This window comes from Paenibacillus sp. 2TAF8 (assembly GCF_052114825.1).
In the GTDB taxonomy this organism is placed as follows: domain Bacteria; phylum Bacillota; class Bacilli; order Paenibacillales; family Paenibacillaceae; genus Paenibacillus.
Map to the genome: position 1 here is coordinate 1 of NZ_JBFRFN010000004.1, position 115343 is coordinate 115343.

At 47.4% G+C, this 115343-nt stretch carries 95 protein-coding genes and 1 pseudogene (1 of these 96 running past the window's edge); 18 read left to right on the plus strand and 78 right to left on the minus strand.

The window, feature by feature from the left end; all coding sequences use genetic code 11:
* The 5 genes from AB4Z30_RS07320 to AB4Z30_RS07340 form a co-directional block, all read right to left on the minus strand.
* Positions 1–1581, minus strand: a 1581-nt coding sequence (locus tag AB4Z30_RS07320; protein ID WP_441924803.1) for a glycosyltransferase, incomplete at its 3' end; no start/stop codon positions are given.
* Between the two features lie 190 nt (positions 1582–1771).
* Positions 1772–3832, minus strand: coding sequence for a tetratricopeptide repeat-containing glycosyltransferase family 2 protein (locus tag AB4Z30_RS07325; protein WP_441924805.1), 2061 nt, complete (start codon positions 3830–3832; stop codon positions 1772–1774).
* A complete protein-coding gene (locus AB4Z30_RS07330; RefSeq protein ID WP_441924807.1) occupies positions 3759–6215 on the minus strand; it encodes a glycosyltransferase in 2457 nt (818 codons plus the stop codon). The genes AB4Z30_RS07325 and AB4Z30_RS07330 overlap by 74 nt, the downstream gene beginning before the upstream one ends.
* A 78-nt stretch (positions 6216–6293) precedes the next feature.
* Complete coding sequence (locus tag AB4Z30_RS07335) at positions 6294–7637, minus strand: DUF6385 domain-containing protein (protein ID WP_441924809.1); 1344 nt, start codon at positions 7635–7637, stop codon at positions 6294–6296.
* A gap of 39 nt (positions 7638–7676) precedes the next feature.
* A complete protein-coding gene (locus AB4Z30_RS07340) occupies positions 7677–8204 on the minus strand; it encodes a DUF6385 domain-containing protein (RefSeq protein ID WP_441924811.1) in 528 nt (175 codons plus the stop codon).
* 209 nt (positions 8205–8413) lie between these two features.
* On the opposite strand from AB4Z30_RS07340, the gene AB4Z30_RS07345 reads away from it, so the two are divergent.
* Together AB4Z30_RS07345 and AB4Z30_RS07350 are read left to right on the plus strand one after the other, a co-directional pair.
* Entirely contained in the window at positions 8414–8947 is a 534-nt protein-coding gene (locus AB4Z30_RS07345) for a hypothetical protein (protein WP_441924813.1), read from the plus strand.
* A gap of 30 nt (positions 8948–8977) precedes the next feature.
* The gene (locus tag AB4Z30_RS07350) at positions 8978–9559 is read left to right on the plus strand and encodes a hypothetical protein (protein ID WP_441924815.1); all 582 of its coding nucleotides are present in this window, start codon (positions 8978–8980) and stop codon (positions 9557–9559) included.
* 179 nt (positions 9560–9738) lie between these two features.
* Here AB4Z30_RS07350 and AB4Z30_RS07355 read toward each other — a convergent pair whose 3' ends face one another.
* The 11 genes from AB4Z30_RS07355 to AB4Z30_RS07405 form a co-directional block, all read right to left on the minus strand.
* Positions 9739–11100: an MFS transporter gene (locus AB4Z30_RS07355; RefSeq protein ID WP_441924817.1), complete on the minus strand. Its 1362-nt coding sequence runs from the start codon at positions 11098–11100 to the stop codon at positions 9739–9741.
* A gap of 69 nt (positions 11101–11169) precedes the next feature.
* Entirely contained in the window at positions 11170–12348 is a 1179-nt protein-coding gene (locus AB4Z30_RS07360; protein WP_441924819.1) for a winged helix-turn-helix domain-containing protein, read from the minus strand.
* A gap of 259 nt (positions 12349–12607) precedes the next feature.
* A complete protein-coding gene (locus AB4Z30_RS07365; RefSeq protein ID WP_441924821.1) occupies positions 12608–13402 on the minus strand; it encodes an ABC transporter ATP-binding protein in 795 nt (264 codons plus the stop codon).
* 1 nt (position 13403) lies between these two features.
* Positions 13404–14264, minus strand: coding sequence for an ABC transporter permease (locus tag AB4Z30_RS07370; protein WP_441925341.1), 861 nt, complete (start codon positions 14262–14264; stop codon positions 13404–13406).
* A 194-nt stretch (positions 14265–14458) separates the two neighbouring features.
* Positions 14459–15508 carry an ABC transporter substrate-binding protein gene (locus tag AB4Z30_RS07375; protein WP_441924823.1) on the minus strand — a complete coding sequence of 350 codons (1050 nt, stop codon included), beginning with the start codon at positions 15506–15508 and terminating at the stop codon, positions 14459–14461.
* 376 nt (positions 15509–15884) lie between these two features.
* Entirely contained in the window at positions 15885–17828 is a 1944-nt protein-coding gene (locus AB4Z30_RS07380) for a methyl-accepting chemotaxis protein (RefSeq protein WP_441924825.1), read from the minus strand.
* A 348-nt stretch (positions 17829–18176) separates the two neighbouring features.
* Complete coding sequence (locus AB4Z30_RS07385; protein WP_441924827.1) at positions 18177–18821, minus strand: helix-turn-helix transcriptional regulator; 645 nt, start codon at positions 18819–18821, stop codon at positions 18177–18179.
* A 21-nt stretch (positions 18822–18842) separates the two neighbouring features.
* The gene (gene trhO / locus AB4Z30_RS07390) at positions 18843–19730 is read right to left on the minus strand and encodes an oxygen-dependent tRNA uridine(34) hydroxylase TrhO (protein WP_441925344.1); all 888 of its coding nucleotides are present in this window, start codon (positions 19728–19730) and stop codon (positions 18843–18845) included.
* A gap of 253 nt (positions 19731–19983) precedes the next feature.
* Entirely contained in the window at positions 19984–21093 is a 1110-nt protein-coding gene (locus AB4Z30_RS07395) for a TolB family protein (protein WP_441924829.1), read from the minus strand.
* Positions 21094–21428: 335 nt separating this feature from the next.
* Positions 21429–22904 carry an ATP-binding protein gene (locus AB4Z30_RS07400; protein WP_441924831.1) on the minus strand — a complete coding sequence of 492 codons (1476 nt, stop codon included), beginning with the start codon at positions 22902–22904 and terminating at the stop codon, positions 21429–21431.
* The gene (locus AB4Z30_RS07405) at positions 22901–23614 is read right to left on the minus strand and encodes a response regulator transcription factor (RefSeq protein ID WP_441924833.1); all 714 of its coding nucleotides are present in this window, start codon (positions 23612–23614) and stop codon (positions 22901–22903) included. The genes AB4Z30_RS07400 and AB4Z30_RS07405 overlap by 4 nt, the downstream gene beginning before the upstream one ends.
* Positions 23615–23923: 309 nt before the next feature.
* Here AB4Z30_RS07405 and AB4Z30_RS07410 point away from each other — a divergent pair, with 309 nt between their 5' ends.
* On the plus strand, positions 23924–24406 hold the full coding sequence (locus tag AB4Z30_RS07410; RefSeq protein ID WP_441924835.1) for a cell wall hydrolase: 483 nt from the start codon (positions 23924–23926) through the stop codon (positions 24404–24406).
* A gap of 24 nt (positions 24407–24430) precedes the next feature.
* Here the strand turns inward: AB4Z30_RS07410 and AB4Z30_RS07415 are convergent, their stop codons facing one another.
* The 8 genes from AB4Z30_RS07415 to AB4Z30_RS07450 form a co-directional block, all read right to left on the minus strand.
* Positions 24431–25171 (minus strand): hypothetical protein, encoded by a 741-nt coding sequence (locus AB4Z30_RS07415; protein WP_441924837.1) that lies wholly within the window; start codon positions 25169–25171, stop codon positions 24431–24433.
* A gap of 206 nt (positions 25172–25377) precedes the next feature.
* Positions 25378–26295, minus strand: a complete 918-nt coding sequence (locus AB4Z30_RS07420; RefSeq protein WP_441925346.1) for a helix-turn-helix transcriptional regulator — start codon at positions 26293–26295, stop codon at positions 25378–25380.
* Between the two features lie 212 nt (positions 26296–26507).
* Entirely contained in the window at positions 26508–27917 is a 1410-nt protein-coding gene (locus AB4Z30_RS07425; RefSeq protein ID WP_441924839.1) for an MATE family efflux transporter, read from the minus strand.
* 275 nt (positions 27918–28192) lie between these two features.
* Entirely contained in the window at positions 28193–29017 is an 825-nt protein-coding gene (locus AB4Z30_RS07430; RefSeq protein ID WP_441925348.1) for a carbohydrate ABC transporter permease, read from the minus strand.
* 94 nt (positions 29018–29111) lie between these two features.
* On the minus strand, positions 29112–29993 hold the full coding sequence (locus tag AB4Z30_RS07435; protein WP_441924841.1) for a carbohydrate ABC transporter permease: 882 nt from the start codon (positions 29991–29993) through the stop codon (positions 29112–29114).
* A gap of 62 nt (positions 29994–30055) precedes the next feature.
* The gene (locus AB4Z30_RS07440; RefSeq protein ID WP_441924843.1) at positions 30056–31393 is read right to left on the minus strand and encodes an extracellular solute-binding protein; all 1338 of its coding nucleotides are present in this window, start codon (positions 31391–31393) and stop codon (positions 30056–30058) included.
* A gap of 166 nt (positions 31394–31559) precedes the next feature.
* Positions 31560–32348, minus strand: coding sequence for a response regulator (locus AB4Z30_RS07445; RefSeq protein ID WP_441924845.1), 789 nt, complete (start codon positions 32346–32348; stop codon positions 31560–31562).
* Positions 32338–34104 (minus strand): cache domain-containing sensor histidine kinase, encoded by a 1767-nt coding sequence (locus AB4Z30_RS07450; protein WP_441924847.1) that lies wholly within the window; start codon positions 34102–34104, stop codon positions 32338–32340. The genes AB4Z30_RS07445 and AB4Z30_RS07450 overlap by 11 nt, the downstream gene beginning before the upstream one ends.
* A gap of 422 nt (positions 34105–34526) precedes the next feature.
* On the opposite strand from AB4Z30_RS07450, the gene AB4Z30_RS07455 reads away from it, so the two are divergent.
* Positions 34527–35192 (plus strand): hypothetical protein, encoded by a 666-nt coding sequence (locus AB4Z30_RS07455; protein ID WP_441924849.1) that lies wholly within the window; start codon positions 34527–34529, stop codon positions 35190–35192.
* Between the two features lie 116 nt (positions 35193–35308).
* Here the strand turns inward: AB4Z30_RS07455 and lspA are convergent, their stop codons facing one another.
* Positions 35309–35791 (minus strand): signal peptidase II, encoded by a 483-nt coding sequence (lspA, locus tag AB4Z30_RS07460; protein WP_441924851.1) that lies wholly within the window; start codon positions 35789–35791, stop codon positions 35309–35311.
* A gap of 230 nt (positions 35792–36021) precedes the next feature.
* Between lspA and AB4Z30_RS07465 the strand changes: the two genes are divergently transcribed.
* Positions 36022–36492 carry a heme-degrading domain-containing protein gene (locus AB4Z30_RS07465; protein WP_441925350.1) on the plus strand — a complete coding sequence of 157 codons (471 nt, stop codon included), beginning with the start codon at positions 36022–36024 and terminating at the stop codon, positions 36490–36492.
* A gap of 229 nt (positions 36493–36721) precedes the next feature.
* Here AB4Z30_RS07465 and AB4Z30_RS07470 read toward each other — a convergent pair whose 3' ends face one another.
* From AB4Z30_RS07470 to AB4Z30_RS07535, 14 genes are all read right to left on the minus strand, one after another.
* Positions 36722–37639 carry an S-layer homology domain-containing protein gene (locus AB4Z30_RS07470; protein WP_441924853.1) on the minus strand — a complete coding sequence of 306 codons (918 nt, stop codon included), beginning with the start codon at positions 37637–37639 and terminating at the stop codon, positions 36722–36724.
* A 322-nt stretch (positions 37640–37961) separates the two neighbouring features.
* The gene (locus tag AB4Z30_RS07475) at positions 37962–38939 is read right to left on the minus strand and encodes a permease prefix domain 1-containing protein (RefSeq protein WP_441924855.1); all 978 of its coding nucleotides are present in this window, start codon (positions 38937–38939) and stop codon (positions 37962–37964) included.
* A gap of 6 nt (positions 38940–38945) precedes the next feature.
* Positions 38946–39272 carry a PadR family transcriptional regulator gene (locus AB4Z30_RS07480; RefSeq protein WP_090921618.1) on the minus strand — a complete coding sequence of 109 codons (327 nt, stop codon included), beginning with the start codon at positions 39270–39272 and terminating at the stop codon, positions 38946–38948.
* Positions 39273–39479: 207 nt separating this feature from the next.
* Complete coding sequence (locus tag AB4Z30_RS07485; RefSeq protein WP_441924858.1) at positions 39480–40427, minus strand: nucleoside hydrolase; 948 nt, start codon at positions 40425–40427, stop codon at positions 39480–39482.
* A gap of 113 nt (positions 40428–40540) precedes the next feature.
* A complete protein-coding gene (locus AB4Z30_RS07490; protein ID WP_441924860.1) occupies positions 40541–40945 on the minus strand; it encodes a DUF350 domain-containing protein in 405 nt (134 codons plus the stop codon).
* Complete coding sequence (locus tag AB4Z30_RS07495; RefSeq protein ID WP_441924862.1) at positions 40927–42348, minus strand: glutathionylspermidine synthase family protein; 1422 nt, start codon at positions 42346–42348, stop codon at positions 40927–40929. The genes AB4Z30_RS07490 and AB4Z30_RS07495 overlap by 19 nt, the downstream gene beginning before the upstream one ends.
* Before the next feature lie 54 nt (positions 42349–42402).
* Positions 42403–42858, minus strand: coding sequence for a hypothetical protein (locus AB4Z30_RS07500; protein WP_441924864.1), 456 nt, complete (start codon positions 42856–42858; stop codon positions 42403–42405).
* Positions 42858–43388 carry a hypothetical protein gene (locus AB4Z30_RS07505; protein ID WP_441924866.1) on the minus strand — a complete coding sequence of 177 codons (531 nt, stop codon included), beginning with the start codon at positions 43386–43388 and terminating at the stop codon, positions 42858–42860. The genes AB4Z30_RS07500 and AB4Z30_RS07505 overlap by 1 nt, the downstream gene beginning before the upstream one ends.
* Positions 43389–44278: 890 nt before the next feature.
* Positions 44279–46459 carry a ribosomal protection-like ABC-F family protein gene (gene abc-f / locus AB4Z30_RS07510; protein ID WP_441924868.1) on the minus strand — a complete coding sequence of 727 codons (2181 nt, stop codon included), beginning with the start codon at positions 46457–46459 and terminating at the stop codon, positions 44279–44281.
* A 98-nt stretch (positions 46460–46557) separates the two neighbouring features.
* A complete protein-coding gene (locus AB4Z30_RS07515) occupies positions 46558–46719 on the minus strand; it encodes a hypothetical protein (RefSeq protein WP_167375752.1) in 162 nt (53 codons plus the stop codon).
* Between the two features lie 249 nt (positions 46720–46968).
* Entirely contained in the window at positions 46969–47436 is a 468-nt protein-coding gene (locus AB4Z30_RS07520) for a hypothetical protein (RefSeq protein ID WP_441925352.1), read from the minus strand.
* Positions 47437–47549: 113 nt separating this feature from the next.
* The gene (locus AB4Z30_RS07525; RefSeq protein WP_441924870.1) at positions 47550–47834 is read right to left on the minus strand and encodes a hypothetical protein; all 285 of its coding nucleotides are present in this window, start codon (positions 47832–47834) and stop codon (positions 47550–47552) included.
* A 126-nt stretch (positions 47835–47960) separates the two neighbouring features.
* Positions 47961–48959, minus strand: a complete 999-nt coding sequence (locus AB4Z30_RS07530; protein WP_441924872.1) for a glycosyltransferase — start codon at positions 48957–48959, stop codon at positions 47961–47963.
* A gap of 45 nt (positions 48960–49004) precedes the next feature.
* Complete coding sequence (locus AB4Z30_RS07535) at positions 49005–50084, minus strand: phosphotransferase family protein (RefSeq protein ID WP_441924874.1); 1080 nt, start codon at positions 50082–50084, stop codon at positions 49005–49007.
* A gap of 353 nt (positions 50085–50437) precedes the next feature.
* Here AB4Z30_RS07535 and AB4Z30_RS07540 point away from each other — a divergent pair, with 353 nt between their 5' ends.
* Positions 50438–50875, plus strand: a complete 438-nt coding sequence (locus AB4Z30_RS07540; protein WP_441924876.1) for a hypothetical protein — start codon at positions 50438–50440, stop codon at positions 50873–50875.
* A gap of 196 nt (positions 50876–51071) precedes the next feature.
* On the opposite strand, the gene AB4Z30_RS07545 is transcribed toward AB4Z30_RS07540, so the two are convergent.
* The 10 genes from AB4Z30_RS07545 to AB4Z30_RS07590 form a co-directional block, all read right to left on the minus strand.
* Positions 51072–51551: an immunity protein YezG family protein gene (locus tag AB4Z30_RS07545; RefSeq protein WP_441924878.1), complete on the minus strand. Its 480-nt coding sequence runs from the start codon at positions 51549–51551 to the stop codon at positions 51072–51074.
* A gap of 568 nt (positions 51552–52119) precedes the next feature.
* Positions 52120–52920 carry a nickel import ATP-binding protein NikE gene (gene nikE / locus AB4Z30_RS07550; RefSeq protein WP_441924880.1) on the minus strand — a complete coding sequence of 267 codons (801 nt, stop codon included), beginning with the start codon at positions 52918–52920 and terminating at the stop codon, positions 52120–52122.
* Positions 52921–53090: 170 nt separating this feature from the next.
* Positions 53091–53897: a nickel import ATP-binding protein NikD gene (gene nikD, locus AB4Z30_RS07555; RefSeq protein ID WP_441924882.1), complete on the minus strand. Its 807-nt coding sequence runs from the start codon at positions 53895–53897 to the stop codon at positions 53091–53093.
* Positions 53898–53921: 24 nt separating this feature from the next.
* Positions 53922–54749 carry a nickel ABC transporter permease subunit NikC gene (gene nikC / locus AB4Z30_RS07560; protein WP_441924884.1) on the minus strand — a complete coding sequence of 276 codons (828 nt, stop codon included), beginning with the start codon at positions 54747–54749 and terminating at the stop codon, positions 53922–53924.
* Complete coding sequence (gene nikB, locus AB4Z30_RS07565; RefSeq protein ID WP_441924886.1) at positions 54749–55693, minus strand: nickel ABC transporter permease subunit NikB; 945 nt, start codon at positions 55691–55693, stop codon at positions 54749–54751. The genes nikC and nikB overlap by 1 nt, the downstream gene beginning before the upstream one ends.
* A gap of 94 nt (positions 55694–55787) precedes the next feature.
* Positions 55788–57425, minus strand: a complete 1638-nt coding sequence (nikA, locus tag AB4Z30_RS07570; protein WP_441924888.1) for a nickel ABC transporter substrate-binding protein — start codon at positions 57423–57425, stop codon at positions 55788–55790.
* Between the two features lie 283 nt (positions 57426–57708).
* Complete coding sequence (locus AB4Z30_RS07575) at positions 57709–58746, minus strand: glycoside hydrolase family 130 protein (RefSeq protein ID WP_441924890.1); 1038 nt, start codon at positions 58744–58746, stop codon at positions 57709–57711.
* Between the two features lie 50 nt (positions 58747–58796).
* A complete protein-coding gene (locus tag AB4Z30_RS07580; RefSeq protein WP_441925354.1) occupies positions 58797–59597 on the minus strand; it encodes a carbohydrate ABC transporter permease in 801 nt (266 codons plus the stop codon).
* A gap of 35 nt (positions 59598–59632) precedes the next feature.
* On the minus strand, positions 59633–60520 hold the full coding sequence (locus AB4Z30_RS07585) for a carbohydrate ABC transporter permease (protein WP_441924892.1): 888 nt from the start codon (positions 60518–60520) through the stop codon (positions 59633–59635).
* A 227-nt stretch (positions 60521–60747) separates the two neighbouring features.
* The gene (locus AB4Z30_RS07590) at positions 60748–62061 is read right to left on the minus strand and encodes an ABC transporter substrate-binding protein (protein WP_441924894.1); all 1314 of its coding nucleotides are present in this window, start codon (positions 62059–62061) and stop codon (positions 60748–60750) included.
* 220 nt (positions 62062–62281) lie between these two features.
* Here AB4Z30_RS07590 and AB4Z30_RS07595 point away from each other — a divergent pair, with 220 nt between their 5' ends.
* From AB4Z30_RS07595 to AB4Z30_RS07605, 3 genes are all read left to right on the plus strand, one after another.
* Positions 62282–63466, plus strand: coding sequence for an AGE family epimerase/isomerase (locus AB4Z30_RS07595; RefSeq protein WP_441924896.1), 1185 nt, complete (start codon positions 62282–62284; stop codon positions 63464–63466).
* Between the two features lie 2 nt (positions 63467–63468).
* Positions 63469–64647, plus strand: a complete 1179-nt coding sequence (locus AB4Z30_RS07600) for a glycoside hydrolase family 130 protein (protein ID WP_441924898.1) — start codon at positions 63469–63471, stop codon at positions 64645–64647.
* A 245-nt stretch (positions 64648–64892) separates the two neighbouring features.
* On the plus strand, positions 64893–65870 hold the full coding sequence (locus AB4Z30_RS07605) for a substrate-binding domain-containing protein (RefSeq protein WP_441924900.1): 978 nt from the start codon (positions 64893–64895) through the stop codon (positions 65868–65870).
* 101 nt (positions 65871–65971) lie between these two features.
* On the opposite strand, the gene AB4Z30_RS07610 is transcribed toward AB4Z30_RS07605, so the two are convergent.
* Complete coding sequence (locus AB4Z30_RS07610; protein ID WP_441924902.1) at positions 65972–67399, minus strand: pectate lyase family protein; 1428 nt, start codon at positions 67397–67399, stop codon at positions 65972–65974.
* Positions 67400–67711: 312 nt separating this feature from the next.
* Entirely contained in the window at positions 67712–68227 is a 516-nt protein-coding gene (locus AB4Z30_RS07615; RefSeq protein ID WP_441924904.1) for a DUF2179 domain-containing protein, read from the minus strand.
* Between the two features lie 457 nt (positions 68228–68684).
* Between AB4Z30_RS07615 and AB4Z30_RS07620 the strand changes: the two genes are divergently transcribed.
* Positions 68685–70052 (plus strand): Glu/Leu/Phe/Val dehydrogenase dimerization domain-containing protein, encoded by a 1368-nt coding sequence (locus tag AB4Z30_RS07620; RefSeq protein WP_441924906.1) that lies wholly within the window; start codon positions 68685–68687, stop codon positions 70050–70052.
* 1003 nt (positions 70053–71055) lie between these two features.
* Here the strand turns inward: AB4Z30_RS07620 and AB4Z30_RS07625 are convergent.
* The 10 genes from AB4Z30_RS07625 to AB4Z30_RS07670 form a co-directional block, all read right to left on the minus strand.
* A complete protein-coding gene (locus AB4Z30_RS07625; RefSeq protein ID WP_441924908.1) occupies positions 71056–72723 on the minus strand; it encodes a hypothetical protein in 1668 nt (555 codons plus the stop codon).
* 1 nt (position 72724) lies between these two features.
* Entirely contained in the window at positions 72725–73471 is a 747-nt protein-coding gene (locus AB4Z30_RS07630) for an ABC transporter ATP-binding protein (protein WP_441925356.1), read from the minus strand.
* Between the two features lie 330 nt (positions 73472–73801).
* A complete protein-coding gene (locus AB4Z30_RS07635) occupies positions 73802–74203 on the minus strand; it encodes a hypothetical protein (RefSeq protein WP_441924910.1) in 402 nt (133 codons plus the stop codon).
* A gap of 306 nt (positions 74204–74509) precedes the next feature.
* Positions 74510–75163: a PepSY domain-containing protein gene (locus tag AB4Z30_RS07640; protein WP_441924912.1), complete on the minus strand. Its 654-nt coding sequence runs from the start codon at positions 75161–75163 to the stop codon at positions 74510–74512.
* Between the two features lie 220 nt (positions 75164–75383).
* Complete coding sequence (locus tag AB4Z30_RS07645) at positions 75384–76259, minus strand: PepSY domain-containing protein (RefSeq protein ID WP_441924914.1); 876 nt, start codon at positions 76257–76259, stop codon at positions 75384–75386.
* Between the two features lie 156 nt (positions 76260–76415).
* Positions 76416–77810, minus strand: a complete 1395-nt coding sequence (locus AB4Z30_RS07650) for a sensor histidine kinase (protein WP_441924916.1) — start codon at positions 77808–77810, stop codon at positions 76416–76418.
* Positions 77807–78559, minus strand: a complete 753-nt coding sequence (locus AB4Z30_RS07655) for a response regulator transcription factor (protein ID WP_441924918.1) — start codon at positions 78557–78559, stop codon at positions 77807–77809. The genes AB4Z30_RS07650 and AB4Z30_RS07655 overlap by 4 nt, the downstream gene beginning before the upstream one ends.
* Positions 78560–78613: 54 nt before the next feature.
* Positions 78614–79258 (minus strand): SDR family oxidoreductase, encoded by a 645-nt coding sequence (locus AB4Z30_RS07660; RefSeq protein ID WP_441924920.1) that lies wholly within the window; start codon positions 79256–79258, stop codon positions 78614–78616.
* Between the two features lie 666 nt (positions 79259–79924).
* Entirely contained in the window at positions 79925–81106 is a 1182-nt protein-coding gene (locus AB4Z30_RS07665; protein WP_145333676.1) for an NAD(P)/FAD-dependent oxidoreductase, read from the minus strand.
* A 24-nt stretch (positions 81107–81130) separates the two neighbouring features.
* Complete coding sequence (locus AB4Z30_RS07670) at positions 81131–81568, minus strand: DUF1641 domain-containing protein (RefSeq protein ID WP_441924922.1); 438 nt, start codon at positions 81566–81568, stop codon at positions 81131–81133.
* 799 nt (positions 81569–82367) lie between these two features.
* On the opposite strand from AB4Z30_RS07670, the gene AB4Z30_RS07675 reads away from it, so the two are divergent.
* The gene (locus tag AB4Z30_RS07675) at positions 82368–82544 is read left to right on the plus strand and encodes a CsbD family protein (RefSeq protein ID WP_441924925.1); all 177 of its coding nucleotides are present in this window, start codon (positions 82368–82370) and stop codon (positions 82542–82544) included.
* Between the two features lie 183 nt (positions 82545–82727).
* On the opposite strand, the gene AB4Z30_RS07680 is transcribed toward AB4Z30_RS07675, so the two are convergent.
* Positions 82728–83729, minus strand: coding sequence for an NAD-dependent epimerase/dehydratase family protein (locus AB4Z30_RS07680; RefSeq protein WP_441924927.1), 1002 nt, complete (start codon positions 83727–83729; stop codon positions 82728–82730).
* A gap of 153 nt (positions 83730–83882) precedes the next feature.
* Here AB4Z30_RS07680 and AB4Z30_RS07685 point away from each other — a divergent pair, with 153 nt between their 5' ends.
* Complete coding sequence (locus AB4Z30_RS07685; protein ID WP_441924929.1) at positions 83883–84410, plus strand: cupin domain-containing protein; 528 nt, start codon at positions 83883–83885, stop codon at positions 84408–84410.
* A gap of 52 nt (positions 84411–84462) precedes the next feature.
* Here AB4Z30_RS07685 and AB4Z30_RS07690 read toward each other — a convergent pair whose 3' ends face one another.
* From AB4Z30_RS07690 to AB4Z30_RS07730, 9 genes and pseudogenes are all read right to left on the minus strand, one after another.
* A complete protein-coding gene (locus tag AB4Z30_RS07690; protein ID WP_441924931.1) occupies positions 84463–85539 on the minus strand; it encodes a DUF1835 domain-containing protein in 1077 nt (358 codons plus the stop codon).
* Positions 85540–85682: 143 nt separating this feature from the next.
* Positions 85683–86342 (minus strand): TVP38/TMEM64 family protein, encoded by a 660-nt coding sequence (locus tag AB4Z30_RS07695; RefSeq protein ID WP_441924933.1) that lies wholly within the window; start codon positions 86340–86342, stop codon positions 85683–85685.
* Between the two features lie 337 nt (positions 86343–86679).
* Positions 86680–87117, minus strand: a pseudogene (locus tag AB4Z30_RS07700) (HNH endonuclease); the annotation flags it as partial.
* Positions 87118–88184: 1067 nt separating this feature from the next.
* Positions 88185–88334 (minus strand): hypothetical protein, encoded by a 150-nt coding sequence (locus tag AB4Z30_RS07705; RefSeq protein WP_441924935.1) that lies wholly within the window; start codon positions 88332–88334, stop codon positions 88185–88187.
* 213 nt (positions 88335–88547) lie between these two features.
* Positions 88548–89723: an acyltransferase gene (locus AB4Z30_RS07710; protein ID WP_441924937.1), complete on the minus strand. Its 1176-nt coding sequence runs from the start codon at positions 89721–89723 to the stop codon at positions 88548–88550.
* 373 nt (positions 89724–90096) lie between these two features.
* The gene (locus AB4Z30_RS07715; protein ID WP_441924939.1) at positions 90097–91452 is read right to left on the minus strand and encodes a cryptochrome/photolyase family protein; all 1356 of its coding nucleotides are present in this window, start codon (positions 91450–91452) and stop codon (positions 90097–90099) included.
* Between the two features lie 27 nt (positions 91453–91479).
* Complete coding sequence (locus tag AB4Z30_RS07720) at positions 91480–92643, minus strand: response regulator (RefSeq protein ID WP_441924941.1); 1164 nt, start codon at positions 92641–92643, stop codon at positions 91480–91482.
* Positions 92644–92749: 106 nt separating this feature from the next.
* On the minus strand, positions 92750–95860 hold the full coding sequence (locus AB4Z30_RS07725) for an ATP-binding protein (RefSeq protein WP_441924943.1): 3111 nt from the start codon (positions 95858–95860) through the stop codon (positions 92750–92752).
* Positions 95861–96313: 453 nt separating this feature from the next.
* Entirely contained in the window at positions 96314–96733 is a 420-nt protein-coding gene (locus tag AB4Z30_RS07730) for an SRPBCC family protein (RefSeq protein ID WP_441924945.1), read from the minus strand.
* A 196-nt stretch (positions 96734–96929) separates the two neighbouring features.
* Between AB4Z30_RS07730 and AB4Z30_RS07735 the strand changes: the two genes are divergently transcribed.
* Entirely contained in the window at positions 96930–97697 is a 768-nt protein-coding gene (locus AB4Z30_RS07735; RefSeq protein WP_441924947.1) for a class I SAM-dependent methyltransferase, read from the plus strand.
* Positions 97698–98378: 681 nt separating this feature from the next.
* On the opposite strand, the gene AB4Z30_RS07740 is transcribed toward AB4Z30_RS07735, so the two are convergent.
* Together AB4Z30_RS07740 and AB4Z30_RS07745 are read right to left on the minus strand one after the other, a co-directional pair.
* Entirely contained in the window at positions 98379–99413 is a 1035-nt protein-coding gene (locus tag AB4Z30_RS07740; RefSeq protein WP_441924949.1) for an NADH:flavin oxidoreductase/NADH oxidase, read from the minus strand.
* Between the two features lie 418 nt (positions 99414–99831).
* Positions 99832–100026, minus strand: a complete 195-nt coding sequence (locus AB4Z30_RS07745) for a 2-hydroxymuconate tautomerase (RefSeq protein ID WP_441924951.1) — start codon at positions 100024–100026, stop codon at positions 99832–99834.
* Positions 100027–100413: 387 nt separating this feature from the next.
* Between AB4Z30_RS07745 and pepT the strand changes: the two genes are divergently transcribed.
* Positions 100414–101652 carry a peptidase T gene (pepT, locus tag AB4Z30_RS07750; RefSeq protein WP_441924953.1) on the plus strand — a complete coding sequence of 413 codons (1239 nt, stop codon included), beginning with the start codon at positions 100414–100416 and terminating at the stop codon, positions 101650–101652.
* Between the two features lie 194 nt (positions 101653–101846).
* Here pepT and AB4Z30_RS07755 read toward each other — a convergent pair whose 3' ends face one another.
* The gene (locus tag AB4Z30_RS07755) at positions 101847–102539 is read right to left on the minus strand and encodes a Crp/Fnr family transcriptional regulator (RefSeq protein WP_441924955.1); all 693 of its coding nucleotides are present in this window, start codon (positions 102537–102539) and stop codon (positions 101847–101849) included.
* A 292-nt stretch (positions 102540–102831) separates the two neighbouring features.
* Between AB4Z30_RS07755 and AB4Z30_RS07760 the strand changes: the two genes are divergently transcribed.
* Positions 102832–103671, plus strand: a complete 840-nt coding sequence (locus tag AB4Z30_RS07760; RefSeq protein WP_441925358.1) for a methyl-accepting chemotaxis protein — start codon at positions 102832–102834, stop codon at positions 103669–103671.
* Positions 103672–103870: 199 nt separating this feature from the next.
* Here AB4Z30_RS07760 and AB4Z30_RS07765 read toward each other — a convergent pair whose 3' ends face one another.
* Complete coding sequence (locus AB4Z30_RS07765; RefSeq protein WP_441924957.1) at positions 103871–105307, minus strand: alanine/glycine:cation symporter family protein; 1437 nt, start codon at positions 105305–105307, stop codon at positions 103871–103873.
* Between the two features lie 428 nt (positions 105308–105735).
* On the opposite strand from AB4Z30_RS07765, the gene AB4Z30_RS07770 reads away from it, so the two are divergent.
* Positions 105736–106665, plus strand: a complete 930-nt coding sequence (locus AB4Z30_RS07770) for a response regulator (protein ID WP_441924959.1) — start codon at positions 105736–105738, stop codon at positions 106663–106665.
* Positions 106666–106848: 183 nt separating this feature from the next.
* Here AB4Z30_RS07770 and AB4Z30_RS07775 read toward each other — a convergent pair whose 3' ends face one another.
* On the minus strand, positions 106849–107025 hold the full coding sequence (locus AB4Z30_RS07775; protein WP_441924961.1) for an aspartyl-phosphate phosphatase Spo0E family protein: 177 nt from the start codon (positions 107023–107025) through the stop codon (positions 106849–106851).
* Positions 107026–107471: 446 nt separating this feature from the next.
* Positions 107472–112679, minus strand: coding sequence for a rhamnogalacturonan lyase family protein (locus AB4Z30_RS07780; RefSeq protein WP_441924963.1), 5208 nt, complete (start codon positions 112677–112679; stop codon positions 107472–107474).
* 539 nt (positions 112680–113218) lie between these two features.
* On the opposite strand from AB4Z30_RS07780, the gene AB4Z30_RS07785 reads away from it, so the two are divergent.
* Positions 113219–113842: an acetate uptake transporter gene (locus tag AB4Z30_RS07785; RefSeq protein ID WP_441924965.1), complete on the plus strand. Its 624-nt coding sequence runs from the start codon at positions 113219–113221 to the stop codon at positions 113840–113842.
* A 201-nt stretch (positions 113843–114043) separates the two neighbouring features.
* Complete coding sequence (locus tag AB4Z30_RS07790) at positions 114044–114592, plus strand: acyl-CoA thioesterase (protein ID WP_441924967.1); 549 nt, start codon at positions 114044–114046, stop codon at positions 114590–114592.
* Positions 114593–114713: 121 nt separating this feature from the next.
* Here AB4Z30_RS07790 and AB4Z30_RS07795 read toward each other — a convergent pair whose 3' ends face one another.
* A protein-coding gene (locus AB4Z30_RS07795) for an anthranilate phosphoribosyltransferase (protein WP_441924969.1) crosses the window boundary here: on the minus strand, positions 114714–115343 show its 3' portion. It continues 447 nt past the right edge of the window; 630 of the gene's 1077 nt are visible here — the last part of the coding sequence; the start codon falls outside the window, past its right edge; the stop codon is at positions 114714–114716.

A 115343-nucleotide genomic window follows, 5' to 3' on the forward strand; every position in this document is an offset into this window, starting at 1 on the left:
GGCCTGCAGCAGGCGCAGCCATGCGGGCCAGGCGCCTACGGCGGCGAGCGCATGCGCGGGCATCGCCGCGCAGTTGGCTGCGCCACACGCTGCTGCGCCCTCGCCTCGCAGCAGCGCCTCAGCTGCACGCGCCGCTTCCGGCACGGCTGCCTGCATGTGCGGCGCCGCCGTGCGCACGGGCATGCCCCGCTGCTTGTGGCCCAGCGCCCATAGCGCCAGCGTGGCCTCTGGCCCGTGCTGCGCATGCGTTGCCCACAGCCGCAACGCCGCGCTGGCAGCTGCACACTCGCCCAGCTGCGCAAGTGCCAGCCCAGTAGCAAGCGGCTGCGCGCGCAGTGCCGGGCCCAGCGCGGCCGCATGGCGCAACAGCCATTCCGGCCGATGCGCAGCCAGCGCGGCCGCGACCAATGCTTGCCACGCCGCCAGCGGCAAGCTCACCCTATCGGCTGCGCGGGCAATGGCCTGCGGCCGCTCCGTGGCTGCGCCGAGCAGCAGCAGACGCTGCCATGCCGCCCCATGATTCGGCTGCATACCCAGCGCTGCCGTATAGGCCTCTTCCGCTTCTGTCCAGCGGCCAGCATGTTCATGTGCCATTCCCTCCAATGTCAGGCTGCGGTAGCTTCCGGCGCCAGACACCGAGGTATACCGTCCTGCTGACGGCACAGCACTTTTCGCCTTCCTCAACCAGCCCAGTGCCATATCTGCCCGCCCCTGATCCAATTCCAGCACAGCCGCAAGCTCCAACAGATCCGGGAAATCACCATACAACGATGCCCAAGTCTCCACCACAGAGAGTGCTCGTTCAGGCCGCCCCAACTCTCTCCAAGCGTAAGCTGTTTTCAGCATCACATCCGAATGATATCCACATGCTGGATCAAGTCTTGCCAGCAGTGGTAACAACAATCGGAGTGCTTCGTTATATTTCCCTTGCTGAAACCACTCCGTAGCTAGCGCATAGAGCAGTTCCGGCTGATCCGGTGTCTGCTGCAAGGCCAGTCGAATCAGGCTCATGTTACGCACATCTTTTCGCTTAGCGGTAATGACTGCATCCAAATAACCATAATGCACAACCTCTATATCCGACTGACGAATGCCTTGCGGCATCAGAGCAAGAATGGAAGAAGCAGCTTCCTCATGGATTCGTCCACGAAAGCCAATCCTGGGGTCATTCCGAAATAGACGGCATACCTCATCCGTTACACGCTCTTCTCCTGAGTCTCCCAGCAGACTCGTTACTTTAATCCAGTAACCCCAGATCTCTTCACTCCCTGCTTCCAACCAATCCATGAACTCCGACTTTGTTCGTAACGTATGCATCCACATTTCATCGGCATCCAGTACCAAAATCCACGAATAACTTGCTGCGGCAAGCGAAAGATTACGCGCCTGGCTAAAATCCCCACTCCACTCTATACCAATGACCGTTGCATCATGCCGCCGGGCAATCGTGGGCGAATCATCTGTCGAGCCTGTATCCACGATAATGATCTCATCTACCATTTCACTTACAGAGCACAGACAACGATCCAAAAACGCACGTTCATCCTTCACGATCATGCATAAGCTGATGCCGTTCTTCACCCGATGCCCCTCCCCGCAAGGCCTCTCCCCAACCTTAAAACCAGCCCCGTTTCCCAAACTTTTCTCTTTCTTTCAATTGTTTTTATGCATTTCATTTTACATTTCTTTGTACGCTCAACTTCCATAGCTTTCCTTACCCTCTGTATCCCTACTTGCTTCTTTCCTTCTGCTACCGTCTTCCGTCCTTATCCTAGCCCTCAAACCCGTCTGCCCCCGGCAACTCCAGCCGAATACGCTGAATGACAGGCCAGTACGAATGACGCTGCCTTTTCCCAGGTTCCATCTGTTCCCGATCAGACACAAGCTGCGCCAGATGACAATCGGCTGCACGAACTAGCCCTTTCACAAGCCAGCTCGTTCCGGCGGGCGTATCCGAAGCTCCTGAAAAGGGTTCACGAAACCATCCTCCTTTGGCATCTGTTATCTCTCTTTCAACTTGTTCTCCTTGACTATTCTCCTGCTCCAACCTTCTTTCAGTTGTACTATCCACTTCAACCAGCAGCTGTCGCCCCCGGTGAATCAATCCATGGAGATCTTGCCATCTTCCGGACTGAACACACCCTTCCAGCATCAGCCCGAGTGCTTGCCAACCGTCGTACAGCCCTCCATAATCTGAGGCCGTCGTACCCTCAAGTCTAGCTTCATTCCTGATTACACCTCTATCTCTCGCCTCAGCTACGGCCTTCCACCTTCCGGCCAACCCAGGCTCTGCATCAGATGTAATCTCCCTGCCCTCGCCTGTATGTGAGCCTTTTTTCAGCCAAAGGGTGACTTCATCCTGTCCGCTCGTCTCCTGTTCCTCTTTCCCATCCAGCCATTGCAAACGTTCGAGCCAACGGGCAGCCATAGGTGCGAGCGACCCCTTTTTCCGCTTCACGGTTTCGAGTTTCAAACGCGCTGTACTCCAGTCCCCTCGCTGCACATGCAAAATAGCCTCAGCTACAGAACGTTTCTCACGTTGCTCGCCGGAAGAGCCAGACGGCATCTGTTCAAGCAGTTCAAGCGCTGCATCGTAACAATGACACTGCTCCAGAATGCCTAGCACCTTCGTCAAAGCTTCCTCTGAATGCATGGAAAAACGCGACTTAACCACCGATGAAATCTGGCGCTCCTGCCCTGATACGCGCATCATTCGAAATATGCGATAGAGTGGCGGTAGCAGGCTCGATTTCGCACGCACGGCTTCCACATAGGCATCCACAGCTCCCTCAAGATCGGCCTTCCCTTCCAGCAGACGACCCAACGTGTACCATGTCTGGTATGTGCCCATCCCTTCTTCTGTGTGGAAAATCGCTGGCGGCGGCCCCTGCCGAATAGCTTCACGAAGCGATTTCTCTGCAGCTTCCGGGTCCCCCAAAGCATCCGCGCAAATCGCACGATGGTGTATCAGATCTGTGTATTCTGGAAACAGTTCCAGCGCCGCATCGACAAGCCCCAACGCCTCCTGCCAGCGCTGCAAATGCTCCAGACAGCGGACTTCGTATTTCAACAGCAAATGAGCATAACTGGTCACTGCGGGATCAATCATCTTCCGGGCTTTACCGAATGAATCCAGTGCTTGCTCCGCTTCACCCACACGTAAATACTCCACGCCCAGATTATAGTGATGAAAAGGCTGCTCCGGCTCTTCCACCACCGCCTGTTGCAGCAAACGCAAGTTGCGATTCACCTTGTCCTTGCGTTCCACAACCACCGTCTGATACCCGTAATGGTGAATCACCATGTCCGTGATATGAAATGCAGCCTCCGGATTCCGCTCACAAATTGCCGCCGCAATCTGCTCATGGATGCGACCTTTGAACCGATGCTCAGGAGCATTGCGAAACAGACGCAGCACCGGATTAACCGTCGCACCCTGCTGACCCGAACCCGTATAGTTATGAATGTTCAAAAACAATCCGTCGCATCCGCTGACTGCCGTCCAGCTTCTGATCTGCTCCCGAGCTGTTGCTTCCAGCGCTTCGTCCGCATCGAGGAAGAGAATCCAGTCGCCGGAAGCCCGCTCCAGGCCAGCATTTCGTGCTGCGGCAAAATCATCGCACCACGTAAAGTCAACCACCATCGCACCATGTTCCTGTGCAATGGCTTTGCTGCGGTCTGACGATCCGGTATCCACCACAATGATTTCATCCACCGCACCGCGTACACTTTCAAGACAACTCGGCAGCATTTCTTCTTCATCCTTCACGATCATGCACAGGGAGATTCGCTGCGTCTGACTCTGCTGTCTCTGATGCCGATGTGCCTGCATAGTGATTCCTCCTTTCCTTTGCATGATACACCGTTCGCCAAGGTATACCGTCCGCTGTTCGCAGCTGCTGCTCCAAAACGATCTGTTGAGCTGCAAGCACTGATGCTTCCGGGGAACGTTTCTGCTCCTGAACAATCAAATCAAGGGCGAGCTGTAAGTAACAGACCGCTGCCCCAGCACGGGCCTGACTGAATTCCGGCTCACGTTCTAGTGCCTGTTCGAAGAGCGAAAGTGCCTGCTCCAAGTGCCCTTTCGCATATAGCGTCTCGCCCAGCCAGAAAAGCCCCTCCGCATCGAGTTCCCCTTCTGTCATACACTGAATCAGCATCTCGGCAGCCATCATTGTATATCCATGCCGATACAGTAGACCCGCGTAGCTTCGCCGAATCGCCATTTCTGTCCTGTCACGCTCTGACATGATGCGAGCCAGACGTTCATAGAGCTGCTTTGCGATGACCAGTTGGCCGCTCTGAATCGCACGGGTCACCATTTGTTTCGCAGCCCATTGTGCATGTTCACTCCACTGCAAAAGCTGCCCATCCGGCACCTCCTGTACAGGAGTAAAGGCAGCTACACTTGGCGTATGCCCTATTAACAAACGGTCTGCCACCTTCCACATATCCCTTTCAGCTGCGGGTGATTTAGCGAGAAAAGAGGAAGACAACCGCCTTCCGCTAGCCCAGCAAGCCAGCGCCCAGTCACTCCGTTCTTCTACTCGAGGGCTTGGATAGGGATCATCTTGAGCCCCTGTCACGCTAATGGAAGAGCTACAGGTCCGCTCGCGACGTTCCCTGTCTCGCTCTCCCCAACAGTCCTCAGCGAGATGCCATGCATCTGTGACTTGGCCTGCACACAGCAGCCAGTGAAGTTGATCACCTGCCGGGATATGAACATTGGATGTCTCACCGCGGAGTAAATGCAGTGCATGCTTATACGCTCCACATCCAGCAAGGGCATAGATTATTTGCATTTGCATTTGTATTTTTAGTTGCATCCGTCCTGGCCCTGTCTTCTTTTCTAAAGAGGGGCACAACTGGTTCATTTTATCGGCACAATCTGTTCCAAGTGTCTCATTGAATTGATTAGCCAGATGAAGCAGCCGATCTGTTATCTGTTCATCTGAAATGGCCTGTTGTTGCAACACATCCGCCAGCCCCATCCAAGCAGTTCTATAGGTGGGCAGATGCTCCAATGCAAGCTCATATAGTCGGACCGCTTCTTGCTCAAATCCTCGTTTCTGGGCAAGACGTGCCATCGATGTATATGCCCGATAACTACCTGAGCCCGCTTCTGTTACGTAAGGCTCAGTTATTGCTTTACCGCCGCTAGCCCGTACTTGATCATCCTGTCTAGAGCCACAGGTACTCGCCCGTGCGTAGGCACGATATGCTCGCTCTTCCAAGCCTTGCCGTTCAAGGATTTCACCATAGATTAGATGTAAATCGGCGTACGCAGGGTAGTGGTGACATTCTGCGGTGAGCAGCATGTGTGCTTCTTCGTATCGCTCCAGTGCTGCCAGTACTTTGGCCAAATCTTTCACCAAGGTAGCCCGATATGGAGCCTGCAATTCGGATAATTTCAGCGATCCCCCGAACGCTTCCGCTGCCTGTTCCAGATCACCTAGCTGGCAGCGTGTGACGCCAAGATTGTACAGGTGAAAAGGCTGTGCTGGATGATCCGCCAATTCTCGTTCAATCAGGCGCAAATTGCGCTTGGGTTTATCACCTTTAGCGATCATCGTTGCGAGATAACCATCATGTCCCAGACGCAAAGGAGCAATCGGCTCTACTTCTTCATCAGCATTTATATCTATATATACATCTGCTAACTCCTTTGCCGTACTTGCTTGTGGCGAATCCCATTCTGCATATGTTTCTCTCGTGGATTGATTCGGTGTAATATCACTGCTCTGCCCGGTAGTAACCTGACAGATCAACTGCTCATGAATTCGTCCTGTATACCTGTAACCGTGATGAGCCCGGAACAGCCGTACCGGATGGGACAGGATCTTGTCCTCCGGCCCTTCGCCGTACTGATTTTCGATCGTTATGCGCAATCCGGTAATGCTCTTATGGACACCTGGCAGAACAGTCATCAATTCTTCCAGACCTTCAATGACATACTCGTCAGCATCCAGACAGAGGATCCATTCTGTGGTTGCCAAGGGCAGGCTAATATTCCGTGCTTTTGCAAAATCATCTTCCCATCTAGCGTGCAGCACTGTCGCACCATATGTTCTGGCGATCTCAGGCGTCTGGTCGGACGAGCCTGTATCTGTAATGAACCATTCCAAGCCTGCTTGCTTGAAGCTATCGAGACAGCGGGGCAGGTACTGCTCTTCATTTTGCACAATCATATGAATACCGAGTAATCGGTTCTGCATCCGCAGTGACCTCCAATACAAAAAATACATGAAGCCCACTAAAGTGAACTCCATGTACCTATATGACAGCAGAGCAGGTTATGTGCCTTGTCCATTGAAGAACACGTCAATCGTGCTTGGTGCACCGAGCAAGCTTGAGCGATAAGAAAGACGTGTGTATTTCAGGAAACGTTGCGGTACCAGAACATCTACAGAACCGGATAGAATCCCTGTTACCGTAGTCACATCGGTGTACCAGTTGGTTCCGTTCGCACTGATCTCCACTTGGGCATCCACCCTGTTCACACCTGGTCCCCTGTTATACACGAAAAAGGAGTATGTGCCGAATACACTCGTTGTCACAGCAGGTAGCGCTGTGAATGTGTTAGCAGTCGGTGTGCCGACAAGTTGGTTCTCCTGAAAACTTTTTTGCGAGATGGAGGTTACGCTGCTTAGTGTACCGGCCGTAATCGTGGCACCAAGCACGCTGGTAATGGTCCCGTTCAACAAGTTGGTTAACGTTCCGGCTGTGATGGTAGCACCGAGAACACTTGTGAGGGTACCATTCAGCAAGTTCGTCAATGTGCCAGCCGTCACAGTGGCACCGAGTACGCTGGTGATCGTTCCGTTTAACAAGTTTGTCAGGGTTCCCGCCGTCAAGGTAGCACCAAGCACACCGGTAATCGTTCCGGCTGTAATCGTTGCTCCAAGCACACTCGTAATTGTACCTGCTGTGATCGTTGCGCCGAGGACATTTGTGATTGTACCTGCTGTGATCGTTGCGCCGAGGACATTTGTGATTGTTCCGTTCAACAGGTTCGTTAGTGTACCCGCGGTAATAGTCGCGCCAAGTACGCTGGTGAGCGTACCATTTAAGAGGTTCGTCAGGGTCCCTGCCGTCAACGTTGCGCCGAGTACACTGGTAATGGTTCCGGCTGTAATCGTAGCGCCGAGAACGTTCGTGATGGTACCATTCAGCAAGTTGGTCAACGTGCCGGCTGTTATTGTTGCCCCGAGGACGCTATTAATCGTTCCCGCGGTAATCGTTGCCCCGAGCACACTCGTAATTGTACCGTTCAACAGATTGGTCAGCGTTCCAGCCGTGACCGTTGCCCCGAGTACGCTCGTGATCGTACCGTTTAGCAAGTTGGTCAACGTTCCAGCTGTTACTGTCGCTCCCAGCACACTTGTGATTGTTCCAGCTGTAATCGTGGCACCAAGGACGTTCGTGATGGTACCGTTCAAAATGTTGGTGATTGTACCCGCGTTAATGGTAACCGTGGTCAGACCTGAAATGTTACTGATCGTCCCGTCTAGAATGATACCTACCACATTCCCGCTTGTATCTGTTCTGACGGGCTGAGCCGTACCTGTACTATCCTGACCAAAAATCAGTGTTCTCAAGTTATCCGGATTCGTATTGAACGTTGTAAAGTTAGGCATGAGCCTCGTCCTCCTCCCTGGACAATCTGGGTAATTAAACTACCTTACGAGCATACGCTGTGCCTGAAAATATACATCTAGCCGAGTAGGCTGAGCCGGATCTACAGGCAGGAGCACAAGCCGGGTATAGTGTAGAAATCGCAAGGGAACCAGCGCCTTTGTCTGTCCCCCCTCAATGACTTCCTGACTATCCACTGCATAATCTAGGGCATTCGGACTAACCTGAACTTGAACGATCGCTGGATGTTTTCCACGATTCACCACGCCATAGCTGTACATGCTCAGAGATGAGGTGTCCTGCGGCGGGAGGGCATGTTCACCACGACCTGTCTCTGCTCCAGTGTAGGTATGCTCTGTAAAACAGTGAGTAGCACCAGGGAGTTTCGTGCGTGAGAAAGCACCCTGTTTGAACCTAGGACGGGTAATCCGGGAACAAGGGGGCTTCAGCAGTTTGGCGCGGCGAGAACAACGGGATGGGCGGCGGCTGACATATTTAGTTTTTGGTTTCATTGTCTGCTTGGCTGAGGGTTTCGTTCTCTTCCTGCTTCGCTTGGCTGTTCGACTCATCTCGATTTCCCCTTAAAAAATGTGCTTACGCATCGTATGCCCGGAAGGGAAATACGGGCACGGCATCCGCCGTTATTTGGGAATTCGGATGTAATCCCCAAACGCTTTCTCTTCCTTTTACATATCATGCTAGTAATGAGGACAGGCGAAATAACGCAGGCTATAGGCTTTTTTCCATCTATTCCATGGTTCAGAGGAGGTCAAGCGGGATGACCAATACGAATGTGTTCAACCAGTCCAACGGCCCTTTATTCACACAGCTGACCAACACATTTGCGGCCCCGGGAATCGGAGCAGCCCCAGACACGGGTGCGGCTGCGGCAGGCAGTTTTTTCGCCCTGACCACGAACAATACATTGATCCCTTCCAACCAAAATCTACTTCTGCAAATTTTGAATGCAGCAGGTAGCGGCAGAACGATACGCATTGCGAGCCTCTCAGGGGGAACAACAGCAGCAGCTACACTTGTAGTCTATTCCGGCGGAACCGTGACTATCGGCAGCACACCCGTGCCTGTAAATACACTGCTGGGCAATGCCAATACCAGCGTCGTAACAACAAGGCAGAATACAGGCACACTTGGCGGAACCTTCACAAGCCTGCTCAGTATCCCGCTCACCGCAGGCTTATATGCTTTGGATTTGAATGGCTCCATTGTTGTTCCCCCAGGACAATCGTTATCCATTAGTTTGGGCACTGGTAATCAGACCGGAGCAATAAACCTGTTTTGGTGGGAATTCTAACCAGATTTTAGATCAAAGGTGGTGCACAACGTGCCAAATAATAATGTGTTTAATCCATTAAATCGCCCCGTCTATACGTCGAATACAAACACATATATCTTGCCCGGTATTGTTGCCCCACCCGAGAATAGTGCGGGCAGCACAGGTAACCTGTACAATGCAGGTTCCACTAACTCCACCACACTGGGGTTGCTTGGAGGGAGCGTAACGGCCACTTTGCAACTCGCCAATCCAACTGGAAGCGGCAGAACATTGTATGTTTCCCGTTTGTCTGGTGGAATTACTGTTGCGCTCAATCTGCTGTCTTCGTTCAGCGGCACGTTGACCCTAACTGCAAACGGTACACTCTCATCGCCAAGTACACTTACAGCCGTAAACAGTAATCTGTCCAGCAGTAACACAAGTGTTGCTCTTGTTCGATTTTCTACAGCAGCCCCATCCGGTGCTACCGCTATCATGTCCATGCCTCTGCAAGTTGGCCCATTCCAATCAAATGAGTTTGGCAGATACGTCATTCCTCCCGGTCAGGCCATAAATCTTTCCGTCACCGGATCACTCTCCGTTGCCGGTTTATTAGCCTCCACAACGTATTTCACTTGGTGGGAAGTGTGAATATCTGCATCCATATCTGATAGGTAAAGATCAAAAATAGCCACGTTCGGATAAGGACCGAATGCGGCTATTTCGTATGTTAGGATATGGAACGATCCAAAAAGGACTTAACACAACACGGTGTCCATCTTTTGAGCTGTATCCCCGTTTGAAGAACTCCCGCGATGCAAACAAGCAATTTAGGAGACGCCTTGCTGTGCAGATCCCACCTTTTCACTCGAAGTGGATCTTCTGTTAAGCGACCACAACATACGCTGGAACAGGATGCCTGTCAGACCAATGGCTAGCGTAGCCAGACCGATCATCTGAAAAGTCGGACTCGGTCCCGCCGAGCGGATGATCGCACCGCCAGCCAGCGGGGCAGCGACCAGCACAACGCTGTATAACGAGTTTTGAATGCCAAATACACGTCCTACATAGTCAGGAGAGGTCTCTTTTTGCAGTAAATAATTCATCGTGACCATAAACAGTCCATTCCCCAGACCTGTACACAGGCCCAACATGATAATCCATGCTGTCGACGTATCCGGACCAACCCAGCCGAGTCCTGCAATTCCGGCGCCAATGAGGAAATATCCGCCGCCTAGACCCCATCCGTACCCTATTCTTGGCAATCGATTTAATAGCATAATGATCACAACAGCTCCCGCCCCAACCGACGAAGCGAGCCAGCCGAGCATGGATTCATTACCTGGCTTAATTTCCCGAAACAGGGTCGTGAATTGATATTCGACCATCAGAATAGACATGAGGCCAAGACAGCCAAACACGATGGTATTCCTGACTGTGTGGGTGTGGCGTAAATACTTCCAGCCCTTTTGCCACTGCTTGAAGAAAGTCTCGGGTTCCTTCTGATTCTCTTCGTTATGCTCATCGGTTACTACAGCTTCTTTCTTCTCTACCAAACGTCGCAAAGGCCATAATACAGCGCCAGATAACAGCCGAGCACTCGCATTGATCAGAATGCAGATTTGTGGAGAGAAAAAGGCTAATACAACTGCACCCAGAAGGGGGCCTGCTATCTTGGCACACTGATTCACAAACCCGTTCAGTGACGAGGCTTGGAACAACTGCTCCTCTGCCACGATCTGTCGTGTCAATGCCTGCTGGGCAGGAACGTGAAACACACTCATCATCGCACGCAGAGCCAGAAGTGGCAGCAGCCATGCCGGGCTTGGTGCGAATAAAATGCCCACCGTTAGCGCAATGGTAATGCCATCACAGAGAATCATAATTCTCACTTTATGCAGTCGATCAGCGAGAGCACCAGCTACCGACCCAAACAAGATACCTGGTACAGCCATACAGACAGGGATCAGTGCGATAATCAACGGATCGGCTCCCCATCGGTAAGCCACCATGATTTGAATAGCGAGCGCATCGAACCAATCGCCAAAGGTGGCAAGTGCGTAAGCCATAAACAGACGCACAAACTTAAGATTAGTCCAGAGGCTTTTTGAGGTTTTTGCAGCAGATTCACCAGATAAATTACCTGCTTTAGACGAATCGGATGTGTCGTTTCTTGATGAGTTAGCTGTCATACATGTACTTCCTCCCTTGATTACAGCGGTTTTGCGAACATGATGTCCTTGGCTGTAATCTTAGGGGAGTTATGTCAGAGGAAGATCAGAGGATAAGGAATTAGCGGATAAAAAGTGACGGATCGTCTTCACGATCTGCTGCCCGTATACGGGCACGCCATAGGATTTACTGATTTCTGTATAAATCTGTTGGTATTTATTGCGGAGTCTCCCTTCAACTCGGTGATGATCCATGAACAGGAGAATTTGATACGCTGAATTAAGATAAAGCGGTGCATGGAGTGACATTTTCAATACTTCCAGACCGTCATCCATTCGCAGTTCAGCTTCTCGCACCCGTCCCTGCCGCAGTAGCCATAAGCCCTCCATCACCTGGAAACGGCCGATCTCCCGCAGATAAGGAGCGTCTTTTAATTGCGTGCGCAGAACGGCCATCTGTTCCTCAACGGCCTCACCGCTCCCGCCCCATAGTTCAACAGACAATGCGGCAATACTGACGGGTAACTTGAAATAGATTAACTGATTTGCTTCCATCACCCGATATGTTTCTTCCAACTGCTTCTTGGCTTCCTGATACTGACCTGTCTCGGCATAGATATCGATGATATTAAGAATTCTCAATTCCTGGCGGTGCTCGGCAGGCAAAACAGATGAATGAATCGCTTGTTTGTACAACATCAGACTTTCCGTAGGTTCAACGAGAGCATGGACATAAATCAGTAGCCAATACAGACGCTCCTCCATAGGAAACTCCGCTGTGTTCATTAGCCAATCCAGATCTCCCTGTATAAAATGTAGGTACAACTGATAATACGGTTCTATTCGTACGCCGAGTGCCTCTTGTTGACGAACCAGCATCTGGATTGAATTCCCCTGGCCGAACAGATGATATTTCCGAAGCAGTCCATGCACAACTTCCTGCATCTCGGGATCATGGATAGACGGATTCGGGGGCAACACGGCTCTATTCTCCCGTAAAGCAAGCCGATATCCATAACCACGAACCGTATCCAGACTGACTTCATCCCAGAGCTTCAACTTCTTACGGAGACGATAGATGTGATCATCTACGGTGCGCTCCACCGGATATTCTAGCGGCCATACCCGATCCAGCAGTTGACTGCGTGTGAAGGCCTTATCTTTGTTTTCGTACAGAAAATGCAAAAGCGCAAACTCCTTCGCCAGCAAGCGAATCGAATCCATTTGCTGAGATACCGTATAGGTTCCCTCATCAAATTGAAGAGACATTTTCGTTCCTCCCTTGTGTGCTCTCATATATGTCATACACAGATCAGCAATCTGCTTTATCTTTTTTTCTAAGATATCTATGTATCTCTCAAGTATTTTTCAATCCTCACTCTTCAACATACCATAAAAAAAGCCCCTTGCGATAACGCAAAGGGCTCTGTTTCTCAACGATAGTTGTGGATCTGACTTCACATGATTCAACCCTTTTGGGGGAAGAATGTGAATTGCATTTTCAGAAAGAATCCCTGCACTCTGGTGCTTATCCCAGTACCACGCGGTCATCCGCCATCTTCTTGCCGCTAATCCGCTCGAATTCACCGAGCAGTTCGGGCACCGTGAGCGTGCGCTTACGCTCTTCACTGACATCGAGAATGATTCTTCCCTTATCCATCATAATCAGACGGTTGCCAAGACGGATGGCCTGCTCCATATTGTGCGTTACCATCAGTGTGGTGAGTCTCATCTCGCGGACAAGTGTCTCCGTCAGTTCTGTAATCAGTTCGGCACGGGATGGATCAAGTGCTGCCGTGTGTTCATCCAGTAGCAAAATCTGCGGCTGGGTGAAGGTTGCCATCAGCAAGCTAAGCGCCTGACGCTCGCCACCAGACAAGAGGCCCACCTTGGCATTCGGGCGTTTCTCCAGTCCAATGCCCAGCTTCTCCAGCTGCGCGTTGAAGATTTCACGTCTCGCGCGTGTCACCCCAAAGCCAAGCCCGCGTCCTTTGCCGCGTTTGTATGCCATCGCCATGTTCTCTTCGATCGACATATGTGGCGCGGTTCCAGCCATCGGGTCTTGAAAGACACGTCCGATCCAGCTACTGCGTTTATGCTCTGGCAGATTCTTGATCGAACGATCGTTGATGAGCACATCGCCCATATCCGGTTTCATGACACCCGAAATAATATTCATCAAGGTCGATTTCCCTGCGCCATTACTGCCAATGACCGTGACGAAATCGCCCGGATTCATCGTTAGATTTACACCAACCAGGGCAGTTTTCTCATCCGTTGTGCCCGGATTAAACAGTTTGGTGACTTGTTTAATTTGCAGCATGTTACATGCCCCCCTTCGCCTGTTGGCCGCCGGATTGCATCAGTTCTTCGGTTCGTTTGCGAGCAAGACTACGCTGTTTTATCGAACGCTGTATCGTTGGGAATACGAGTGCAATAATAACGATCACAGCCGTGATCAGCTTCAGATCGGACGTTTCGAACCAATCTACCTGCAAGGCGAGTGCCACCACAATCCGATAGATAATGGAACCAACGACAGCTGCCAGTGTCGCCCAGAATACCGTTCTGGCACCCAGGATTGCTTCGCCAATAATGACGGAGGCCAGACCAATGACGATCATGCCAATGCCCATGGTAATATCAGCAAACCCGGATTGCTGGGCAATAAACGCACCAGACAAGGCTACCAATCCATTGGACAGACTGACACCAATAATGGTCGTTACATCCGTATTCGCACCAAAGCTGCGAATCATGCGTTTGTTATCCCCTGTAGCGCGAAGCGCGAGTCCGATATCTGTTTTCATGAACAGATCGAGCATGATTTTAAATACTAGCACAACGATGATAATCAGGATCATGACATGTTCACCCGAAAACGGCGTTTCCACGCCCATAATCGATTTGTTCGGTGCGCCAAGAATACGCATGTTGATCGAATACAGAGCAATCATCATCAAAATACCGGATAACAGTCCGTTAATTTTGCCTTTGGTGTGCAAGAGACCCGTGAGAGCTCCAGCCACCATACCGCCAGCCATAGCTGCCAAACAGGCCAGCCAAGGGGAGTAATCATTGGAGATCATGACCGCCGCTATCGCGCCTCCTGTAGTAAAACTTCCGTCTACGGTAAGATCGGGAAAATCCAGAATACGGAACGTAATATAAACACCCAGTGCCATCAGCGCATATAACAGCCCCAGCTCAATTGCCCCTTCAATGGAATTCCAACTTATACTCACACTGCTTCCTCCTTGTCTATCTCTATCCGAAAAGAATGAGGCGAACCCGCATACACGTTTCGCCTCGCATCCGTCTGCCGAAGTGTTGTCACACTGTCAGCTTCTTAATAAATTAATTATTTGGCCTTGGTTCATTATTTGATAATGTTGTTTGCCTGATCTTTCACTTCCGCCTTCATCTCATCCGTTACTGTAATGCCTTGAGCTTCAGCCGCTTTCAGGTTCAGGATCAGATCCAGCTTGTCGGGCACGGTCACTTTCATGTCGCCTGGTTTTGTTCCATTTTTCAGGATGTCCGCAGCCATCTCCCCCACTTGGTAGCCGTGGTCATAATATTTAAACCCTACTGTTGCAAAAGCACCCTTTTCTACCGTATCCCGATCACTGGAGAAGAACGGAATTTTGTTGCTGTTTGCCGTCTGGATAATCGTATCCACAGCACTCACAACAGAGTTATCGAGTGTAATGTAGAACGCATCGACTTTGCCTACCAGCGAGTCGGTTGCTTGTTTAACTTCCGATGTATTGGTCACTGGTGCTTTAACCAGCTTGATGTTATGTGTTGCCAAAGCCTTCTCGGCATTGTTAGCCATAACAACTGCATTCGGCTCACCTTCATTAATAACCAATCCCACCGTCTTCACATTCGGCAGGTTTTTAGCGATAAAATCAGCCAATTGCACAATCGCCTCTGGATTCGTATCCGATGCACCAGTTACATTTCCGCCCGGTTTGTCCATATCACTCACGAGCTTCGCACCCAGTGGGTCCGTCACAGCTGCAAACAAGAGTGGCTTGTCCTTTACTTGTTGCGCGAGAGCCAATGCAGATGGAGTCGCAATCCCGAGCACGAGGTCGTTTTTGGAATCACCCGCGATTTTTTGTGCAATGGACAGGTTATTCGTGGAATCACCCTGCGCATTGTTATAATCGATCTTAAGGTTTTTGTTCTCTTCAATGCCTGCATCCTTCAGGGCAGCGATGAATCCTTCACGTGTAGCATCCAGCGATGGATGTTCAACAATCTGGGAGATCGCAATCTGATATGATTTTTCGGCGCTGCCTCCGCCTGTTGTACTGTCTGATCCTTGGGACTCTGAGCCTGAACCACTGTTATTTCCGCAACCTGCCGCTACGATCATCGAAGCAACCATCATTAGTGACATCCAAAACTTCTTTTTCATCTGTAAGAACCCCTCTCAAAATGGTTAAAATGTGATCTTCCCATTGCACTCTATCTCGTATCCCCTTGGGTACAATAGAGCGGGACAAAACAAACGCTTCAACGCATTGTTGCTTTGATCGACAAAAGCAGACATTTCTAGACTTTTGGCATGCGACTGAAAGTCCATGCTGTGATGCTCTTTTATTGTTTTCCTAATATTAAAGTGCATCCCGGCTTCCGTCAATGGTTGAACCGCTTCCATTTTCGTATAATTCAAATACATGATAGAAAACTTTACACAAAACAAAAAAAAGACAACCCACAAATGGTGCGGGTTGTCTCATTTTTCATATCTACTTTAATCCATAAGCCGTGATCTAACACTTTATATCCATCTACAATTTAAACTTCTCAATCTGAGACCGCAGTTTCTCCGACATGTTGGCGAGTTCTGCCGATGAGGAAGCCACTTCCTCCATGGAGGCCATTTGCTGTTGCGCGGCAGCGGAGACATTTTCGGTCTCTGCTGCAGTCTCGCTAGCTGAATCAGCAATGAGGCGAATAGAGCCCACCAGGCTTCCCGTTCCTGAGACAATCTCCTCTGCCGCTGCCGTCACACTACGGATGCTGTCAGCGACCTGTTCCACAGATGAGCGAATATTCGTGAACAGCTCACTTGCAACCTCGCCCGCCTGTTTCCCCTGAGTGGCCTGCACAACAGTCTGCTCAGAAGCACGAAGTGTACGCTCGATCTCCACCTGAATGCGCCCAATAAATCCAGCAATCTGCTCTGCAGATGCAATCGACTGTCCAGCAAGATTACGAACTTCATCGGCCACGACGGCAAATCCTCGACCAGCCTCACCAGAACGTGATGCTTCAATTGCCGCATTCAGGGAAAGGATATTCGTTTGCCGAGCAATGTTGCTGATTACACCTACAACCTCACCAATAGAGGTGGACAAGCTGCTGAGGTTCTGAATCGTACCGGACAGCTCACGAATGCCGTACTCCATTTCATCCATTTTCCTACCCAGATTATGCATCGCTTCAGATCCGTCCGTTGCGAGTACATTAGCCTCCGAAGCAACGGTAGATACATGAGAGCTATGTTCTGCAACGCCATTAATTTGCATGGCAATATTCTCTGCTACATTGCTACCATCTTGTACACTTGATGTTTGACGTTCCGAACCCTCGGCAACCACCATAATGGCCTCCGTAATGCTCTGTGATGCATTGGAACCTTGCTCAGCACCTACGGCGAGCTGTTTGGCAGAATCGGTTAATTGTCCGGATAGATCCGTAACACTCGTCATTAATTGATGCAATTGCTCACTGGATCTATTAAATGAATGCAGGGCTGCACTAATATCCGTTTTCCCTTTTACAGGAATGCGATACGTCAGATCACCTTGGGCCAGTAGATCAATTCCGTGTGTGAGTTGACGAATGGGCTTCACAATTTTTGTCGCGATTAAAATACTAAGTAACAACGCTGCCGCAACGATGATGATTCCTACTGTAAGTATAAGTACGAGCAGATCATTAACTGGTTTTGAAAATTCACTCTCATCCATGTATGTAACCACAACCCAATTTAGTTCGGTTTGAGTCATGTAGCCCAGTCTTTTAACACCATCTGTTTCAAAATCAAACGCAAGATAATTACCCTTTACTGCTTCAGCAAATGCTTCATTTATATGGGTGTTGCCCATATCTGTAATATTACTATTCATAATCTTCGTCTCATCCGGAGAATAGATAAACATCCCACTCGCTGTTGTCAACACCGCTTGTCCCGTGTTGCCGTGCTTAAATGCACTTACACCTTCAACCAGTTCATTAATCTGATAACCAGCAGTATAGAAACCAACCGGCTGACCATCTTTCATAATCGGCGACCCAATGGCAACACCAAGTTTATTATCCACAACAGAAATCAATGGTTCAGAGACATACGGACGACCCGCTTCAATTTCTTTCAAATAAGGCCGCTTCGATAAGTCATATTCCTTACCTGTCGCGTCCATCGCAAACTGTCCTGTTACATCCGGTGAATACAGAACCGTAGTAAACTCAGGATGTTGCTCTTTTAAACTGGAGAGAAATTGCATCTGTTGCTCTTTATTGTCTCCAATTGACGCACCTTGCTCGGCAATCATTCTAACGATGGTTTGTTGCTCTTTCATTTTGATATCCATTTCTTTGGCCAGCAATTTCGTATCCAATACGAGCTGCTTCGTTGAATAGCTTTTAACCTGATTAGATGTAGGAACATAGAAGGTAACCGAAAGGACCGCAACACAGACAATCACGATGATCAGTGAAGACAACATGATTTGTCCTGCCGTTTGTCGTAAAGAACAAAATGTGAGTATTGAACGAAGAAAACCTGATTTTTTTTGAGCCATGACCTATCCCCTTTTTTTTAGAAACTATAATTTTTATATTATGTATATCGGTATAATCACAGGAGTTTTTAATCCGTAAAATACGGCTTCTAAAAAATATCCGAAAAAAACAACTTCGTATAACAAGCAATTTTCATTCGTATATGTTCATAATGAAATATCATGTGTGTATTCATTCTAGCCTGCATAAACGTATCTAAATCATGTACAACCGATTTTTCAGATAAAAAAAGACTGCTTCGACGTTCGAAACAATCTTACAGATGACCCGCGCTATAATGACTTCCCCGATACCTCACGAATCTGGTACGTGCATTTCTTGCCGCCATCGGCGTAACATTCGGTGCGCTCGACGTCCGCTTGCAATAAGGAACGAAATAGCTCCAGCTCACAACGGCAAGCCTGCTTGTACACACTCGCAACTTGTACGATCGGGCAGTTCAGCTCAGTGATGACATACGTACCATCTTCTTCTATAGATGCATCGGCCATATACCCGTTGGCATTCTGAATCCGTGCCAGTTCCTCGACACGTCCAGCGAGGTCATGCCCCTCCATCTGCGGCAAGCCACTGCGAAGCAACTTGTCACGGCGACCTTCAAAAAGGGCATCCACAACCCCGCTGCCTGCCGTATCAGACAGTTCATCAAGCAGTTCCAGCGTAAGAGCAGAGTAGGACTTCGGGAAATAACTGTCTCCGCGATCCGTCAGATGATATACCGAGGAGGGACGGCCTGCTGTTGCACGAGCCTCACGCACCTCGATCCAGCCTTCCTGCTCCAGAGCTGTCAGATGTCGGCGAATGGCCATTCCGGTCAGTCCCAGTTCCGCCGTGATATCGCGGGCCGTCATCGTTCCTTGCTGCTTCAGCATGAACAGAATTCGTTCACGCGTTGTACGTTCTTCTTCACGCTTCATGTTCAGCACCTGCTCTCCTGCTTATGCCTTAACGGGCGCTGCCTCCCGGCAAGCATCCGAGCAAAAGCGGTTATGCGTCTCTTCGCAATCCTCACAGCAGACATGCTGCAGGTTGCAGGTCGGACAATTAATATATCGGTCATGTGTCGTACCACAGTGATAACAGCTAGCGATGACAATATCCTCATCGGTACGGTTGATGGGTACGGAAATCCGCTCGTCAAATACGTAACATTTGCCATCAAACAGACGCCCTTGCACCTCAGGATCTTTACCGTAGGTCACAATTCCGCCTTCCAGTTGGGCAACATCCTGGAAACCTTCCTTGATCATAAACCCGGTCAGCTTCTCACAGCGGATACCGCCCGTGCAGTACGTAATGATCGTCTTGTCTTTCACATCACCAAGATTCTCTCGAATCCACTCCGGGAATTCACGGAACGATTCGACGTCCGGGCGGATAGCCCCGCGGAAATGGCCGATCTCATACTCATAATCATTACGTCCATCAATGACGATAACGTCATCCCGTTGCAAATGCTCGTGGAATTCCTTCGGTGAGAGACGTTTACCACTGATCTCATTCGGATCCAATTCATCCTCTACACGGAATGTCACCAGCTCTGCTTTGTGACGCACAAAGATTTTTTTGAACGCATGCTCTTCCACATCATCAATCTTAAACACCATATCCTTGAACAGCGGGTTGGCATGCATGTCCTTCATATATTGCTCCGTCTGCTCCGGCGTTCCAGATACCGTACCGTTGATGCCTTCGGAAGCAATGAGAATACGGCCTTTCACCCCTAGGTCTTTACAGTATTGCAGATGCTCCTGCGTAAACGTCTCGGGGTCTTCAATCTTCACGAACTTATAATATAAAAGCACGCGATACGCGCTGTTACACATGTATATCACCTGTTCCTCATCCATGTTGTTGGCCGGTTCCTCCGGCGAGCCACCTACATTGCGCCTGACTTGCAAAAAAAGAAAAGAAACAGCCGCCCGAAACATCGTCTCGAACTGCTGTCTACCATTCGACTTTATATTCCTGCATACTAGTTTATCGGAAGCGGAAGGACTTAGTCAATATAAATGTATAGTAAGGCATGAAAGATATGGAACGCTCCTTCCATGCTGCCACTATCCTTTGATTGGGCAACTATTCCGAAATCGTAATGATCGAGGTCACAAAGTGGTACTTCTCATTTTCCATCACCGATTGAGATAGCAAAATTTTGTTCCCCTGCGGGCTCCAAGCTAACGAATCAGCTACATTGTCCATCTCTGCGGAGATCTGGAATTGCTCTGCCGATTCCGTGTTGGAAACAAACAATCCTTTTTCGTTATCCTTATCGGAATTAATCGTGTACGCAATCTTGGAGTCGTCACCCGACCAGCTTGTGCCAAAAATCTGCGTGCCTCTGGCGAGTGTGGCCTTCTCATTGCCTTCCAGATCGGTGAGCACCAGCGCCCGTTTAGTATCTGCTGTTCTTTTTACAATCGCAAGCCTTGTTCCGTCGTTCGAAGGGATGACCCATTCCACGCTCTTGAGCACCTGTTTGACTTCGCCCGTTTTCACATCATAGGTGTTCAGTTGACCGTCTTCTCCGGTAATGTAATAGATCATGTTGCCCGACACCTTGATACTGCGCACATTAAAGTTACCTGTCTCTACCAATACTTTAGTGGTGCCGTCCAGTGCAGCCGAGATCAGATCTCCTTTCATATTGGAAAAAACGACATGTTCATTATCCAGCCAGGCACCTTCCTGAACAAATCCATCTTCTTTACCCGCAGCAACCGCTTCTCCGCTCTTCAGGTTCAGAATGAAAGGCCAGCCTGTCGCTTCCTCTGTCTGCCAGTAGAACAGATGCTGTCCATCCGGCGATACCTGCGGTGCTCCCAGGCTAACCTCGCTCTCTTTGAGCGGTGTATCTGTGCCTTTCGTCAGATCATACATGTACAGGTTATGCGGATACCGTTCCTCTCCCTCTACACTAACGGGTTTCATGGACGTGTTTTCTTTATCTGTCACGATCGAGCTCTCGCTCAACCAAGCGATTCCACGCATATTAGGCAGTTTATCTATTTTCTCAAGTTTGAAATTCTGGTAAACGGACGTGTTCATGTTATCTTTGACCGTAATGTCTGTGCCTGTTTTTGCACCTTGTGTATTGCCAGACGGCTCTGTGGTGCTTCCACAGGCAACTGTGGTCATTAACGCAGCTGCCCCCAGTGCTCCAAACGTGAATTTCATCCATTTCATCATGTTGTGATCCCCCTCGGTTACTTATGCTATACACTCATCATAAAGCTCGCATACTTCCAAAGTTATTCAGACTTGTTTCCAACTTGTAAACTTGTATCTATATAAATTGAACTAAAAATTATTCACATGAATACTCCGATGACAGAATAACCTTCCAATCACTCTTATCCCCAGATTTTTCTGATCCCTTTTCTCAAGGGGAAAATCCGGTGATAAAGGCGAAGCTTATGCTTCCGATGTTAGCTTTCTTTCAGAAAGCTTTTAGCTCCGCTTTTTCAGGTTTTTTCTGTCCTCTCCGTTTCTTATGTGAATGAGTAGTAGAAAATATATTGATCTCAATTTACCAGTGGGAATACGAGTTGAAATATCACTCCTTCTTGATGCTCTGGATCGCCCGGCAGTAATGTAATGGTCCCGCCCTGCCTCTCAACAAACTGCTTTACGAGGGATAGACCAAGTCCGGTTCCGCCTGTTTTGCGAGCTCGATCCTTATTAACGGTGTAAAAAGGCTCAAAAATCTTCTCCCGTGCCTCTTCCGGAATTGGCGTACCCGAGTTATAGATGCGAATGACCGCCTCATGTTTCTCTACACGCCGCTCATTCTCCACTCGAATGATACCTCCCGGTACGTTATACTTGATCGCATTGTCCAGCAGGTTGATGAAAATATGCATCAGACTCTCACGGTCACTGTGAATGACGGCAGGCTCCAGATCGAGCTCCATGTTCAGTGCAAACTTTTCAACCTTACCTCGCATTCGCCCGCAAGCGTCCGCAAGCAATGCCCTGATTTCCACATCCTCTGCCTGATTCTCGAAATCATATTTTTCAAGCGCAGACAGGTGCAACACCTTCTCCACCATTTCATATAATCGTTCGGTTTCTTTCCCGATATTATTTGTCGCATCGTCCAGCAGTTGTGGATCATCCTTGTACATGTTCAAGAGCTCCACATATGCTTTGATCGACGTCAGTGGTGTCTTGAACTCATGACTGATGTTGCCGATATATTGTTTCTGTTGCTGCTCCAATGCTTGTAGCTTCTCAATCGCCAGTTGCAGTTTCTGCTGCTCGGCATGCATGGCTGCAATATTTTGTTGAATAGACGTGCTCATATAATAAATCCCTTGTCCCAGCTCACCCAATTCATCCTTACGCTTGACCGGGGATTCGGTAATATAGTTCCCTTCTTGAATGGAGGCCGCTGATTTCTTCAACCGGGTAATCGCTACAGCAAAACGGTTGTAGAACAGATAACCTAGAATGAAACTAAGCGCAACTACCGTGATGCCTGCCCATAGGAACAATTGTTGAATCCGAGCATAGAAGTCCTGATAGCTCTGCACGGAGTATTGAATCCAGATCGCTCCGATCTGTCCCTCCGGGCCGTCCAGCGGGGCGGCATAAAGCAATGTCTCCCCCTGCTCGTGATAAGCAATTTTATTTTTCAATGCGTAATTCAATGTCTCCTGAACAAGCTCACTCTCGTCTGGGGCAAAAGAGGCCCCCACTTGTTTGCCACTCATGTCATATAGTGCAATGGGCAGACCTGTTGAGTCAGAGAGAGCTTGCGCCAATCTGCGTCCATTTTGCTGCAGGAACTGTTCCGGCTCCTGACGAATGGCCTCCGTATAATACGCCTGGCGCACATTCAGATTAATTAGACGCGTCTGTTGCGCGAGAGTACGCTCCACCTGTGATTGCTGATTAAGCTCAATACCTCGGAGCACGAGGGAGCTAAGCACAACCACGGTGAGGATAAGCAAAGCGGCCAGAAACACGCTGAATTTTAGCTTGATGCTGACTCTCATACCGTTCCGCCTGCTTCAGGAGCAGTTGCCTTGTATCCAATACCGTATACCGTTTGCAACATTTGCTGATCGGTATCCCCGATTTTTTTGCGCAAACGCTGGATATGAATATCTACCGTCCGTGTCCCTCCCGCGTACTCCATGCCCCACACTCGATCCAGCAAATCATCCCGTGTGTACACCCGTTCCGGATTAGACATCAGGATGGTTAACAGGTCGAACTCCTTCGGAGTTAAATCCAGCTTCTCGTCACCCACCATCACGGTACGGTGAGCAACATGAATACGCAGTGTTCCATTGACAATCGCCTGACTCTTGGAATCATCCTGCGGCGGGGTACTGCTCTTCTCTACCCGACGCATCAGTGCCTTCACGCGGGCGAGCAATTCACGGATTTCGAACGGTTTGGTCATATAATCGTCCGCGCCCATTTCAAGACCAACAATCTTATCGACTAGCTCGTTCTTGACAGTGAGCAAAATAATGCCGATATCCTCCCGATCCTCCAGCCGGCGGCAGACGCCATATCCATCCAGCTTGGGCATCATCACATCCAGGATCATCACCTGAGGATGGAACAAAGCCACCTTTTCCAAAGCTTCTTCGCCATCATTTGCCGTCTCCACTTCATATCCTTCACGCCGCAGCGCATATGCAATGGCACTTACAATACTTGATTCATCATCAACCACAAGTACTTTTTTATTCATCGGATATCATCCTCTTTATCTGTGTCTTGAGTTATGGGTTTATGTTAACAAGATCGCGATCATTGCGCTATGGAACTTTGGTCATTTCCAGCAGAATCTCGATTCCTCTCAGCAGAGATGCTGTTCTTCTACTTTTATACCCCAAAGACAGTAAAAAGAGCCTGCCCATAATAAAGTAAACGAATGAGACCAGCAGATTTAAAAACTAGGGTTGTTTTTTCAGATATTAATCTCTCTTTACTATTGTACAAGGACGCTCTTATCCGGAAAGAAGTTCTTGAACAAACAAATAGTAAGGAGAGATTTATTATGGCAATGGGAGATCCTCTTCCGAATTTACCTGGTCTTACTGAATTCGACAATCTTGATACGACAGACTTGTTGGCACGACTAATTTATGCTGAAGCATCTACACAATCCAAGACAGGTAAAGCAGGTGTAGCTTGGGTCGTAAGTAACCGAGTTGACAAAAATATGACTGAATTTGGCGGAAACACATATAAAGGTGTAATCCTCAAAACAAATGCTTTTGAAGGTATGACTACCATTAATGCTCGTCAACCAAATACCTCCAGTACAGCTTGGAGTGATTCAGTGGAACAAGCACTCGCCTCTTCACGTCTTGCCAACCCTATCGGAAAATGCTTATGGTTTGTTACCAATACTTACTTTGCCTCTAAAGTAATCAAGTCTGGCACAACAGAGTATTGGAACTTTGGGGCTGGCAACAAAAAAATTATTGAAAAGAAAGTATTGGGTGACCATACATTCTACAGAGTAGAAGGGTACTAATAGTTGGACAAAGAAGAAGGAAGCTCACAAAGAGCTTCCTTCTTCTGATATTTCTAATACAGATGGTTCTAACTTTCCATCAACAAATGCATATTTGACAATTGCATCTCCTAAATAGTTTCCTTCCGAGATCTGGATGGGTATCTCTGCAATAAGCTCCTGATCCTTAATTCCGTATCGCAATATATTTTGAAACGTTGGTTTTTCGTACCACTGATTTGCGTCGCTTTCATTAAACTTGAATATATGTTTCTGTCCATCAGCCACAACAGTGTACTCCCGAACTTCTTTTTCTTTATTTTTTTCTAGCTCAACTTGAATTTTCTCCTGAACGAAGTTTGTCGGATTTGAAACGGGGATTTCTGTAAAGTCCGTTTTTAGGACATGTACCTCTGAATCATGTATTCCCGTCCCTGTACCTTTAGTCAGAACAATAACAATTTCTTCTTCTCCATCTTCATTTAGATCAATAACAGATATTTGGGGATAAAATGAAGGATTTGTTACATTACTCCAATCAAATGTTCTCTTATCTCCGTTGATGACTATTTCAAGTGAGGAAAACAAATCGCCTTCCTCCTTAACACCATAAATAGAAACTTTTTTATCTGAAGATTCAGATAAAAGTGAACTAGGAGCTAACGTTGCCACATTCCCTTGGGACGATTCCCCATTTACTTTGGTTGGACTAGTCGACCTATCATTAGCTTCACAAGCAGATAACAACACAGCACCTACCATTGTAACAATAATCATTTTTTTCAACCCAATATCCTCCATATCCATTTTTTTATAGTATAATGGGTTCTTTCATCCAATAAGTTTAACAAATGTATCTTATCTTTTAAAAAAAAGTAACCAATTCATTCCAGATAGGCTCTATTACTCTTATTTTTAATCATGGACTAACACCTGATTCACATCGCAAAAAAGGATCTCATCATATGATGAAATCCTTTAACTACTCTCCACTATTCCTCAAACGATAAATTTAAAGGCTCGTCCGCCATCTCATATTCTGTCTCCAGATGTGTCAAAGGTGTGTTCAAATCCACCTCTTCGAAGCGGAAGCTATCCACCCAAACCTTGCCTTTGCCGTTTAGTATCACTCCAAACGATATCAATGCACTCTCTGCCGGTACATCCAGCACGATGCTGTACTGATTCCATGGCTGCGTGCCGGTGATTGGCCGATCATGCATATTATCAAACTGCAGCACATCGTGCACTTTATTATCCACGCGCATCCATAGTCCGCAGAAGGATTCCACACGATCGGTTTTGACAAAACCCGACAGCTTCATTCGTTTACCCACATATTTATCTGCCCGGAACTGCTGCATCATCGTAGCAAACTCGTTCAGTTCCATGGGCGTAACGGCCTTCAAGTACCCTGAGGCTTTCCCTTGATGTACCTCTGCAGGATCAATGCCCATCTCATAGTTTTGAGGGTGACTCCCCGTTAACAACCAACCTTTAATTGACGTTGTAGAATTCATCTTGATTTCTCCTCCTCTGGTTTTTCCACTGAATAGTTTCAGATCAAATAATTTGCGATATCGCCCAGGCGGCATGCCATACATTTTGCGAAAAGCACGAGTAAATGCTTCCTGACTTTCAAATCCGCAGATAAGAGAAATGTCCAATATTCCCGCATCTGTGGAGCGCAATGCGATAGATGCAAGACTCATCCGCCGATGCCGAATGTAATCAACGACTGTCATACCCACCTCATTCCGGAAGATCCGGTGATAATGATAAGGTGATAACAATGCCTCGGAAGCTACCTCTTCCAGTCCAATCTCTTCATGCAGATGGTTTTCGATGTAGATCAAGCTGTTTTGAACCATCTCCTGATATCTGCTCAATTGAGGATGTCCCCCTTCCATATCTTTACTATACGTTTTAGTACAGGAGCCGTTTTGATCATTTTTGCGAAAATAAAAAAGGAAGAGCCAGACCAAGAACAACTCTGTCCTTGACTGACTCTTAGCATGTACTGTTATTAAAGTGGCTTCATGAGAACCAAAGCCCTTTTAGAAATCCAGTGCAGTAGCCTTATCTGTTTTTCATTTTAATCATTACATTACCAACAACTGTCCTAGACTGCCGGAACCGGCTGTGCACCAGCCTCTTCCTCATCATGCTCCACCAGCTCATGTTTCTCCCAAGCACGGCTCTTCCAGCGGAAGTACATGATGACTGCACGTGTCCATTCGTCTGCCGCAATAGCAAGCCACACGCCTGCCAGCCCCATATTCAACTGGAACACCAGCAGATAGCCAAGAGGAAGACTCATGCATACCATGGAGATTAGACCCATGTATACCGGGAACTTCGCATCCCCTGCCGCACGCAAGGAACCAATAATGACGATATTGCAGGTACGTCCGGTTTCAAGTATGAGACTGAGCAGGAGAACTTGTGCGCCCATCTTGATAATTTCCGGATTTTCCGTAAAAATACCCATCAGCGGCACACGGAAAATGATAATAATCACATCAATAACAACGGTCGCCAGTAGTGCCCATTTCACACTGTCAAATACACGTTTGTACGCATCATCCTTACGGCGCGCTCCTACAAGTCGGCCGACAATAATCGACGTTCCCATACCAATCGCCATACTGAACAGATAAATATAGCTCGAAATATTACCTGCATATTGTTTAGTTGCCATTGCTTCTGCACCCAGATATGTCACGTACAGCGTGAATACGAGCTGGCAGGAGTGATAGACCATGGATTCCATCGCAGACGGAATGCCGATCCGCAGAATTTTGCCAATAAACTGTTTGGACAATTTAATGTAATATTCAAAATCGACACGAACCTCACTTACACGATACAAGAGCCAGAAGAAGATCAGCAAGCAGACGAAACGGCTACCTACTGTCGAAATTGCTGCCCCTTCCACGCCCAGTTTCGGCAAGCCGAAATGTCCAAAGATCAGAGCATAGTTACCAATAACGTGGATGACGTTCATAAACACGGACACATACATCGTTTCCTTGGTATAACCATGTGTACGAATCGTAGCCGCCAGTGCATTAATGAGGGCCTGCAAGAAAATTCCGCCCCCGACAATACTTATATAGGAACGAGCATAATCGTAAATTTCACCTTGTATATTTAAAAGTGACAGCAGATGTCCACCAAACACCAGGAAGATCACACTCAGGATCAATCCAACCGCTAGATTAAGCGTGATGGCATTACCGGTAACCTGAGCTGCTTCAGTCAGCTTTTTCGACCCGATATATTGGGCTACAACAATCGCAGCACCATGTCCAATGACTTCGAGTACAAGAATCGCAATGGAGATAATCTGGTTGGCTGCACCCACCCCGGAGACGGCGTTATCCGATACCGAGCTAAGCATGAGCGTATCCACACTCCCCATCAACATAAACAAAAAGAGTTCCAGGAATATAGGCCAGGTTAACCGAATCAGCTTCAGATCCTGGGCATCTGAACGGAGAGACTCTTTGGTCGAGGATATTGCTGTCATTTTCTCACCTTTCCAACGTTTGCTTTAATTCATAGGGTATGTTAGCACAGGTGGTTTGAAAATGCAGTAGTTTTGCGAAAATAATTGAAAGTTTTTTGAAATTCCAGAAATAGGTATTTTGTTGTTTTCATAAAACCTGTCTGGCCGCCCCTTTTGCATGGCGCTTTGAGACGACTCCAAGACATACAAAACCCTTCCACCACGCATACCATGCGGTTAATGGAAGGGCTTGAAATGCTGTTACATTTAAAATCAGCGGAAGCACTGGCAGACGATCATCCTTTTACCGAACCTGCAGCGATCCCTTCGACAATTCTTTCACTCAGCACCAGGAACGCAATCAGAATCGGCAAGATGCTGATCATCAACGTTGCACCAATGGCACCCCAATCGGTGGTATACTGCCCGATAAAGTTCTGTACCCCAACGGTCAGCGTTTTGTATGCATCCGAACTAATGAAGGTATTCACAAAAATAAATTCATTCCAGTCATAGATCATATTAATGATCGCTGTTGTTGCAATAACGGAAGCTGTCATCGGCAACACGATACGGAAGAAGATGCGATTCACCGAGCAGCCATCCATCACCGCCGCCTCCTCGACCTCTCTCGGAAGTGCGTAATAGAACCCGAGCAGAATCATAATCGTAATCGGCATATTAAATGCAATGTAAGAGAGAATGACCGATAACGGATGATCGGTGAGATTTAACTTTAAAAAGAGGCTGAACAGCGGAATCAGCGTAGAATGCACCGGGATCATCAGACCTACCATAAACAGTCCGAGTACCAGTGAACGTCCCTTCCAGCGCATGCGTGTGATTGCAAAGGTTACGAGACTTGCAAACAGCACCGTGAAGACCACTGAAACGACCGTAATCCATACACTATTGAAAAAGTATAAGCTGATATTGCCCTCTGTCCACACTTTGACATAGTTCTCCCAACGCGGCGTAGCCGGTAGTGCAAAAGGAGCCATGTCGAATACTTCCTGATTATTTTTGAGTGAAAATAACAGCAACCAGATTAAGGGCAAGATTTGAAGCAAAGCCACGAGAGAGAGAAGCACATATAACAGGACGTATCCAATTCTTCTCATCCATGCAGGACTATGACCTGTCTCCGGGCCCACGGGCAAYCGAACAGCCGGTTCCATCTTCAACGGAAAGACCTCCTTTCATTGTGCGTATGCGTCAGGAATATTGAATTGTGTCTTTGGATGCCGTTGCCTTACGAAGTAGCCAGGTCACGACCAGACAGATCAGAAGCAGGAAGAACCCTACAGCACTGCCGTATCCAAAGTCAAAACTGCGAAACGCCTGACGATACATGTAGGAGGCCATGACTTCACTGGAGCCATTCGGACCGCCGTCGGTCATGACATAGATCAGATCAAAATATTTGAGTGAGCCGACCACGGCGAGTACGACGGTCACTTTGATCACTTCGGTAATGAGTGGCAACTTGATCCGAAAAGCAATCTGCCACGGGTTTGCACCATCAATACGCGCAGCCTCGATTAGTGATTCCGGAATGTTTTTGAGTGCCGCGTAATAGATCAAAATATAGAAACCTGCATACTGCCAAAGAATCGGCACGAACAATGCATACAGTACCAATGATGGTTCCGCCAGCCAGGCTGGCGGATTGCTAAATCCGATGGCTTCCAGAAAGCTGTTTAACACACCGTTGCTAGGGTGGTAGATTTTCAGCCATAACTGGGCGATCGCAACCGAAGATAACAGCATCGGAATCAGATATATTTTGCGAAAAAAATTCGCGCCCTTAATCTTGCCTGACAGCACAAGTGCAATCATCAAATAACCGATGAGACTCAGTGCAGAGAACAAGGCTAACAAAAAGGTATGATTGGCACTCTGCCAGAACGTACTGTCCTGAAGCAATCTGGTGTAGTTATCCAAACCAATAAACGTCATTGCCCCGATCCCGTCCCATTGCATCAAACCGTAATATCCGGTGAGCACAATCGGGATGTAGACCAGAACCAGCAGCAGAAGCAGCGCAGGAAGCACGTACAGCGCAGCCACCAGACGGTTTGACATGACTTTGTCCAAGACGTAATCCTCCCTTCAAGCGTTCAAACATTCAAATGGTGTACGTGTCGGTGAGGTGTACATCAGTTGCCCTTGTCAATCGCAGCCTGATGATTCTTCACAAAGTCTTCCGGTGTAACTGCTTTGCCAAACAACGCCTGAATCATATCGAGATGTGCCTGAGCGGCAGCAGGTTTCATCTGCACATCTGCAAAGAGGGTCAGACTACTCGCCTGGTTCAACTCGTTCAGCAGATCGATGTAGAGTTGTGGTAGCTGAACTGCAGCGGTATCGACTTTGGTTGCTGGAATGACTCCGGCTTCGGTCACAGAGCTTTCGCCCCATTTTTCAACAAAGTATTGAATGAATTTCTGCGCTTCGTCCTTCACTTTTGAATTCTGAGCCGCAAACAATCCTACGCCTGGTCCGCCTACCCAGCTGTTAATATCACCTTTGCCACCATCAATCGTCGGGAATTTGAAAAATCCAACCTTATCCTTGAATTCCTGTGGAATATCCGGGTTCGTTGTAAAGTTTGGCAGTTCCCACGTTCCCATAAGATACATTGCAGCTTTTTCATTCATAAATTCAGATTTGCCCTCATCGTTGGACAAACCGTTAAAACCTTTGTTGAATGCATTCATATCTACCAGCTTCTGCACTTCAGCCGCAGCCTGTGTCAGTGCCGGATCATCAAACTTGCCAGAACCGTTAATGGCTTTCTCCAAGGCATCCCCGCCTACACGATTCGCCAAGTACATGTACCAGAGTGAACCCGTCCAGCGGTCCTTGTTGCCCAGGGCAATCGGCACTTCACCGTTATCGGTCAGCGTCTTCACCACATTCAGGAATTCATCATAAGTGGCTGGCGTCTGCAAATTATATTTTTCAAAAATCGCTTTGTTGTAATAAATAGGCGAGATATTCAGCTCGATCGGCAATGCATACGTTTTACTGTCTACCGCATAAGCCTCAGTCGTTCCGGCGATAAACTTCTCGCCCAGGTCCCCTTTCAGCAAATCATCGAGTGGTGCAAACAGATTACCCTTCACATAAGGCTCCAGGAATCCCGCAGCCCAGGTTACGCCCACATCGGGAAGTTCATTGGAAGCAGACAGAATTTTCAGTTTGTTTTTGTATTGTTCGTTCTCCAGCACTTCCTGCTTGATCGTCACATTTGGGTTATCGGTCTGATACTGCTGGATAATATCGTTGACCAGCTTGTTCTGTTGTGCCGAGCTGCCTGCAGGCCAGAGATGCATGAATTTCAAAGTTACTTTGCCATCTCCTCCACTGTCACCGCCGCTTGCATTACTACCGGATTCCTTGCCTGAACCAGAACCTGCATTGTTGCATCCCGTCAAAATGACAGCCAGAATCAGCGTCCATGACAGAATCATAGCCAGTGTCTTTTTATTCATATTTCCAACCCCCAATAGTGGAATTCCGGTTAATGTAACCGCTTTAACAAAATTGTAGCATGGGCACCTCTAGCCAATAAGGGTAGAATGATTTGGAAAAACTCCACTATTTTGAGTGTTTATTACCTGTTTTATTGGTCGAGAGAATTTTTCTTAAACGGATATGTTAACTCTTTTCATTTACAGCATGACGATACTTGCTTGGACTGATGTCCTCCAGACTTTTGAATACCTTAATAAAATATTTATCTGTCTGGTAACCAACTCTCTCGGCAATTTCCGAAATGGGCAGGTTCGTCTGCACCAGCAATTCCTTCGCCCGCTGTACCCGTTTGCGCATGAGATACTCACTGAAGTTAAGTCCGACCTGCTCTTTGAACAAGACGCTAAAATAACTGGAGTTCAGGTGCAGGGCATCCGCAAGCTCACGCATCGTCATCGGCTCACCCAGATGTGCCTCGATGTAAGCCAAAGCTTCTCCAATGGGTGTATCCTCCTGCTGCTCTCTCCGTTCGCGGATATCAACCAGCTTCGGATCAACCATCTCCTGCATCGTTTGAATACGCCGTTGCTGCTCATGAAGTTGAAGAGCCTTCTTTACGGTCTGAAGCAGCTGCTCTTTATCAATTGGCTTGAGCAAATAATCGACCACGCCCAGCTTAATGGCCTGCTGAGCATAATTAAAATCCGCATATCCTGACATAATCAGAACCGCTGGTTTACTGGGAAAATGCTGAATGGCTTCCACCAGGGATAGGCCGGAGAACTCTGGCATACGCACATCGGTAATCAGGAGATCTGCAGGCTGGCTCGCAAGCCATTCCCTGGCCTCCACACCACTCGCAGCCGTCTGAATTCGGTTCTTTCCGGCAGACCATGCTTCCAGTGTCTTGCGAATCCCTTCTCTTGTACGCGGCTCATCGTCTACAATCAGAATCGTTCTCTCATGAATCATGTTCAGCCTCCGTTCCCCTCGGAATTTCGAATTGAATCACTGTTCCTGCCCCAGCTTCGCTCTCGATCGAAAGTTTGGCACGGTCACCAAGCTTGCCGCCAAAGTATAGCCGGAGACGTTGATGTACGTTAATCAACCCCACACCTGCTCCTCTTCCGGGAGCTACGGGTTCACCACCGTTTAGCGCCTGTTTAATGTCCTGAAGACGTTCCTCGTTTATGCCCGGCCCATTATCGCGTACCTCCACACACACGAGACCTGTTATGGATGAAGGATATACGCTGATCTTTACCATTCCAGATTTTAAAGTACTCTCAATACCATAGAGCACGGCATTTTCCACAAGCGGCTGAATCAACAGCTTAGGCATCGGAGTGCTGCGCAACTCCTCGCTCATCCTGATCTCCCACTGCATTCTGTCGCCAAGCCGCATCTGCATAATGTTCAGATATCGCCCTACATGTTCAAGTTCATCCGCAATCGTAACCCATTCATCCTGATGGGGGCTGGAGATAATGTAGCGAAATAACCTAGACATCGCGATAACCATACGTGCCATCTCTTCCTCTCCTTTTTCCTCCAATGACCAATAGAACGCTTCTAATGTATTGAACAGAAAATGAGGATTAATCTGGGATTGCAAAGCCTTCATCTCAGCACGGGACTGCATAATTTCCTTCTCATGTACTACCTGTGTCAATTCATTCTGCCTGTAGACCATCTGGTTATACACCTCGTTCAGCTCATTGATCTCCAAGGTAGAGCTGACCATGAGGTTAGGTCTCATCGCTCCTGGCTGTGCCCCGCGCATCGCTCGCATCAGCCGAATTAAAGGACGAGTAATCATCGTAGAGAGGAAGAAGGACATGATCAAAAAAAGGACAACGCCGATGATGCCGGATACGAGCAAAGCTGTTCTCAAAATCGATACGCCCTCAGTCGTTTCTCGCAGTGGTGTCAACACAGCCAGTGTCCAGCCCGTTAACTCGGATCGCTGCTTCACCACGATATAAGATTCCTTGCCGTTCTGAACAACCGATTCACTGTTCATCACCGCTTGAGGATCGAGATTCACCTCCAGATTGGAAGTCACCACTTCACCATCTCCGTCCAGCAGCATGATCGAATCCTGCGAGCCGTCTGTCCCGTCCGAGTCATTGAGTTGAAAAAAACTGCGCTGCATACGCACGACTACGTATCCCCCATGCTCAAAGGAACGATCCAGTAAGCTGATTCGCCGAACAGCCAGAAGAATGCTTGGATCATCGGGATCAGAGCCAGCCCACACCAAACGTCCTTTACCTTCATCTGCCTTAACAATCCAGCTCCGTTCCAGCCTGTGACTTAAGGAGCGATCATCCATTGGGAAGATACGGCTATAATCGGTCGTGTAGATTTCCATGCTTTGCGCACCATTGATAAAGGATTGGTAACTGCCTGCGATCTGCAGCAGTGCCTGTCGCTGATTAAAGGTGGCCTTCTGCCCCCGCTTCTCCTCACTCAGCAAACGCTGCACATAAGTATCATCTGCAACCTGAGCAGTCAACGAATTCACCTGAGCGATCAAAGCATCCAATCTGCCACTGGCCTGTACAGCGGTCTGGTGGATATGCTTCTCGGCATTGTTTTTCAGCAAAGCCGCCACACGATCATAGGCTGTGATGCCTGCAAGCAATAGAACGATGAGCATAACCATTACAAAACCAACAAAGATCTGATTACGAAGCGAGTTAAAATGCCTTGTTTTCCGCTGCAATGTGCAAACGTCCCTCCTCTTTCTGCATGTAAAAGAAACCACCATCTCACGCCCGTATGTTGCATAACGGGAATACACTCGATGCCGGATTCATCTACGTTATTCTATTAAGGTAATATTGAAGCGCTTGCAAAAGAGTAAAAAAATCAATCTCTCTTATGTTGCTTTTCCTTTGATCGGTTCCACTTTGTTTATCGATTAAATTAACCCATTCAAAATAACATAGTTTTGTTTGGGAATCAATGGATTTCAACTGATCTTTAATAGATTAGAACTGATAAGAGAAGGATATGGAGCAATAGAGTCTCCATATCCACAACACTCCTTAATATGTAATTATATATAATGAAATATTCCATTATGATAGACAATATGACAAAACGATATCAAACACATAACTTTCTAAGGAGATCCTTAATCTTATGAGAAAAATGAGCCAAAAAAATTGGATTATCATTTTAATTCTTGCTCTTGTAGCCTCTCTAGTTGCAAATATTTATGGTTATATTTCAGGTGCCGGAAAACTAAAAGACTATTTAAATCAACAATACAGTCAGGTGCTGTCAGATTACGAAAGCAGAATTCTTTCCACTTCAGATTCAATCTTATCAACTTTGCAGAGCGCTATAGATAAAAAGAAGATTAGTAGAGAGGAACTACTATTCTTATACATGAGCTATGAAGAGTTACATCAAAATCAGATCCAATATGCAAACTATGTGCTTGTCTATAACTCTCCTGATGGAAAAAAAGCCTTTTCTCTGGACAAGGACCAACCTATTACTCTTAATTATCTTCCAGGTTTTATCTATTTTAATTCAAGTAGAGCTATGTTTAAAAAACTTCTTCGCCAAAGTGAATCCGCTTCTGACTTAGTTGTAACTTCTAATTTAGAAAAGAGCCTAAAACTTGCAAATGAAATCGTTCAATCAAACACAGCCATTTATAAAAAATATATCAATGGAAATTTCGCTCAATTGTCAAACGAAGAGGCAATAATGACCCGGCTATACTTACAAAGGGATCTGACCACCTCGTCTGCAAAACTAGCCGATCTTGATGCAGAATTATCCAAATCAAATGACTAAATCCCTTTTAAAAGTCGCCATAACAAAGAGCCGAAGCAGAATTAACCTCTGCTTCGGCTCTTTTGCCACCATACATTAGAACATTCTTCACCAATCATAGGTTATATCCATCAATGTTACCCTTTAGGTAACGCATTACGCATACGCTTCTTCCGATATCCTTGGTATACACGAAGCAACATGCCGATAATGAGCATCACTACACCAATGTTAATTGCCACATCTGCCAGATTCAATATGCCCCGGCCCGACGGGAACACCAAAAAATCCGTCACACGAGCATAGACAAAGCGATCTATGGCATTGCCGAGAGCACCGCCGACCATAAAGCCCGCCCCGGCATTCATCCAGAATCCCCGTATCTCACCTTTGTGCCGATAATAGAGCATACCTGCGATAAACAGCACGGCAATGACCCCAAACAAACGTGCATTACCTTGAAACATGCTTCCAGCCATACCGCTATTTTCGTAATGCTGTAGCTGCATTCCTGAATCCCCAAGCCGCACCACTTCACCAACCTCCATATACATCCGAACCGCGATTTTGGTACCCTGATCTACAAGCGTAACCAGCACCGCGATAAAATAAAACAGCATCGTTTTCCCCCTGCCCGCCTGAGCCACTCTTTATGTTCAATTGTAGAAATCTTCATAACCATTCTCCTTACTCTACCACAGTGGTTATAACGTCTCCAAATGATCCAGCCCCACATCTCTTATAACATCTAATAAACTCAATCTTTACCCTCGGGCAGGTACAACCATGTCGTTTGTTGAATGTAGAGCTTCATCACACAAACGAAGGAGAGGTCTTTCATTTGAATTCGATGAATTCCGAAATCACGACAAGACTTGAGCAAATGCAGCAGGAAGAACAGGAACTGGTATGGGATACGTTTAACTCCGAAACAGCGCTACAACTCGGCCTGTATCTAGTTCAGGAAGCAAAGCGCCGCTCACAGGCCGTGACCATAGACATCACACTAAAGGGGCATCGTCTCTTTTTGCATGCGATGGAAGGCACTCACCCCGATAATGAAAACTGGATTCGGCGCAAAAGCAACGTGGTCAACCACTTTGGCTCCAGCTCCTGGCATACAGCCTTGCGGTTACGAAGCGAAAACAAGACATTGGAGCAGAATTATCAACTGCCTGACTCCGAGTATGTACTGGCGGGTGGAGCCTTTCCGCTGATCCTAAAAGAGGAAGGGCAGGTAGGGACGATTACGATATCGGGTCTGCCTGATGAGGAAGATCACGACCTCGTTACTACAGGCATTCGCTCATTTTTGAAATAGAACCTACTTGGAAACGATACTTCCCCAAATCGCTCACAATACCAAAAAAACACCTTCTAGAGAAGCGACATGAACATCTCTACTCTGAAGGTGTTTTGTTATAAAACTGCTCTTACTATTTCTTTATTCCTGGTAGACAGCCACCCTTATACGTTTTATTGAGGGACTCCAACAGGATGTACGGTCCCTACGGTTGTAATCTTGCTATCCGGCATGCCGATTCCCGTGTTTAACCCGGAAAGTCTTGCCAGAGCTTTACTATTATTCGCTGCCGGAAGTTTGGCTGTGAAGACCACTTTCGTCCCATTGGCAGATACAATCCAATCCGGAATGGTTGTCCCAAATGCTGTTGCGATCTTGTCCGCAAGCTGACTTCCCCTGAGGGCGCACCCACTCCTGATGCCTCCAATGCATATATCCGAACATGTTCGTTATTCGTGCCCGGTTGCTGCGATGTAAAGAGTACTTTGGATCCATCGGCGGCTGCACTCCACCCCGATATGGATGTCCCAAAGGCTGCAGCTATTTTCGATGCTACTTCCTTTGCCGTTTCTGTACCTGTGATAGAAACAGTTTTGGGGATCGGTGCTCCCCCGTCCGTAAAATAGACATAATATGAACCTGGAGCTGTTGCTCCATTTTCGATTGTCAGTGTGACTACCTGTGCTGTACCTGTATTGTTTTCAGCAAAATCCACATTCCAGCCTATGTTATTCTCGGAGAATACAGCACCTGCGGAACCTGTACTCCACAATGAAAATTCTGACGGATTCTTAAATGCTAAAGCTGCTTTCTCGTCACTAGATAATTTATAACCCTTTATGTATCCTTCTTTTACCATCTTCTGTACTTCTGAATAATTCCAATCTAAGGCAGACAGATCAGTATAATGTACTCCTTCTTCCTTATTAAATTCAAATTGACGATTATATTCTCCACGTGTAGTTACATTGTTGGACCTGAARGAATCGTCGGAGTATCCTGTGCTCAACCCTTTTGAAAGCCATTTATCAATGGTAGGTTGGGCCCAATGCCCTTCAATATCTGAGGTTACATCTTGACCATAAACAACTCCACCTGACAGACAAAACATACTCATAACTAAGATAAATATGTTTACTTTTTGAGTCATTCTTTTAAAAAACATACATTTCCTCCTATTTAGATATAGATATCTCTCACTTACTGATTAGACAAACCTTTCCTTTCCCTCACTTCCTTTCCTACTCATGGTGAATAGAGATCCTAGTGCTTCATTCGACCATTCACTTTCTAATCTCTATAAATAGAGTATAGCATTTACTGGAAGGTACCATTAATACAAAAAGCAAGATCTTTATAGAAATATAGATCTTCATGATGAATTGACCTTCTTAAGTAAAATTGGAATGTGATAAAAGTTAAAATAAAAAAATCCCCCCCCCCCGAAAGTTAAGTCTTAAAAACCCTCAGGGGAATTATAGTTGAGATCAGGATGACTTTTTATTTTTCATAATGTGATACACGTTGCTAAAACTGCCGGAGAGAATACCAACGATCGGGAAAATTGCCCAGTTAATATCCCAGCGCTGGTAGACGAAACCCGTAAAGAGGAAGAACGCTGTCGCGAGTGGCCAAACCACAGCCTCAACGGCCCGCACTGCTCGTGCCTCTTCTCTCTTGGCTGCATTCAGATGTTGATCCTCAAGCAACGTCGTATAGGAACCCTGAATGTTACCGTAATAGACAAACAAGAATACACCGATTCCCGCTGTCGCCAAGAGAGCCGACACACCGTAAGCTGCATACGTATCATTCACATAGGCCCCTGCAAAGATGAAAACAGGAGACAGGATGCACAGACACACGCCCGTAATAAGAGCCACACGATATGTGAGTGCAAAACTTGCCTTACTACGCTGAAGAATCATCAGAAGAGAACGGGGGAGCTGGAACCCCTTCTCCATATACTCAAACCGTCCCAGCTTCATACCGCTGTAGATGAACATGCCCACGGCAACAGCCACCAATACAAACATCCCACTCATGCCTAGCACAGAGCCAATGCCGAACGTACCTTGATCTGATGATGTACCCATGCTTTCGAACAATGTATCCATTAATATGAGAAAAGCTATTCCCGCTGAGGACAGCCACACGCCCAGCCCCGTCCAGAAACCTGCACTTCGCTTAGCCGCGAGATAGGCCTGAACCTCTTCTTCGGTGAGCACTGGATATGTTTCCGTAGCATCCTCAGTCTGAATACCGAGTTCTTCCATCAGTTCCTCAATGTTGCCAAACTCGGAGATCACAATGCCAACCGCCTCATTCTCCGATCTGCCCTCCTGTTTTAACTCCAGATACTTATCTTCCATACCCGAAAGAAGCTCCTGTTTCATGCGCTCCACCTCAGGACTTCTCGGCAATCCTGCAAACATATTGTCCAGATACACCATTATTGTCTCCATATCCGATCACAGCTCCCTGATAAACAGATTAACGACCTCTTGCGTAACCTTCCATTCCTCACATTTTTCTCTGTAATAGTCCAGGCCAGCTGGTGTGATTCGGTAATACGTGCGGCGTTTGCCCAGACTTTCATCCTGATAAAAAGATTCGATATATCCATTTTTCTCCAAGCGGGTAAAGGCCGAATAGAGTGTAGTTTCCTTCATGACATACTTCTCATCCGTCAGCTGCCTGATGTTCTTGGAAATCTCGTATCCGTACGATTCTCCTTCAAGCAACATGTAAAGGATCAGCGTATCATTATAACCGCGTATTACGTCACTGCTGATCACAAAAGATATTCCTCCTCATTACTTCATCTGTCGTAGTAGTTTGAGTATAGCACAGTTACTACGACAGATGAAGTAGTTTAGTTAAAAATAGGCAAAATAAAAATCCGCACCTGGTTAGAGGTACAGATTTAATAGCTGTAACCTTAGTCTACGCATATTCTGTCAACCATTTACAAACGTTTCTCCTGCTCTGCGGTTACGATGCGGTTACTGAATGGCAGTCAGCACATCCAGCAGCATGGACTTGAACTTCGGACGATCAATCGCTTCACAGACACGTACATTTGGCGCTTTCCCAAAACGTCCGTTGATATCCACCACGCTGTATCCGCGTGTCAATTCCCCTGCCGCTTCCACATCGACATAATAATGACCAGACTTCGTCATGAGTGACTCATCTGCGGCTACCGCCATTAACAGGGTATCAGGATGCGTTGTTCCGTTCAATTTATGTACCGACTTGTTGAATTGCATGACCACTTTATTGATCGCGATGAAGAAATCGGAACCCGAGGTACAGAGTGCTGCAATCTCTGCATGATCGTTATCATCCATAACGGAGTATTGGGTGCACATCTCCCAGCCAACCATCGTAATCGGGATGCCTGCATGCAGTACAATTTTGGCCGCCTCCGGGTCCACATAGAAATTATACTCTGCCGCCGGTGTGATATTGCCCAGTGCATTGTTCGTTCCACCCATGATGTATAGATGAGCGATCTCAGGAACGATGGTTGGGTCCTTCTGAATCGCCATCGCGATGTTCGTTAGCGGCGCAATGGCCAGCAGTTCAATCTCCCCTGGATGTGCATGCACCTTCTCGATAATAAAATCAACCGCATGCCCGCTCTCGGGACGTTGATCCGCCTTGGGGAAATGCGCGCCACCCATACCGTCATCGCCATGCACATCTTCTACCGTACGATGCTGAGCCTGACCATAGGCCATGAGTGGACGCTCGCAGCCTTTGTATACCGGAACTTTCCCGCCGTGTCCGGCAACTTGCACGGTGTACAGTGCATTCTCAACCTCTTGGTCAAACTGCACGTTGCCACCTGTAATCGTAATGCCTTCCACCTGAAAATGATGCAATGCCGTCAGGATCGCAATCGTATCGTCTCCTGCTGTATCCGTATCAATGATGACTCTTCTCATGCTGCCGCGCTCCTTCTTCTGTATAATATTCGTTCTATATCCGCCAAACGACCCTCGTGTATATCACCATATTCATTCAACGGACATATCTACGCGAAACGTCAGGGTCTATTTTACATCAAAAACGTACCAATGACGATGGAAACACCGATGATCACGGAGCGTAACAACTGTGCTACCGCCATATTGCCCCGCGCAATTTCATCACAGACCTTTATTTTAGGCGTCAAGAAATCAAATATAATATAGACCAGACACAGAATAATGATACCCAACACTGACCACAGTAGCATATCCACCCATGAGTGAGTCGAAAAGGACACCATGCCTACAATAATACAAAGTCCCAGCAGCTTACTTCCCATGTACATACCTGCGGCTTCATTTCCTTTTGCAATTTCTTCACTATCGTTATAACGAGTCAATTTACTGAACGCAAAATATCCCACAACTAATACCACTAACAGAATGCCAATCCCTACTGCAACATTCATGAGGTTCAATCCCAGCTTTTCCATTCCTTCTCCTCCTCATCATTCAATGGTTCTCGCACAGCAGCGGCGCAATAATACGCCATATCTCCGGTTACCTTCTCCCCCACCCTAGGCAGCATTCCGGCAAAACGTCCACCAATGACAAATACACCCGTTAGCAAATAACCGCTGTATTCGCCATCCTCTGTCTGAATTACAGCCTGCTCCATCGGCACGAGTTGCTGATATATTTTGGGCTGATTTTCGTAATAGGCGGCAACCTCTTCGTCCTCGTCATCTTCTTTATTAAGGAGTGTAGATCCGTCTGCCGTATTTGTGTTTTTATCCGTACCCGTATCTCTATTCGTATCCACGACGTCCACCGGCTCTTGAACTTCATTATGATCCAGCAAAAGTGTCCCACGGCCCTCGCGCCCCCAATAGCTCTTGGCTACGTAAGGCACATCGCTCTGCTCAAACGGCTCCGCGGTGAAGTAAGTCGGCAGCAAATAACGTGAAATCACTTCCAACTCTGCCTCATCAAAAAGGGTAAATCCGCAGTACTCGGGCGTCTGCTCATTCCTCTCGTACAGCGACCAGATGGCAGCCATAAAACCTTTGCTCTGCATCAGCACGTGCTGGACAGGATTCATAAGGCCAAGTCGCCCTTCTCGCACCAGTTCAATAAGAGCAGCACCAATGTCCACACCGGTCGCTTCGTCCCGATCCCCAATCAGGTATTCCAGCGGATACAGACGATACAACAAACGGATTTCGCGGCCCTGATGATACAGTGCCTCTCCCTGCACAATCTCAAGCTCCTCCAATGGAGCATATAACACCTCGTATCCGGCTTCACGACAGCGTTCCATCAGGTAGACGGTGTTGGTTCGATCCTCCACATGATCGCCGTAAGAGGTGAATGTGACCGGTCCCTCCAGCCCTTGCTCGGCATAAAAAGATAACCACGATCGGAAGCAATCTTGGATACGTGCATCCATATGCATAGATGGCGCAGTCCATGCCTGATCTTCTGTGCGTCCGATCAAAATACTTTCGAGTGCAGCCGATTCAGGTATACCTGTTGGCGTATCGGTGTTATTTTCAATAYATTTCAGACCAGCTTCACCAATAATCCAGTCCTGACGAGTGATTCCACCTGTAACAGCTTCCATGCGTGCTGCGGGGATCAACCCTGGATGGATGCCAAGAGGATGCTCCAGAAATGAGTCCGGCATATATCTCTGGATGAAACGCATCACTTTGATGTAAATCCCGTCTACCGCCTCTGTGGCGGCACGTAGCTCCCCCAGCTCTTCTGGCGTATAGATCGTCAATGTAGGTACACAATACTGTTTGCCGTACATGCGATGATATGGAATCTGCTCTCCAGCTTCACCCGAGAAAATCTCCTCGTGGCTGAATGGCATTGAGTACACTTCCCTCATCCTGCCAGCCTCCCCCGAATGAAGCGGAGAATGATTGCCTGCTTCATGATGTCATTAACCTCCCGAACTTCGGAAAAAGCTGCCGAAACCGCTCGATTTAGATTTGGTTGAGCTTTTATAAGAGCTGCTACCGTCTTTGCTACTGCGATAAGATGAGCCGCCGTACCCGCCATAATAGTAGTGACCGCTGCTGGAATCGTACTCGCAGCCTGTATCATATTCGGGGTCACATTCGTCATTGTTACTGCCACATCCCGCAAGCACCGCAGGTACAGCCAGCATGAGCGAGAATGCGACCAGTTTGGCTTTGGAACCCGGTTTTGGTTCTGATTTTGGGCTTGGTTTAGAGCCCATTTCAGAGTCTAATGCGGATGATGATTTTGATTCTAATGCATTGTTTGATGCCACTGCAGTCTCGGAACCAGACTGTAATGTGAATGCAGTTTCATCACGGATGATGTTTCTGGACACCTGCCCCGATAAAGGTTTTCGCACCTCTTCTTCCTTCATTACAGATCCACCTCTTTCATGAAAAACAGAACTTTCTTCCGATCCGCATCCAGCACCGAGTACAAAAATTCGTACGTCCTGCCTTCGCGTACCATGTAGTGATCCAGCAGCTGCTCGGCCAGCTCCATCGTGTAGCCAGAGGATTCCGCAAGCTCCAGCTCATCAAAAGAACGTCCATTCCACAGCATATATTCCGGGCTGTACATGGAAGACATTTTACACATTGCCAGCGCTGCATCCGCAATAGCAGCACCATGCCCTTCCGGCATCTGCTGATCATACGCAGTCACGTAGATGGCATGTTCGCGCCGATCCTGACACTCATTGGACAGATGGGCCCATAGTTTGTTTTTCATCAGAGTAGCATCCACCAGCTTGCGCATAAACAGTTCATCCCGCGTCACTGAAGCCTGCTCAAGCACACCCGTCTCGGTCTGTTTATCCTCCGACCAACTGCGATACATCAATGAATAATAAATGGTGATTCCCTCCCTATCTGCAAGCTCGTGATGAGCCGTTTCAATATACACAAACRTATTAAACGCATGAGAAGGAAAAAAGTTACACTATTCGCCGAGACATGTAAAAAGAAACACAGTAATTTATGGTGCACTTTTAACTATGCTCCAGCCTACACACCAGACCTACTTTATCTACCTGCCTGCCTACCTACTTAACATGCCTTACATGTTTACCTACTGATCTACCTCCCTTCCCTAACTACCTTACTTCCTCTACTTCCCTACTTACCTAACCACCTAACTCCCTACTTCCCAATTTCATCTCCCACTCATGCGCTAACGATCACCACAGAGCTTATTTGGCGAAAAAACAGGCTGCCCAAATTCTAACGATCAGGAGAAACGTTATTTCGGAGAAAAACCTGTAAAATCGGCTGAAAACTCCACATTTCTAGTAAATAACGTCCCTGGTGATCGTTAGAATTTTAAATCGCTAAAAAATACCCAAATAGCGTCTTCTCAGATCGTTAGAATAGCTGGAGTCAGGGATGGGCCTCTTGGGATCAATAATAGTTACCCTTGCACGCATGAAAATCAACATCGATCATCTCAACAGAACTAACTCTTGAAAAACTCTATCGCAATTCCTTCCAAAAAAGACCAGCGAGAATAGTTCGAAAATAGCAGCCGAAATTTGAGGCAAGGTACATACGGATTAAAGTAATTAAAGTAATATCACACAAAAAGGACTGCCTCATGGCAGTCAATGCATACCCAATGCATATCAACTGTGAGACAGTCCTTTTACGTTCCCTTCTACGTCCTTACGCTCTAGTCCATTTCCTACACTTCTAGTTAGTTAATTTCAACAATCAGCCCTGTATCTACACTCGCTCAGTGAGGTTTGGCTGTGTTTTATTAACGGCTTGTGGCATGCTCTTGCTGTTCGTACTCTACGATCACATCTCAGCCCATTGAGCCAATAACTCATCGTATGCAGCGGATAACCGCTCCCGCTCGTTCCAGGTTTGCTCCAACGCTGCCGGATCATTGGCTAACGCTTCAAGCTGCTGATCAAGCTCCTGAATCTGTGTTTCTATACGAGCCATCGCCTGCTCCAGCTTTTCAACCGACCCGTATTTCCCAATACTGCTACCATTTCGGCTTCCGCTTTGACTGCTACTGCGGTCACCGTTCCCATTACTGCTACCACTTCCGCTGCGGCTTTGATTGCTAACCCGTTCACGATTTCCGCTTCCGATGCTCCCCCGTCCAGCATCCAGCTCAGTTTGAGCTAGCTCCAACACGTTCTCTCTGCTTGCAGATGCAGCATCATGTCCGTTGCCTCCGGCTTTCCGTCGGGCACCTTTGCTCGCTCCCGTCTCTGTTGACTTTTCATCGATCCCCGTCCCGGTTCCCTTTTCTGCTGCTCTTCTTCCGGTTTTTGATCCGTTTCCAGCACTACCTGCTCCAAGTTCTTGTGAAACTTCTTTCGCTGCACGAGCCTGCAAATCAAGTTTTTTCTCCCGATATGCTTCGTAATCCCCAAGGTACGTCGTCAGCTGCCCATTCTCCAGTTCCCAGACACGGGAGGCGAGGCGATTCACAAAGTATCGGTCATGCGAGATAGCCAGCACGGTTCCTTCAAAATCAGCAAGCGAATCCTCCAGCGCCTCTCTTGAGGCAATATCCAGATGGTTCGTCGGCTCATCCAGCAGAAGCACATTCGGTTTGCGCTGTACCAGCAGCGCGAGCCTCAGACGAGTCCATTCTCCACCGGACAGCTGTCCTACCGAACGGAAAACATCTGCACCATAGAATAGATATCGCGCCAAAATGCCACGAGCTTCCCCTTCCTCCACGCCTGCTTCCAGACGGAAGTACTCCAGCACGTTCAGCTTGGGATTCACAGGTTCCTCCTGCTGAGCCAGGTATCCCACATCAACGCGTGCGCCCCATTCCAGCTTGCCTGCATCCGGCTGTTCTTCACCCAGCAGCAGCTTGAAAAGTGTTGTTTTACCGGAGCCATTGCGGCCAATCAAGGCTGCCTTGTCCCCGTATTCCAACAGAGCAGATACGCCACTTAAAATATCCCGGTCACCGTATCGTTTTTCCACGTCTTCCAGCACCGCTACACGTTTACCTGTCCGATCCGTCGGAAGCACATCAAAATCCGCATGACGACGCTCCAGCACAGGACGTTTTACTTGCTCCATCCGCTCCAGTGCTTTGCGCATGGAGGCCGCACGACGGAAAAACTTTTCGTTACCGCCGACACGTCCCCATTCTTCCAGCTGGCGGATCGTTTCCTTCATCTTTTTCATAACCTTCAGCTGCTCTTTGAACTCCTCAAACTGCTTCAGCAGCCGCTGTTCCTTCACCTTCATATATTCGGTGTATCCGCCCGCAGCAATCTCGGCTTCTCCGTCATCCAGCTCCAGTGTGCGCGTCACGACCCGATCCAGGAAATAGCGGTCATGTGAGATCAGAATAACGGTACCGGAATATTCTCGCAAAAATCCTTCCAGCCACTCCACCCGCTCCAGATCCAGATGGTTCGTTGGCTCATCCAGCAATAACAGATCAGGACTGACGATCAGCTGCGAAGCCAGCACCACACGTGTCTGCTCACCGCCAGAGAGCGATCCGAACCGCCAGCCGTAATGTGCCTTCGCAATATCCAGCCCGTCTGCAACTTGGTCAATCTTAGCATCCATCTCGTATCCACCTTCGCGTTCGAACCGCTCCTGCAGTGCTGCATACCGTTTCAACAGACGCTCCAGTTGTTCTGGATCTGCCGCACAGGAAGGATCGGACATCTGCTGCTCCAATTCGGTCATCTGGGTACGGCAGGCGATAAGTTCCCGGAAGCCAAGGCCTAATACACCCAGCACCGTGTGGTCATCCATTCCTTCGGGTACTTGGGCGACATAACCGACTCGTGTATCTTTTTTCAGCATCAGTTGGCCTTCATCCGGCTGGCTTAACCGGGCCATCAGACGCATCAAGGTGGTTTTGCCGCTTCCGTTGCGGCCGATCAGGGCAACCTTGTCGCCTTCCATAATTTCAAATGTAATGCCGTCCAGCACCAGATGTGCTCCGTGATATTGTTTCAACTGTTGCGCGCTAATAATTATCATAATAAGGTTCCTCCTATGGATTGGAAGAGCCTAACCGCAACACAAAAAGAGCCGCAGGAGGTTAGCTCCGCGGCTCTTCAGAATTCAAGCAAATATGCTTATCGTCCGAATGAGGTCAAGGCAGGCATCTTCTCGCACATGTTAACTTCCGTATATTCAAAATTGGACAGACTTCTCCCGTTGTTCGAAAAAGTATGAACAATGCCAGCCATAGCAATCGGCAGCTGGCTAATACGGTTGTTAAGCATCTCGTGATTCACCTGTCTTCACCTCCCTTGTCATAAGTAATGTCAATATATCACAATCGATTGTATCTCTGCAACCACCTCATGCAGCTAGCTCCCTGTCATGTGCCTGTGACATTGTTATGTGGGTGCACCGGTTTTCATACAGCTATCCTCTATCAGCAGTTTTCATCTCCGGACTACTCGTGCTGAACTCCTACGATCTCCTACGAGCTTATACGGCTCTTCTTCCGATTTTCTACCGCTCTTCTACCCGGAGGCAAATTACCCTAGATAAGTCATCCGAATATCCACTACATTGTGCAAATTTATCTCCACACGCAGTTCCTCATGCTCATTGATCGCAATTAAGGTATTACCGTTGACACTTAACGTTTTGATCGGGTTGGTGTCCTCGAAAAAAATCCCCCATACCAAATTGTTTTCTGCATCGGTACAAGCAATGAAGCCTTCATTCCCCATTTGCCCATCCCCGCCAACAACCTTCCCACCTTGATAATCCACACTTGTCCACGCATCCACCATCGTCCAACAATCTGAATTGTACTTCACAATACTATCTATCGTCGTATCACACAGCGGAGAAACAGACAGGGTACGCCCATTGTTGTTAGGGTCGAAATATGTTCGGATATTTAAAATAATGACCGTTCCATCTGCAAAAGCAATGCAATTCATACCTGGCATCTCTTGCTGTTCGGCGGACCAATGTTGCATGATTAAGCTATTCATCACATGTTCCTTTCCTTTTTTAAAGCAACCGTAACTTACACCCGTATGGCTTCCAGCATTCAGCGTTTCGCTGCATCAAACTCCTGAAACGGCATGTCCGTATATCCCCCTGATTAATGCCTTCCACGAAGCCGAAGCACCAGAGCCGTAATCGCAACCGTGACAAGTGTCAGCAGTCCCGATGTACCTATTGCTGCACCAAGCAGCGCATAGCCAATGGCGTTCCAGTTTTCCATATTGATACTCATCACGATCACACCCGCTCCGCCAAGTAACGTCAGACACGGCAAAATGGACTGAATCCACGTCATCTGACGCCCCTGCGCCCGATACACGATCCATTCGATCAGCAGCTGTACCACCCACATCCCAAGCGTCCACAAAATAACAATATCCATAGAACTCTCTCCTTATGATTGGATATTCATATCGACCGCTACGGAGCAGTATTACGGTATAACCTCTCCATAGAGCATGAACTAGAATGATCGCTTTTTATCCATACCTATTCATAGCTTGGCACCTTATTTCAGCCAGTCTGCAAAAAAGTTCCGATACCCTTCCTTCATAATCGTTCTGGAAAAGGCACCGAATGCGTACTCGCGGTTGTCTTCCGATACACTGCGCGGCGCAGCCGCAGCCATGTTCACCAGTTCAAACCAGTTATCCTCGTTGCCAGCAAAGGCATGCGTGGATCTGATGTGACCGTAGCAGGCATGCTCGGGTTTCACGACCATTTTACCCATCGCCATCGCTTCCGTCAGCGGCATCGCAAACGTATCAAACGCCGAACAGCTCCAGTACACCTTGGCCGAGTTCATTAGCGTAAATATCTCATCCTGCGTAAGTGCAAACTTCAGCTTCACGTTACTTGGGATATCGTATTTCTTCATGCTCTCCTGGTAGCGCACACCGCCAAATACCATGTACACTTCTTTGTCCGGGTTCTGCCGGGCATATTCCAGCACAAGGTCGGGACGGCGGTTCGCCTCATCCCGCCCGATCCAGAGCACGCGGTTATGCACGACCTGACTCGGGTCATAATGGCGGTGCGCCAGCTCTTCGTTGAAGCCAATCGGAATGACGTTCACGTCATGCACGCCGAAATTGCGCCCCAGCTCTCTTTTCAAAAACTCGGTCTGCACAATCGCTTTATCCACCATTGTATAGAATGGCTTCATCATCTCATATCCCGTCAGTGCCGGGTCTGGGAAACTGTGTGGGAACAGAACACTTTTCGGTAAAAACATTTTTAAAAACGTAAATCCCGATACCGTATAGATCACATGCTCAATATTTTGGCTATGGATCTGATCCAGCACGATGTCATAATTCACCAGGTCACCCTTCTCATGCTCGTACCCGGGTATCCAGTCGTATCCACTAACATGACGCTCCGGCGAGATGAACACAACGTCCACGCCAAGCTCCAGCCCGATCTGCTTCAGTCGATCCGCGAACACCCGCGGCCCCTGAGCCTCCGTGAATTGAATTTTACGCATAACCAGTCCGATTTTACGCAAACTTTTCACCCCTTATATCCATATTGAACTTCAACCGTTTAAAGACTAATGCCCGTTCAAATGTTCCATGCACTGCTCCAGCGTAGCAGTTGTCTCGTGCCATTGATTGCGCAGCTGTTCCTGCGGCCACACACAGTCCGGATTCCGTAAATCGCCGTCGATCAGACGTAACATCCAGAGCGAGAATACCATCCCATAAGCATCGTACCACTTTGCAAAAGAACCCCGTTCAACCTGCACGCCAAGGCTCTCCAGCTTGTCCAGATACACCTTCATCACACGCGCCCGAAGCCCCGGCGTCATCGGTCGAGGAAAGAGCGGATGCGACAAGTCCAGCAGATGGTATACGTCCCACAGCGGCGTATTCAAGTGGGCATGTTCCCAGTCCAGAATGACCAACCTGCCTTCTACCTCGGCTACGTTGCCGGGATGCAAATCACCATGACACAGTACTTGCGGAAGCTTATCCTCTGCCGTGAGGATCAGCATGGTCAGTCTGTCCCAGTCCGCTGCAGACAACGTCAGATGCAGTTCGCTTAGAAGTCCATCCGTTGCTGACGGGTACTGGCGCAACTCATACAGCATATCCCGAATGGGCGGCTTATGCCCGACTCGCGGTAGTTCTTGCCACGGTGCAACGGGCAGTGCATGCCAAGCTGCCATATGTGCGGCAACATTCAATATCGTCGATTCGCACAAGTGATGCTCCAGCTGTCCCATGTCCTCGTAGATCATCCAGCTCTGCGAAGGAGCCGCCGCTTGATCCGAAGCCGCAATGAGCTGCGGATATACGGGTGGCAATTGTGCCATCACATGCTCGTACATCCAGCGTTCCCGTCCATGCTGTGCAGGATTCGTCAGCGGTTTGAAAATATAAGTCTGACCGGATTGAGCAGTGAACCGTTCCACATGCCTGCCGTTCAACCCTTGATAGAGTATCTGCCGGCCTGAAGTCTGCTGCTCATCTAATATTCCTTCGGGTGTCACCCAGCACTCTGGATATATGATGCCCTCCGTATCATTCACCTGTTGCATGTCTCTAGAGTTTTCCATGGGCTTCATGTCTTCGGATTGCTTTGTGTTCTGAATACTCTTCGTGTTCTCTATCTTCTCTCTGCTCTTCACAGCCTCACCCTCCCTTCTGTTCACACCGTTCCGCACAGGATTTCTATTCATCATACGTTGCAGGTGAATGGCCTGCAAGTGGTGTTTCTTACTGGAAGCAGTGGTGAATCATAAGTGCATTTATCCCATGGCGGCAATATGACTGCGATTTTCTACCCGTGCAATCCGCTCCTTTCCGATCCCTCTGTAGACAATGATATAATGGAACGAGAGATTATAAAGATGCGATACTTGGTCACTAACCAATAGTAGTTAGAACATATGCACCATATATGGACATCCACACCGCAACATTTGTCATGAACAGTAGCGCGCATAGATCCAACCTGAACATGCAATTAGGAGGAACAACCATGAGCATTGTACTGATGCCTGAAAAAGTAGATTTCCGCATCTCCACAACCGATCTGAAGGCTATATATACTGAATCGGGTGGTGTCACTTTACGTATAGATGTACAAACACGTGAGGATGTGCCTCTCGATCAGTACCAAGAAGCAGAATTCACTTTCAGCACTGTTGCTGAATTGCGATGCGTAACACTCAACTTCTTCGAATTACATGCAGGTCAGGTTGAAGGAATTCCTCTCGCCGAGGATACTCTTCACTTCTGGGAGACAAATGGTTATCATCCCGATCCTGGCTTTTATCAGGTGATGAATTCTCCCATTTTAGACAAAAAAAGAGCGTTCTTCGATCCCCGGAACCGGCTTGATCTGAAACATTACCTTGTCGCCGGGTATGACAGCTATGTAGAGGTGATTGCATCATCCTATCAGGTGCAGAAGTAGCTTAGGAGTTAAAGGCAGCGTTCAACAAGACAAATACCCTAAATGAATCAGTCGCTTTAGGGTGAGTTCTTGTTAACTTATTTGTTTATCAAAAACATAACTGCTTTCATACTTGGGCAAACGCTATACACTATTTTCCAATGTCAATCCATTCTGTTTGAGTTGCAACTCGGCCGAATAAGAACAAGAAATATATCTAATTTCTTTCTTCAAAAACTTTCATTTTCTCTATATTAATTCTGTCCTTTTCTTCTTCCGGCATATGGCCCAAATATTTACTTTCCCAATATTCTAATCTTTCTGAAGGACCAAAATTAGACTCTCCCCACTTTGTGTAATCGTATATTATACTTAGTTTCCCCTCAGATGTGAGCTTCATAGTTATTGAAAACCAAGGATCTTGTCCATTATCTAAAAAGAGATTTTTCAAATCATTTGTTGCTTCAAACAATTTATTGTCTAGTTGATCATATTCGTCTAAATTAACATTGTATCTATCGGGAATTTCAAGAGAATAAATATATTCACTTTCATTTTCAGGTTTAAAGAAAAAGAAAACTCCTCCTTCTCCATTTTCTACTTCTCCATTAAAGTAAAAGTTCTGCCACTGCACTGGTATCATTCGATCTATGATTTCTGCAATATTGCTATAGAACTCATTCATCTTTTTTTCCATTGATTATCCTCCGTCTTTATCTAAAATTCAGTAACTGGCCTGTTGTTACCAATCTGATAGATGATTTTGAAGACACGTAACCAGCAAAAACCTGAGAATCTGTGAACTCAACACTAACGTTGTACTCTTTCTTAAAATATTCTAATCCTATAGGGGTAGCTTTCTTGACGATATTTATTATTTTCACGTGATATGTAATTGTGCAGCCACCAACTAATAAAATACAAGATCTAATACTATGAATAGCGCTCTTAGTTTACGATTCATTTCATATCCCATCTCCTTGTGACAAATTTATTTCTAAGGGAATATTCTATTTTATAGTATATAGAAGAATCATTGGTAGATATTGTTTTTTTCATAATAATACTTATTTTCAAACTTTCTTATGAGCGAGAGATTACCTAAGAAAAATCTAAAATAGATATCGGAACAATAGAATATTTTCAAGAGAAAGAAAAAAACAGAGGCCCCTTATCATCATCAAAAATGAGAGGGGCCTCTTACATTAGCAACTTCATTGAAGATTGCATTGGAAGTTGCATTAAATCTGATCTGAATTGACATTCTATTCGAATACAATCCGGCCTGACGGATGCTCTGGCAGAATGGAGGATGCGAGCTGCCGGACAGCAGGCTGATCCGACTCCAAGATGGTATCCGTGGCAGCCCCGGTATAGACCAGCCTTCCCTGATCCATCACCGCGATGCTGTCGCAGATCGTCAGTGCGGCGCGGATGTCATGCGTGATAAACAGATAGGACAGCCCGTACGTCGCTCGCAACTCTGCCAGTAAGGACAGGATTTGAGTCTGATGTACCATATCCAGACTGCTGATCGATTCATCCAGCACGATTAACTTCGGCTTAAGGGCAATGGCTCTGGCGATATTGACCCGTTGCAATTGCCCTCCGCTGAACTGATGCGGAAGCTTGCTGGCATCCTGCGGTGCAAGCCCGACCTGCACGAGTAACTGTTCAATGGTGCGCTGTTGTTCCTTCGCAGACAGGCGCTCATAATTGTCCAGCGGCTCTCCAATAATCTGCGCTGCCGTCATCATTGGGTTCACGGCGGAGTAACAGTCTTGGAAAACGACTTGCAAGTCACGACGTAGCCCTTTAAGCACCTTTTTATCCGCTCGATAGATATCCTGGCCTTGGAATAGAACCTGACCTTGGCTTGGTCTCTCCAGCCCCAAAATGATTTTACCCAAGGTGCTTTTGCCTGCTCCGCTCGTTCCAAGCAATCCAAGGCAAACACCTTGTTCAATCGTAAGTGAAACATCCGCCAGCACAGGAGGGCGTGATTCCGAGCGCTCCAGGCAACTCCGCTTGCCATAGCTATGACTTACTTCATGTACTTGTAACATCCGGTTCTTCGCCACCTTCCTTGTTGAGACCCAACTCATCCAGATCAATTCAACTCCAAACCTATCATGTCTTCAGCTCTAACAAGTCCCTGCACGATAAGAACGTTTTAACCGCTGGAGCTTGTGACAACATGCCACGGTCTACTTCTTTAGTAACTAAAAGACCACTTCTAGTGAGCAAGTGACAACTTCGGCCTAGCATTGAGCAGCATCCGAGTATACTCATGCTGCGGATGATCAAACAATTGATACACATCTGCCTGCTCGATGATCCGCCCCTTCTGCATAACCGCCACTTCGTCTGCCATCTGTGAGATAACACCTAGATCATGCGAGATGAGCAAAATAGACGTACCGTGCTCCTTGCGAAGCCGATCCAATTCCCGGAGCACATTCAACTGATTCACGACATCCAGTGCTGTTGTAGGCTCATCTGCTATAACCAAAGCAGGCCGCAGACACATGGATACGGCAATCATCACTCGTTGCAACATGCCTCCGCTCAGCTGGAACGGATAACGTTTCATCAGCTTTGCCGGGTCTGGAAGTTTCATATCAGCCAGCGCGGCAATCGCCTGTTCCCGCGCCTCTGCTTTGGACATCTTCGTATGAGTTCGCAGCGTTTCAATGAATTGAGAGCCGATCGTATACACCGGGGTAAAAGCATTCATCGGATTCTGCATAATAAATCCGATATCCTTGCCGCGTATGCGCCGCATCTCCTCTTGGGATAAGTTACTGAGCTCCATTCCGTTCAGACGAACACTGCCTGACGATTCCATCCTGCGCGGATGAAGCAAGCGCAGCAGCGCATTACACGTCACCGTTTTGCCGCAGCCACTCTCACCAACCAGGCCGAAGACCTGCCCCTTTTTCAAATTAAACTGAACAGGTTCCAGTAACGGGACGGCTCCCTTCGCTGTCTTGAGCTTAACCTCTAGATCACGCACTTCAAGTACAATCGCCGCATCGTCCATCGTCACATTCCCCCCTTGTCCAGTTTATTTTTTGGAAATACCGTAACGATCAGATAAAGCTTCTCCCAAAATGTTAAACGTCATTACCACCAGCAGAATGGCTACACCTGGATAGATCATCAGCTCCGGATGACTGCGAATATATCCTGTCCCTTCATGAATCATCGCTCCCCACTCCGCATTAGGCGGCTGAATGCCAAGTCCGAGGAAGGATAGCGCCGAGATATCCATAATCGCCCAGCCCATCTCCAGTGTACCCATTACCACGATGGGGCGCTGTACATTGGGAATGATATGTTTACGAATGATCGTCCAGGTGGAGGAACCACTAATTCGAGCGGCTGCGATAAAGTTCCGTTCCTTCAAGCTAACCACCATGTTTCGGCATATACGCGCATAATGCACCCACTGTACCATCATGAGCGCCAGCAGAATCTGCATCAGACCTGGACCGAAGATCCCGACGATGCCCAGCACCAGAACCAGCTGTGGAAATGCCAATATGCCTTCACATAAACGCATCAGTACATTGTCAATCCAGCCGCCCAGATAACCGGAGATCGACCCAACGATAAGCCCGATTACCAAAGACGACAGGAAGATCATCGTTGCAAATCCAATCGAAATCCGTGCTCCATAAAGAAGTCTGGAGAGATTGTCCCTGCCCAGATGATCTGTGCCGAGCCAGTGATCGGCAGATCGGTCCTTTAGCTTCTGCAACAGGTTAACTTTGACCGGATCATGCGGTGCGATCCATGGAGCCATTAATGCCAGAATGAAGAAAAGCAGTATAATCGCAGCGCAAATCCAAATTATTTTTTTCCCTCGAAATATCGTTCGCCATCGGTTCATCAATGCTCTGCCCGTCCTTTCGCCGAAATCCGCGGGTCCATATACAGCTGTACCAGATCAACGATCAGATTACACACGATGAACAGACATGCCGAAATAAAGACATAACATTGGATCACGGGAATATCTCGGTTGAAGATGGCTTCTACAAAATAACGCCCGAAACCCGGCCACGAAAAGACCTGTTCTACAATAATTGTTCCTGTTAACAGCCTGCCCATAGTCATGCCCATTCCTGTAATAAACGGGGTGATGGCAATCTTGAGTACATGTTTCAGCATAATAACCCGTTCACGAATGCCGCGGGTTCTGGCGTACTGCACATACGCCTCCTGCAATTGTTCCAGCACACTGGTACGCAACATGCGGGTGTATAGCGCAATCATCACCATAGAAAGCGTAAGCGTAGGCAGCACCAGATTCTCCCAAGAGCCGCGCCCTTCGACGGGAAGCCAGTCCAGTTTCACGGCAAAGAAGAAAATGAGCAGATACCCGAGCCAGAACTGCGGAATGGAAGCACCAAAATAAGAGATGGCCCGGCTGACCATGTCAATCCAGCTATTTTTGTATACCGCCGCCAAAATCCCCAGAGGGATACTCACCAGTGCAGAGAATAAAATGCTCCACAAGGCCAGTTCTGCTGTAGCTGGGAACTTATCTTTGACCTCATCGATCACTGGTTTATTCGTGAGATACGAGGTACCAAAGTCCAGCTGGGCTATTCTCTTCAACGTATCCACATACTGAGTAAGCAAAGGTCGATCCAGACCGAATTCATGCCGCTTCTCCGCCAGCAATTCGGGTGTTGGATAGATATGCGCTGCGGTTAGATACGCCTCGGCTGGATCAACTGGTGAAATATGAATCAGCCCAAAAGTCACAAGTGTAGCGATAAAAACGATAGGAATGATCGCGATCATTCGTTTACCTATATAGCCGATCACCAAACTTTCCTCCCCTTTTACCATGCCACACAAGCTCTTGTTGCCTGATGTGTTACGTGTTCATTACTACGTTTTTAACGTTCATCAACTATGATTATGGATTGCTTAACTGCATCCCCACAAACGGATTCTCATCCCGATTGGCCGGGAAGACAAATTTAGAAATTTTCTTCTGATATACGGCCGTTTTCTTCACATAAGAGATCGGTACAATCGCCGACTGCTCCTGCAAAGTCGTCAGGATGGATGTATACAGTTCCTGACGTTTCTTCTCGTCTGTAGAAGACAGTGCTGCATGCACCTGCTCGTCCAGTTCCTTTTTCATCGGCAAAGCAGTAAGTGTCTCGGAGATTCCGAATCCCGGGCTTGCTACGACGTTAATGAAGGAATGCGGATCGTATGGTGCCCCGTAATTGTACCAGAAGTAAAGATCGAAATCATTGGCTTTCAGACGTTTAATCTGTACCGTTAGTTCAAGTCCGGTAAGGTTTACTTTAACCCCCAGCTCGCTCCATTCAGCCTGAATGGTTTCGCCCATCGCTTTCTGAATCGGATCGGTTTTATCAAAAATCAATTCGAATTCCAGCTTCTGTCCATCCTTCTCACGCACGGTTCCGCCTGCTGGCAGCTTCCAGCCTGCTTCATCCAGCAATGCTTTGGATTGCTCCACGTTATATTCAATCGGTTTCAGATCCACATTGGTATATGGATAGTTTTTGGACAATGCGGTATCAGCAGGTTCTTCCAGACCCGACGTGACGCCTTCCACCATCGCTTTTTTGTTGAAGCCCTGTTGAAGTGCCTTCCGCACTCTCACATCAGACAACTTCGGATTCGAAGAGTTAAGTAGCAGGTCACGAGTACCTACAGGATCAGACAGTTCGCTTACATATTTATCGTTCTCACGAAGCTGCTGGAATGCATCCAGACTGATCATACCTTCACCGTAAATCAGATCCAGATCACCTTTTTCAAAAGCAAGCACACGTGTCTCTGCATCAGGGATAATTTTGACCGTAATCTGATCGAACGCAGGTGCCGTTCCCCAGTAATTCGGGTTACGCTTGAAGACAGCGTACTCATCCTGCTTATAATCAGCCAGCATCCACGGGCCCGTACCTACCGGTACTTTGATGCCTTTGGATGTATCCCCATCATCCGGGAATCCAGCCGCACCTAGGAAACGGAACGGACGAACAACAGACAAATCTTGAAGTACAGGATAATACGGCTCGGTAAGTGTCATGCGGAACGTATGGTCATCTACGACCTCTGTCTTGCCCAGCACGCCGATAATGCCCAGCCAGCTATGTGTTTTTTTATTTATCATAATGGAGTCAAAATTCTTTTTCACAATTTCAGCATTAAAAGGCGTTCCATCGGAGAATTTCACCCCTTGGCGCAACTTGAATGTATATACTTTGCCATCATCGGAGATGGTCCATGATTCGGCAAGGGCAGGTTCCAGTTTGCCATCCTTCTGGTAACTCACCAGCGGCTCATAGATCATGGATTGGGCAAACAATTGGGACGGATTGTACGTATGTGGATTCATCGTGCCGATATCCCGTGGCCATGACATCGTAATCGACTTCGCTGAAGCCGCCTGATCTCCTGAAGCTGAAGAAGATGCCGAACTGTTCTCTTTATTACTGCAACCCGCGATGATCAACACCAACAGCAGTGTAGTTATCATTATAAGGGTAGAGCGCTTACGTTGTTGCACTGACATAGATATAAACCCCTTTTCTCTCTTCTCTCATTCTTTACCTGACCATTACCATGATAATGATTCTCATATTCATTAAGAATATGAAGTAGCCTCCCTTTTGTCAACAAAAATCGACATAATATGTATGCCCATTAAATAACCAAAAAAGCCCTCCCCATAAGAGGAGAGGCTTTATTAGGTGAATATATGCATATTTACTGCATATTCTCTTTATAATTCATCTTCACATACACCTGCTGCTGTCTTACGTATAAAATTCAGTTCTACCCGTTGCAGAGACTCATTATAGTTTGCCTTCCTCGCGGTCGCCAGCGATCACTTCATCCGTTTCCTTGACATAGTTCACGATCTCTTGGGCCGTTGTGTAGGCCACACCTACATAGGTATCAGCTGCACCGTAATAAATGGCAATTCGTCCAGTATCGGCATCGTGCAGGGTTGCGCATGGGAAGACAACATTATCAACGAAGCCCTGCTCCTCATACCATTCCTCTGGCGTCAGTACAAAATTGGATGAACGATACTTCACTTTGGACGGCTCGTCCAGATCGAGAATGACCGCCCCCATACTGTACACAAAACCGTTGCACGTTCCAGTTACGCCATGGTAGAACATCAGCCAGCCTTCAGACGTCTCGATCGGAGCTGGGCCACCGCCAATTTTCACAGATTGCCACCAGCCTTGGCCGCCTTTGCTCATGACATGACGATGTTTGCCCCAATACACCAGATCCGGGCTTTCGCTTAGAAAAATGTCTCCAAACGGGGTATGCCCGCTGTCGCTTGGTCTGGACAGCATCACGTAGTTATCGTTGATTTTGCGTGGAAACAAGACGCCATTGCGGTTGAAGGGCAGCATCGGATTCTCAAGACGGACAAACGTTTTGAAATCCTCCGTCTTGGCAAGGCCCAGGGCCGCACCGTAAAAATCGGTACACCAGATAATGTAATAGGTATCCTCCACTTTGACCAGACGCGGATCGTATGCGTAGTTCGGCATAAACGGTTTGCCTTGTTCGTCCACAAAAGCAATGCGCTCTTCTTCGATTGTCCAAGACAATCCATCTTCACTGGAACCCATGTGCAGGTGTGGACGGCCATTGATCGTCTCTGCGCGGAATACACCAATGAATTTCCCCTCATAAGGAACAACTGCACTGTTGAAAATACGCGCAACCCCTTTCACCGGATTACGCGGTACAACTGGATTGAATGAGTGTCTCCACACTGGACCTTCCGTTCCTTCCGGTTTATTCTCCCACGGCATGTTTGGCAAAGCATCCCCAATAATGTGTACCTTTTTCGTTTCTGTAACTGTCATATTTCTTTTCCCCCTTTAATTGAATGATTTCAAGGAATTTTTTCATGCAATCATTTCACGGAGCCTTGCGCAAAGCCGTTATAGATGTATTTCTGAAGCAGCAGGAAAATAATCATCGTTGGAATAATCGCAATCATAATCCCTGCGCTGATGACCTCCCATTGTGATCCGAAGGGGCCCTTAAACTTGAACAGGGCAGTGGATATCACCTGTAGATCGGTTTTGGGCATGTATAGGAACGGCGTGTAGAAATCGTTGTAGATGTTTACGCCTTTGACGATAATGACCGTAACAATTGCCGGTTTCAGCAAAGGTAAAATAATTTTCCAATAGATCGTGAAGTACGAGGCACCGTCCAGCATGGCCGATTCATCGAGTGCACTGGAGATTGAACCAAGGAATTGTAGGAAGATGTACACCGCGATAATATCGGTTCCCAAATACATAACGATGGCGGCCCATCGTGTGTTGAATAGGTCGAGTGCGTTAATAATCTGGAAGGTCGCAACTTGTGTGGTTACACTCGGAATCAGGGTAGCGAGCAGGAATGCGGCAACCATGATTTTTTTACCTTTGAATTTGAAGCGGTCCAGAACATACGCAATCATAGAGCCCGTTAACGTTGCACCCACGATGGAGATAATCAGAATAATAATGGTGTTTTTGAAACCGACAAGCATGTTGCCATCAACAAATGCCTTCGTATAGTTCGCAAAATGAAACCAGTCGGCTGGCGGGGCAAGTGGACTGCTTGTGGCATATTCGGCATTGGTCTTCAGGGACGCAAACAGGATCACCACGATGGGCAAAAGTGCAATGAACGCGGCCAGAATCAGAGATGCGTATTTCATTACGCTTGCGATGGTCGTTTTGAATGGGTTCACGTTCATTCCTCTCCTTTCATGCTGACACGCTGCACAAGCGTCACAAGAATAACGATCAGAAGCAGCACAACAGCCATGGCTGATGCGAGTCCCAGTTTGCCGTATTTAAATGCCAAGTGAACCGTCTGAATAACAAAGGTCATACTGCCGTTGGAACCGTCGGTCATAATATATGGAATATCGAACGCACTGATGGCGCCGCTTATGGCCAAGATCAGATTGAGCTGCAGGATACGGGTAATACTCGGCAAAATAATATGGCGGAATTGCTGCCAGCGGTTGGCACCATCAATATCGGAAGCTTCATATACATCCTTCGGAATGGAAGAAATCGCACCGAGGAAGATAATGAAGTTGAAGCCCATGTATCTCCAGACCGATGCACCCGCGAGAGATACGTTAATAATATTCGGGTTACCTAGCCAGAGCTGGGTGTACTGTCCCAGTCCGATCGCCTGCATCAGTGTATCGAGCGTCCCGTCCGGTTTGAAGAAAAAAAGGAAGATGAACCCGATGGCCACGCCATTCAGCAGGTAAGGAAAGAACAGGATGCCTTTGAAGAAATTTTTGCCCCGGATTTTGAAACTCAGAATTGTAGCGAAATAAAGAGCCAGACCCATCTGTACAAAAGTGGCAACGAAATAATACAAACTCACAATGAACACTTTGAAGTATTCCGGATCACTAAAAATCCGCGTGTAATTCTCCAATCCGACATAGTCGAACCTTTTACTATATCCATTCCAGTCGGTAAAGCTGTATTTGAACATATTAATGACAGGCAAATAAGCAAACGTGAACAACAGTGCCAGCGGAATTATTGAGAAGGCACAGATAATAAATATGCGTTGTGCTGAGTAACTCCAGTTTGAAAGTCTTACGTATTTCATGCTCCCCACACCTCCCAGCGGTTCAGCCGCCTTGGTTCATAATCGCTTCGTATCGCTCCGCGGATGTAACCACAGGGCGGGCCAAGTAAATACATGTTGAACAGGTTATCGCCTTAGTCATTCCACTAATGGCTTAAATACTCTGCGAACCTGGCCCTAAAACCCGACAGCTACCGACACCGCATTCCATCTGCTCACATCTGCTGTATGAACGCTCGTTTTATCTATTATTTCGTGACTTCTGCACGCGCTTTAATCCATTTATCGTTCAGGTCTTTCATGATGTCATCGTACGATTCGCTTCGGTTACCGATAGCTGCTTCAATAATGCGTTTCTTGAAGTCAGGCTGCCAGAGACCAATCTCGCCTTCGTTATCGATTTTGTCCATCCATCCTTCTTGCCCCTCTTTAGCCGGAGTTAAAGTAGAGAATTTTACATCTTTGTACTGATCCAGAATCGGTGGCAGCTCTGCGCTCTTGTCTGCACTCATGCCTCCACCCTGCTCAACCGCATAGTTGGATTTCGCCAGGAACCAGTCGATCCATGCCTTCGCTGCAGGTTTGTTCTCGCTGTTCACATTCATGCCGATGTTGTAGTCCGCGGACAGCGGTACGATGATATCACTAGCAGTGGTCGGGAATGGCAAGAAACCGATATTGTCCGGTGTATCTGTCATACCTTGAATCTGTGTGATCGCCCAAGATCCGAGAGCCATCGTTGCAATTTTGCCTTTCGCCAGATCCGCCTTGGAGCTCTCCCAGTCTGTAGTCGTTGGATCCTTCTCGATCAGGCCATTCTTGGCTGTGTCATAGAGCACCTTGTATAGCTCGTAGTGCGGCTGCCCTGGCACAAAGTTGTCATCCGTGTTTGGTTGATCTACGTTGACATAATCCACACTCCCTGCAACTGTCGGCAAATCTGCCTCCCATTGAGTAAGTGCCCAGCCGGATGCGTAGTTGGTGTAGAGCGGAATAGCATCTGTGTTGTCTTTCACCTTCTGAAGCGCTGCATGGAATTGCTCTGGTGTCTTCGGCAGTTCGTTGATACCTGCATCTTTGAACACTTGTTTGTTATAAATGATGCCGGAGAACGTAATAACGGTTGGAATTCCATATACCTGACCTTCCACCATACGCTCTTCAATGGCGGTATATTTGTCTTTCAGCTCATCGTACGTACCGAGTGGCTCGAAAAAGTCCGGGATATCGGCGATCGGAACACTTGTTGGAATCATAAGTACATCGCCGTAGTCTTTGGTGCTCATCCGAATTTTCACTTGCCCCTCATAATCAGCCAAGGCCTGGAAATTCACTTTAACGTCCGGATACTCTTTGTTGAACTCGGCCGCATAGTTCTTGAATACGGTATCAACAATATCTGTACGTTGCGTCAAAACCGTAATTTCCCCCTTGATATCTGCAGGATCTTTGCTAATCTCCTCTCCCGACTGCGAAGACCCTCCTCCTGATGAACATGCAGCAAGCAGCGAAGTGATGAGCAGCATCGTCAGCAGCAACATCCAGCCTTTATTTTTTTGCATTTGTTCCGACCCCTCTCAACATTTAATTAGGTTATCGTTAAGGTTACAAAACAGATTCTATTATGGCAACGCTTACCTGTCAATAATTTTATTCTATTACAACATCCATATATTAAGACATATTTCGTTGACAAGTACATTTTATAGAACTAATATTACTCCATAAAGTTAACGATAACTTAATCAATCGTAATTATGTACTGTCGAAGGAGCACTCTGAATGACTCAAAAGTTGGTTCAGCTTAAATCTGAAATCGCGGAGCATTGGAAAACAAAGATTTTGCCGTTTTGGGCTAATCTGAAAGACACAGACCATGGCGGATTCTTTGGCTGGGTTGGCAATGATTTGCTCGTTAACCGGTACGCGCCCAAAGGTGGGATTGCTACAGCACGGCAACTCTGGTCTTTTGCCGCAGCCTACCGGGTGACCGGAGAGGAAATCTGGCAGGATCATGCTGACCATGCCTATCGTTTTCTCACTGAACACCTGGTGGACAGGGAGCATGGAGGGATGTACTGGATGGTGGAAGCCACTGGTGAACCGCTGGATATGAGCAAACATGTATATACCCAGGCTTTTGGCGTATATGCGCTAAGTGAGTACTATCGTGCAACCGATAACACTTCTGCACTGGAACTTGCGAAAACGATTTTTTCACTGATTGAGAGCAAAGGCCTTAACGCGGAACTACCTGCTTACAATGAGCAATTTGATCGGTACTGGAACGAACAGCCTAATGAAATGCTGAGTGAAAACGGGGTCATCGCGGATTACACGATGAACACCCATATCCATGTGCTTGAAGCTTACACCACCCTTTACAGGGTGTGGCCGAACCCTGAAGTAAAAGCAGCGCTTGAACGCCTGCTCGGGATTCTGTATGAACGGGTATATGACAAGAACACGAAGTTCCTCGGGGTATTTTTCAACCAAAAGTGGGAGTCCATCATTGATCTGCGCTCGTTTGGACATGACATCGAGGCCAGCTGGCTGATCGACGACGCCCTCAAGATCCTGGGGCTTGAACATCACCCGCAATATGCAGCCATGGTCACGGATATCGCCTACAACATACTGAATTCCGCTGTGCAAGCGGATGGTTCACTAATGAATGAGCAGGAAGGCCACCATGTGGATACCATGCGCATCTGGTGGGTTCAAGCGGAAGCGATGGTTGGTCTCTATAACGCCTATCAACGCACCGGTGATGCCGTGTTTCTGGAACAGGTCGAAAGACTGTGGAGTTATACAAAGGATCATATTGTTGATCTCCGCGCAGGCGGTGAATGGCACTGGGCCGTTGATGAAAAGGGTATACCCGATCAGCACGAAGTCGCCGGTCCTTGGAAATGCCCGTACCATAACAGCCGGTTTTGCATTGAACTCATGGAGAGGATGGGATAAGCATGATACACCCAAAATATACATCGTTACTGGAACAGCAGGAGCAGCTTTTGTCACGTAAAAATGAGGTGGATTCCTCCTTCTACAATGGCGTATACCAGCGTTATCGTTATCCGGTTATTACACGCCATCATGTGCCGCTGCACTGGAGATTTGATCTGAACGAGACCACAAATCCGTATTTCATGGAGCGTCTGGGCATTAATGCCACACTTAACCCGGGAGCCATTTATTTTAAAGGCAAATACATTATGGTTGTACGCACGGAAGGACTGGATCGAAAATCCATCTTTGCACTCGCCGAAAGTGACAACGGTGTTGACGGATTCCGCTTCATCGGCAAACCGCTCATCTGGGACGACATTGATGCAGAGGAAACGAATCAATATGACATGCGTCTGGTTCAGCATGAGGACGGCTGGATCTATGGCATCTATTGTTCGGAACGCAAAGACCCGGAAGCTCCTGCCTTCGACACCTCCAGTGCTGTTGCACAGGCGGGACTGGTTCGCACGCGCGATCTGATCGGTTGGGAACGTCTCCCTAACGTGACAACGAACTCCCCGCAACAGCGGAATGTGGTGTTGCACCCCGAGTTTGTCGATGGTAAATATGCTTTCTACACGCGTCCGCAGGATGGCTTCATCTCTACAGGCAGCGGTGGTGGTATTGCCTTCGGTCTGTGCGAGGATATCCTGAATCCCGTTATTCATGAAGAGATTGTTATAGATGAAAGGAAATACCATACGGTTTATGAAGCCAAAAACGGTCAGGGTCCTGCTCCGCTCAAAACAGACCGCGGCTGGATTCATATTGCCCACGGGGTACGAAATACCGCAGCTGGTCTTCGGTATGTGTTGTACACTTTCGCAACCGCTCTGAACGATCCGGCACGTATCATTGCCAAGCCGGGCGGCCATTTCATCGCCCCTTATGATGATGAACGTGTGGGCGATGTATCCAATGTCATTTTTTGCAACGGTGCTGTAGTCAATGAAAAGGATGAGGTGTTTATCTACTATGCATCCAGTGATACACGCTGCCATGTCGCTACAACCACGCTGAGTCAACTGGTCGATTACACGTTTAATACTCCAGCTGATCCTTATCGTTCTCTGGACTGTGCCAGCCAGCGTGGCAACCTGATTGAGCAGAACGAACGTTTATTGCAAAAGCAATGAAATTAACATTGGGAGATCAGCCTTAATCCCCTTTCGGGCTTGGCAAAAATTAGTGATGCGATGCCTGGAATGGCTTTATTCCAGGTTGTTAACGAGGTATACTAATATGGATTGTTGTTATGTTTGGAAGAAAGCAGTCATCATAGATGCAGCACATTGTATCTAAACCGGCTTGAAGGAGGCGACCAAAGCTGAAAAACAATATCACCATGCGGGATATCGCCGACAAGCTCGGGGTCAGCAGTGTGACCGTCTCGAAAGCGTTAAATGACAAAGATGGTGTCAGTGGCGAATTAAAGGAAAAGATTAAACAACTTGCCGTCCAGATGGGTTATCGGTATAACGCCACAGCCCGTTCAATGAAGGAAGGCTTAACCCATAATATCGGCGTAATTATCCCGGAGCGGTTCACCGGGCCTACGCAATCGTTCTATGTACGCGTGTTCCAACGCATCACTAAACATCTGGAGGATCAGGGGTACTTCGGCATTCTCCATATTTTGAACAGTGAGGACGAAGAAGAGCTAGCCCTGCCCAAGCTGTACAGTGACAGCAAGGTGGACGGCTTCATTGTGCTCGGTCAGATCAGCAAAGAATATATTGAACTGGTGCAGTCGATGGATGTTCCAAAGATGTTCCTCGACTTCTACGATGAGCATTCCGATATCGATTCCGTGGTGACCGATAACTTCTATGCCGCGTATGAGTTAACGAACTATCTGATTCAGCAGGGGCACCGCAGCATTGCTTATGTCGGTAATCTCTATTCGACCAGTAGCATTCAGGATCGATTCCTCGGTTATTACAAATCCCTGCTGGAACATCGGCTACCTATGAATCCAGATCTCATCCTGAATGATCGGGACGAACGGGGAACCTTTATCGAGATTGACCTGCCCGCACAGCTGCCAACCGCATTTGTCTGCAACTGTGATCAAGTCGCTCATCTGCTCGTGCAGAAGCTGACTTCGCTGGGTATTCAAGTGCCAGCTCAATGCTCTGTCGTTGGTTTCGACAATGATATCTACGCCATGTTGTCTGAACCCAAGCTCACCACGGTTGAGGTGGATATCGAGCAGATGGCACGCACAGCTGTTCAATCCATGCTCAAAAAGATCGATAATCCTAATCGCAGCTTCGGTCGTGTTCATGTGAAGGGCAATATTATCTATCGCGACTCGGTGAATGTCGCACCGGAATCAAAAAACCAATTGACGACTTAATGGAGTAAGTAAAATTTAAAAACAAGCGGCTCCCACAACCTTGTTGTGGAGCCGCTTGTTTTTTTCGTGCATCTGGTCTTTTGGTGTACTGTATAGCTTAATTAGTAGCTTGTTTTCAGCCAGTTGTCTTTAGACCAGGTTAGTTTGCCTGCACCTGCACCATTGGAACTTGTCAGCCGTGCATTCAGCGTAGACGGATCATCCGTCTGATAACTGTATGGCAGGGAAGTAAAGCTATTCCACGAGAACGGTATGATCACGGCTGGAACAGGTGCCAGCGGGCTACCCGCTGTGTCACTGTTGCCACGGAAAGAGCTTCCATCCAGAGAGTAGATCGTATCTAGCACGCTGATTTTACCTGTATAGGTCGAATCCGCAGGGTTAGTTTGATTGTTGCGTACAGGATACTGCACATCCTTGATTACTGATTTTTCAACCAGTACAGCGCCGCTCTCGGTCGAGATGGCACCATTGCTGGTGATACCGAATTTGTAACCTTTGGAAGCGATGGCTGTTGCCATAGCAGCAGTAATACGCGCTTGGGCTGAACGTGCATCGGTCGCATCCATGATGATGTTATACGCATGAGCATTACCGCCGCGCAGACGTGGCATGCGATCCTGAATGTCTTTGTACAGGTTATGATGCAGTGTAATGGACAGGTTAGCATTAGTGGACTCTAGACTGGTCGCACCGACGAGATGTCCTTTTTTCTGCGGTCCGGCGATAGCAATGACATCTTCCTTGCTTAGACCCACCGCACTGCTGCGCAGGTAGTTGTACATCGGATAGGAAGCTTTGTTTGCTTCCAACTCGTTAATCTGACGGGTGACCCAGCTGTTCGCGCTGCCGTCATCTCCTTTGAAGGTGGACCACGAGATGGTCACACCACGGGTTCCTTTTTTCGAATCGACAAGTCCGTCATAGGCTTTGTTAAACGTGCAGTGATCAATCCATACGCCGCTACTATCCTCAAGGGTAATGTAATCCCAATCGTTTTTGTCATAATCCCCTTTGGTGGATTCATCCCATTCCCACAGCTCATCGAACTCTAAGTTGCGAATAATCACATTGGAGCTTCGCTTCACCGTGATGGCAGCGTGTTTGATCTTGGAGCCGTTGGCTGAAAATAGGGTCAGTCCATTGAAGCCATCTACCGTAATTTTGCTGACTCCCGTCTGCTTCAATACAGGATGTGTCAGGGCATCGTTATGCTTGGCAAAAGGTGAAGTCTGCGCCGCGCTTGGAATCTCGTTCCATCCTAAATCGAGGTCGTTCATAATTTCAACGACTTTGACACCGGAGTTCTTCTTCAGAGCCAGCGCCAGGTCGGTGGCATTATACACTTTTTTATACGTGGACGTGTTTGACTCATTGATGATTCCTCCGCCCGTATTGCCTTGGGAGAAACCGGTCAGATTGTAATCTGCATTGTCCGCTGCCTGCACACTCACAGGTCCGGATAATAGTGTGAACCCTAGCGTAAGAGCCAGAGCCGTGCTGCATAAACTTCGTACTGTTTTTTTCATCGAATTGATTCCTCCCGAAAGTATAATGATGAATTTGAATTTGCCTGTCTGCCCTATGCACCATGTTCATGTCGCAAGTGACATATTTACAATGTAAGTTTTGAAATCGATTACAACAATAATCCTGATTTCACATTTCTGTGATCATGGCGGACGGGAGGCAAATTGTACCCGAAACAACCTGGCATCGTATGAGGTCAACCTGTAAAACGGGAATTGTAGGGGGAAGGCATTTATAAAGTGATTAACACGTGTGTGGAAAAAATGAAATTAAAAAAGACAGGACTGCATCTAGTGCAGACCTGCCCGATTTTACTTTTTGATGGAACGTGTCCAGAAACCGCCATGGAACTGTTTGGGCTCAACGGTAATGACAAAAGCTTTGGGATCGAGAGCCAGAATGGTCTGGTAGAGCAGCTTCTGGTTTTTGCGTTTCGCCAAAATCTCCATGACCAGCCGATCTCCGTCTCGTCCGCTGCCGACCCACGAGGTTACACCGTACCCTCTATCGCGCAAAGCATTTGCCAGCCCTCCGTCCATCTGGTTGCAAATCACTTTTACGGTAATGTAACCAAGTGCAATCTTTTCCTCAATCCATGCACCGAGCAGTACCCCCAGCCCGTATCCCACGGCGTATACGATGAGGGCTTCTGGCTGTTTCAAATAGTTAAGCACCAGATTCAAGCCCAGCACATAGATCACAATCTCACCCATACTGATCAGGGCAGCGATGTATTTCTGTCCTTTGAGCGTTAAGATCATGCGAAGGGTGTAGGCCGAAACATATACAATCTGAATTAAAAAGATAAATATCAATATTTTAAGCAATGGCTATCCCTCTTTCCCAGCCTTTTACAGTAAGTAAAACAGGCTCTCTGTTACATGCTGCATGGCGAGTTTTTTCGAATATATAGATTGAACTATTCATTTTATACAATCATTACATACATCTCATCCCAATCCTCTATCTCCATCATTGGACGTTATGCCCTCTTCCTAAACGGCTTGATGTAAATTTTCTGGCATCGATCTGGTCCGTTTGTGCCGGAATTGCCATTATAAAACCGTTTGAACCGATGTTCAACCCGGCGAAGGTCGCAGGGGCGTAAAAGCCAAGGTGTGAATATGCTGTATTAACCACACTGGATGTAGGGTAAGCCCTTATCCTTATGGAGCAATCGAGAGTCCGATTCGGGGGTAAGATACGAGCGGGATGCAGGTCTCATCGGGAACCGGAATACCTTACGTGTGCATTACCGGTTTAACATCAAAGGAGGAGTGTACCATGCAGATATGGCAGGAAATAGAGCGGGAAGGCATGGAAGAGCTTGTTTTTTGCTACGATTCCTCCAGCGGACTTAAAGCAATCATAGCGATTCATAATACTTCTCTGGGCCCGGCTTTGGGTGGATGTCGATGCTGGACCTATACATCTCAAGAAGAAGCAATCCAGGACGCGGTGAAGTTGGCCAAAGGCATGACTTACAAAAATGCCATGGCAGGCCTTCCTTATGGCGGGGGCAAAGCAGTCGTCTGGGACGTGACTGGCCCATCGGAGCGGACAGAAGCGATGAAGGAAAAACGGGAAGGCAGCGCGCTGGTGGACCCCGTGAAGAAAGGTACACTTAGCAAGACACTGGCGGGTACTGCGAAGGGGGATACGCTTGGCGCAGGGCTGGCAGACTCTGCGAAAAGTGATACGCTTGGCGCAGGGCTGGCAGACTCTGCGAAGGGTGATACGCTTGGTGCGGGACTGGCAGACCCAGCGAAGGGTGATACGCTTGGCGCAGGACTGGCAGACTCTGCGAAGGGTGATACGCTTGGCGCAGGACTGGCAGACTCTGCGAAGGGTGAAGATTTGCGTGCGTTGCGCTTCCGGGCATTAGGTCGCTGTCTGGAGAGACTAAACGGCCGCTTCGTGACAGGTCTGGATCTAGGCACTACGGCGGCAGACATGGACCAGATCCGGGTGGAGACGGCATATGTGACGGATACCACAGGTTCGCTTGGCGCACAGGATGACTTCACTGCCGACATGACGGCCTACGGCGTGTACACCGGCATTGTCACCTCTCTGCACCATCAGGGCGCAGCCGATCTGCAGGGCATTCCCGTTGCCGTCCAGGGACTGGGCAAGGTCGGGTATGCCCTGTGCCGTTACCTGCATGCAGCCGGGGCACGGCTGATCGTGGCAGACGTTGTACAGGAACGTGTACAACGTGCCCTTGTGCAGTTCAGCGGCGCCATTTCGGCCGATCCGGCCCATATTCACGGCGCTGACTGCAGGGTGTTCGCCCCCTGTGCCCTAGGGGGCGTGTTGACCCCGGCGACCGTGGAGGAGCTTCGCTGCTCCATTGTCGCCGGGGCGGCCAACAACCAGCTGAGTGAACGTCAGCTGGTTGTTGGCCGCATGCAGGCGCGCGGCATCCTGTACGCGCCTGACTACGTGCTGAGCGCAGGCGGCATTATCAGCACCGCCTGCGAACTGCAGGGCGCCGGGCCTGACCTGATTCGCCAAAAGGTGGCGGGGATTGCCACAACCCTCAGCAAGGTATACGCAGAAGCTGCGCGAAATGGAATCTCCACTGCAGATGCTGCAGATCATCTGGCTGAGGCTATTCTGCGATCTGGCCAGGCAGATGAGCCCCAATAAATGTGGTTGAAGCAGCTATGTTTTGCAATGATTGGGCTAGTACTGTTTCAATCTTTTTCATTCGGAGCCTTGCATAACTCTTTATTCTAAAAGTTCCTCACCTACATCCACATTTACATTTACGCCTAATTTACTTGTCGCAACACTCTAACGATCTCAGGAGAGCTTATTTGGCCCATTTCGCATGTTTTCCCAAGCTAACGATCACCAGAGACGCTATTTTGCAAAAATCGGCTCTTCTTCGGACTAAAACACCCTCTTGTGCAGAAATAAGGTTCCTGGTGATCGTTAGAATTCATGAGAGCCACTTTTCGTCCAAATAAGCTCATCTGAGATCGTTAGAATACAAACTCACTTTGAGTTACTTACTCTGGTTACCTCTCTCTATCTGCTGCACTTGAGTTACTTATACCGGATTACCTATCCCTATCTACTTTGCCGAAATTACTTACTCGGGTTACTATCCTATCTACTCCACTTTCTTTGGCTTCTAGTGCACTGTGGGTTACTTATTGCACTTGGTCCATCTTACTTCAGTCATTGTCACTTTTCAGTTCATTCACTTCATTTTGAACTCCCCTCTACCCTACTCCACCTCTTCGCATCTTTCCCTGGCTGACCACCCTTATGATAAAACAAAGCCCCGCGTGCTGGTAATTACAAGTTGCACACGGAGCTAAATTAAAAGTTTACATACATCATTCAAGAGTAGAGGTACTACATAGAGATATCACATTGTACTTTTTGCATTAAGTTATTACATAGAGTTATTACATAGTACTTACTGCATAAAGTTATTACGTAGACTTATTGCATAGTATTTACCGCATAGAGTTACTACGTAGACTTATTAAACAGTGTTATCAAATAGAGTTACTACATAGAATGAGTTTTAAATAGACATAGATACTTACTGCATAGACTTACTGCAAAAGTTTACACTTGAGTCAATCCCAGATCATCCAATTAAAACTCTGGACATGTTCCCAAGATGCTTTTTAACTCAAACCACCGCAGACGACTTGACCACTGGTTTCTTCACCCGATACAACAGCTTCCATAACAGCACATTCGCCAAAATCAAGATCACACCGTACATCCAGACACCTCCGGAGAAGGAGCGGAAGAAGACATGAGCACCCCACAGTAAAGCGAATACAGGTAAAGCAGCGAAAATGTACCAGCCGTCACTTTGCTGGGCCACACTGAACGATTGGGAGAACGGCGGCTTTTGCAGCATAAACTTGCCGGATACCGGGATTAGCGCCGTAGCTGTGAGCAGAATAACCGCAACATCTGGCAAAATTCGAAGTCCAAATGTCCATGTGAACACAATCACATTCAACAGAAATACGGGTATAAATATGTTGCTTAGAAACGCCTTCAGGGCGCCTCGATATAATACATTTTCATTCACCATCGGCGCCACACGAAAGATCCATGAAGCCTTGTACTGGCCAGAATATTTCAGCATGATTACGGTGGTTACCAAAAGAACCAGCATAATGTATAAGGTGTACATAAATGAACTTTGTCTGAACTCCGTCCAGCTCAATGATTGTAGAGCCGTATACCAGAAAATATAAGGCATTACTAACGAAAAACCTAGCGTAGGGTATACTTTAAGCTTGAATTCCCGCTCATTGCGCATCATGCTGGCTGAGAGGCGAAAGCAGGCTTGTTCTTCGGTAGAACGACTGAACAGCTTGGCAACCAAGCGATCCCATTTTCCACGGCGGCGACTCGATGTCTGGCCGGAATGAGCCATTTTTTCTAAATACAGCTCGAAGGATGGCATAAGCTTCACATATACGATCAGGCATATCACCGGAACAACAACAGCAAGCGCTGTCAACGTGTAGATCCACAGCCCGCCACGACCTGCGAATAACCAATCGTATGCAGCAGCATACCATAGCGGAGGTAACAGCAGTTGCCACCATTCCGGCGTAAAAGCTACTTTAAAATCAATAATATCGAAGGAACGAACGACAAACTGATATCCAATTGCAATCCCCACCGAAAGCAGAATTTGCACCATATTGATCATGTCTTTCAGCTTCTCCCCATCCAGAAACTTCATCATGAAGAGATAGATGAGGGATGTGGTCACCAGGATCAGCATGCTAATCAGAATAATCTGAAACAGAAAGAGTAGGAAGAAACCAATCCCGTGCGTAACCAACCCGGCAATGAGCGGCGCAGCCGTCACCGAACCCGTCAATAGCACCAGATAGACCCCTGCATGAATAGCTCGGGCCATTCCCACGGTTCGAGCGTTGACCGGTTTCGTCAATATAATGTTGCGATCCCGGATGTCCAGAAGCACGGATGAAAAATCCGAAATCATCGACGTCATAATCATAAACATCAGCACGCCAAACAGAATGCCCATCTGAAGCATGAATTGTCCTGTATTCCAGACGACAAAGGGAACCATGATTGCTCCCATCAGGGCATACAGCCAGAGGGAACGAACATACTGGTTACCTTCTTTGCTTTCCTTGCTCTTGGTTCTGGTTGACATAATCGTGGGTACTCTGCGCTGATCCATCTGAAATTTCACCCGTAAAATAAGGCGAAGCACATCATAATCAGCACCCGTCTTGGCGATAATAGGCCGAAAACGATCCAGAATTTTGAGCGTACGAAAATCGGAGGGTTCCGCCATATTAGTTCACCTCCTGCACAATCGACACAAAGCGCTCAGCAATCGCCTTATGTTCATTGAAGCCTGTCAATTGGTTAAACACTTCTTCCAGTGACCCTTCCATCGATTGCTGCTGAAGTTGCTTGAACGTGCCATCTGCTACCACACGGCCCTCGGCAATCAGTACAATCCGGCTACTGATCTTCTCCACCACATCCATAATGTGTGACGAATAGAAGATCGTTGTACCTTTTGCTGACAGCTGCGACAAAATCTCTTTCACCACCATCACACTGTTTGCATCCAGTCCGCTGAGCGGCTCATCCAAGAACAGCAGATCAGGATCATGTAGCAGTGCCGAGATCAACAGTACTTTCTGACGCATCCCCTTCGAGAAGGAGGCAATGCGCGAGTGGTATGATTTTTCCAGTCCAAAACAATCCATCAGCAGCTTCGCTTTATAATCCGCATCTTCATAGGACAAGCCATATAACTCTCCGGCAAACGTCAGATACTCGGCTGGAGTCAACTGTTCGTACAATTCAGCCACTTCAGGCACATAACCGATTCTGCGCTTATATTCCACATTGCCGTCTGCGATATCCTGACCAAAAATACGAACGTTCCCCACATACCCTTCTACCAACCCGAGCATAATCTTCACCGTTGTACTCTTGCCGGCTCCGTTCGGCCCGATATATCCAATCATCTCTCCTCGATGAACTTCCAGGTCGATGCCGTTCAACACATAACGCCCGTTATACCTCATACGTAAGCCTTCAATTGATAGTACTTGTTCTCTGTTCGTTTTTGACAACTCTTGTTCTAAAGCCACTTCGTTATCCAGCTCCTTCTCTCTACTATTTTCTACAATTCTACTAGTTTACCACAGTTTGGATTCAACTTCCTATGTAGTCTAGGAGACTCATCATTCTCGAAAGCCATATTACAAGCAACGAAATGTTGTTACAATTATTCGCGATGTAGCCATGCAGATCGTTTCCTTAGCTATGCTTGAAATATAAACGTCTACTTAAGGATACTTACTACCTTTATATAGAAACCCAGTATATAGGCTTCTTTCTTCAAAAGATTTATTCTAAGAATCGCTTTTAACAAAGTAATTACCGTAATGAAGAATCTGTTTTGTATCAGCAGCGACATCATCTAAATTATCAACGGTTTCCTCTTCGGAAATGGAGGAGTCCTTTTGGGCCACCTTATTAAAAGTTCCAAAAGGATTAATTATACTGTCGAGACTTTCTTGACCACTCTTAATATCCTCTTCTGACAATTTCACTGAAGCAGTAACGTAGGGATTGTTTGGGTTATCAACGTCAGTTATTTTCATTTCCTTATCAGTACTTATCCCATTGTGAGTAGCAGGACTCGATGGGATATCTGCCTTGCCCTCACCATAATTATTACTAGCATAAATACTTAATGCAGTCCCTGTTATAACAGTCATTATTAATGTAGTACTGATAATTTTTTTTTTCATTGGAGGTCACTCCTCAATCATAGTTATAGTATGTATTAGCAAATTCAATGACCTCTAGTTCGGATTTACCTATATCTGTATTGAAAAAAACGTATTGTGAGTAGGCTTATCTGGAACCCCTCCCCTCCTCTAGGTCTTGAACAAAATAACGTTATGAGTAGTTGGAAAGTTGTTAAATAATTCGGTGTCCATAAAGCTATACAAAAAAGACGCTTCATTCGAAGCGTCTTACTGTCTGGTTCATCAGACTTAAGCTTTGTAGCCTAAGCACACTGTTTCGGACTAGTATGATATGGAAGCTACCCATCAATCCTCATCATCAAAATCCTGGTCAAACGACAACACCTTGCCTGTGTTTGCATCAATATCAACATCTGCCTCGCCTTGAGCCGTTCTTAATTCGATCTCATAGACATAGCGGCCATTGTCACGATCCAGTTCTACCTTTGTTACTTTCCCACCGGTCACTTGTTTCAGTGCAATGTTGGAAGCTTGCGCAACCGTCAGTTTAACCTGATTGGAAGCAGACTCACTCGAAGAGTTAGCTGTTCCATTATTACGATAATCATCATCGTCATTGTCGTCGTCATCATTGATCACTGCGAGCACCTTGCCCGTGTACGCATCCAATCTAACCGTCACATCCGGGCTACCTTTTCTGTCGATCTCGACTTCATAAAACGTTTGACCGTTTCTGCGCTCCAGATCCACATCGTCGACTTTGCCTTCCACTGCTTTCAGAGCTATGGATTTGGCTTGTGATGCTGTCAGTAGCTTACCTGTGTTGTTCTGATTTGCACTCGTGGACTGTGTCACTGATGCTGGTGCGGACTGCGTTGTTCCAGCTTGTATTTGCGGGGCAGGTTGTCCATTGATATTACCACTGGCTGCAACGGCTGACCCACCAAGCAGCACTGCTGCGGACAAGCTACCAATCCATAGTTTATGTTTGTTCATCATCATCATTCATCTCCTCGTTAATATTCTCGTTCTCGTCTACAAATATAGAATAACCTGAACGAATGAGAGATCAGCGAGAGAAAGATTAGAATTTGATGAGAAAATGGGGAGAGTATGCTTACACCTTTTTATAGGACGATATAACCTAGTGGTTATCGCTACACGTTCCCTGCATTTTTTTAACATAAACTGTTCAATCTATTTATTTTTAAAAATACTTTTAATCGTCGTCCTTATCCCAAGTTACCGAACGAATAGCACCCGAGATTGCATTCACCTGCACCGTAGCTTCCCGTCCGTCTTTCAGATCGATTTCGACCAGGTAGTAAGGATTGCCACTGTTCGTACCACGCAGCTCCACATCATCCACCTCGCCGGGAACCCTCGCAAGTGCTTTCTGCTTGGCCTGTTTCTCACTTAGAAACTGCGGCGCTTTCTCTGTCCCTCCACCGCCGGACACAGGGGTTGCTTTGATCGCTTTGGAGGAAAGAATCTCTCCTGTATACGGATCAATCGTCAGTTCTTGACGGCTGTTGTCCTTGGCTTTCACTACTGCGGTGTACACAGGGCTGCCCTGCTGTTCAACTAACTCCAGCGACACAAGCGTCTCCCCGGCTCTCTGCTTCAGCAGCTCCGACTTCATCTGTTCACGGCCCCACAACGTCTTCTCTTCAGCCTGCGGACTTGCTTCCAGACGTTTGATCGATTGGACAGCTGCCGTAAACGCATCGACCTGCACATCGTATAGACCTGTCTCCGAACGAAGCTGCATCAGATACGTACCATCTTTCAGGGTGGAATGAATGATCTCCCCCGGATATTGATTCAGCACAGATTGTGCTGCTGCATCGGCGGATAACTGCTGACGGGCAGGTACCCACGGTTTCCACCATATTAATACGGCGAGGAGCACGATAGCCAGTGTTCCAGCTCCCCACCACAGTAACTTTCGCGACCCTTTACCTATATTACTTCTGTCTGTATTTTTATTTTCACGCCCATGCTTATGTTTATGTTCACTTCGTATCATTTCAGGCCGTTGTTCCTGCTCTGTCATATGCACTTCCTCCTCACCTTCGCCAACATCTTCACGCATATGCCGCCAGTTCCTGCCCCCTAGAAAAGGGAATATTCCAAAAATCCAGGAATCACAGCACCTCTCCAACTTATACTGTCTCTGGATTGTTCTAGGTGAACATTTTTAGTTCAGATTAAATCACTCCATCCAGTATAGAAGAGAAGAATGAGAATTTCATGAGAGTGAGCTAAGTGGACTGGCTGAGTTTTCGGATCTGAATTGTGGAAAAATAATACAAGCCTCCGTACCCATACCCTCGGTACTGGAAAGTTCAATCTGTGCTCCCACGGCGCCTGCCAGCTCTTTGGCAAGAGACAATCCAAGTCCGGACCCGCCGGCACTGCCGCTTCGTGTTCTGGAGACATCCGCTTGGTAGAAACGGTCGAACACCTTCGCCAGATCCTCCTCCCGCATACCGATGCCCTTATCTACGATTCGTATCCGGCAGCTCTCGCCCTGTGCCTCCAGCTTGACTTCAATAGCTTCTTCACTATATTTCCGTGCATTATCCAGTAATATAAACAGCATCTGCTTCAGCTTGCTCTCATCGCTGATCGCCCAGATCGGGCCTGAAGCGTAGCATCGTACTTCCCGGTGGTACGCTTCGCGGAACGCACGTGCGGAATCCGCAGCCAGCTTCGTAATATCTACACGTTCCAGCTGTACATTCCATTGCTCAGGCTGCCTGGCCAGCAGCAACAACTGGTCTGTCATCTCACGCATACGTACCGATTCAGACAAGATCGCTTCCACAGCTTCATCAAAGACTTCAGGGCGCTCCTTACCCCGGCGCTGGAGCAGACTGGCATAACTCTCAATGATGGTCAGGGGTGTTTTCAGTTCATGGGATGCATCCGATACAAAACGCTCCTGTCGTTCAAAGTTTGATTCCAGCAGTTCCATCATGCGATTAAACGTCTGTCCCATCGTGTTCAGTTCGTCCTTTGATTTTGCCTCCAGCGGAAGTCGCTTGAACTGTCCACTCGCCTGAATATCACTCATTGTACGTGTCATTTGCTGGATCGGTCTTGTCATGCGATTCGCCAAAATTCGGCTGGAGATCACGGCAGGAATCAGTGCAATAATGGTCACGATTACTAATACTGTACGCAGGGTGGCAAGTCCATTCTCTGTTTCAGCCACACTCTGAGTTAGCTGCAGGTTTACCACTTCTCCGTCCGGCCAGATTAATGGCATGGATACCCACACATATCCTACCTGATCCACCTGGGTATACTCTGCCTTCTTCTCATTCTCATATTGATAAGACAACTTGCTGAGTTGTTCGGATGCTCCCGTTGTCGTTACTGGAGAACTGCTTCCATCTTCATGCACAATTCGCAGCATGCCATTCACGGGCGCATAGGCCCGGAGCAGATCATCTGGCGGGATGGAGCCGGCTGACTGACGTACCCCTGTGACGATCGAATCCGCCTCGGCTTCCACTCGTCTGATCTCATTATTGATGGATACTCGCTCAAAGACGAGATACACAGACAGATTTACTGCAATTAACAGCACAGCAAATAGAACCGACGAGTATCCGTAGATTTTACTGCGCAGGCTCATGATTGCTCCTTCAGGACGTATCCTACGCCCCTTACGGTATGTATTAAGGGTGGTGTGAATCCGTTATCCACCTTCTTGCGCACATAACGGATATACACGTCCACCACATTGGTATCGCCATAATAATCGTATCCCCACACCGATTGTACGATCTGATCCCGGCTGAGGACCTGACGTTGATTACGCAGCATATATACCAGCAGGTCAAACTCACGCGGGGTAAGTTCGATAGCCTGTCCATCCCGAAACACTTCACGTGTTCCCTCGTTCAGCTTCAAACCCGCAGCAGTTAACCATTCCTCCTGCGCTTCCTGCAACTGATCCGACGTTCCCTGCTCTGCCTCCTGCTCCAAGGCATGAACCGTCTTTCTTGCAGAAGCTGCCGCGGCGAGACGCAATGCTGCCCGGACTCGTGCGAGCAACTCTTCAATCTGAAACGGCTTGGTGATATAGTCATTGGCACCCAGATCCAGGCCGGACACCTTGTCCTCCACCGAGTCCTTGGCTGTCAGCATCAGGATCGGGACTACGGCATCTCTCGCTCGAATCCGTCGCAAAACTTCAATACCACTCAGGCCTGGCAGCATGATGTCCAGTAGAATCAGATCCCATTGTCCTTCACTGTACCTTTCCAGCCCTTCCGTCCCACTGCCTGCCTTCGTGACCTGATATCCTTCGTACTGCAATTCCAGTTCAAGCAGTCGTGCAATTTTGGGCTCATCTTCAATGACCAGCACAGCTTCATTCATGCTGATTCCCCCTCACCCCGTCATATCATTCTCTCGTCATTTTACAACATCTGCTTACAATTTGCCCAAAGCATCGGAAACGGAGTGGTCTCCAGCCACCAGATCAAAGGCCATCCGATAGGTCTTCTCTTCCTGCAAGGAGGCAGCGATGACACGTGCCACATCTTCGCGAGCAATGCTACCCGGTTTCAGTTCAGTTCCCACAGCCACTTTGCCGGTGCCCGGTTCATTTTTCAGACCTCCGGGGCGGATGATCGTGTAGTTCAGGTCACTGGCAAACAAGGCCCGATCCGCAAAATGCTTAGCCACATAGTACGGTTTGATCTCTTCCGGCCACTTACTGCGCTGATCTGCACCATAGGCACTGACCAGAATATATCTGGAAATACCTTGTTTCTCTGCAGCCTCCATCGTTTTCACCGCACCATCCAGGTCGATAAGCAAAGTTTTGTCCGGGCCCGTCGAACCGCCGGAACCTGCCGTAAACACAATGGCATTCTGATCTTTCATCGCTTCGGCCAGCTCATCCACTGTACCCTCCAGATCACCCATGACAACCTGTGCACCTAGTTCCTTCAATGCGTCTGCCTGCTCCGGCTTGCGAATCATGGCTGTGACCTGATGTTTGCCTTCCTGTGCCAGCTGTTCTACCAAGTGTTTACCAATCTGTCCGTTTGCTCCAATCACCAGTACATTCATTGTTTATTCTCCTCTCAGGGTAGGCACGAGAGTGATTTAATCTCACTCTACGCCTGTTATGTTGTTGATCTTCTTATAAAATTTTTAATTATTCCCCATCCATCCTATCTTTTAAACGAAAGCGGGTGCTTTTAAGCGCAGACAGAATTGCACATCGCTTACACACATCTTGGCTCCGTGCCAAATCATTCTGTCTCTCATCCTACCTCTGTTGTATACGACACTTCCTCCAATCGAGGTTCTGTGACACTTACGTAGTACACATAGTACTGAATACCAACATGATTTTGTAAAAGGTACGGACACGCTGCCCTGCACATGATAAGCATGGTCACGCCTCCCTCTTCTCTTCTACTGTTGCTTCTGTTTTTGTTTCTCTCCGGCTTCTGTTTTCATTTCTTTCCTGCTTCTATCCGTGTCTATCATTCCGTTTAATATCTGTATAATGCTCCATATTCATACCGTTAAGTAACCTATCCTTACTGAGCCCGAGATGTTATACGGGGATAAGCTGCTCACTGTCCTATATGAATTCATTATGTATTACGATCTGCACGAAACAACTCTCTTCTGTCTCGTTTAGTTTCATATCCATCATGTTCATGTTCAAAAGTACATACCAAAAAAGGACGCCCAATGGGCGCCCTCTAACGTTAGTGCTATAGATTAATAAGCCAGTGCGAACAAGCCATGGATGTGGGACAGGTAACGGATGTTACTTGCTTCTTTCATCATGGTTGCAGGCAGACCTTTCAGACGAGTCTGGTTGCCACCGATCATGCCGACAGCATCTTTACGACCCAGACTTCCCAGCGTACCGGAGAAGATTGGCGAGAAGGATTCCATTGCGCCACCTTTGAACATTACGCCCAGGTTGTGACCAATCGTTTCACCCATTTGCCAAGCCAGTTGTGCTGTTGGAGGGTACGGACGAGCACCTTCGCTAGGGAAGACTACTGCGCTGTCACCAGCAACAAATACATCTTTGTGAGATGTAGATTGCAGAACTTCCGTTACTTTCGCACGGCCGCGATCCACTTCAATTCCGCTGTTAGCAACAACTGCATTACCTTGTACGCCACCAGTCCATACCAGTGTGTTCGTAGGAATGGAGCTGCCGTCTTTCAGCATAACTTCGTTTTCTTTCATCTCGGTAATAGCTACGCCAACAATGAAGTTTACGCCGCGTTTTTCGAGACTGGATTTCGCACGATCAACCAGTTCTGGCGGGAAACCTGCCAGGATGGAAGGACCTGCTTCAACCGTGTAGAGGGAGATATCGTTGAAATCGATACCTTTCTCTTTACATACACCTGGAAGAAGATCAACGAATTCGCCGACAAGCTCGATACCCGTCAAGCCACCGCCACCAATAACAAACGTAGCGTCTGCTTTGTTGCCGGATTGTTTGTATGCATCAAGACGTGCTTCAACATGCGCACGAATTCGGTTTGCATCACTAACGGATTTCAGCGTGAAGCTGTATTCCTGCAATCCTGGAATTCCGAAGTAAGCTGTTTCGCTACCCAGAGCAACAACAAGCGCATCGTAAGAGTATGTGGAGCCGCTAGTCATGAGAACTTTTTTCTCGTCCGGCTTAATTGTATCCACCGTGTCGATTTTCAGGTTCACATCTTTACCGCGCAGCAATTTTTCAAGCGGGAGAGCAACTGCTTGCTCAGAAATGCTTCCTGCTGCAAGACGGTGCAGTTCCGTAATAATTTGGTGTGTAGGGTAACGGTTCACGACAGTAATTGTCGCTTCTTCCGGAGTCAAGTATTGACGCGCAGTCAGCGCAGTCAATAGACCGCCGTATCCTCCACCCAAGATCAAAATTTGCTTCGACATATCCATCCTCCGTTCTTCTAAGTCTTAACGTTTCGGTTGTTGACGCTCGTTCAGGATGCTCAGGAAAGATTGAGCAAAACGAAGCGTTTGTTGTACGTTTGGATCTTTAAGCATTTTGAGCATAGCGAACAGGCCAACTGAAGATTGCTCTGTTTGCGCACGGTCATTTGCTTCGATGGCAGCAGAAGCTACACCTTTAGCTTTGTCTACAACAGGCTTAGCGAACTCGCCCATTGCACTCATCGTGTCGCTGATCAGAACTTTGTCTGTAGCGATACCTTGTGCGAAGTCGTAAGCTTTCGTCATTGCAGTAACCATTTCAGCCAATTTAGGCAGGTTCTCCACCAATACAGTTAGAGACTCCTGTACCTCAGGCTTCATCAGTTGATCCAGTACGTCCAGGGACTGGCGCTCGGCGCCTTCTGTTACTGACACCTCTTGTTGAGTAGGCGATTGTGACATAAGAGAAAGTCCTCCTTTACTTTGGGATAGAAGTCCGCGACTTTCATGATGCCTGTCAAGCAGAGCCGAACCACAAATACATCAATACACTAAATGTACCAAATTTCACACATTAGGATAAGCGCAGCCGAAGACCGCTCTCACGTATGCATGGTATGTTGGGTCTTATTGCGGACAACACATGTTGACGCACAAAACGACAAGCAGGCCGAAACCGAACTCTATACCCTTATATTACACCTCTTACACATGAACATGAAAAAGAAATTTTTTACACTTGTGAAGATATTGTGAACATTGTAACAAAATCGATTTTTTTGTCAAGGCGTGCAGGCTTATCACGAATGGTCATTTATCTTTTCCAAACGTCACAAGCTACCATATGTGGTATTAAGACATGATCACAACAAACCATATGTACGAAAAGCACATATGAAAGTGCATGTTGAACGTTTTTTCAGGAATGTATTTCCAAAAATTTACCGTTCATGCAACGAATTTGGTCACTTTGGTTATTATGCAGCGACAGCCCCGCCCTTATTCTCACATTGTAAACATCTTTCATACTCAAGTATGAACATTTTCGGATGAGAATGCAAAAAGGCCGTCAATGGAAGTCCGCTCACAACTTCAAGCAATCTAAATTTAATCATTTTAAGGTGATCTTGAGGAACTAAGAAAAACATCAATCGGACAACACTTACGAATACATTCTCGAAAGTCTTCTGAACGCTAACGTTTAAATTATCTTCAGCCCGGTTAATAAGGACTACACCAGACAACGAAGGAGATGTTCGATATGAGTAATTCAACTGGCGATAAAATCATAGCAGGCATTAACAAAGCCAAAGGCGAAGTGAAGGATCAGATCGGTAATGCAACGAACAACAAGTCCCTTCAGGCTGAGGGTAAAATGGATAAGGCCAAAGGGGCCGTTCAAGATAAAGTGGCCGATGTGAAAAAACATCACGAATAATGCAATCCGATTTGCATACTCTGCATGTCTCTACACACCTAGTGTGAAGATAGCTAGAGAGAGGTAAACCAGCCTAACCGTCCAGATACAGATCGGTTTTAACTCTGTAAATCTGTTGACGGAGGCACAAAAAAGCCAAGGAAGGCGCTTGAAACAATCACCCTTCCCTGGCTTTTTTTGTTTTTATATCGCAGGTACCGAATACCGTGCCATATCAATGATAAAACTGCGGCTTTCACGTGTTGTATGATACTCCCGGCTGAACAGCCTCACCCAATCGGCATGCTTTTGATACCATTGAAATGTTTGCTCCAGCCCCTGCTCCAGTGTCGTTTGGGGATACCAGCCAAACGCCGCACGCAACTTGCCGGAGTGAACAACCAGGCTTGAACCTCTGGATTGCGTAGGCTCCAGTTCCCGTATCTCCTTCGTTGTTGCGGATTGGTTCAGCGGCTCCAGAAGCATTCCAATCTCTTGCATTGTCGTTCCAATACCGGAAGAAATGTTATAGGTCTGTCCATCCTGACCATTAATCATAATCTGTTCGATCGCTCGCGATGCATCATCGATATACAGAAAATCACGTACAGCTGACCCCTGAATATCCAGCGGCAATCCATCAAGCATCCGCCCGAAGTTCCGCGGAATAATGCGATCAGGCAGTTGCCATGGTCCGTACAGGTTGGTTAAACGGATTATTTTCACTGGAAGCTGATAACATTGAGCATAGGATTGTGCGAGTGTCTCGCAGGCTACTTTTGAAGCAGAATAAGGGGAGACCGGTGCATAAGGGTCTGACTCGTTGTAAACTCGGCCCCATTCACCGCCGTATACTTCAACGGATGAAGCAAGCAAAAGAGGGATATCATGGTCGGTGGCATACTGCAGGATGGCCTGAGTACTGAGGGTATTGTTGCGGAACACCTCTGCGGGCTGATGATATGAATAGTCGACATGAGGCATGGCTGCGAGATGAATGATGTAGTCTGTGTTGTGGGGCAGATGAAGACTGTCTTCAGCGAGGTTGCACTTGATAAAAGGCATGTCATGCAGTGGAGGACGGTGAACAAGTCTTTGACAATAGTCGTCCTGATCCAGCAGGGTGACCTGATGTCCCTTTTTCGCCAAAAACTGTGAAAGATTAAATCCAACGAATCCAGAAGCTCCTGTAACCACGATGTTCACACATTTTCCCCCTATCCATTTTTACATCGGGCGCTTTAAAGAGAGTGTCTGTATCGATTATAACCTAAAAATGATACAATTTGTATCATTTTACATTGTTTTTTTGTTTGTTCGCTTCCAGGAAGGTTAATACATGGAAAGAGGTGAGCCAAAATGAGTAATCCAAAGCAAGATGACAGCGTTATCCAGCACCTGTATTTTCAAGACGATGGAGTCATTCCAAATCATCCGAATCTCCCAGTACTTCTATACAAAGGAATCTGGCGGAGTGAACCTGCCCGTGCTGAATTTAACTTAAACCGGAACGGCTGGGGCAACAGCTGGATTAACGGTGTATTTGACTATCATCATTATCACAGCAATGCACACGAGGCACTTGCCGTAATGAGCGGATTTGTGAAGTTGATTCTAGGCGGCGAGAAGGGACAGAAGGTTTATCTGGAGAGCGGGGATGTCGTTGTACTGCCTGCCGGAACCGGCCATAAACGTCTGGAAGCCAGTTCCGATTTTCGAATTGCCGGAGCATATCCTGGAGGTATGAGTTACAATACACGCACAGGCAAACCAGGTGATCGGCCTGAGGTGTTGCAGGAGATTCAAGAGGTTCCTGTACCAGGCACAGACCCGGTGTATGGAGAAGGTGGACCTTTAACCAAGCTGTGGCTCAATCGTCGGTTTTGAATTGTTATCATAATGAAAACCTTATAAGCAGGGAGAGATTTTCCGATTGGAGCTACTTTGTCCCTGCCAGTCGGACGCGATAGAAACGCATGGCACGAGGGCTACCTTCCATGTCGAGTTGACCTTCAAGTACAAGTTGACGTACCCGGTATTCAATAAAGGAGTCACCTACAGCCTGATGCAGGTTTCCGAGCACCTCCCCCACGATGCGAGCTGCATTGATGAATTCACCGGATTTTCGTTCAGCCGAAATTTTTTTCACCTGTTCCAGAATGAACTCATCCAGACTGTCCTCAGGTACGCTATGAACTACATTATCCCTCATCAATCTCAGCGTCCCGGGCTGTGCCGCAAGATCAAGCCACTCTTGTTCCATAAGGCTCCGTTGCTCGAAAGATAATGGCTCGTCATGCATGCTATTCTCCCACATCGAGGACAGTTGATTTGGCATCAACTCACCCAATCGGACAAGATCCCGTTCAGATTCGGCATTATCAAAGGCTTGAAACAGTTGCGTAGTATCGATTAATCGGATCGGACTTTGACGATGGCGTAGCAGATGAAGCGCATATAACAAGCCAGTTCGTTCATGACCATTATTCGCATACCAGATGATGACCTGAGTTCCTTCAGCAATTGAATCGATGAATGGCCCTATACGCTGCAACTGCTCCAAACCTTGCAGAACATAATGCCCGTGCTCTGTCATGTAAAGTTTCTCAGCCAGCCACAGATGTCTACGTTGCAACACCGCGGCATCCGTCAGATCACCCAAAGGACCTACAGCATAATGATCATTCAGAGAAAAGAAATGTCTATGTTCACGATCAGGGAATTTCCCCATGGCTACTTTGACACTTCCCAATGGAGATTCCCCGATTGCGATATGGATTTCCCGAGCATTTTGCAGATCCGACATCGAGCGTTCTGTATGCCTACGCTTCCGCTCTTCGTGCAATCGGCTGAACAACTGGTGCTGCCTCTCTGCAAAAGGCATGTTATCTGTATCTTTAAGCTTGTCACTCCGTGCCATGTCTGTCCGCAGGTAAAGCTCACGTAACAGTGATCTTAACTCATCCTCATTCATCTGATGTAATTCGTTATCAAACTCAAAGACATTTTGTATCATGCAGGGGCCTCCTCGGATTAGATCGGTACACTTTGCAGTAGCAATTAAAGATAGCGTTCTTACGATCATGCAGAATGCGATTTGTGGTTGTTTTTGGTTTGCGATTTGCGATCTGTATTCCTTATATTGTTGCCTCGCTAAGTTTATGAAGATATCGATTTGTCAGAAGCCTGATGTAACGGAATCCCTTCATCTTGATCCGGTTTAAGCCGGGTGAAGTGACGCTCCAATTTCCGGCTTGCCCACAGGGATACCGCAATGAACAACACCACGCCGATCCAGCGTACCGGATGCTCCAGAAATTGCTCTACATTCGAGCCAATATACGTTACAGAGAAAATCATGATGCCTTTGCCCAATCCAACCGCAAGCAGGAAGGATAACAATCGCATTCGGGCGATACCTGCAGCCACATTAATAATGACAAATGGACCCACGGGAAAAATGCTAAGCAGGAACACATAACTGAATGCGTTTCTGCGAATCCATACCATACTGCGCTGCACACGCGGTTTACGCGCCCACTTTTCCACAAAAGTAGATTTTCCGATCTCTCGTACGATCAGAAATGTCACAGTACAACCAAGCACCATGCCGATCCAAGAATATAGAAATCCTGCCCACAACCCGTACACCGCTCCGTTAACACCCACAATCAATAATGTTGGAAGCGGCGGTACAAAAGACTTCATAAACGTAAGCAAAATGCCCGGCAATGGACCGAGAGAACGAAACTTCTCAAGCCAGAACCGAATATTTTCCTCCGTGATATATGACATAATATCGAGTGCTGCCGGTGTCATCCGCATCCTTCCAATCTATTCAATCTATTTCATCCGTATAAACAACGATGCAGTACATGTTGTTGAAATACTTACAACTCGAGAAAATGAATTAGCTCAGTCCGTGTCCTCTGTTGCTAAGGTCAACGCATAACCTTATCCCGTTAAACATATTGAATTGATGTGACTGCCGCCCTCCAAGTATAACGTACATTGGGATGTTGCATCGTTGTCAATTTGAAGAAATATTCAGATTGGAATGCAAAACCAAAAAAGCACACCCGAAATTCATCATGGTGTGCTTCACATATGAAAGCTCAGAATCTTCTGCATTCTGTAGCATAACATGCCCTATGGTTTATTCCAGTACCGTTTCCTGCACCTCAAGTTCAAGCAGTTCTGCCTGATGGGCTGCATTCCACTCTGGAATTCCCGAACGAATGAACTCGTCCGCATCCATCGCTGCCTTCGATTGGTTACACAAATTACAAGCGCAGACACAATTGAGCGGAGTGGTATGACCGCCTTTCGCTCGGGGAAGAAGATGATCAATCGTATCTCCATAGGAGCCGCAGAAATGACAGGTATATTTATCCCGATCCAGAATAAACCGCTTGAAATCCTTGTTGCTAAACAATCGGCGTATGGTGTACCGATTGACCACAACAGCCGCTTTTTCCTTGACCAGCGTAACGGCAAGCTCCATGTCCACTTCCTGGTGCCAGCGGCGGCCTTTGTCCGTTTTGCCGCGCATGCGCACCATGCCTTGCCGGTTCGTCCGAAGCGAAGCCGGATCCTCGGGGTCAATCGCTGCCGGCGGCGCGTGATGTCGCCGCGGACGGCCATCCATGCCAGCCACGTGACTGCGGCTGGCATCGCCACGGGCAAGGCCTGGCTCCGGCGCAGGAGCCTCAGCAGCTACGCTGCGGGCCTGCCCTGCGCCGGGCGCGAGCGCGGCCGCATGCTTGCGACGCCGCTTGCGTTTGCGCCGGGCTGCGGGCGGCTGGTCTGCAGCCGCTGGCGCAGGCGCTGGCGTTGCTGCCGGGCCTTGCGGCGTAGCCGGCAGCAGCGCTTGGGCCGCCGTTGCTTGCTCGGCGGCCGGAACTGCAGCGGCAGCTCGCTTGCGCGCCCGCTGTGCACTGCCCTTGCCATTCGCAACGGCTACGCCTGGCGAATGCACATCTCCGGGCGGATGCTCCCCGCCCGGAGCCCCTGAATCCACCGCATGCGGATCGGTGGATTGCTTACCTTCGCTCTCTGCCCCAAAAGAAGCATGAGCGTCCAACATCTCTGACGGCTTTCTTTTCCGCCGTCTTCGTCTTTTCTTACGCTGGCTAGTCGAGGGAAAGATCGAAGAAGCTGCCTCATCTTCCATCGTCTGATCCGTAGGCACAGCCCCAACCTGAACAAATGCCAGGCTTGCCAATGCTTGTGAATCGACATGTCTTCCCCGGTCGCGGCTCGAATCATTCCCATCAGCCATCTGTAATAAAATACGCTCGTTTCGTTCCCGCTCATTCGTTACCGGAGATGGGAGCCTTTCTTCCCGAAGGTTCTTGTCCAATCCACCATAACGATGCTCAAACTTTGCAGATCCAGCCCCTTGGGCCACCTGCATATCACCATTATGATGTTCTCGGACACCGAGCTGACGACAACGACGACAGGCTCCGCGTCTGGCACCTGAACTCGCCCGTTTCCCGGTTCTGCGCCGAAACTCAGATGCAGGTCGCCTCTCTCCGCATTGCATACATGTCTTGGTTTGTCGCGTCTCGTGTTCTGTTTTCCCATCGCGGAAAGGGATTGATCCCGTCTCCATGTTGTCACCTCGGTTCCGAATGAATCCGGTTTCTTTCTATTGTATCACATCTGCTCGTGAACACCCTCATAGCCATAAGGCTTGTATTTTTCCGAATTATATTCGGGTGTCTGTTCACTGCATTCGTGAAGAATATGCTCCACATATTCCAATATATCTTGCATCGGTTTCCCGCATTGTTCACATCTAGTCATTTATGATCACCTTGATCCTGTCCTTAAAGTTTGCTGGATATTATCACTCCGCCTTATGATTACCCGTGAATTCTGTTAAAGAAACATTCGTTCCCCTAGCACACATACATAAATATCTATCTGCATGGAATCACTTTTTGGTACAACAAAAAGCCGCCCCCAGTTAACCCCATGGCTAACTTGAAACGGCAACGATATGACACAAACTAGCTTCTAACGCACATCCAGCTGCCCCGAATTTTGCTGGGGTACAGGACGTGGCTTCGGTTTGGGCAGATTACCAAAAATAATCCAAGCATGCGGCAAGAACCGTGCCGCCAGCCCGACCACAATCCATGAAGCCATCAACGCGATGCCAAACCCGCTGGCGTACCACAGGTGAATTAACCAGGATACCCCTGTTTGGGGTGGATGCTCACGATAAAACAAAAGGAAAAATGGATGAATCAGATATATACCGAATGACAGTGTACCCAGCCGATTAAGCGGTTTGGCAATCAAGGCAGGGCCTTTGTGGTAGAGCCAATAAGCAATCTGAATAAGGACCAGTGCACAAGCAAAGGTATGTACATTCCAAAAAAGCTCGTACCATAACGTGTTATAGGTCGCAATTTTCAACCGCAGCAAATAATAAATATATACGTGAGCCAGTCCCGCCGAGACCCATACGACCCAAAGCAAGATCCATGAAGCTACGCGCACTTTAGTTGCATTCGCCCGGCTAATCACAAACCATTGTTTAATCTGTGGAAAATACACCCCCATGAAAGCACCCAACATGAAGTAGGAAAAATAGGAGAAGGCCCAGCTTCCCTTATTAGGCACATTGAACCCGTATTTATTACTTACGATAAAGGCCCATTGAACAAACAGCCCAATCAGAATAGACCATTTTACAACAGAGGGGTACTTCTTCAACAGCCATAGTACCAACGGGAAGATCAGATAAAATTGCATATTAATAAACACAAAATACAGATGTGTGTAAGCTTTCCCCGTAAATAACTTTTCAATAAAAGTGATCAATGACTCATTGAAAGGACGACCTTGATAGTACATATAATGCAGAACTACATAATACATTATCGAGAACAAGAAGTAGGGCAACAAAATATAGACAAAACGCTTCTTATAGAAATTAGTGACCAACCTCTTGTCTAGCGGTCGGGTATAGTAGTTATAGAACAACACAAAGCTGCTTAAAAAAATAAAGGTTGGTGTACCGTATTTCATAAAAATATTAACAAAGTTGTACAGCCAATAATAGTTCGAATTGGTCATTTCCATCGAAGCATTGGATGTGGAATGTACAAATAGCACACCGATAATCGCCATTGCCCGTACGAGATTTAACTCCGGGATTCGTTCTCTTTTCAGTGTTTGACTCATCGTTTAGAGATTCTCCTTCATGTTTTCGTCAATATGTTAAATATGACTTAGTCCATTAAGCTCTCTATCTATTAAAAAGCATATTGCTTAACATGTGTAGTCCAATTTCTTAATCCTTCCTTAATTACCAAGTAAGTATCATATGATTTATATAGTCACACATGTCAAAAAGACCGCTGTGACGCGGCCTGTCGCTTGTTGTGTCGTTACTCTAACTTTTTTTGTTTACCGGTACAAAAATGTTGAATTCAGCTCCATGATCATTGGAACTCTTCCCTGTGTACCGTTCATTTCGCATGTTTCCTGATTTATAAGCAAAAAGACAAGGAGCTGCCTCCCTGCCTTCATCATCATTTCAAAATTTAGTCATGACCTAGTTTTTCTCCCGGCTTGCCAGAATCTGCTTGTACACATCAATGGCCGCCTGTCTGGAAGCCTTCAGATCTACGATTGCATCCTTGCGTGGTTGGTGAATTTCTTTGCTATGCAAGTCCTTCAACTCAGGCAACCACTTGCGAATATATTCACCCTGAGCGTCATACTTTTCGGACTGCGTAATCGGATTATTCACACGGAAATATGGCGCAGCATTTTCACCCAGTGATGCGCACCACAGCCAGTTTCCCCTATTCTGGATGTTATCATAATCCTTCAGCTTCCTTCTGAAGTACGCTTCACCAAGCGTGAACGGACACTGAAGGTTTTTGGTTAGAAACATCGCTGTCAGAATACGGAGCCGATTCGGCATATGTCCGGTCTCGTTCAGCTCTGTCATGGCTGCATCGATGATCGGGATACCCGTTTCTGCGTTACACCAACGTTCGAAGTGAGTATCTTGAAGCACAGAGAGGTCATACACTTTTTCATATGTAAAATAATGCGCTTCGTAGACTGCCCTGTACAAGTAAAAATCACGGAAGCAGAGCTGTCTGATCCACTCTCCGGCTTCTGGGATACGTTCCGCAGCATCATACATCTTGCGAATCGATACCGCTCCCACAGCCACATAAGAACTAAGATGACTTGGTTCATAGGCTTCAAACTCATCCCGATGGTCCCCGTAATCCACCACTCGCTCGGACAGAAAACGATCAAGCAGCATATGCGGATCAACCTCATCTCGTGCCTTATCAGAATTCTCCAGCAAAGCAGCCGGAACTTTCATCTCCTCTGGCCAATCCAGCTTTCGTTCACTTATATTCACATCCGCAATCGTGGTTGCCGAGGGTGGATTAGGATGTTCATTCATAAATTCAACCCAGCGACGATGAAAGGCAGCAAAAACTTTATAGGGTTCCGATTTGCCCGTGAAACTGGCGAAGGCTTTCAGATCAATCAGCAAATGATCCGTCAGTTGAGTGAATGTGATCCCATAGGACTCACAGACTTTACGAATCTCTCGGTCTCGCTCTATTGCATAAGGCGTCATATCCCGATGAACGACCACCTCACTGATCTGACCCTCCATATTGCTCAGTAACCACTCCACCACCTCAGCAGGTTTACCATAGGACACATGCAGTTGACGTTTCGCTTCCTCATACTTTCTAACAAGTGTGGCAGCATGACGGAGGAAATTCTCACCACTGTGCTCCTTCTCCCGGCCCTGCCGAAGCAAGAATGGATCGTAAATCAACACATGCAGGCTCTCTTCTTCCTGCTCCCGCAAATAATCCAAAGCATTTAGATCATCTGTACGCAGGTCTTTGCGGTGTATGAATAATTTCACGCGCCACATCCCTTCTGCCTGAACAATCTATTGTTTGGTCAGACTTTCATATAGTTTGCTCGTTTCAGGCTCGGGCTGATGACCCAAATCCTCCTTCAAGGTCAATGTGAAGGAATGATAGAGTCTCAATATGCCTTGCTGGTCATCCATGGAGGCATAGACTTCCATCATTAATCGGCAGATCTCTTCCGAATAAGGCTCGCGTTCCTGCAATTCCATTAATAGCTCTATCGCCTGTTCTCCCCGCTCATGAGCCATCTCCCATTGAGCAATATCCATAACAAGTCCCATATACTTGCGACGGAGCTCCCTGCTCTTGGATCTGGCCCAATCATAGTCGTGCTCCTCCAGATAATCGCCACGGTACAGCTGAGCAATCTGTCTCAGATCATTCAGATTAACCGAAGTGACAGCTTCATAGGACATGGCCTGCTCAAATTGTTCAATATCGCTCACCAAGTTGCCTGCAAGCAGACGATAACGGTTCATATTGTACTCCAGCTTGCCTGTCATGTTCCATTCCTTCAATAACTTGCGAATCTGATAGACGGATGTATGCAACAGAGTCAGCCCTTTATCCTGGGATACATCGCCCCAGAGCTTATCAAGCAGAACCTCCTTGCTTACCCACTCTTCCCGGTGGTGAAACAAAAATGCAAATAACTCCTGTGATTTGGTCGTGCGCCACTTATGTTTCTCGGCACTCTGCTCCAGACTCCGGAATATATCCAGATGTTTAAAGGTCAACAGCCCCGGTGCTTTGAACTCCACGCTTTCGGCTTCAGGTTCCGATTCCTGTACTTCCATCGCTGCGGCTGTCTGAGCATGATAGGACATCGTGCCTGCAATACGATCAATCGTCTTGCTAAGTCTGGAGGAACTGACGGGTTTCAACACATAATCCAGAGCATGCAACTCGAACGCCTCAACCGCATGATCTGCATACGCAGTTACAAATATGATCCGAATGCTCGAATCGAGTTGCTGTATATATTCAGCCGCTTCCAGACCATTAACTTCCGGCATGCCAATGTCCAGAAATACAACATCTACACGATCACTTGCCAAATAATGAAGACCATCTTGTGCTGTTGAAAAAGATTGCACAGGCGTAATTCTTCCGTCCGATTGCAGCAGGCGCTGTAGGTGCAGCTGTGCTGGCTTCTCGTCATCAATTACAATGGCTCTCACCGTTCTCAACCTCCTGCCATGCGAGATTTAATATGGACATCCACTATATCGGCATCCGTTAATTCGGTTGTTAACCATAATTACCCAAACCACTTTAACTCATGTGTCATGAAAAATGATGAACCTGGTTGAGCGGAATATGAAATTGAATTTGCGTACCGCTTCCTACATGGCTCTGGATGTTCAGCCCCTGTCCATAGAGTGACATAAGACGGCGATTGATGTTTTGCAGTCCAACTCCTCCAGGACCTTCCGTTCGGCCCGATTTCACCTGAGCCATTCGGTCGGGAGGTATGCCAACACCGTCATCCTGTACACGAACAATCACATCATCACCCTCTTGGAAAATATGAAGCCGTACTGTACCACCTGCCGCCCTCTCCATGACCCCATGACGAATGGCATTCTCCACAAGCGGTTGAATGGTGAGCGGCGGCAAAAACAATCGTATATCTGGCTGCACTTCATATTTGACGACAAGCCTGTCTTCAAACCTGGCCTGTTCCAGATGTACGTAGGACTCCACCAATTCAAGCTCTTTGTATAAAGGAACCAGTTGATCCCTATTTTGAAAGTCAAAACTGCCTCGCAAATAATGACTCAACTCGATGAGCAGATCTGTCGCCTTGTCCGGGTCCACCGCGCAGGTTGCAATGATTACATTCAGCGCGTTGTAGAGAAAATGAGGTTTGATCTGTGCCTGAAGAAAGGCCATCTCCGCTCGAATCATATCCTGTACAGAAGTGCGCAGCTCAATCAAGGTTCGCACCCTTGCCCGCAATTCACCTGCATCTACCGGTTTACTCAAAAAGTCATTCGCCCCCGCCTGGAAACCATGCCGAATATCTTCAGGCAATCCGCGAGCGGTCAGCATCAGGATAGGTAACTCGGACAACGAACGATGCTCCCGTAGCTTGCGGCAAAGCTCTGGCCCGGACATTTTAGGCATCATCCAGTCGGTAATGACCAGATCAATATATGGATTCTGCTCGTACAGTTCCATTGCTTTGAAGCCACTATCTGCTGCAATGACACGGTAACGCTCCGTAGAGAGCAAGTTCAGAAGCACATGTCGATTCACAGGGTCATCATCCACAATCAGAATTGTAGGTTCCCCAACATGTTTCTCCTGCTCATATAATGGGTTTAATTCATCCAGATCCTTAGTCACATAGTCTTTTTCCTTTTTCCCTTGTGCTGTCACATAACGGGCCGGAACGGGGCTAGTTTGTGCTTGCAGCAGCGGTAATTGTACAATAGGCAAGGTAAAATGAAACGTTGAGCCAACACCCGGCTCTGACTCGACCCATATTTCACCATCACCCAACTCCACAAGTTTTTTCGTGATGCTGAGACCCAGTCCAGTTCCCTCATAAGCCCGTTCCGTGGTTCCATTGATTTGTTCATAGGATTGGAAAATATCGTCCAGTCTCTCTGGTGCAATTCCCACACCCGTATCGGCAACAGATACTTTGACCTTGTCACCTTCAACAGAGGCATATAGCCGTATCTCACCCTGCTCCGTAAACTTGTAAGCGTTACCTAGCAAGTTATAAAGAATTTGCCGAAGCCGATCTTCGTCCGCTTCTACTAGCGGCAATGCGTCAGGCCACTGCTGGATAAGCAAGATCGGCTTGTCCTCAAACGTAAAGCCCGACACCTCCACCACCGTTCGGGCGACCGATTCCAGATCAACAGGAACCCGCTTCAACTCGATCTCTCGATTTTTCAGCTTGGAGAAGTCCAAGATATCATTCACTAGCAGCGACAACCGTTTCCCTGTAGCGGTGATCATGGACAGATTTTTAGCTTGTTTTGGTGTAACAGCTCCTGCTGCCCCCTCCAGCATAGACTCGGCAATGTTAATGATTCCATGCAATGGTGTTCTTAGCTCATGCGATGTATTAGCCATGAATTCATCCTTGAGGCTGTCGATCACCAGCAAGCGCTCTGATAGAGCCTCTACTTCAAGGAATGACTGTGCAAAACGAATCGCTGTAACAAACATCTGTATGAGTACAAATAACAGAAGCTCAAGCAGTGCAAGAAAGGCTGTATCGACCGCTACGAACGCCCCGATAGTGAACAGCACAACAACCATAAAAATACTCATTAAGCCAACCATTGCATAGTGACTGTCATTTGTCCGTTTGCGCGACCAATAAATCATCGTTCGTATGGCGTAGATCAACACTGAGAAGGAGATAAGCAGCATAGGCAGTTCAAAGGTCGAAAATAACGCAGGCGGTAAAGTAATACCGATCAAGGATTGAGCAATAAGCAAAATCATCCCCAGTCGCACGAACCAACCATGAACAGCTCCCGGTGCTAACACCGCCAAATACCGGAGCAAGAAATAATACGAGAATGCTCCGCTGAGAAGTTGAAGACGAAGCAACGTATCGTGCGTCAGCAGCGGTATAAATGTAGCTAGTAACTTCTCTCCATGCGTGAGAGCATATAAAGCCCCCGAGAGACTGAATAGTCCCAGAAATTGAAGCTCTTTCTCGCTGCGCCGCAGCCTGAACAAGACCAGAAAAAAGACTGCAGGCAGAATAAATCCAATCAAGGTCAACAGATCCTTAAGCCAGTCCAGCTGTTGACTTCGGAAAATACTTCTCTCATCTCCGAATAGAACGGGTGCAACAATTCCACCCGAGGCATAACTATAATTGGATACTTGAATGATGACGTCAACTGTATCGCTATCAATGGACGTGAAGCCTGTAAACGGCAGATTCATCTGACGGTCAGAATTCTTGGTTACCCCAGGAGAGCCCATACCACCTATGAGATTTCCGTTAACAAAAATACGATGGGACATGCGTATATTCTGCGTATGAATACCGTAACGATTTTTCATCTGCCGTGGAGTTAGCTTCATCCGCAAGTGATAGGTCCCATATCCTTGAGCCTGTCCCAGTGATGTGTTCCATTTAGACGGAACCTGAATTTTCTGGGCAGCTGGCAGGGGTCTTCGACCTGATAGATCGGTTACAAAGTCTTCCGGCCCCAACAGCTTATTCGGGTAGAACTCCCAGATTCCGTTCAGTGAGGCTACACCTTCTTCGCTGAAATCCCATTGACGCAGATCTATATGCCCGTCGGTAACTTGCGGATTGTTCCGCTCGCTGATCCATGTCTGGGCGATCCATCCCAGCGGAAGCAGAACAACGCATATAAAACTTAGCGTCAGCATGACCCAGTGTTTTCTCATCTATGTATTCCTTCCATCCTCTAAGCAGCGAGAGATATCACTTTTTGTCGATTTTTTTCTATATATCCATGTTACACGTTTCCCGTCCTCACGGAAATAGTTCATGAACAATTTCAGCCCATTTTATAGCAAAATAAAGCCTTTTCAGGCTTTATTAAATGATTGCAGCCCAAAAATCCCCGGACTCATCTCGTCAGATGAAACCAGGGAGAAGCCAGGGCTCTCTCTTCACTCGTAAGTCTTGACGCTTTAGAACCTGCACTCTAATCATTTCTGCTTCAACGGAGTGGTTAAAAACCTATCATAACGTTTCTGTTAAGCTCATATTGCCTATCACCCGTTCATGACTTCCTATGTTCGTCCGCTTAATAGCTTGGTGTCCGTTCATACCTCGCTTATTCAGCTGTATAACGTACATATCCCATCTCATGACACAGCAGGTTAGTTTGGTCTTTACTCGGCAACCTCAGCCAGCTTCTGTATAAGACCGGCCCAACCTTGAGCCATACGTTCGCGAATCACCGCGTGAGCTTGTCCGAATTCAGTCAGTTTATCCGCATCCCAGCCGCTATGGATCAATGTAAAATGGGTGCCTTCAGCCTGTTCCGCAAGCTCGAACGTTAACGTCCAATCTTTACCCCAGCGAAAGACCAGCTTCCGTTGTGGCTGCACTTCGGTCACTTGGCAAGGGGACTGTCCAAACGGCCCTGCTTCCAGTATAAATTCATGTCCTTCAACGGGCTTCAGATTGCTGGGCATGAACCATGAACCCAGACCCTCCGCTGTTGAGACCCTGGACCATACCTTTTCCACAGTTGCCATCAGCAACCGTTCTTCCTTAATATCTGGCAATGCCGTTGATGATGATTCCATTCGTTGCCTCCTCCTTGACGCTTTTCTCAAACTCAACCTATAATGGGTCTATCTTACATATAAGGTGTGTGATTCCTATGATAGTCTGCTCTGAAAAATCCATTTCCAAACCACGTTGCCGGAAGGGATAAAGTCTGCAAGATTTCACCTTCCACATTCCTGTTTCGAACATTCTTAGTTGTGGAGGAATAATACAATGTCATTCAGTTATTACGGCCCGTTATGCACCAAGGTATACGATATTACCAAGCCTATTGGACACTCCTTGGGAGGGGATATTGAATTTTACAGCAATTTGCTGCAGGATTGCAGTGGACGCATCCTTGAAGCTATGTCAGGTTCAGGGCGGATGCTTATTCCATTACTCGAAGCAGGCCTGAAGGTGGATGGGGTCGATTATTCAGAAGCTATGGTTCAGTCCTGCCGTTCCCGATGCGCACAACGCGCACTGCCTATGCCTGAGCTGTTTGTAGCCGATCTTGAAACCATGCATCTTCCTTTTCGTTACGAAGCTATCATTATCCCGGGAGGCTCACTGATGCTTATTCAGAATCGTAGTTCTTCCATTCAGATCATGCAAAAACTGTATGATCACCTGCAGCCAGGAGGCAGATTGGTCTTTGATCTTTTTTTGCCAGACGTAACCAAACCCGCTTCGATTGAGACTTCATCTGTCCGCTTGCCCGATGGTGACACGATCACCATTGAAGTGAAAACGACCGAAATCAATCTGCTTCATCAATACAAAACAAACCTGATTCGCTATGAACAGTGGCACGAAGGAAAACTCGTTGACACTGAACTGCAGGAACTCACCCTAAGGTGGTACGGCGTGGAGGAGCTGCGTCTTATTCTGGAGAAGATCGGATTCACAAACATTGAGATCTATGCAGACTTCAATCCGGAGCAAAATCCTTCACAAGCCAGCCAAAAGTTCGTATATGAAGCAACACGCAAGACATAAATTATGAATTGAATTGGCGTATTTAAACTATAGAACTGAATTTCTAACGATCACCACGAGCCTTATTTCCCCCTAAAAGGGATTTTAAGAATTCTAACGATCTCCAGGAAGCTTATTTCATCAAAAAGCCTGAAAAACCGGCTCCGACGAAGCTAAATAAGCTAAATAACGTCTCTGGTGATCGTTAGAAAATTTGAATGGCTAAATTCGCCTAAATAAGGCTCCTCCTAATCATTAGCGCTCTACATCTCCGTCTTACATATATGAAGCACCTAAACTTCAGGCTCATACCTTACTTACTCTTACTCTTACTCTTACTCTTACTCTTACTCTTACTCTTACTCTTTCCCTTTCCCTTTCCCTTACTCTCTCTCTCGCTCGCTCTTACACATACTCTTACATTTACTCTTGCCACTATGGCACTACTATTACTTATTACTATTATACTCGGTCTTGCTCATATTCCTGCTCTTGCTCCTACCTCATACGAACGCTCATATTGCGCTTATACTCATATCATCACAAGATACTCCACAGCTCGCTCAGCATCTAAAATCACATCTAGGGATTATATGATTATGCTCTCTTATCCTTTATATCTATCCATGAAACAAGTCGCAGAATGGCCCCCCAGTACTCGGTGTACAGCTTTTATGACAAGGGTTTTCAGCCACCAAGCGTTTAATATCCGCGAGAGTATTGGACGGCAATCGCTGCCTGTTCTTTGCTGACATTCAGCTCAAGCGCTGCATGATTTGCCCAGTACGGATCGCGCAGCATACCTCTTCCAATTGCAACCAGATCAGCATCCTCATTACCGATGACGGCCTGCGCCAACGCTGCATCTTCTAACATGCCTACAGCAATTACCGGCACCTGCAGTTCCTCACGGAAACGACGGGCAAAAGGAAGCTGATACCCCGGATAGTTACCAGGTTTACGCTGACCGGATGGCCCTTCGCCACCTGAGCTAATGTGGAACATGTCCACGCCCGCCTCCTGATAGGCACGGCCAATCTGAATGGCATGATCAAGGTCATATCCGCCATCAGCATACTCCATGGCAGAGATTCGCATGATCAGCGGCATGTCATTAGGCATTTCTTTTTTCACCGCACGAATCACCTCTACGCCAAAACGAGACAGATCTTGTCCATACGCATCCTCGCGGTGATTCATCAGCGGAGAGTGAAATTGGTGAATCAGATAACCATGCGCACCATGGAGTTCAATTGCATCCACACCCGCCTGAACCGCACGACGCACACCATCTGCAAACTTCTGTACCATCCCTTCCGCTTCTTCGATGGTCAACGCGCGTGGCTCTTTGTATTTTTCGCCCGGGAACGTTACAACAGAAGGAGCCACCGGCTGCGGCGCATCCTCGGCTTTACGCCCTGCGTGTGCAATCTGGATTGCCACTTTAGAGCCATAAGCATGCATTCCTTCTACCAGCTTGGTGAAGGCTGGAATGTGCTCGTCTGACCATATTCCCAGATCATTATCTGTAATTCTTCCATCTGGATCGACATCCGTCATCTCGATAATAATCAGTCCTGTTCCACCAACAGCACGGCTCACATAGTGAACCTGATGCCAGTCATTCGGGATACCGTCCTTCGCTGTAACCGAATATTGGCACATAGGCGCCATAACGACACGGTTCTGTAACTCTAGACTTTTGAATTGATACGGGGAAAATAATTGCTCTGTCATGGTTCATACATCTCCTATTCCTGTTCCTGTTCTATAGTTCCTTTTCATTGTTCCGTTTCATTATTCAGCTTCGTGATCATGTCACCAACCCGGCTTCTGCTCTAACGATCACCACGAAGCTTATTTGCCCCTGAATGGGACTCTCAGAATTCTAACGATCACCAGTGAGCTTATTTCATCGAAAAACCTAAAAAACAGTCTCCATTGAAGCGAAAATGAGTCAATAACGTCTCTGGTGATCGTTAGAAAATTGGAATGGCTAAATTTACCTAAATAAGGCTCCTCCTGATCGTTAGCGCTCTCCGCAACCATTTTGCGAATGCGAACATGAACCCTTCAAATTCATTTTGCACGCTGATATTTTTCTACCATTTTCTCCTTCACTTGCATTGCTTAAATCGGCCTTTCCTTGACTGATTTAGTTTGCATTCAGATCGGAGAACATTTTGCCGTTTTTGCCGTAGTTATCTTGCTCCAAATCCTCTATGAAAATAAAAACCTTACTTGCTTCCACACCCAGCGTATCGCAAGCAACCTCGGTCATTCGTTCGATCAACTGGCGCTTCTGTTCCTTTGTTTTGCCTTCCAGCATCTTCACTGTAATAAATGGCATGATCTAAACACATCCTTTCTTCATAGCTATTATGAACCTGAGTTTCAAAAATTCAAGTACGCACTTTTTGGTGCCCTTCCTTGGACAACCGTCCCAAATCCACCTCCATCCCCAGCGGCAGAATACCATTCTCGAAATGAAATGAGATCAAAACATGGTATGATATCGTTACGACCGTACCAACAGGGATATACTACCAACAGGGTTTGATCTCGACAGACAGGTTTAAGAGTATCTCACCCTATCCCGCACGCACGGACATTCTGGAGCGCCTGTCGCAATGCATGTGACCTGCATGCAGTAATAGGGACGGATTATAACGCTACACATGTACAGCCTTGTAAGCCACATTCAACGTATATATTACCCATAAAGGAGCGATTACACTTGAAAGATATATTAATACAGAGACTCAGCACTTATGTACAGATGGATACCCAATCCGATGAAAATAGTGACAACTCTCCATCCACGCCGGGACAACTGGCACTGGGCAAATTGCTTGTAGAAGAATGCACCTCTATTGGATTGCAAGAAGTGACGATGGATGAGAACGGCTATGTGATGGCCACACTTCCGTCCAATACGGACAAGGATGTCCCTGTCATTGGTTTCCTCGCCCACCTCGACACGGCAACCGATTTTACCGGCAAAAATGTGAAACCGCAAGTGGTCGAAAACTATGATGGTGAAGACCTCGTGCTGAACCGGGAACTTGACGTTATTTTGTCCACCCAAGACTTCCCTGAACTCCATGAGTATAAAGGTCATACGTTAATTACCACCGATGGCACCACACTGCTTGGTGCAGATAATAAAGCAGGTATTGCCGAGATCATGACGGCGATGGCTTATCTGATTGAACATCCGGAAGTGAAACACGGCAAGATTCGGGTTGCTTTTACCCCGGATGAAGAGATCGGCCGCGGGCCGCACAAGTTCGATGTCACTGCCTTTGGTGCGAAATATGCCTATACCGTAGACGGCGGGCCGCTTGGCGAGTTGGAGTATGAGAGCTTTAACGCAGCTGCAGCCAAAATTACAGTTCACGGTACCAACGTGCACCCCGGCACGGCAAAAGGTAAAATGGTGAATTCACTGAAAATTGCGATGGAGCTAAACGGACGATTACCTGTAGAGGAAGCACCTGAATCCACAGAGGGTTACGAAGGCTTCTATCATCTGCTGTCGCTGGAGGGCGACGTTGAGCTGACGAAGATGCAGTATATTATTCGTGATTTTGACCGGGAGAAGTTTGAAGTGCGCAAAACCAACCTGTTAAACATCACAAATGAACTGAAGGCCAAGTACGGAGATAAACGCGTCACGATTGAGATGAACGACCAGTACTACAACATGCGTGAGAAAATCGAACCTGTCCGCCAGATCGTTGATATCGCGCATGAAGCCATGACAAGGCTGGACATTGAGCCTATTATCCGCCCGATTCGAGGTGGAACAGACGGTTCCCAGCTCTCCTACATGGGCATGCCAACACCGAATATCTTCACGGGCGGCGAAAACTACCACGGCAAATTTGAATATGTATCCGTAGATAATATGGTAAAGGCTACACAAGTCATCGTCGAGATTGCACAATTGTTCGAGCAGAGGGGAAACATCTGATCGAAATAGATAGGGAAGATATGTTACAAACAAAAGATCGAATAACCAAAAGCACCCTTCACGTTGAAGGGTGCTTTTTTTGACATCAGGGGAAAACGAGGCATGCGGATTACAAGGAATGTAAAGCAAGTCAGCGCACGACGGTTCATTGGTGCAAAGACATTCACTTATTCGTACACGTTATCTCCTGCAATTCACTCGTACACATTACCTCCTGCGATTTCTCTCAGTTCCTCCACGTTCTGAATGACGATCTTTCGTCTTACTTTGCGGATAATATCGCGTCTGCACAAGTCCTGAATGACCCGATTGAGATGCCTGTAGCTGGTACCCAGCAGATCAGCCAGTTCCGTCAGTTTCGATGTTTGAATCTCCTCTGAAGCAGCTGTATCCTGATCAACCGTAGATAACACATAGCTGGCAAATCTGCTTTCAACCGGATACAACATGTTCAGGCTCGACAGATTCGAGAACGTATACAGCTTGTGTGTCACTTGACTAAGCATAAAATGGAGAAATTTCGGATTCTCAGCATACGTGTTCTGAATGATACGGTAGCTGATGGCAAACAGCAGACTGCGATTCACAGACTGCACCGTATTATTCGCTTCTTTTCCATTCACCAGCTCCAGGTCACCCACAAGAGCGAGTGGTGTACTGAATCGGAGCAACAGAGACTTGCCATTCGGCAGAGTTGTGAAGATTTTCAGCTTACCTTCCACGAGAAAATATAAACGTTCAGGACGTTCTCCTTTTTCACAAATACGCTCCCCCTTCTCCACCTCCAGCAGACGCAGCTCGGAAAGCAATGTTTCATCCAACACCTGATCCAATCCATGCTCCCGGACAAGTTGCTGCACAAGCTCAAAGTTCAACACTTCCTTCATCCAGCCTCACCTCCAATGATTTCCCCGATATTCAAAAATGGACACATGTCCTATATTTCAATTGAAACCACACCCATGAATTGACACAAAAACAGTTACAACTAGAACTAATATCCAAGAAAACGCACTACATGGGAAAAAGTTTGAATATCATTTGGAAAATAGTTCGATTTTCATGTAATCAGGCATTCAGGATATCCGATTTTTGTCCGATGAACAATAGAGGTTCTGCAAATTTTCCAATTCACTTCACATTTAAATATTGAGAGGATGATTTAGTTCCATGAGTAACATACACATTGTGGATGCACTGTTAAAAGCTTTGCCGTATATTAGTCTGATTCTTCGGGAGCCAGCCAGCCTCTCCATTTATGATCACGAAAAAGTACTCGATGTCTTGGCCACCGAGAAGTTCGACCTTGGATTTGAAAAAGGAATGAAACTTCTGGATTCCTATCAGAACTTTGCCGTTTTGAAAAATGGAAGAGAAGCTACGCTCTCTACACTGTCCAAAGAAGTGTTTGGAATTGAACTGGACACACTGAACATTCCAATCTTTGATGATCATAATAATGTCGTTGCCGTATTTTGTGCATCTTATGACCAGTCCAATCAGAATCAGCTTGAGGACATCATTCAAGAGAATCATGAAATCAATGCCAACCTCGTTGATATGGTGCAACACGTTGCGGCTCACGCCGAGGAGTTGCAGGCTACCAGCGAACAGATTTTGGAGAATACACGAATTGCTGTGCAGAACTCGTCCCAGATTAACAAGGTAGCTGGTTTTATTCGTGAAATCTCGGAGCAAACCAACCTGCTCGGCCTGAATGCCGCAATTGAAGCTGCCCGTGTAGGTGAAGCTGGTGCCGGATTTGGTGTCGTTGCCTCCGAAGTACGTAAACTCTCTGTCGATGCGAAACAAGCAACGACCGATATTGATGCCAGCTTGAAAGATGTGCAACAAGTCATCAAGCAGATGGAGGTTGAAGTGTCCCAGATTGCTGCTTCTTCGCAGGAACAGGCAACATTGGTTGCCTCCTTCACCGATGTCATCGAGAAATTGAATGATACAGGTGCACGCATGAAAGCTCTGTCCGAACAATTGATCAGCTACTCCGTAGAAAAGTAACAGAAGAAAACAAGAACAACTCATACACGAACGATCCGCATAAAAACCTTATTGCTAGGTTGAAGTATGTAATAAACAGGACTTGGAATGCCATCATGGTAGTCCAAGTCCTGTTTTATGGTGTGTTATAACGAGCTTATTCGTTCGTTTGAACCTTTGGATTCGCTAGGAATGAAATCAATCTATATCATGCACAACATTATCCTGTTGCATCCAGCTTTCCTGTACCCGTCACTTCGTCTTCCGACTCCCAGCATTCAACTTCGCCCGGAATATGAATCCGGTCACGAGTGAAGACGGGATCACGTCCCTCTGCCTTCTGCCGCTTGTAATCCTTCAAGGCTTCGAAGGTGACTTTGGACAACATCAGGATGGCAATTAAGTTAACTACAACCATCAGACCCATGAACAGATCAGCCAAATCCCACACCAGTTGTACCTTCGCTACTGCACCAAATACCACCATGCTGATGACAGCCACACGATAAACCCAGAGCCACACCTTGTTCGATTTTATAAATTCAATATTTGTTTCGCCGTAATAATAGTTACCAATCAACGTACTGAAGGCAAACAGGAATACCATCACAGCCAGGAATCCCGAAGCCCATGGGCCAATGTGTACACTAAGTGCTGCCTGAGTCAGCTCAATACCACCCAGATTGGAACCTTGATATACCCCGGATAACAAAATAATCATAGCCGTACTTGTGCAAATAACCAGTGTATCTGTCAGAACACCAAAAGCTTGGATCAAGCCTTGTTTGACCGGATGGGATGTATCTGCCGTAGCCGCAGCATTCGGCGCACTCCCCATCCCGGCTTCATTCGAGAATAATCCGCGTTTAACGCCATTCATCAGCGCAGCACCCAGTGTCCCGCCGGCGACCTGTTCGATGCCGAAGGCATTTTTCACAATCAACGCAATCATTGCTGGAAGTTGTGTGATGTTTGCGAGCACGATAAATGCTGCCACCCCAATATACAACACAGCAAGTACCACCACGATATACTCCGACGCTTTTGCGATTCGTTTAACTCCGCCCATAATGATGCCTGCAAAAACGACAGCCATAATGATACCAACCGTTAAGCGATCCGTGCCAAACGAGTTTTGGAATGCCACTGTAATGGTGTTGGACTGTACAGCGTTAAAGACTAAGCCGAACGAAAGGGTGATTAGAATAGCAAAAAGTACCCCCATCCACCGTTTTCCAAGCCCTCGCTCCATATAGTAGGCTGGTCCTCCGCGGAATCCACCTTTGTCCTTTATTTTGTAAATCTGAGCCAAGGTGCTCTCCACAAAGCTCGAAGCTGATCCAATAATCGCGATAATCCACATCCAGAATACAGCACCAGGCCCACCTAGAGCTATGGCTAGTGCAATCCCTGTAATGTTTCCCGTACCCACACGTGCGGCCATACTGATACAGAAAGCCTGGAATGGGGAAATTTTGCCTGGCTCCTTACTCTTTGGCTCTCGAAGTACCTTGACCATATCTCCGATCATGCGGAATTGCATGAACCTCGTTTTGGTTGTGAAATAGACACCACAGACAACCAGCAGAATGATTAACAGCTTAGACCAAAGAAAATCATTGAAAACGACGACAACATCTTGTATTGTTTGCTCCATCGATACGCCCCTTATTATGATGTATTATAAAAAAGACTACTGCATTCAATTCTTATCCTGAGACTACCTATGTCTGATCGGGTGCTGTGTTTGAAACATCTGAAAGTTTGCAACATTTTACACAACCACAGGTTCAGACGGATGCATGTTACTTATACTACAATTACACCTACCAAAAACGACAAATACCTACATGTTTACTGCACATTTTTTTCGAAAACGCGCCTCTCTCATCCAGTCATTGTCATTTTACCTTACATCTAAGCTTCTATGCAGAATTGTCATTGGGAAGTATGATAGGAGAGGTATCTGAAGAGCCGGAGATAGCCAATATGTAAAGTAACCAAGATTTTATGGCGAAGGAACCGCCGTTTAACATAGAGCACTTTGTAGAAACACCATGATGAACTGGAAAGGACGTGACGGATTTGCGTTATTTTATCGTGGATGATGATCCAGGCGTGCGTTCCATGCTAATGGACATTATTGAAGATGAAGGATTGGGTGATATTGCCGGGGAAGCCGAGGATGGGGCACATATTCATGCCGAATTACTAGATTTGCATAAAGTGGATGTACTGTTGATCGACCTGCTGATGCCACACCAGGATGGTATTCAAACGGTAAGGGCGCTTGAAGGGAAGTTCAGAGGCAAGATCGTCATGATCTCCCAGATTGAGTCCAAAAATATGATTGGAGAAGCTTACTCTCTGGGCATTGAGTATTATATTACGAAACCGATCAATCGGCTCGAGATTCTATCGGTGCTCAGGCTGGTCGAGGAGAGACTACGAATGCAGCAGTCTATTGCTGATATCCAGCGTACGCTGCAAGGACTGACGGGCTTGCACACAGGTGAACGCAAACAGGCACAAACTCCGGACAAAACGATTGCCACCACAGGCCATTTTCTGTTATCCGAGATGGGTATGATCGGGGAGGCTGGCAGCCGTGATCTGCTGGACATGCTGGAATATCTCGAACAATTAGAGACGGAGGAACATAAGCTTTCCCCGTACACATTCCCTTCGCTTAAAGACATCTTCCAGCAAATTGCTCAGCGTAAACTAGGAGAAAACGCCTTGGCTGCAGACATTACCAAAGAGGTGAAAGCATCGGAACAGCGGGTGCGTAGAGCTATTTTTCAGACACTCAGTCATGTGGTATCTCTTGGATTGACAGATTATACTCATCCGAAATTCGAAAACTACGCTTCTAAATTTTTTGATTTTACCGAGATTCGCAAAAAAATGCTCGAACTGCAAAACAACGTGGAACCCTCGCTGTCACAGACCCGCATCAATACAAAGAAGTTCGTACAAGTGCTGTACCTTGAAGCGAAACGCATGCTCCATTGAACGAAAAACAGGCATGAATGATCCACCGTCAGGACTCCCTCCTCATATAGATGCAGGGTTAGTCCTTACGGCGAACTTCATGCCCTTCCTTGATTTGGTTGATGCGCTGCTCGCCCAAACCATATAAGTTCATACGATGATGCACTACTACTATATATAGTTTCATTCCCGTTCAATTCACTCTCATGTTCGTGTCTGATTCCGGGACATTCGATTATATTCATTAATCAATTCATCCAGTGCCATCGACTGCCGAATGACTTCGGGATGTCCGAGCCTTCCCTTATTATGCTCAACCAGTTTATGAAGGTTATGCCTGGCTTTTTCTATTTTATTTTTCAAATCCAAACTCATAACCATGGCCCCTGATACCTCCTTAATTTGAGTTCCATTGTAGTGTTTCCTGTCAATCTATAGTTGGATTAACATATGGCATAGGAGACATGGATGTTTTGTCTGCTTCTCCAAATTTTGAAAGGGCTAATTCCATTTTAATAGAGATTGGTGAAAAATACCAGATGTAACACTGCTTTGTCACATCGATCCTATGGCTATAGGCAACTCCTATTATGCTCATTCCACTTTAATTTGGATTGTGTCGTAATTGTGTATTTTATAAAAATAAACCAAAAAAGCACCCCTCCAATCCCGAACACCTGATTGGTGCCCTTCTGAGAATGGAAAGATGCTCTCTGTTACCTCTTATTCCATGTCCAATAAAACTGTCCTGTCTGTTAGGCTGACGGATATTTACACATAAGATACTAGAGATTAGAGAATAGAGATTAGAGAATAGAGATTGGATGTTATTCTGTGACTTTCACTTGCATCGCTTCACTCACAGTCTTTCCACTTGCATTGATCCATTCCACTACATATTCATAATCACCGACGGCACGATCCTTGATCTCCACCTTGGCTACCTGCGCATCCGGAGTGGATGCCGTTAGCGGCTGGCTGTCAATCTCTATGCCGTTCTCGTACAACTTGTATGATGTAGCATTGGTTCCCCACCACATATTCATCGTGATCGTGTAATGGCCATCTCCATCCCAATTGTCGTGGGACAATTCAGGCTTGGATGGTTCAGCATTATGAACGGTTAACGTCAGCGGCTGACATTCCGTCTTGCCTTTGGCATTCGTCAGCTCACACGTATACACATACGTACCGTTAGCCCGCCCTTGAATAGAAGTCGATGCCTTCTGGGCTGAGGGGGTAGATGCAGATAGCTTCTGCGTATCCAGCAACTCTCCATTTTCATACAGCTTATACTCCGTACCATTATTCCCCCACCACATATTCATCGTAATCGTGTATGCTCCATCGCTCAGCCCATTCCCGTGACCGTTATTATCTGATAAGACTGGTATGCCAGGCATACCCACTGCTTGATCTCCAGCAACTACATTTACCTCCACTGATACTTCGGTGATCAGTCCTGCACCGTTCACTGCACGAGCTGTGAAGATATGTTTGCCTGCAAGCCCGGCCAGTACAATCTCGTCATTTAATCGAACTGTCTTGTCGTCCCAAGTCAGCTCCAGTCGTGCGATCCCCGACTCGGGGTCTTCCGCCTTCACCTTCACTGGAAGCACATCATCTTCGCTCATCTGCTCCGCAGGCATGCCTGTTATGACTGGAGGTGTGGTGTCTTCTGGCTGTTGCGGGCCACCCACATAGCGAATATTCGGTGCTTTCGGTTGCTCCATGTCTGCACCGAGATAAAAGCTGGTGTGTGGCGGCTGGTTATAAGCAACATTTTGCCACGCTACGCCAAGACGATAAACCGGATCATGCATCAACGTACGAAGACGAACATCGGTCTCATCGGTCGTGGTATAGATCCGCAGCTCGGAGCTGTCTTGACTGCGCCAAATCAATTCCTCACGCCAGTCGCCAAACAAATCAGCTTGTAAGCTTGGATTCGCTTTGGTTCCATTGTTGGAAGCAGCACCTGTTGCGGTCAGCAGGTTAACCGTAGTCTGGTTCTCGTAGTCCCACTTGTCAATTCGAATGCCATCCTGCAGTTCACGTAGCAAGTCGCCATCCCACCAGATGCCGAAGTTGGTCGAGGAAGGAATCTTGGTTGTGATCAGCTCTCCCTTGGCACTGTACAATCCGGTAATGGGAATATGCTGTTCATTGGTAATCGTTGCAGCCCATACCTCAGCTCCCGGGTAATTTGGATCGATATCAGCCGCCATGCCGCGACCCGTGTCCATCCCCGTGAACACACCCCACAGCACTTCACCTGTGGCTGCATCTCTCATCTCCATGCCATATTTCGAGCTTCGATCCTCATGTACCCCGAATACCTCCATCCCTGGACGGGTTGGATCGAGGTCGCTCAGATGCATGGCATCTCCATGCCCCAGTCTTGTGTTGTAGAGCGGCTTGCCATCATCATCAATCGCCATAGCACCGAATGTAATCTCATCCTTGCCATCACCGTCCACATCACCTACGGACAGATTGTGATTCCCTTGACCTGCATAGGAAGCGTAACCCTCATCGTTCGAGTCAAAACGCCATACCTGACTAAGCTTACCATCCTTAAAATTATAAGAAGCAAGCACCGTACGTGTGTAATACCCACGGCTAAACATCGCACTTGGATGCTCCCCGTCCAGATAGGCAACAGCCGCAAGGAAGCGGTCTACACGGTTTCCGTATCCATCCCCCCATGCAGCGACATCTCCGCGCGGCGGATCATAGTTCACCGTATCCAGTGCCGCCCCGGTCTCTCCGTCAAATACGGTTAGAAATTCATCACCGAGCAGTACATATCCGGAGCTGTTACGATGATCTGCATTCGCATCCCCGATGACTTCCCCTTGGCCGTCAACGGTTCCGTCTGCGGTCTTCATCATCAGTTCAGCCCGGCCATCTCCATCAAAATCATAGACCAGAAACGGTGAGTAATGTGCCCCTKCCCGGATATTCGGCCCCATATTGATCCGCCAGAGGCGGGTTCCGTCGAGCTTGTAGGCATCCATATATACAATGCCGGTAATTCCGGCCTGAGAATTATCCTTGCCGTTATTCGGCGACCACATGAGCACAATTTCGTACTCGCCGTCTCCATCGACATCCCCGACACTGGCATCCCCTGCGTAGTAGGAATACGGCTGCCCATCTTTGGTATACGCATCAGCAGGTTTTTGCAGCGGTACAGACAGGTATTGCTCCTGCCATACACCGAATTCTTTCGTCGCCGGCTTCTCTATTCCGTTTTCCACCGTTGTAACACGGTATTTAGAGCTATCTGTACCTTCGGTATCCGTATAGTTCGTGCTTCCCGTCAGCGGCTCTGCGTTCAGCTTCACATCATCACGATACAGATTGAAAGCGATTGAATCCGTATCCAGACCCAGCATGCGCCAGCCAATGTAGTTGCCTTGCCCCGTTTTCACCGCAACCGGTGCACGATCCAAATACTCCATTGCCCGATTCAACGTTGTGGCTACCGGAGTTTCAAGCACGCTGGATAGCTCAGATACGCCGCCTGCGTTCACCGAGGCCACTTTATAATAATAAGGAACCGTGCTAAGAATGGTAGAGTCCTTATACGAAGTTTCCTTGGTACGACCGATCATCTCATAAGGCCCATTCTGGCTTTTGGAACGATAGATTTGGTAAAATCGAGCACCAGTAGCTTCATGCCATGTGAAGGAAACATCGTTTTTCTGGATCTCTTGTAACGCCAGCCCGGAAGGCGCTTCCGTTCTCGTTACACTTGGATCAATCGTGGATACGTTCAGCGCATTGGACACAAGCGATTCCGTTCCCGTCTGATCTACTGCCGATACAGTGTACACATAGTCCATACCGAGTTCGATCTGGTCATCCGTGTAGGCTGGATTATCAACCGTAGCAAGCAATTCTGGTTTAGTTGCTCCGGCAGATTGCCGATAAACCTTGTACTGTACATCGCCAGTTGACGCTGCCTCCCACGACAATACTGCACGGATCGGATCACTGTTCAGATCGAGTTCATCCAGTTGAAGCCCGGATGGAGCCATAAAGGTTGGTGTGATCTCTAAACCATTCAGATGGGCGGTCTGTCCACTGAACACCAGATTCATCTGACCATCCTGAACCTGGACATCGTTGATCACTTTTTCCGCGATATTCTGGGCACCGGAAGACACCGTCCCATAGTCCTTGCCCTCGATATTGATATTGGTTCGAGCGGAGCCGATCCAGTCCCCAATGTAGGCTTTAACCGAATAACTGCCATTCGGGATATCTACCTTAAACTCATAATTTCCACCAAAATAGATGACGAAGTCACGACGCAGCGCATCTGTGGCGTTACCACGATCCCGATCCGCCATATTGGCCGAAGAAGTAAGGCCGTAACCACGCTCCGGCGTGTACAGGGTATTGCGCGTCACCTCGTTATACCCTTCTGCGACCGGAGAGCCCACTGGACCGAAGTCATATCGATATGCAGCCGATTTCGTTGCGAAACTCACCTCGTCCGAAGGCTCGGATTCGCCTCGACCATTCACGGCAGTCACACGTACCGTGTAGGTCTCACCTTCATTAAGGTCGGATAAGGTCATCGTTGGAACCGTCGCTGTTCCGGCAAGCTTATATGCAGATGCTGGCTCAGAGGAAAGCTTGCGATAGATTTTGTAGATATCCGCTGCATCATCTGCTGTCCATTTCAATACAGCACCGGCATTGCTGATGCCGCCAGCTTTCAGACCACTTGGTTTCACTGGAACTTCAGCAGGCACTTCAGCATCTTTCACGGCATCCGCCAGTGGAATGTCGAGCTCATGCACCGCACCCGCAACCATTCTTGCGATCTGAATGGCACCATACTCCTGAAAATGTGTATTATCAGCAACTCCGTTAGGGAACGCTTGATAAATTCCCGGTGCAACATGCAGGAACACCGATAACGTAGCCTCAGGCCCAATCGAGTCATAATACTCAATACTGAGTCTGCTCAGATCGATCAGTAACACATTGTTTTCGGACGCTACTTCTTTGGCCGCTTGAACATATTCCGGGAAGGAAACATTGAATTTGCCAGTGCTTGCATTAAAGTCCCTGCGCCCCATCGGCGTCACCAGAATCGGTGTTGCCCCCCGTTGCCGCACACCGTCTATGTAGGTTTTCAGATAGATTTTGTAATCGGCTGGTGAAGCATAACGGTCAGGCACACTGATCGTGGCATCATTATGTCCGAACTGTACAAACAAATAGTCTCCTGGAAGGATTACTCTCAGAATTTCATCGAGCCGCCCTTGGAAAATAAACGATTTGGAGCTGCGTCCACCAATGGAATGATTTTTGATCTCCACCGTATCGTTAAAAAAGGAAGGCAACATCTGCCCCCAGCCTGCTTGCGGCTCCCAATACGGATTGTAGGTCTGCATCGTGGAATCACCTGCCAGATACAGAACCGGTTTACTTCCCGCCTCACGCCCAGCTTGCTTCGTAATAACCAATGCATTCAAATTCGCAGCAGCACCGGAGAAAACCAGATTCATCTGACCATCCACCAAAGCGATGTCAAAGTTCATCTCCAGATATTCACCTGCAGCCTTGCTGTTCAGCTGCACCTTGTTCATGCTTTCTACATCCATTGCAATCTCTGTAGCTCCGTTAGCATCACCGGCAACAAGCGAGACCGTATAATCCCCGTTCGGCAGATCTACGTTGAACTGTCCACCCGCAGCAAACGTTGCAAAATCAGACTTGATTGGATCGCTGATCTCACGGTCCTGTACCGTCACTTTGTAGACATCCGCAAAACCATATCCCCGTTCCGATGTATAAACTGCATCGCCACCCACGCCGGTATATCCATCCGCTACTGCTCCTGATCCAAAGTCATATCGATAAACGGCCGTTTCCCCCGTAGCAACAGCTGAATCCGGTTCAGCTGCACTTACCGCTGTCGTGCCAAAGAATGCACCCCATCCCAAGCTGGAAATCGTAAATACGGATATAAGCAAAATCAAGCCGAGCTGTCGTGTCTTTTTTGCAATCATCTACACCCACCCTTTCGTTTCTTCAACATGTCCTTCCACTTTCCTTATCCTCACGTCCTTGCACTTCTTGATCGTGGAATACGTACAGACTTTCCTGCTGAATTTAAATAAGTAAGCGCTTGCATTTTGTTGGTTTATAACCTTTATCCGCTATTTACGACCCTCTCCGCCCTTCCCTCGTTCCGGTTTCAGTTCCCCCTTTCCTACCACAGTTTATGCCGCCGCTCTCAGGCCACACCGAACTGCAGATTTGATTTCCCCTCGATACTAACGTTAATGTTCTGGAAATAACATGTAATTATCCGTCTTTTTTCACCACAAACCCGATATATTACCAACCCATTCAACCGACTGTCACATAAGCAACCGTTTTCCGGTGTTCCAGGTAATAAAATCCCTTTCCTTAACCGGGCCATTCGGTTACAATAGGTCGATATGTGTGTCCGGGTCCGGCGGATGCCAAATGAAGTTCGAGGATGGCCTGTACACTGTACAGGTTCATCATCCAGATTTGATATTATTGGAGGCTTATCAACACCATGCAAACCGAGTCACAGACTAAAGTCAAAATCATAAACGCCGATCCCAGCGCGATGGGATTATTTGGGCTTGCGATCGTAACCCTGGTTGCTTCTTCCCAAAAGCTTGGCATTACCGATGGACTTAGCTACGCTATTCCATGGGCGATCTTCTTGGGAGCTTTTGCCCAGCTATTCGCATGTATTCAGGATTCCAAACGCAATAACACTTTTGGCACTACTGCTTTTGGTGCATATGCCTTCTTCTGGTTCGCTATGGGCGCAAACTGGATGATTAAAATGGGTGTGTTCGGCTCTACACTTGCTGAGCAGACCGATGGCAAACAGCTCGGCTTTGCTTTTGCCGGATATCTGATCTTCACTTTGTTTATGACCATTGGTGCTATAGAAGCGAACAAAGTATTGCTTATCATTTTCATCCTGATCGATTTCCTATTCCTTGGTCTGACCTTTGACGCTTTCGGCGTAGCACCACATATCTTCCATACGATCGCTGCATACGCTGAGATGGCGATTGGTATTGTGTCCCTGTACGGTACAGGTGCTTCGGTTCTGAATGCTCACTTCGGTTATACTTTCCTGCCGATCGGCAAACCGTCCGGTATTTTCACACCTAAGGCTTAATATAGAGACGAATGTTACACCGCCTGCGCGCCGGTCCGTGCCTGGCGGTTTTTTCGTGTGATCAAGTCTTGTACCGCTTCACTTGCATAGGTTTCTGACCGACACCTATACTAGTGACAAATCTCTGTAATCCAAGAATGCCACCCGAGAGAAGCTACATTAGAAATAGAAATGGTACCCATACTGCAAGGAGGAAGAGACATGAGAGAGATACCCAAACCTACGGAGATGGATCAAGCGGAGAAAAAGTATGTACGTGAAACACGCTGTTACAAAACAGCAAGGGTGTTTCCTACAGATGTCAACAATCATAACACCTTGTTTGGCGGCAAACTGATGTCCTACATTGATGATATTGCCTCTATCACCGCATCCAAGTTGTGCCGAGTGAATACCGTTACCGCATCAACCGACTCTGTCGATTTTCTGTATCCAATTAATCCAACCGACTCTGTAACACTGGAGTCATTCGCTACGTGGACAGGCCGAAGTTCCATGGAAATCTTTGTGAAAGTCATTCGTGAGGATCTGAAGACCGGGGAGAAAAAAATTGCAGCAACAGCTTTTCTAACCTTCGTGGCCCTGGATGAGAACAATCGCAAACTGATCGTGCCTCGGATTATTCCAGAGACCGAAGAAGAGAAAAAGCTGTACGAGACTGCACCTGACCGCGCGGCAATGCGGAAACAACGGCGGGAAGAGAGCAAAAAATTCGCCGACTTCCTGACCGTAACGTATCCTTGGGAATAAAAGAAGCGCAGAACAACACGTTCGCAGCTGCGCTAGCGTTTTTCTTCACCATGCAAGGAGAGGCATAACATGCGTAAATCAGGAGAGCTAACATGTGGTTTAGCGACTTTAAAGTAGCTCGTTAGCCAGATGATGCCGGATAGATGGATACGGTTCTGCTATCCGGCAACTCTCCGCCCATAGAGACACACCACTTCTGATAGAGACGGAATGCCGCTCCATTCTCTATAAGTTCCTTGCTTGTGTATATTCCTTGCTCTATGGAAGGCACATGGCCTGCAACATATAAGCGAAAACCTGCATTTAACAGCACCTGATTCATAAATGTGAGATGACCATCACCCCGGAGCACACTCTCCGCCACTTCAACCTGCTTCGCCGCTGTCCAGACCATATCCGGCACAGGCATATCCAGATCGTAGATCGAGGGGTCAACTAGTTCAAGTTCCATCTCGCCATCCTCCACAGCATATACACGTGTAGGTCGATCAATGTACAGATCCTCCGATCCTTCCATGCCTTGAACTACATAAGCACGTTGATACCGAAAACGAGTGAGCAGTTTTGCAATTCGATCCAGAAACGTATTATGGAATACCCCAAAAACAAGATAAGACGAATGATTATAATCAATCAGTTTCTCGGCTGTATTCAGCACTGTGCGAAAACCCAGTTCCTCCCGTAAAGGACGAAGCCTACGCAGCGGCTCACACCAGTCTTCCGAAGAAACATACATCACACCTGTGTAGCG

Bases quoted from the DNA above. Each gene is read 5' to 3' on its own strand.
- AB4Z30_RS07325 (WP_441924805.1), bottom strand. From the start codon at position 3,832: ATGCAGGCACATCGGCATCAGAGACAGCAGAGTCAGACGCAGCGAATC.
- AB4Z30_RS07330 (WP_441924807.1), bottom strand. From the start codon at position 6,215: ATGCAGAACCGATTACTCGGTATTCATATGATTGTGCAAAATGAAGAG.
- AB4Z30_RS07335 (WP_441924809.1), bottom strand. From the start codon at position 7,637: ATGCCTAACTTTACAACGTTCAATACGAATCCGGATAACTTGAGAACA.
- AB4Z30_RS07340 (WP_441924811.1), bottom strand. From the start codon at position 8,204: ATGAGTCGAACAGCCAAGCGAAGCAGGAAGAGAACGAAACCCTCAGCC.
- AB4Z30_RS07345 (WP_441924813.1), top strand. From the start codon at position 8,414: ATGACCAATACGAATGTGTTCAACCAGTCCAACGGCCCTTTATTCACA.
- AB4Z30_RS07355 (WP_441924817.1), bottom strand. From the start codon at position 11,100: ATGACAGCTAACTCATCAAGAAACGACACATCCGATTCGTCTAAAGCA.
- AB4Z30_RS07360 (WP_441924819.1), bottom strand. From the start codon at position 12,348: ATGTCTCTTCAATTTGATGAGGGAACCTATACGGTATCTCAGCAAATG.
- AB4Z30_RS07365 (WP_441924821.1), bottom strand. From the start codon at position 13,402: ATGCTGCAAATTAAACAAGTCACCAAACTGTTTAATCCGGGCACAACG.
- AB4Z30_RS07370 (WP_441925341.1), bottom strand. From the start codon at position 14,264: ATGGCACTGGGTGTTTATATTACGTTCCGTATTCTGGATTTTCCCGAT.
- AB4Z30_RS07375 (WP_441924823.1), bottom strand. From the start codon at position 15,508: ATGAAAAAGAAGTTTTGGATGTCACTAATGATGGTTGCTTCGATGATC.
- AB4Z30_RS07380 (WP_441924825.1), bottom strand. From the start codon at position 17,828: ATGTTGTCTTCACTGATCATCGTGATTGTCTGTGTTGCGGTCCTTTCG.
- AB4Z30_RS07385 (WP_441924827.1), bottom strand. From the start codon at position 18,821: ATGAAGCGTGAAGAAGAACGTACAACGCGTGAACGAATTCTGTTCATG.
- trhO (WP_441925344.1), bottom strand. From the start codon at position 19,730: ATGTGTAACAGCGCGTATCGCGTGCTTTTATATTATAAGTTCGTGAAG.
- AB4Z30_RS07395 (WP_441924829.1), bottom strand. From the start codon at position 21,093: ATGATGAAATGGATGAAATTCACGTTTGGAGCACTGGGGGCAGCTGCG.
- AB4Z30_RS07400 (WP_441924831.1), bottom strand. From the start codon at position 22,904: ATGAGAGTCAGCATCAAGCTAAAATTCAGCGTGTTTCTGGCCGCTTTG.
- AB4Z30_RS07405 (WP_441924833.1), bottom strand. From the start codon at position 23,614: ATGAATAAAAAAGTACTTGTGGTTGATGATGAATCAAGTATTGTAAGT.
- AB4Z30_RS07410 (WP_441924835.1), top strand. From the start codon at position 23,924: ATGGCAATGGGAGATCCTCTTCCGAATTTACCTGGTCTTACTGAATTC.
- AB4Z30_RS07420 (WP_441925346.1), bottom strand. From the start codon at position 26,295: ATGGAAGGGGGACATCCTCAATTGAGCAGATATCAGGAGATGGTTCAA.
- AB4Z30_RS07425 (WP_441924839.1), bottom strand. From the start codon at position 27,917: ATGACAGCAATATCCTCGACCAAAGAGTCTCTCCGTTCAGATGCCCAG.
- AB4Z30_RS07430 (WP_441925348.1), bottom strand. From the start codon at position 29,017: ATGAGAAGAATTGGATACGTCCTGTTATATGTGCTTCTCTCTCTCGTG.
- AB4Z30_RS07440 (WP_441924843.1), bottom strand. From the start codon at position 31,393: ATGAATAAAAAGACACTGGCTATGATTCTGTCATGGACGCTGATTCTG.
- AB4Z30_RS07445 (WP_441924845.1), bottom strand. From the start codon at position 32,348: ATGATTCATGAGAGAACGATTCTGATTGTAGACGATGAGCCGCGTACA.
- AB4Z30_RS07455 (WP_441924849.1), top strand. From the start codon at position 34,527: ATGAGAAAAATGAGCCAAAAAAATTGGATTATCATTTTAATTCTTGCT.
- lspA (WP_441924851.1), bottom strand. From the start codon at position 35,791: ATGCTGTTTTATTTTATCGCGGTGCTGGTTACGCTTGTAGATCAGGGT.
- AB4Z30_RS07465 (WP_441925350.1), top strand. From the start codon at position 36,022: ATGAATTCCGAAATCACGACAAGACTTGAGCAAATGCAGCAGGAAGAA.
- AB4Z30_RS07475 (WP_441924855.1), bottom strand. From the start codon at position 38,939: ATGGAGACAATAATGGTGTATCTGGACAATATGTTTGCAGGATTGCCG.
- AB4Z30_RS07485 (WP_441924858.1), bottom strand. From the start codon at position 40,427: ATGAGAAGAGTCATCATTGATACGGATACAGCAGGAGACGATACGATT.
- AB4Z30_RS07490 (WP_441924860.1), bottom strand. From the start codon at position 40,945: ATGGAAAAGCTGGGATTGAACCTCATGAATGTTGCAGTAGGGATTGGC.
- AB4Z30_RS07500 (WP_441924864.1), bottom strand. From the start codon at position 42,858: ATGAAGGAAGAAGAGGTGCGAAAACCTTTATCGGGGCAGGTGTCCAGA.
- abc-f (WP_441924868.1), bottom strand. From the start codon at position 46,459: ATGATAATTATTAGCGCGCAACAGTTGAAACAATATCACGGAGCACAT.
- AB4Z30_RS07520 (WP_441925352.1), bottom strand. From the start codon at position 47,436: ATGAATAGCTTAATCATGCAACATTGGTCCGCCGAACAGCAAGAGATG.
- AB4Z30_RS07525 (WP_441924870.1), bottom strand. From the start codon at position 47,834: ATGGATATTGTTATTTTGTGGACGCTTGGGATGTGGGTGGTACAGCTG.
- AB4Z30_RS07540 (WP_441924876.1), top strand. From the start codon at position 50,438: ATGAGCATTGTACTGATGCCTGAAAAAGTAGATTTCCGCATCTCCACA.
- AB4Z30_RS07545 (WP_441924878.1), bottom strand. From the start codon at position 51,551: ATGGAAAAAAAGATGAATGAGTTCTATAGCAATATTGCAGAAATCATA.
- nikE (WP_441924880.1), bottom strand. From the start codon at position 52,920: ATGTTACAAGTACATGAAGTAAGTCATAGCTATGGCAAGCGGAGTTGC.
- nikD (WP_441924882.1), bottom strand. From the start codon at position 53,897: ATGGACGATGCGGCGATTGTACTTGAAGTGCGTGATCTAGAGGTTAAG.
- nikC (WP_441924884.1), bottom strand. From the start codon at position 54,749: ATGAACCGATGGCGAACGATATTTCGAGGGAAAAAAATAATTTGGATT.
- nikA (WP_441924888.1), bottom strand. From the start codon at position 57,425: ATGTCAGTGCAACAACGTAAGCGCTCTACCCTTATAATGATAACTACA.
- AB4Z30_RS07575 (WP_441924890.1), bottom strand. From the start codon at position 58,746: ATGACAGTTACAGAAACGAAAAAGGTACACATTATTGGGGATGCTTTG.
- AB4Z30_RS07580 (WP_441925354.1), bottom strand. From the start codon at position 59,597: ATGAAATACGCATCTCTGATTCTGGCCGCGTTCATTGCACTTTTGCCC.
- AB4Z30_RS07585 (WP_441924892.1), bottom strand. From the start codon at position 60,520: ATGAAATACGTAAGACTTTCAAACTGGAGTTACTCAGCACAACGCATA.
- AB4Z30_RS07590 (WP_441924894.1), bottom strand. From the start codon at position 62,061: ATGCAAAAAAATAAAGGCTGGATGTTGCTGCTGACGATGCTGCTCATC.
- AB4Z30_RS07595 (WP_441924896.1), top strand. From the start codon at position 62,282: ATGACTCAAAAGTTGGTTCAGCTTAAATCTGAAATCGCGGAGCATTGG.
- AB4Z30_RS07600 (WP_441924898.1), top strand. From the start codon at position 63,469: ATGATACACCCAAAATATACATCGTTACTGGAACAGCAGGAGCAGCTT.
- AB4Z30_RS07610 (WP_441924902.1), bottom strand. From the start codon at position 67,399: ATGAAAAAAACAGTACGAAGTTTATGCAGCACGGCTCTGGCTCTTACG.
- AB4Z30_RS07620 (WP_441924906.1), top strand. From the start codon at position 68,685: ATGCAGATATGGCAGGAAATAGAGCGGGAAGGCATGGAAGAGCTTGTT.
- AB4Z30_RS07625 (WP_441924908.1), bottom strand. From the start codon at position 72,723: ATGGCGGAACCCTCCGATTTTCGTACGCTCAAAATTCTGGATCGTTTT.
- AB4Z30_RS07630 (WP_441925356.1), bottom strand. From the start codon at position 73,471: ATGAGGTATAACGGGCGTTATGTGTTGAACGGCATCGACCTGGAAGTT.
- AB4Z30_RS07635 (WP_441924910.1), bottom strand. From the start codon at position 74,203: ATGAAAAAAAAAATTATCAGTACTACATTAATAATGACTGTTATAACA.
- AB4Z30_RS07640 (WP_441924912.1), bottom strand. From the start codon at position 75,163: ATGATGAACAAACATAAACTATGGATTGGTAGCTTGTCCGCAGCAGTG.
- AB4Z30_RS07645 (WP_441924914.1), bottom strand. From the start codon at position 76,259: ATGCGTGAAGATGTTGGCGAAGGTGAGGAGGAAGTGCATATGACAGAG.
- AB4Z30_RS07650 (WP_441924916.1), bottom strand. From the start codon at position 77,810: ATGAGCCTGCGCAGTAAAATCTACGGATACTCGTCGGTTCTATTTGCT.
- AB4Z30_RS07655 (WP_441924918.1), bottom strand. From the start codon at position 78,559: ATGAATGAAGCTGTGCTGGTCATTGAAGATGAGCCCAAAATTGCACGA.
- AB4Z30_RS07660 (WP_441924920.1), bottom strand. From the start codon at position 79,258: ATGAATGTACTGGTGATTGGAGCAAACGGACAGATTGGTAAACACTTG.
- AB4Z30_RS07665 (WP_145333676.1), bottom strand. From the start codon at position 81,106: ATGTCGAAGCAAATTTTGATCTTGGGTGGAGGATACGGCGGTCTATTG.
- AB4Z30_RS07670 (WP_441924922.1), bottom strand. From the start codon at position 81,568: ATGTCACAATCGCCTACTCAACAAGAGGTGTCAGTAACAGAAGGCGCC.
- AB4Z30_RS07675 (WP_441924925.1), top strand. From the start codon at position 82,368: ATGAGTAATTCAACTGGCGATAAAATCATAGCAGGCATTAACAAAGCC.
- AB4Z30_RS07685 (WP_441924929.1), top strand. From the start codon at position 83,883: ATGAGTAATCCAAAGCAAGATGACAGCGTTATCCAGCACCTGTATTTT.
- AB4Z30_RS07690 (WP_441924931.1), bottom strand. From the start codon at position 85,539: ATGATACAAAATGTCTTTGAGTTTGATAACGAATTACATCAGATGAAT.
- AB4Z30_RS07695 (WP_441924933.1), bottom strand. From the start codon at position 86,342: ATGACACCGGCAGCACTCGATATTATGTCATATATCACGGAGGAAAAT.
- AB4Z30_RS07705 (WP_441924935.1), bottom strand. From the start codon at position 88,334: ATGACTAGATGTGAACAATGCGGGAAACCGATGCAAGATATATTGGAA.
- AB4Z30_RS07710 (WP_441924937.1), bottom strand. From the start codon at position 89,723: ATGAGTCAAACACTGAAAAGAGAACGAATCCCGGAGTTAAATCTCGTA.
- AB4Z30_RS07725 (WP_441924943.1), bottom strand. From the start codon at position 95,860: ATGAGAAAACACTGGGTCATGCTGACGCTAAGTTTTATATGCGTTGTT.
- AB4Z30_RS07730 (WP_441924945.1), bottom strand. From the start codon at position 96,733: ATGGAATCATCATCAACGGCATTGCCAGATATTAAGGAAGAACGGTTG.
- AB4Z30_RS07735 (WP_441924947.1), top strand. From the start codon at position 96,930: ATGTCATTCAGTTATTACGGCCCGTTATGCACCAAGGTATACGATATT.
- AB4Z30_RS07740 (WP_441924949.1), bottom strand. From the start codon at position 99,413: ATGACAGAGCAATTATTTTCCCCGTATCAATTCAAAAGTCTAGAGTTA.
- AB4Z30_RS07745 (WP_441924951.1), bottom strand. From the start codon at position 100,026: ATGCCATTTATTACAGTGAAGATGCTGGAAGGCAAAACAAAGGAACAG.
- AB4Z30_RS07755 (WP_441924955.1), bottom strand. From the start codon at position 102,539: ATGAAGGAAGTGTTGAACTTTGAGCTTGTGCAGCAACTTGTCCGGGAG.
- AB4Z30_RS07765 (WP_441924957.1), bottom strand. From the start codon at position 105,307: ATGGAGCAAACAATACAAGATGTTGTCGTCGTTTTCAATGATTTTCTT.
- AB4Z30_RS07775 (WP_441924961.1), bottom strand. From the start codon at position 107,025: ATGGTTATGAGTTTGGATTTGAAAAATAAAATAGAAAAAGCCAGGCAT.
- AB4Z30_RS07785 (WP_441924965.1), top strand. From the start codon at position 113,219: ATGCAAACCGAGTCACAGACTAAAGTCAAAATCATAAACGCCGATCCC.
- AB4Z30_RS07790 (WP_441924967.1), top strand. From the start codon at position 114,044: ATGAGAGAGATACCCAAACCTACGGAGATGGATCAAGCGGAGAAAAAG.